The 115,343-nt window shown below is 54.3% G+C and carries 98 protein-coding genes, 3 tRNA genes and 2 pseudogenes (2 of these 103 running past the window's edge); 54 read left to right on the top strand and 49 right to left on the bottom strand.

What is annotated here, in order from left to right; translation table 11 throughout:
- The 6 genes from LJN55_RS02640 to dacB all read right to left on the bottom strand — a co-directional run.
- Positions 1-155, bottom strand: the 5' portion of a protein-coding gene (locus LJN55_RS02640; RefSeq protein WP_133844063.1) for an isochorismatase family protein. 700 nt of this gene lie to the left of the window's left edge; 155 of the gene's 855 nt are visible here — the first part of the coding sequence; its start codon is at positions 153-155; the stop codon falls past the left edge of the window.
- Positions 156-171: 16 nt separating this feature from the next.
- Positions 172-1,785 carry a (2,3-dihydroxybenzoyl)adenylate synthase gene (locus LJN55_RS02645; RefSeq protein ID WP_227535615.1) on the bottom strand — a complete coding sequence of 538 codons (1,614 nt, stop codon included), beginning with the start codon at positions 1,783-1,785 and terminating at the stop codon, positions 172-174.
- An 11-nt stretch (positions 1,786-1,796) separates the two neighbouring features.
- Positions 1,797-2,972 carry an isochorismate synthase gene (locus tag LJN55_RS02650; protein ID WP_227535616.1) on the bottom strand — a complete coding sequence of 392 codons (1,176 nt, stop codon included), beginning with the start codon at positions 2,970-2,972 and terminating at the stop codon, positions 1,797-1,799.
- 281 nt (positions 2,973-3,253) lie between these two features.
- A complete protein-coding gene (pmrB, locus tag LJN55_RS02655) occupies positions 3,254-4,309 on the bottom strand; it encodes a two-component system sensor histidine kinase PmrB (RefSeq protein ID WP_212815797.1) in 1,056 nt (351 codons plus the stop codon).
- On the bottom strand, positions 4,306-4,968 hold the full coding sequence (gene pmrA / locus LJN55_RS02660) for a two-component system response regulator PmrA (RefSeq protein ID WP_133844055.1): 663 nt from the start codon (positions 4,966-4,968) through the stop codon (positions 4,306-4,308). The genes pmrB and pmrA overlap by 4 nt, the downstream gene beginning before the upstream one ends.
- A gap of 4 nt (positions 4,969-4,972) precedes the next feature.
- Positions 4,973-6,406, bottom strand: a complete 1,434-nt coding sequence (gene dacB, locus LJN55_RS02665; RefSeq protein ID WP_227536338.1) for a serine-type D-Ala-D-Ala carboxypeptidase — start codon at positions 6,404-6,406, stop codon at positions 4,973-4,975.
- A 249-nt stretch (positions 6,407-6,655) separates the two neighbouring features.
- Between dacB and greA the strand changes: the two genes are divergently transcribed.
- A complete protein-coding gene (greA, locus tag LJN55_RS02670; protein WP_133844053.1) occupies positions 6,656-7,138 on the top strand; it encodes a transcription elongation factor GreA in 483 nt (160 codons plus the stop codon).
- Positions 7,139-7,280: 142 nt separating this feature from the next.
- Here the strand turns inward: greA and yhbY are convergent, their stop codons facing one another.
- Positions 7,281-7,574, bottom strand: coding sequence for a ribosome assembly RNA-binding protein YhbY (yhbY, locus tag LJN55_RS02675; protein ID WP_048914482.1), 294 nt, complete (start codon positions 7,572-7,574; stop codon positions 7,281-7,283).
- A 128-nt stretch (positions 7,575-7,702) separates the two neighbouring features.
- Here yhbY and rlmE point away from each other — a divergent pair, with 128 nt between their 5' ends.
- The 17 genes from rlmE (at position 7,703) to LJN55_RS02760 (ending at position 25,934) form a co-directional block, all read left to right on the top strand.
- Positions 7,703-8,332: a 23S rRNA (uridine(2552)-2'-O)-methyltransferase RlmE gene (gene rlmE / locus LJN55_RS02680; protein ID WP_133844051.1), complete on the top strand. Its 630-nt coding sequence runs from the start codon at positions 7,703-7,705 to the stop codon at positions 8,330-8,332.
- Between the two features lie 114 nt (positions 8,333-8,446).
- Positions 8,447-10,357, top strand: coding sequence for an ATP-dependent zinc metalloprotease FtsH (ftsH, locus tag LJN55_RS02685; protein ID WP_133844050.1), 1,911 nt, complete (start codon positions 8,447-8,449; stop codon positions 10,355-10,357).
- A 102-nt stretch (positions 10,358-10,459) separates the two neighbouring features.
- Entirely contained in the window at positions 10,460-11,299 is an 840-nt protein-coding gene (gene folP / locus LJN55_RS02690; protein WP_227535617.1) for a dihydropteroate synthase, read from the top strand.
- A 1-nt stretch (position 11,300) separates the two neighbouring features.
- The gene (glmM, locus tag LJN55_RS02695) at positions 11,301-12,635 is read left to right on the top strand and encodes a phosphoglucosamine mutase (RefSeq protein WP_227535618.1); all 1,335 of its coding nucleotides are present in this window, start codon (positions 11,301-11,303) and stop codon (positions 12,633-12,635) included.
- A gap of 278 nt (positions 12,636-12,913) precedes the next feature.
- Complete coding sequence (gene secG / locus LJN55_RS02700) at positions 12,914-13,246, top strand: preprotein translocase subunit SecG (RefSeq protein WP_133844044.1); 333 nt, start codon at positions 12,914-12,916, stop codon at positions 13,244-13,246.
- Positions 13,247-13,309: 63 nt separating this feature from the next.
- A tRNA-Leu gene (locus LJN55_RS02705) sits at positions 13,310-13,396 on the top strand.
- Positions 13,397-13,444: 48 nt separating this feature from the next.
- Positions 13,445-13,521: transfer RNA gene (locus LJN55_RS02710), tRNA-Met, on the top strand.
- Positions 13,522-13,731: 210 nt separating this feature from the next.
- Positions 13,732-14,184 (top strand): ribosome maturation factor RimP, encoded by a 453-nt coding sequence (gene rimP, locus LJN55_RS02715; protein WP_048914488.1) that lies wholly within the window; start codon positions 13,732-13,734, stop codon positions 14,182-14,184.
- 24 nt (positions 14,185-14,208) lie between these two features.
- Positions 14,209-15,714: a transcription termination factor NusA gene (gene nusA, locus LJN55_RS02720; protein WP_133844042.1), complete on the top strand. Its 1,506-nt coding sequence runs from the start codon at positions 14,209-14,211 to the stop codon at positions 15,712-15,714.
- A gap of 24 nt (positions 15,715-15,738) precedes the next feature.
- Positions 15,739-18,432, top strand: coding sequence for a translation initiation factor IF-2 (gene infB / locus LJN55_RS02725; RefSeq protein WP_133844040.1), 2,694 nt, complete (start codon positions 15,739-15,741; stop codon positions 18,430-18,432).
- 75 nt (positions 18,433-18,507) lie between these two features.
- Positions 18,508-18,921, top strand: coding sequence for a 30S ribosome-binding factor RbfA (gene rbfA / locus LJN55_RS02730; protein ID WP_133844038.1), 414 nt, complete (start codon positions 18,508-18,510; stop codon positions 18,919-18,921).
- Positions 18,921-19,865 (top strand): tRNA pseudouridine(55) synthase TruB, encoded by a 945-nt coding sequence (truB, locus tag LJN55_RS02735; protein WP_133844036.1) that lies wholly within the window; start codon positions 18,921-18,923, stop codon positions 19,863-19,865. The genes rbfA and truB overlap by 1 nt, the downstream gene beginning before the upstream one ends.
- A 231-nt stretch (positions 19,866-20,096) precedes the next feature.
- Entirely contained in the window at positions 20,097-20,366 is a 270-nt protein-coding gene (gene rpsO, locus LJN55_RS02740; protein ID WP_133844034.1) for a 30S ribosomal protein S15, read from the top strand.
- Positions 20,367-20,675: 309 nt separating this feature from the next.
- Complete coding sequence (gene pnp / locus LJN55_RS02745; protein WP_227535619.1) at positions 20,676-22,811, top strand: polyribonucleotide nucleotidyltransferase; 2,136 nt, start codon at positions 20,676-20,678, stop codon at positions 22,809-22,811.
- A gap of 129 nt (positions 22,812-22,940) precedes the next feature.
- Positions 22,941-23,825: a lipoprotein NlpI gene (gene nlpI / locus LJN55_RS02750; RefSeq protein WP_200642743.1), complete on the top strand. Its 885-nt coding sequence runs from the start codon at positions 22,941-22,943 to the stop codon at positions 23,823-23,825.
- 110 nt (positions 23,826-23,935) lie between these two features.
- Positions 23,936-23,986 (top strand): protein YrbN, encoded by a 51-nt coding sequence (gene yrbN / locus LJN55_RS24010; protein ID WP_223300471.1) that lies wholly within the window; start codon positions 23,936-23,938, stop codon positions 23,984-23,986.
- Positions 23,987-24,002: 16 nt separating this feature from the next.
- Complete coding sequence (locus LJN55_RS02760) at positions 24,003-25,934, top strand: DEAD/DEAH family ATP-dependent RNA helicase (protein WP_133844028.1); 1,932 nt, start codon at positions 24,003-24,005, stop codon at positions 25,932-25,934.
- A gap of 109 nt (positions 25,935-26,043) precedes the next feature.
- Here LJN55_RS02760 and LJN55_RS02765 read toward each other — a convergent pair whose 3' ends face one another.
- From LJN55_RS02765 to ubiU, 3 genes are all read right to left on the bottom strand, one after another.
- On the bottom strand, positions 26,044-27,051 hold the full coding sequence (locus LJN55_RS02765; protein WP_133844026.1) for a luciferase-like monooxygenase: 1,008 nt from the start codon (positions 27,049-27,051) through the stop codon (positions 26,044-26,046).
- A gap of 202 nt (positions 27,052-27,253) precedes the next feature.
- The gene (locus tag LJN55_RS02770) at positions 27,254-28,132 is read right to left on the bottom strand and encodes a U32 family peptidase (RefSeq protein WP_133844024.1); all 879 of its coding nucleotides are present in this window, start codon (positions 28,130-28,132) and stop codon (positions 27,254-27,256) included.
- Positions 28,133-28,140: 8 nt separating this feature from the next.
- On the bottom strand, positions 28,141-29,136 hold the full coding sequence (gene ubiU, locus LJN55_RS02775) for a ubiquinone anaerobic biosynthesis protein UbiU (RefSeq protein WP_133844022.1): 996 nt from the start codon (positions 29,134-29,136) through the stop codon (positions 28,141-28,143).
- A 208-nt stretch (positions 29,137-29,344) separates the two neighbouring features.
- Here ubiU and ubiT point away from each other — a divergent pair, with 208 nt between their 5' ends.
- Positions 29,345-29,869, top strand: coding sequence for a ubiquinone anaerobic biosynthesis accessory factor UbiT (ubiT, locus tag LJN55_RS02780; RefSeq protein ID WP_133844242.1), 525 nt, complete (start codon positions 29,345-29,347; stop codon positions 29,867-29,869).
- The gene (locus LJN55_RS02785; RefSeq protein ID WP_159337321.1) at positions 29,863-30,366 is read left to right on the top strand and encodes a GNAT family N-acetyltransferase; all 504 of its coding nucleotides are present in this window, start codon (positions 29,863-29,865) and stop codon (positions 30,364-30,366) included. The genes ubiT and LJN55_RS02785 overlap by 7 nt, the downstream gene beginning before the upstream one ends.
- Here the strand turns inward: LJN55_RS02785 and LJN55_RS02790 are convergent.
- Positions 30,353-30,658 (bottom strand): GIY-YIG nuclease family protein, encoded by a 306-nt coding sequence (locus tag LJN55_RS02790; RefSeq protein ID WP_133844018.1) that lies wholly within the window; start codon positions 30,656-30,658, stop codon positions 30,353-30,355. The two genes, LJN55_RS02785 and LJN55_RS02790, sit on opposite strands and share 14 nt — an antisense overlap.
- Before the next feature lie 102 nt (positions 30,659-30,760).
- Positions 30,761-31,282 carry a type 1 glutamine amidotransferase domain-containing protein gene (locus LJN55_RS02795; protein WP_159337322.1) on the bottom strand — a complete coding sequence of 174 codons (522 nt, stop codon included), beginning with the start codon at positions 31,280-31,282 and terminating at the stop codon, positions 30,761-30,763.
- A 212-nt stretch (positions 31,283-31,494) separates the two neighbouring features.
- On the opposite strand from LJN55_RS02795, the gene LJN55_RS02800 reads away from it, so the two are divergent.
- The gene (locus tag LJN55_RS02800) at positions 31,495-31,893 is read left to right on the top strand and encodes a DUF350 domain-containing protein (protein WP_133844014.1); all 399 of its coding nucleotides are present in this window, start codon (positions 31,495-31,497) and stop codon (positions 31,891-31,893) included.
- A gap of 2 nt (positions 31,894-31,895) precedes the next feature.
- Here the strand turns inward: LJN55_RS02800 and nrdG are convergent, their stop codons facing one another.
- The gene (gene nrdG / locus LJN55_RS02805; RefSeq protein WP_133844012.1) at positions 31,896-32,360 is read right to left on the bottom strand and encodes an anaerobic ribonucleoside-triphosphate reductase-activating protein; all 465 of its coding nucleotides are present in this window, start codon (positions 32,358-32,360) and stop codon (positions 31,896-31,898) included.
- Positions 32,357-34,495 carry an anaerobic ribonucleoside-triphosphate reductase gene (gene nrdD / locus LJN55_RS02810; protein WP_227535620.1) on the bottom strand — a complete coding sequence of 713 codons (2,139 nt, stop codon included), beginning with the start codon at positions 34,493-34,495 and terminating at the stop codon, positions 32,357-32,359. The genes nrdG and nrdD overlap by 4 nt, the downstream gene beginning before the upstream one ends.
- A 297-nt stretch (positions 34,496-34,792) precedes the next feature.
- Between nrdD and LJN55_RS02815 the strand changes: the two genes are divergently transcribed.
- A complete protein-coding gene (locus LJN55_RS02815; RefSeq protein ID WP_227535622.1) occupies positions 34,793-37,345 on the top strand; it encodes a DEAD/DEAH box helicase in 2,553 nt (850 codons plus the stop codon).
- 130 nt (positions 37,346-37,475) lie between these two features.
- The gene (locus LJN55_RS02820) at positions 37,476-39,848 is read left to right on the top strand and encodes a beta-N-acetylhexosaminidase (RefSeq protein ID WP_133844006.1); all 2,373 of its coding nucleotides are present in this window, start codon (positions 37,476-37,478) and stop codon (positions 39,846-39,848) included.
- A gap of 48 nt (positions 39,849-39,896) precedes the next feature.
- On the opposite strand, the gene ridA is transcribed toward LJN55_RS02820, so the two are convergent.
- From ridA to argF, 4 genes are all read right to left on the bottom strand, one after another.
- A complete protein-coding gene (gene ridA / locus LJN55_RS02825) occupies positions 39,897-40,283 on the bottom strand; it encodes a 2-iminobutanoate/2-iminopropanoate deaminase (protein ID WP_133844004.1) in 387 nt (128 codons plus the stop codon).
- A gap of 428 nt (positions 40,284-40,711) precedes the next feature.
- Positions 40,712-41,176 (bottom strand): aspartate carbamoyltransferase regulatory subunit, encoded by a 465-nt coding sequence (pyrI, locus tag LJN55_RS02830; RefSeq protein WP_133844002.1) that lies wholly within the window; start codon positions 41,174-41,176, stop codon positions 40,712-40,714.
- Between the two features lie 12 nt (positions 41,177-41,188).
- On the bottom strand, positions 41,189-42,124 hold the full coding sequence (gene pyrB, locus LJN55_RS02835; protein WP_227535623.1) for an aspartate carbamoyltransferase: 936 nt from the start codon (positions 42,122-42,124) through the stop codon (positions 41,189-41,191).
- A gap of 305 nt (positions 42,125-42,429) precedes the next feature.
- On the bottom strand, positions 42,430-43,440 hold the full coding sequence (gene argF / locus LJN55_RS02840; RefSeq protein WP_133843995.1) for an ornithine carbamoyltransferase: 1,011 nt from the start codon (positions 43,438-43,440) through the stop codon (positions 42,430-42,432).
- A gap of 157 nt (positions 43,441-43,597) precedes the next feature.
- Here argF and rraB point away from each other — a divergent pair, with 157 nt between their 5' ends.
- Entirely contained in the window at positions 43,598-44,026 is a 429-nt protein-coding gene (gene rraB, locus LJN55_RS02845; RefSeq protein ID WP_133843993.1) for a ribonuclease E inhibitor RraB, read from the top strand.
- A 55-nt stretch (positions 44,027-44,081) separates the two neighbouring features.
- A complete protein-coding gene (gene miaE, locus LJN55_RS02850; protein WP_133843991.1) occupies positions 44,082-44,846 on the top strand; it encodes a tRNA isopentenyl-2-thiomethyl-A-37 hydroxylase MiaE in 765 nt (254 codons plus the stop codon).
- A 66-nt stretch (positions 44,847-44,912) separates the two neighbouring features.
- Here the strand turns inward: miaE and LJN55_RS02855 are convergent, their stop codons facing one another.
- The gene (locus LJN55_RS02855; protein ID WP_133843989.1) at positions 44,913-45,416 is read right to left on the bottom strand and encodes a GNAT family N-acetyltransferase; all 504 of its coding nucleotides are present in this window, start codon (positions 45,414-45,416) and stop codon (positions 44,913-44,915) included.
- Between the two features lie 220 nt (positions 45,417-45,636).
- Between LJN55_RS02855 and LJN55_RS02860 the strand changes: the two genes are divergently transcribed.
- The gene (locus tag LJN55_RS02860) at positions 45,637-46,824 is read left to right on the top strand and encodes a YjgN family protein (protein ID WP_227535624.1); all 1,188 of its coding nucleotides are present in this window, start codon (positions 45,637-45,639) and stop codon (positions 46,822-46,824) included.
- A 2-nt stretch (positions 46,825-46,826) separates the two neighbouring features.
- Complete coding sequence (locus LJN55_RS02865; protein ID WP_227535625.1) at positions 46,827-47,843, top strand: M48 family metallopeptidase; 1,017 nt, start codon at positions 46,827-46,829, stop codon at positions 47,841-47,843.
- Between the two features lie 254 nt (positions 47,844-48,097).
- Here the strand turns inward: LJN55_RS02865 and LJN55_RS02870 are convergent, their stop codons facing one another.
- The 3 genes from LJN55_RS02870 to pepA all read right to left on the bottom strand — a co-directional run bounded on the left by LJN55_RS02870 (position 48,098) and on the right by pepA (position 53,057).
- Entirely contained in the window at positions 48,098-50,953 is a 2,856-nt protein-coding gene (locus LJN55_RS02870) for a valine--tRNA ligase (RefSeq protein WP_227535626.1), read from the bottom strand.
- Between the two features lie 5 nt (positions 50,954-50,958).
- Positions 50,959-51,414 (bottom strand): DNA polymerase III subunit chi, encoded by a 456-nt coding sequence (locus LJN55_RS02875; RefSeq protein ID WP_133843981.1) that lies wholly within the window; start codon positions 51,412-51,414, stop codon positions 50,959-50,961.
- Between the two features lie 134 nt (positions 51,415-51,548).
- Positions 51,549-53,057, bottom strand: a complete 1,509-nt coding sequence (gene pepA / locus LJN55_RS02880; protein ID WP_133843979.1) for a leucyl aminopeptidase — start codon at positions 53,055-53,057, stop codon at positions 51,549-51,551.
- A gap of 256 nt (positions 53,058-53,313) precedes the next feature.
- Here pepA and lptF point away from each other — a divergent pair, with 256 nt between their 5' ends.
- Complete coding sequence (gene lptF, locus LJN55_RS02885) at positions 53,314-54,414, top strand: LPS export ABC transporter permease LptF (RefSeq protein ID WP_159337326.1); 1,101 nt, start codon at positions 53,314-53,316, stop codon at positions 54,412-54,414.
- Positions 54,414-55,490: an LPS export ABC transporter permease LptG gene (gene lptG / locus LJN55_RS02890; protein ID WP_167863394.1), complete on the top strand. Its 1,077-nt coding sequence runs from the start codon at positions 54,414-54,416 to the stop codon at positions 55,488-55,490. Before lptF ends, lptG begins: the two co-directional genes overlap by 1 nt.
- Before the next feature lie 684 nt (positions 55,491-56,174).
- On the opposite strand, the gene LJN55_RS02895 is transcribed toward lptG, so the two are convergent.
- Both LJN55_RS02895 and LJN55_RS02900 read right to left on the bottom strand, forming a co-directional pair.
- Complete coding sequence (locus LJN55_RS02895) at positions 56,175-57,470, bottom strand: DUF445 domain-containing protein (protein WP_227535627.1); 1,296 nt, start codon at positions 57,468-57,470, stop codon at positions 56,175-56,177.
- A gap of 7 nt (positions 57,471-57,477) precedes the next feature.
- The gene (locus tag LJN55_RS02900) at positions 57,478-58,980 is read right to left on the bottom strand and encodes a helicase HerA-like C-terminal domain-containing protein (RefSeq protein WP_227535628.1); all 1,503 of its coding nucleotides are present in this window, start codon (positions 58,978-58,980) and stop codon (positions 57,478-57,480) included.
- Positions 58,981-59,110: 130 nt separating this feature from the next.
- Here LJN55_RS02900 and LJN55_RS02905 point away from each other — a divergent pair, with 130 nt between their 5' ends.
- Positions 59,111-59,731, top strand: a complete 621-nt coding sequence (locus tag LJN55_RS02905) for a LysE family translocator (protein WP_227535629.1) — start codon at positions 59,111-59,113, stop codon at positions 59,729-59,731.
- 72 nt (positions 59,732-59,803) lie between these two features.
- Here LJN55_RS02905 and LJN55_RS02910 read toward each other — a convergent pair whose 3' ends face one another.
- Positions 59,804-60,322, bottom strand: coding sequence for a DUF2501 domain-containing protein (locus tag LJN55_RS02910; protein WP_227535630.1), 519 nt, complete (start codon positions 60,320-60,322; stop codon positions 59,804-59,806).
- Between the two features lie 307 nt (positions 60,323-60,629).
- Here LJN55_RS02910 and LJN55_RS02915 point away from each other — a divergent pair.
- Positions 60,630-60,714: transfer RNA gene (locus tag LJN55_RS02915), tRNA-Leu, on the top strand.
- A gap of 93 nt (positions 60,715-60,807) precedes the next feature.
- Here LJN55_RS02915 and LJN55_RS02920 read toward each other — a convergent pair.
- The 5 genes and pseudogenes from LJN55_RS02920 to LJN55_RS02940 form a co-directional block, all read right to left on the bottom strand.
- Positions 60,808-61,613 (bottom strand): annotated as a pseudogene (locus tag LJN55_RS02920) (IS3 family transposase); the annotation flags it as partial.
- A gap of 276 nt (positions 61,614-61,889) precedes the next feature.
- The gene (locus LJN55_RS02925) at positions 61,890-63,803 is read right to left on the bottom strand and encodes an SMC family protein (RefSeq protein WP_227535632.1); all 1,914 of its coding nucleotides are present in this window, start codon (positions 63,801-63,803) and stop codon (positions 61,890-61,892) included.
- On the bottom strand, positions 63,790-64,278 hold the full coding sequence (locus LJN55_RS02930; RefSeq protein ID WP_227535633.1) for an ABC-three component system middle component 5: 489 nt from the start codon (positions 64,276-64,278) through the stop codon (positions 63,790-63,792). Before LJN55_RS02930 ends, LJN55_RS02925 begins: the two co-directional genes overlap by 14 nt.
- Positions 64,275-64,820, bottom strand: a complete 546-nt coding sequence (locus LJN55_RS02935) for an ABC-three component system protein (RefSeq protein WP_227535635.1) — start codon at positions 64,818-64,820, stop codon at positions 64,275-64,277. The genes LJN55_RS02930 and LJN55_RS02935 overlap by 4 nt, the downstream gene beginning before the upstream one ends.
- Before the next feature lie 10 nt (positions 64,821-64,830).
- Complete coding sequence (locus LJN55_RS02940) at positions 64,831-65,001, bottom strand: hypothetical protein (RefSeq protein ID WP_227535637.1); 171 nt, start codon at positions 64,999-65,001, stop codon at positions 64,831-64,833.
- Positions 65,002-65,355: 354 nt separating this feature from the next.
- Between LJN55_RS02940 and LJN55_RS02945 the strand changes: the two genes are divergently transcribed.
- Entirely contained in the window at positions 65,356-66,030 is a 675-nt protein-coding gene (locus LJN55_RS02945) for a toxin-antitoxin system HicB family antitoxin (protein WP_227535638.1), read from the top strand.
- Positions 66,031-66,422: 392 nt separating this feature from the next.
- On the opposite strand, the pseudogene LJN55_RS24015 reads toward LJN55_RS02945, so the two are convergent.
- From LJN55_RS24015 to LJN55_RS02965, 4 genes and pseudogenes are all read right to left on the bottom strand, one after another.
- Positions 66,423-66,711 (bottom strand): annotated as a pseudogene (locus LJN55_RS24015) (helix-turn-helix domain-containing protein); the annotation flags it as partial.
- Between the two features lie 158 nt (positions 66,712-66,869).
- Positions 66,870-67,211 carry an endoribonuclease SymE gene (gene symE, locus LJN55_RS02955; RefSeq protein WP_227535639.1) on the bottom strand — a complete coding sequence of 114 codons (342 nt, stop codon included), beginning with the start codon at positions 67,209-67,211 and terminating at the stop codon, positions 66,870-66,872.
- Between the two features lie 224 nt (positions 67,212-67,435).
- Complete coding sequence (locus LJN55_RS02960) at positions 67,436-68,017, bottom strand: class I SAM-dependent methyltransferase (RefSeq protein WP_227535640.1); 582 nt, start codon at positions 68,015-68,017, stop codon at positions 67,436-67,438.
- The gene (locus tag LJN55_RS02965; RefSeq protein ID WP_227535641.1) at positions 68,017-69,030 is read right to left on the bottom strand and encodes an HNH endonuclease family protein; all 1,014 of its coding nucleotides are present in this window, start codon (positions 69,028-69,030) and stop codon (positions 68,017-68,019) included. The genes LJN55_RS02960 and LJN55_RS02965 overlap by 1 nt, the downstream gene beginning before the upstream one ends.
- A gap of 382 nt (positions 69,031-69,412) precedes the next feature.
- Between LJN55_RS02965 and LJN55_RS02970 the strand changes: the two genes are divergently transcribed.
- The 3 genes from LJN55_RS02970 (at position 69,413) to LJN55_RS02980 (ending at position 71,009) form a co-directional block, all read left to right on the top strand.
- Complete coding sequence (locus LJN55_RS02970; RefSeq protein WP_227535642.1) at positions 69,413-69,937, top strand: hypothetical protein; 525 nt, start codon at positions 69,413-69,415, stop codon at positions 69,935-69,937.
- A 74-nt stretch (positions 69,938-70,011) separates the two neighbouring features.
- Positions 70,012-70,530 carry a hypothetical protein gene (locus LJN55_RS02975; RefSeq protein WP_227535643.1) on the top strand — a complete coding sequence of 173 codons (519 nt, stop codon included), beginning with the start codon at positions 70,012-70,014 and terminating at the stop codon, positions 70,528-70,530.
- A 35-nt stretch (positions 70,531-70,565) separates the two neighbouring features.
- On the top strand, positions 70,566-71,009 hold the full coding sequence (locus tag LJN55_RS02980; RefSeq protein WP_227535644.1) for a hypothetical protein: 444 nt from the start codon (positions 70,566-70,568) through the stop codon (positions 71,007-71,009).
- A 735-nt stretch (positions 71,010-71,744) separates the two neighbouring features.
- Here LJN55_RS02980 and malT read toward each other — a convergent pair.
- Positions 71,745-74,471 (bottom strand): HTH-type transcriptional regulator MalT, encoded by a 2,727-nt coding sequence (gene malT / locus LJN55_RS02985; RefSeq protein WP_133843937.1) that lies wholly within the window; start codon positions 74,469-74,471, stop codon positions 71,745-71,747.
- A 466-nt stretch (positions 74,472-74,937) separates the two neighbouring features.
- Between malT and malP the strand changes: the two genes are divergently transcribed.
- Complete coding sequence (malP, locus tag LJN55_RS02990; RefSeq protein WP_133843935.1) at positions 74,938-77,340, top strand: maltodextrin phosphorylase; 2,403 nt, start codon at positions 74,938-74,940, stop codon at positions 77,338-77,340.
- Between the two features lie 9 nt (positions 77,341-77,349).
- Positions 77,350-79,437 carry a 4-alpha-glucanotransferase gene (malQ, locus tag LJN55_RS02995; protein ID WP_227535646.1) on the top strand — a complete coding sequence of 696 codons (2,088 nt, stop codon included), beginning with the start codon at positions 77,350-77,352 and terminating at the stop codon, positions 79,435-79,437.
- 649 nt (positions 79,438-80,086) lie between these two features.
- On the opposite strand, the gene malG is transcribed toward malQ, so the two are convergent.
- The 3 genes from malG to malE form a co-directional block, all read right to left on the bottom strand.
- Complete coding sequence (malG, locus tag LJN55_RS03000; protein ID WP_159337340.1) at positions 80,087-80,977, bottom strand: maltose ABC transporter permease MalG; 891 nt, start codon at positions 80,975-80,977, stop codon at positions 80,087-80,089.
- Positions 80,978-80,989: 12 nt separating this feature from the next.
- On the bottom strand, positions 80,990-82,555 hold the full coding sequence (gene malF / locus LJN55_RS03005; RefSeq protein ID WP_159337341.1) for a maltose ABC transporter permease MalF: 1,566 nt from the start codon (positions 82,553-82,555) through the stop codon (positions 80,990-80,992).
- Positions 82,556-82,644: 89 nt separating this feature from the next.
- Positions 82,645-83,859 carry a maltose/maltodextrin ABC transporter substrate-binding protein MalE gene (gene malE, locus LJN55_RS03010; protein WP_159337342.1) on the bottom strand — a complete coding sequence of 405 codons (1,215 nt, stop codon included), beginning with the start codon at positions 83,857-83,859 and terminating at the stop codon, positions 82,645-82,647.
- A gap of 376 nt (positions 83,860-84,235) precedes the next feature.
- Here malE and malK point away from each other — a divergent pair, with 376 nt between their 5' ends.
- The 3 genes from malK to malM all read left to right on the top strand — a co-directional run bounded on the left by malK (position 84,236) and on the right by malM (position 87,776).
- Positions 84,236-85,345, top strand: a complete 1,110-nt coding sequence (malK, locus tag LJN55_RS03015) for a maltose/maltodextrin ABC transporter ATP-binding protein MalK (RefSeq protein ID WP_133843925.1) — start codon at positions 84,236-84,238, stop codon at positions 85,343-85,345.
- Positions 85,346-85,371: 26 nt separating this feature from the next.
- Positions 85,372-86,670 carry a maltoporin gene (locus tag LJN55_RS03020; RefSeq protein WP_166653729.1) on the top strand — a complete coding sequence of 433 codons (1,299 nt, stop codon included), beginning with the start codon at positions 85,372-85,374 and terminating at the stop codon, positions 86,668-86,670.
- Positions 86,671-86,885: 215 nt separating this feature from the next.
- Positions 86,886-87,776, top strand: a complete 891-nt coding sequence (gene malM, locus LJN55_RS03025) for a maltose operon protein MalM (RefSeq protein WP_167863412.1) — start codon at positions 86,886-86,888, stop codon at positions 87,774-87,776.
- Positions 87,777-87,820: 44 nt separating this feature from the next.
- Here the strand turns inward: malM and LJN55_RS03030 are convergent, their stop codons facing one another.
- Together LJN55_RS03030 and LJN55_RS03035 are read right to left on the bottom strand one after the other, a co-directional pair.
- On the bottom strand, positions 87,821-88,639 hold the full coding sequence (locus tag LJN55_RS03030) for a GNAT family N-acetyltransferase (protein ID WP_227535647.1): 819 nt from the start codon (positions 88,637-88,639) through the stop codon (positions 87,821-87,823).
- Positions 88,640-88,708: 69 nt separating this feature from the next.
- Positions 88,709-89,347, bottom strand: a complete 639-nt coding sequence (locus LJN55_RS03035; RefSeq protein ID WP_227535648.1) for a DUF4431 domain-containing protein — start codon at positions 89,345-89,347, stop codon at positions 88,709-88,711.
- A gap of 231 nt (positions 89,348-89,578) precedes the next feature.
- On the opposite strand from LJN55_RS03035, the gene LJN55_RS03040 reads away from it, so the two are divergent.
- On the top strand, positions 89,579-90,136 hold the full coding sequence (locus tag LJN55_RS03040) for a YecA/YgfB family protein (RefSeq protein WP_133843914.1): 558 nt from the start codon (positions 89,579-89,581) through the stop codon (positions 90,134-90,136).
- Positions 90,137-90,182: 46 nt separating this feature from the next.
- On the opposite strand, the gene nlpA is transcribed toward LJN55_RS03040, so the two are convergent.
- Together nlpA and LJN55_RS03050 are read right to left on the bottom strand one after the other, a co-directional pair.
- Positions 90,183-90,956 (bottom strand): lipoprotein NlpA, encoded by a 774-nt coding sequence (gene nlpA / locus LJN55_RS03045; RefSeq protein ID WP_205945457.1) that lies wholly within the window; start codon positions 90,954-90,956, stop codon positions 90,183-90,185.
- Positions 90,957-91,130: 174 nt separating this feature from the next.
- Positions 91,131-91,388, bottom strand: coding sequence for a helix-turn-helix domain-containing protein (locus LJN55_RS03050; RefSeq protein WP_133843910.1), 258 nt, complete (start codon positions 91,386-91,388; stop codon positions 91,131-91,133).
- Between the two features lie 121 nt (positions 91,389-91,509).
- Between LJN55_RS03050 and LJN55_RS03055 the strand changes: the two genes are divergently transcribed.
- Complete coding sequence (locus LJN55_RS03055; RefSeq protein ID WP_133843907.1) at positions 91,510-91,848, top strand: helix-turn-helix domain-containing protein; 339 nt, start codon at positions 91,510-91,512, stop codon at positions 91,846-91,848.
- Between the two features lie 67 nt (positions 91,849-91,915).
- Here the strand turns inward: LJN55_RS03055 and ampH are convergent, their stop codons facing one another.
- Positions 91,916-93,091 carry a D-alanyl-D-alanine-carboxypeptidase/endopeptidase AmpH gene (ampH, locus tag LJN55_RS03060; RefSeq protein ID WP_133843905.1) on the bottom strand — a complete coding sequence of 392 codons (1,176 nt, stop codon included), beginning with the start codon at positions 93,089-93,091 and terminating at the stop codon, positions 91,916-91,918.
- Between the two features lie 93 nt (positions 93,092-93,184).
- Positions 93,185-95,479: a phosphatidylglycerol--membrane-oligosaccharide glycerophosphotransferase gene (gene opgB / locus LJN55_RS03065; RefSeq protein ID WP_212815832.1), complete on the bottom strand. Its 2,295-nt coding sequence runs from the start codon at positions 95,477-95,479 to the stop codon at positions 93,185-93,187.
- A gap of 729 nt (positions 95,480-96,208) precedes the next feature.
- On the opposite strand from opgB, the gene LJN55_RS03070 reads away from it, so the two are divergent.
- The 4 genes from LJN55_RS03070 (at position 96,209) to araC (ending at position 101,729) form a co-directional block, all read left to right on the top strand.
- Positions 96,209-97,360, top strand: coding sequence for a porin (locus LJN55_RS03070; RefSeq protein WP_159337346.1), 1,152 nt, complete (start codon positions 96,209-96,211; stop codon positions 97,358-97,360).
- Positions 97,361-97,570: 210 nt separating this feature from the next.
- Positions 97,571-98,806 carry an oligosaccharide MFS transporter gene (locus tag LJN55_RS03075; RefSeq protein WP_227535649.1) on the top strand — a complete coding sequence of 412 codons (1,236 nt, stop codon included), beginning with the start codon at positions 97,571-97,573 and terminating at the stop codon, positions 98,804-98,806.
- Between the two features lie 10 nt (positions 98,807-98,816).
- Positions 98,817-100,823, top strand: a complete 2,007-nt coding sequence (locus LJN55_RS03080; RefSeq protein ID WP_159337347.1) for a beta-galactosidase — start codon at positions 98,817-98,819, stop codon at positions 100,821-100,823.
- A 33-nt stretch (positions 100,824-100,856) separates the two neighbouring features.
- Positions 100,857-101,729, top strand: coding sequence for an arabinose operon transcriptional regulator AraC (araC, locus tag LJN55_RS03085; RefSeq protein ID WP_167863416.1), 873 nt, complete (start codon positions 100,857-100,859; stop codon positions 101,727-101,729).
- 6 nt (positions 101,730-101,735) lie between these two features.
- Here araC and LJN55_RS03090 read toward each other — a convergent pair whose 3' ends face one another.
- Complete coding sequence (locus LJN55_RS03090; RefSeq protein ID WP_133843894.1) at positions 101,736-102,125, bottom strand: tautomerase family protein; 390 nt, start codon at positions 102,123-102,125, stop codon at positions 101,736-101,738.
- Between the two features lie 150 nt (positions 102,126-102,275).
- On the opposite strand from LJN55_RS03090, the gene LJN55_RS03095 reads away from it, so the two are divergent.
- From LJN55_RS03095 to mug, 5 genes are all read left to right on the top strand, one after another.
- Positions 102,276-103,196 (top strand): LysR family transcriptional regulator, encoded by a 921-nt coding sequence (locus tag LJN55_RS03095; protein ID WP_133843892.1) that lies wholly within the window; start codon positions 102,276-102,278, stop codon positions 103,194-103,196.
- Positions 103,197-103,322: 126 nt separating this feature from the next.
- Positions 103,323-104,867 (top strand): methyl-accepting chemotaxis protein, encoded by a 1,545-nt coding sequence (locus LJN55_RS03100; protein WP_133843890.1) that lies wholly within the window; start codon positions 103,323-103,325, stop codon positions 104,865-104,867.
- A 160-nt stretch (positions 104,868-105,027) separates the two neighbouring features.
- A complete protein-coding gene (locus LJN55_RS03105) occupies positions 105,028-105,489 on the top strand; it encodes a heme-degrading domain-containing protein (protein WP_227535650.1) in 462 nt (153 codons plus the stop codon).
- A 145-nt stretch (positions 105,490-105,634) separates the two neighbouring features.
- Positions 105,635-106,669, top strand: a complete 1,035-nt coding sequence (locus tag LJN55_RS03110) for a tartrate dehydrogenase (protein ID WP_227535651.1) — start codon at positions 105,635-105,637, stop codon at positions 106,667-106,669.
- Positions 106,670-106,725: 56 nt separating this feature from the next.
- Positions 106,726-107,244: a G/U mismatch-specific DNA glycosylase gene (gene mug, locus LJN55_RS03115; RefSeq protein WP_133843884.1), complete on the top strand. Its 519-nt coding sequence runs from the start codon at positions 106,726-106,728 to the stop codon at positions 107,242-107,244.
- Between the two features lie 67 nt (positions 107,245-107,311).
- On the opposite strand, the gene rpoD is transcribed toward mug, so the two are convergent.
- The 3 genes from rpoD to rpsU all read right to left on the bottom strand — a co-directional run bounded on the left by rpoD (position 107,312) and on the right by rpsU (position 111,971).
- Positions 107,312-109,153, bottom strand: a complete 1,842-nt coding sequence (gene rpoD / locus LJN55_RS03120; protein WP_133843882.1) for an RNA polymerase sigma factor RpoD — start codon at positions 109,151-109,153, stop codon at positions 107,312-107,314.
- 312 nt (positions 109,154-109,465) lie between these two features.
- On the bottom strand, positions 109,466-111,211 hold the full coding sequence (gene dnaG / locus LJN55_RS03125; protein WP_227535652.1) for a DNA primase: 1,746 nt from the start codon (positions 111,209-111,211) through the stop codon (positions 109,466-109,468).
- 544 nt (positions 111,212-111,755) lie between these two features.
- Positions 111,756-111,971 (bottom strand): 30S ribosomal protein S21, encoded by a 216-nt coding sequence (rpsU, locus tag LJN55_RS03130; RefSeq protein ID WP_001144069.1) that lies wholly within the window; start codon positions 111,969-111,971, stop codon positions 111,756-111,758.
- 303 nt (positions 111,972-112,274) lie between these two features.
- Between rpsU and tsaD the strand changes: the two genes are divergently transcribed.
- Positions 112,275-113,288, top strand: coding sequence for a tRNA (adenosine(37)-N6)-threonylcarbamoyltransferase complex transferase subunit TsaD (gene tsaD, locus LJN55_RS03135; protein WP_133843878.1), 1,014 nt, complete (start codon positions 112,275-112,277; stop codon positions 113,286-113,288).
- A gap of 83 nt (positions 113,289-113,371) precedes the next feature.
- Here the strand turns inward: tsaD and plsY are convergent, their stop codons facing one another.
- On the bottom strand, positions 113,372-113,974 hold the full coding sequence (gene plsY / locus LJN55_RS03140) for a glycerol-3-phosphate 1-O-acyltransferase PlsY (RefSeq protein WP_159337350.1): 603 nt from the start codon (positions 113,972-113,974) through the stop codon (positions 113,372-113,374).
- 107 nt (positions 113,975-114,081) lie between these two features.
- Between plsY and folB the strand changes: the two genes are divergently transcribed.
- Complete coding sequence (folB, locus tag LJN55_RS03145; RefSeq protein ID WP_133843874.1) at positions 114,082-114,441, top strand: bifunctional dihydroneopterin aldolase/7,8-dihydroneopterin epimerase; 360 nt, start codon at positions 114,082-114,084, stop codon at positions 114,439-114,441.
- Between the two features lie 143 nt (positions 114,442-114,584).
- Positions 114,585-115,343, top strand: the 5' portion of a protein-coding gene (bacA, locus tag LJN55_RS03150) for an undecaprenyl-diphosphate phosphatase (RefSeq protein WP_133843872.1). 63 nt of this gene lie beyond the right edge of the window; only the first 759 of its 822 coding nucleotides appear in the window; it begins with the start codon at positions 114,585-114,587; its stop codon lies off the right edge, out of view.

The raw sequence follows: 115,343 nt of genomic DNA on the forward strand, positions 1-115,343 counted from the left end.
AGCGGGCTGTCTTCACCCCAAAAATTGAGGAAATACTCCTGCATATCGTGGATCAGTAACGCGGCACGCGCCGGTTCAAAGGCCCAGGTCACTTTATTGGCTGGCAGTTCGGCTGCGGTTGGCAGCGCGTAAGAATTTAACGTTGGAATAGCCATTACTCTCTCCTGAAAATTATCCGTTCTGCTGAGTGGCCAACTGCTGGCGCAGGCGTTTTTTGTCCACTTTTCCCACCGGGGTGAGCGGTAGCTCATCGACACATTCAATGCGATCCGGCAGTTTGAATTCGGCCACGCCCAGTTCACGCAGATGACGACGTAAGACCACCGGTTTTAGCGCACGACGCGCGACAATAAACGCACAGCTTTTCTCACCCATCAGGTTGTCTTCCATGGACACCAGCGCAGCATGGATCACGTCTTCATGGCGCAGTAGCAGATTTTCGATCTCTTCCGCTGCGATCTTTTCGCCACCCCGGTTGATCTGATCCTTCTCGCGCCCCTGAACGGTGATGTAGCCGTCTGCAGCGATGGCGATCAGATCGCCGGAGCAGTAGAAACCCTGATCATCGAAGCTGGCAGCATTGTGCTCCGGGCTGTTGTAGTAACCACGGAAGGTATAAGGGCCGCGCGTCATCAGGCGGCCGGTTTCTCCCGCGGGCAGTGGCTGACCCTGCTCATCCGCGACCCAAACCTCGTCGTCGTCAGAGATCGGACGGCCCTGCGTAGTGAGAATATGCTGCTGGTCATCGTCCAGGCGGGTGTAGTTCACCAGACCTTCGGCCATGCCAAAGACCTGCTGGAGCTGGCAGCCAATTTCTTTCTGGATACGTGAAGCCAGTGATTCACTGAGCTTGGCACCACCAACTTGTAACAGTGCCAGTGATGTCAGTGCACGGTTGCTGCCCCATTCCTGAATTGCCTGTAACCACAGACTGACGGCGGGTGGCACCAGTGCCGCCACGTTAACCTGATGTTGTTCAATCAGCGGGAAGCAGAGGTTGGCACTGGGATCGTTCGCCATTACCACACAGCCACCCGCGTAAAACACGCCGAGGGAGCCTGGTGAGCTCATCGCATAGTTATGGGCGGCGGGCAGGGCATTCAGATAACGAGTCTGTGCGTTGAACTCACAGATCTCAACGCTGCCACGAATACTGTAGTAATAATCATTGTGGGTACGTGGGATCAGTTTCGGGGTTCCGGTACTGCCGCCGGAGAGCTGAAAGAAGGCCACTTCATCGGCAGCAGAGGGGCTGGCTATAAAATCGCCGGCATCTGCATCAATCAGGCCTGACAGTGAAAGCGCAACGTTGTTTTCATTGTGCAACGCCACGACCTTCAGCGCCGGGAAATCCTGCCGGAGCTGATTGAGATAATCATCGTTGCTAAACAGGCTGTGCTGGCGGTCGGCAATCAACAGCGCGGGCTGAATTTGCAGCGCGTAGGCGCTCAGTTCGTTGCGTTGATGACTGAATAGTGCGTTAACAGGGGCGACGCCAATTTTCAGCAAGGCAAAAAAGGTGACGTAGAATTCTGCAACGTTACCCAGTTGTACCAGTGCCGTGTCACCTGACTTCAGACCACGGCGTTGCAGCGAGGCTGCCAGGCGATCGGACTGCTGTGCCAGATCGTGGTAGCGATAACGGCGCGTGCCGTCAATCACGGCTACGGCGCTGCTGCCAGCGTGACGTTGCAGAATGTCCGTTAACGGCAGATCCAGCCAGTAACCTTTTGCGCGATACTGTGTGGCCAGATCGTCCGGCCAGCGAGAATAAGGGATGGTCATGACAGCACTCTTTAGTTCAGGCCAAAAGCCCGTAGCATGGTGTTGAGTTTGACGCCGGTTTCCCGCCATTCGGATTCCGGGCTGGAGGCCGGAACGATACCGGCACCGGCAAACAGACGAACGCGGTTACCGTTCACTTTGCCGCAGCGGATGGTGACGACCCATTCACCGTTGCCGTGCTCATCGCACCAGCCGACGATGCCGCCAAAGAGGCCCCGATTGAACGGTTCCAGTTCAGCAATCAGTTTCTGGGCAGTGGTATGCGGGAAGCCGCTCAGCGCCGGCGTTGGATGCAGCAGGCAGGCCAGTGACAGTGCCGTATCGGCTTTCTGGCTCACTTCACCTTCAATCGCGGTGCCCAGATGCCAGAGCGTTGAGGTGGTCAACAGCTCCGGGGTCGCTGGCAGGGCAAGGTAAGCGCTGCGGGGTTGCAGCACATCGCGCATGGCATCGGTCACCAGCTTATGCTCGTAGCGATCCTTGGTGGATGCCATCAGCTGTTGCCCGGCCTGACGATCTTTCTGTGCATCACTTTCACGACGCGCCGATCCGGCCAGTGGATGGGTGTAATAGCGGCTGTCATGCTTGCGCATCAGCAACTCCGGGCTGGCCCCCAGCAATGAACCCCCTTCCGGTAGTGCAACATGGAAGTTATAGCTTCCAGGATTCTGCGTTATCAGGCGCGTCATCAGGTTGGCAATATCGATCTTCTCGGTAGTGACGATTTCCATCAGGCGTGACAGCACCACTTTGTCCAACTGTTTTGTCGTGGTTGCTGCAACCGCCTGGCTGACCATCTGCATAAAGGCGTCCTGCTCCGGCAGAGCAGTACGGCGCATGACGTCAGGAAGCTCACTCTTTGGCGCGCCCATTTGTTGCAGATACGCCTTGCCATCGAAGTACTGGCTGGACTCAGGGATAAACAGGGAAGAAGGCTGGCTGGCATCGAAGGGGATCGCCCCGACGAGCACGGGGTGAGCAATTCCCTGGCGTTTCGCATCAAGGAATCGTTGCCGGATTTCGTGTTGAAATTCGCTCTGTAGCGCTTCGCCACCGAATGCAGGGGTGGTGACGGTGGTAAAGCAGCCCTGTGCTGCCAGACTGCGCCAGGGAGACATAAAGAAAAAACCACTGGCGGCTGCCTGTGAGGCAAACTGTAGCGTACTTTCTGACGTTAACGATTCCATTGGGCATCCTCATTTAAATGATAAACGTAGTAAGAACTATTATCATTTGCTTTCAGGTGCAGTAAACTACGTCGATTATTGTGGAGTGTCAATAAAGGTAAATTAATTTAATTATCGTAAAGACATCCTTACACGGTGGGTGCTGTACGCGAGCCGTGCTGCCATTACCTGTGAAAAGGGGGCCAGAGGAATCCACATAAAAGGTAAGCATTTCTGATTAAATGCCCGTGGGATAACGCCCGTGGGATAACAGAGGATGTTAGGCGGGTAGCAGGAAACGTTTAGTCAAGCTGATGGGGTAACCAGCAGCTGGCTTTGAGGCCACTGCGATCGCTACGGTTCGTCAGACTGAGGTGCCCACGATGGATTTGCACAATGCGCTGGACGATATTCAGGCCAAGTCCGCTACCACCATAGCGACGATCCATTCGACGGAAGGCTTTGATGGCATCGTTTACCATACTGGCATCAATGCCGGAGCCTTCATCGTGGACACTGACCTGGCTTCCGGTTTCCTCATCTTCCACCAGCAACGTAATCGTGCTGCCCTCTGGACTGTAACGTGAGGCATTCTCCAGCAGGTTACGCAGCATCAGCCTCAGCAAGATGGCATCGCCCTGTACCGTGCGTATTGTCGTGCTGTTAACAATAAGATGCTGCTGACGCAGGGCCAGTAGTTCATCCATTTCCTGGCGTAGCGGGTCAATGACATCATGCCAGCTCAGGGTCTGATAATGGCCGCTGGCCAGTGCCTGACCGGCGCGTGACAACATCAGGAGCTGCTCAATAACATGCATCAGTTGATCGATGCGCTCAACCAGCATCGGCCCCTGTTTTACCCCTTCCTGCTCCAGCAGCTCAAGGTGTAACCGCAGACCTGCCAGCGGCGTACGCAGCTCGTGTGCAGCATCGGCGGTGAACAGCCGCTCCTGCTGCAGCGTATTATCAAGACGGCCCAGCAGCTGGTTTAACGCCCCGGTGACCGCCACAATTTCATCCATTTCTGAATGCAGCGGCAGGGGAGAGAGATTGTCAGCAGAGCGGGTAACCAGGTTTTGTTGAAGCGATCTGAGCGGGCGAATAATCCAGCTGATTGCCCAGAATGAAAGCAGCAGGGTAAAGCAGACCATCACCAGCGAAGGCAGAAGCAGAGAGGCGATGGCCTCGCGGATTTCATTTTCTACCTGATCATTACGAGCGTGTGCAGAGAGGGTCTCATTGACCAGAAAACTGATCTGTTCGCGGCTTTCATGCCACAGCCAGAGCGCGCTCATCAACTGGCAGCTCAACAGAATGAGCGTCAGCATAATCAATAAACGCCGACGCATACTGTTCATGCGCGTTCTTCCAGGCGATAGCCAACGCCACGTACGGTTTTAATCCGGTCTTTCCCCAGCTTACGCCGCAGATTATGGATATGGACTTCAAGGGTATTTGAGCCGGTATCATCTTGCCAGCTGTAGAGATCCTGCAGGAGTGTTTCCCGGTGCACCGTTTGACCAATGCGCATCAGTAGACGCGTTAACAGAGAAAACTCTTTAGGTGTCACCTCGATGGGGTGATTATCGACGGCGACCTGTTGCGAAGAGAGGTTAAGTGCGAGGTCGCCATGCTGTAACAGGTTATCGCTTCTTCCCTGATAGCGACGGATCAGCGCACGGACGCGGGCTTTCAGCTCAACCAGTGCAAAGGGTTTGATCAGATAGTCATCTGCTCCGGCATCCAGCCCGTCAACACGGTCAGATAATGCATCGCGTGCTGTCAGGATCAATACTGGCAGATCAACCTGCTCTTTGCGCCACTGCCGCAGCAGATCGGCACCATCACGATCCGGCAACCCAAGATCCAGAACAATCAGGCTGTACTGACCGCTGTTCAAATACGCAATGGCCTGCGCGGCGCTGGCCGCACAGTCCACAGCATAACCTTCACCCGTCAGGGCGAGGGTTAACCCCTGTTGCAGGAGCGTATCATCTTCAACGATCAGTATTTTCATTGGCTCAATTATTTTGATAAACGTCTTTGTAAAAGCGGCTTTCGAAACGAACCAAAGGAATACGGCGCTGGCGCTGATCTTCCGGTGGCACAGCGTATCCTGACAGGAACTGCACAAAGGCAACACGTTGTCCGCTGGCAGTCGTCATAAAGCCAGCCAGGTTATACACACCCTGTAAAGACCCCGTTTTTGCTGATACCTTGCCATCAACACCCGCTTCGTGCAGACCGCCGCGATAGCGTAATGTGCCGTCATAACCCGCTAAGGGTAGCATTGAAATATAATTTAATTGCTCATCATTCTGCGCAATATATTGCAGTACCTGCATCATGGTTGCCGGAGAGATCAGATCGTGACGCGACAGCCCGGATCCATCGACCTGAATGCTGTTACCCAGATCGATATTCGCCTTCTGACGCAGGATCTGACGTACGGCATCCGATCCTGCGCGCCATGTACCTGGCACGCCAAAGCGTTCATGGCCAATGGTGCGGAAAACGGTGTCAGCGATCATATTGTCTGACTTCTTCAGCATGATTTTTAGCAGGTCATGCAGCGGTGCTGACTGGGTTTCGGCCAGAACAGTGCCAGGCGGTGTGACCTGAGTCTGCCTGACCAGGTGGCCGGTGTAGTCAATCCCGGCGTTTTGCAGCTCAGCTTTGAGGATCGCGCCTGCGTAACTGGCCCCGTCCTGGATGGCAAAAGCCAGCGGTAATGGCTCAGAACGCTGCGTCAGACAGCCCGTAAGGGTAAAGCGGTTAAGCTCACCGGGCACCACATCCAGCTCGCAATACTGTGCATCAGGAGAACCTTTAGCCAGCGTGCGGACTTCGCTGAACATATTGACCGGATAGTAAGATGCGACGCGAATAAACGCCTTATCACCCGGGTTTGGTGCACTATAAAGCGATACTGAGAAGCAGTTGCGATCAACGATGGCAGCGCCGGGCGGGGCACTGAAGCATTGCGTCATGTCATTCCACGGCCAGCCAGGTGCTTTATCGTGGCTGGCAAAAACGGACGTATCAATGACCAGGTTGCCATCAATGTGTTCCACACCTTGTTTTCTCAGTGCGGTAACCATATTACGCACATCCTGACGTGTCAGGGTGGGATCGCCACCGAAACGAGCCACCAGATCGCCGCGAAGTGTATCGCCGCTCACACTGCCTTTACTTTCCAGCTGTGTATGAAAGCGATAATCCGGTCCGAGTTGTAACAACGCGGCGAGAGCGGTGATCACTTTCATGGTGCTGGCGGGCAGTGCCATCTGTTGGCTGTGATAGTCGATAGCTGGCGTTGTGGCGCCAATTTTCTGCACAACCAGCGCCAGATTGGCACCGTCGGGTAAATATTGGGTATAGTCTTCGACGGGCGCAGCCTGCGCTTGCAGCATAAATGCGCAGGTAAAGCCGGTGACAATTCGTGAAAATCGCATAATCTCGCGGTAACTGACAGGTGATGCTGTCATACTACGGTGCATTGCGGTGGAAAGTAAACGATGACCCCCAGGGAACTCTGGGGTAAAATACGTATCAAATTGCAAAATCGAACCTGCCCTGGAGCTTGCTCCGGGTCAGGCTTCTTTCGTTTCAAATCAGTAGTAAGCGCCGCAGGACGCCCTTCCTGCATGCCACCCGTCAGGATGACGACACTTTAAACAGGATAGATTTTAAGAGGTATTGAGATGAACCAGATTCCGATGACGTTAAGGGGCGCGGAAAAACTGCGCGAAGAGCTGGAAGAGCTGAAAACCGTTAAACGCCCTAGAATTATTGCCTCAATTGCAGATGCTCGCGAACACGGCGATTTAAAAGAAAATGCGGAATATCATGCTGCTCGTGAAGAGCAAGGATTCTGCGAAGGCCGTATTCAGGAAATTGAAGCTAAGCTGTCGAATGCCCAGGTGATTGATGTCACCAAAATGGCGGGCAATGCTAACGGCCGCGTGATTTTCGGTGCCACAGTGACCGTGCTGAATGTGGACACTGATGAAGAGTCTACCTACCGTATCGTAGGGGATGATGAAGCAAACTTTAAGCAGAATCTGATTTCAGTGAACTCACCAATGGCACGTGGCCTGGTGGGCAAGGTTGCTGATGATATTGCCATTATCAAAACCCCAGGTGGCGATGTGGAATATGAAATCTTAAAAGTAGAATATCTTTAATTTTACAGTCCTCAAAATAACTGAGGTTTTGTAAAGATAAGAAAAAGGCCGCAACGCGGCCTTTTATCAGAATCAGGAGCATGGCACTTTCTCCAGTCCTGAGCTTAGTATGGACAAGTCGGCCCGAAAACCGACCTGCTCATCAACGCGGAATGGAAATCTTGCGCTCTTTCGTTGGACGGTACAGTACCAGCGTCTTGCCGATAACCTGCACATTGACTGCACGCGTTTCGCGCACGATGGCCTCAACTACCAGGGCTTTCGTCTCACGATCTTCTGTGGCGATTTTCACCTTGATAAGTTCATGGTGCTCCAGTGCTTGTTCGATCTCGGCCAGCACCCCTTCGGTCAAACCATTGTTGCCCAGCATAACAACTGGCTTCAGCGGATGGGCCAGACCTTTCAGGTGCTGTTTTTGTTTGGTACTCAGATTCATCGTATTTTTTACTTACATTGGGATTGAAAACGGGTCATTCTACCGCCATCTCGGGTGTATCACCAAATCGGCAGCGCTGATTTGAGCGGTTTATTTATCGCTTACGTTGAATCATAGTTGGAAATTGTATGACAGGTAAAAAGCGTTCGGCCAGTTCCAGCCGCTGGCTACAGGAACACTTTAGCGATAAATATGTGCTTGAGGCACAGAAAAAAGGGCTGCGCTCGCGCGCCTGGTTTAAACTGGATGAGATACAGCAAGGCGACAAACTGTTCAAACCTGGGATGACTGTGGTGGATCTCGGCGCGGCTCCCGGTGGTTGGTCGCAGTATGTGGTCACCCAGATTGGGGCAAAGGGTCACGTTATTGCTTGTGATCTTCTGCCGATGGATCCTATCGTCGGTGTCGATTTCCTTCAGGGCGACTTTCGTGATGAATTGGTGCTGAAGGCTCTGCTGGAACGCGTAGGTGAGACCAAGGTTCAGGTTGTGATGTCAGATATGGCACCCAACATGACGGGTACGCCTGCCGTCGATATTCCCCGGTCTATGTATTTATGTGAGCTTGCGTTGGAAATGTGCCGTGACGTTTTGGCACCTGGTGGAAGCTTTTTAGTGAAAGTGTTTCAGGGAGATGGCTTTGAAGAATACCTCCGGGAAATTCGCTCCCTGTTTACGAAAGTAAAAATTCGTAAGCCGGACGCTTCGCGCTCTCGTTCGCGTGAAGTGTACATTGTAGCGACAGGGCGCAAACTGTAACCAGAATAACTGGATTGGCTGTCAGCACCTCAGCGATTCCAAGTGTGAAGGATATAGAGTACCCTACGCTGTCTGTTAACACCGTTGTAATATGAGGTTAATCCCTTGAGTGACATGGCGAAAAACCTGATTCTCTGGTTAGTCATCGCAGTCGTGCTGATGTCTGTATTCCAGAGCTTTGGGCCCAGCGAGTCGAATGGCCGTCGGGTTGATTATTCAACCTTCCTGTCGGAAGTGAACCAGGATCAGGTCCGCGAGGCACGTATTAACGGGCGTGAGATTAACGTAACCAAAAAAGACAGTAATCGATATACGACCTACATTCCCGTCAACGATCCTAAGTTGCTCGACAACCTGTTGACTAAAAATGTGAAAGTAGTGGGTGAACCACCAGAAGAGCCGAGCCTGCTGGCGTCGATCTTCATCTCCTGGTTCCCAATGCTGCTACTTATCGGTGTCTGGATCTTCTTTATGCGTCAGATGCAGGGCGGTGGCGGAAAGGGCGCGATGTCCTTCGGCAAGAGCAAGGCCCGCATGCTGACAGAAGATCAAATCAAGACCACCTTTGCGGACGTTGCCGGTTGTGACGAAGCAAAAGAAGAAGTCAGCGAGCTGGTTGAATACCTGCGTGAGCCTAGCCGCTTCCAGAAACTCGGCGGTAAAATTCCGAAAGGCGTACTGATGGTCGGTCCTCCGGGTACCGGTAAAACCTTGCTGGCAAAAGCGATTGCCGGTGAAGCGAAAGTGCCTTTCTTTACCATCTCCGGTTCTGACTTCGTTGAAATGTTTGTTGGTGTGGGTGCATCCCGCGTTCGTGACATGTTTGAACAGGCTAAAAAAGCTGCGCCGTGCATTATCTTCATCGATGAAATCGATGCAGTGGGCCGTCAGCGTGGTGCCGGTTTGGGCGGTGGTCACGATGAACGTGAGCAAACCCTGAACCAGATGCTGGTTGAAATGGATGGCTTCGAAGGTAATGAAGGCATCATCGTGATCGCGGCAACTAACCGTCCTGACGTGCTGGACCCGGCATTACTGCGTCCGGGCCGTTTCGACCGTCAGGTTGTGGTTGGGCTGCCAGATGTTCGTGGTCGTGAGCAGATTCTGAAAGTCCATATGCGACGTGTACCGCTGTCGACTGATATGGAACCGTCTGTGATTGCACGTGGTACTCCAGGCTTCTCTGGTGCTGACCTGGCTAACCTGGTCAACGAAGCCGCTCTGTTTGCGGCACGTGGCAATAAGCGTGTGGTATCGATGGTTGAGTTTGAAAAAGCCAAAGATAAAATCATGATGGGGGCAGAACGCCGCTCCATGGTGATGACCGAAGCGCAGAAAGAGTCGACGGCCTACCACGAAGCCGGTCACGCGATTGTCGGTACACTGGTACCCGGTTATGACCCGGTACATAAAGTGACGATTATTCCGCGAGGACGTGCATTGGGCGTCGCATTCTTCTTGCCTGAGGGTGATGAGATCAGCGCCAACCGTCAGAAGCTGGAAAGCCGTATTTCCGTCGCCTACGGTGGCCGTCTGGCTGAAGAAATCATCTATGGTCCAGACTATGTCTCTACCGGTGCTTCTTCAGATATCAAAATGGCCACCAGCGTTGCGCGCAACATGGTGACTCAGTGGGGCTTCTCAGAGAAATTGGGTCCGCTGCTGTATGCTGAAGAAGAAGGTGAAGTGTTCCTTGGTCGTTCAGTGGCAAAAGCGAAACACATGTCTGATGAAACGGCGCGTATTATCGATCAGGAAGTGAAAAAACTGATTGATACTAACTACGCCCGTGCTCGCCGTATTCTGGATGAGAACATGGACATCCTTCATGCGATGAAAGACGCGCTGATGAAGTATGAAACCATTGATGCTCCACAGGTTAGCGATCTGATGGCACGCCGTGAAGTGCGTCCACCAGCGGGTTGGGAAGAGAGCACCAGCTCTGACAACTCCGATAAAAATGGTGGCAGCCCTCAGGCACCGCGCCCGGTTGATGATCCGCCGACGCCTACCAGCACTATGTAAAAACTGCGCAGCGCTTTCATCTGCTGTGCTGTAAAATTGATATCATCAAAACCCCGGCGCTGACCGGGGTTTTTTTATCCCTGTTACCGGAGAAAATTTGTTATGAAGCTGTACGCCAGAGATTCCGTGCTCGACCTTTCACATCCTCACGTAATGGGGATTTTAAATGTCACTCCTGACTCTTTTTCCGATGGCGGCAAGCATAATGAGTTAATCCAGGCGCTGACCCATGCCAATGAGATGATCAACGCAGGTGCAACTATCATTGATGTGGGGGGGGAATCCACGCGTCCCGGCGCGGCAGAGGTCAGTGTTCAACAGGAGCTGGACCGGGTTATGCCGGTCGTGGAAGCCATCGCACAACGTTTCGAGGTCTGGATCTCAGTCGATACCTCAAAACCTGATGTTATTCGTGAATCTGCACGTGCAGGCGCCCACATCATCAATGATATTCGTTCCCTCCAGGAACCTGGCGCGTTGGCCGCAGCAGCGGAAACCGGCCTTCCAGTCTGCCTGATGCATATGCAGGGTGAGCCGAAAACGATGCAGCAGGCGCCGCAGTATCAGAACATTTTACAGGATGTGGATGCCTTTTTTGTTGAGCATATTTCCCGCTGTGAAGCGGCCGGGATCAAAAAATCGCAACTGTTGCTCGACCCCGGTTTCGGTTTCGGTAAGAATCTCTCCCACAATTATCAACTGCTGGCGCATCTGGCGGATTACCACCACTTTGGTCTGCCGCTGCTGGTCGGCATGTCACGCAAGAGTATGGTTGGCCAGCTATTGAATGTCGGTCCATCCCAACGCCTGACCGGGAGCATTGCTTGTGCAGTGATTGCCGCCATGCAGGGAGCCCATATTCTGCGCGTACACGATGTGAAAGAAACCGTAGAGGCGATGCGCGTTGTCGAAGCCACACAGTCTGCAAGGGAAGAAAAATAGTATGAGCGAGCGTAAATATTTTGGTACAGATGGTATCCGCGGCAAAGTGGGTGAGTCTCCGATTACTCCGGACTTCGTGCTGAAGCTGGGCTTTGCTGCAGGTAAAGTGCTGGCACGCCACGGTTCCAAGAAGATCATTATTGGTAAAGACACGCGTATTTCTGGCTATATGCTGGAATCAGCACTCGAGGCAGGCCTGGCCGCAGCAGGTCTGTCTGCGGCATTCACCGGTCCGATGCCCACCCCGGCTATCGCATATCTGACCCGCACCTTCCGTGCAGAAGCCGGCATTGTGATTTCAGCGTCACACAATCCCTTTGACGATAACGGCATTAAATTCTTTTCTACCGAAGGCACTAAACTGCCGGATGAAGTGGAAGAAGCGATCGAAGCGGAAATGGAAAAACCGATTACTTGTGTCGAATCTGCCGAACTGGGGCGTGCCAGCCGTATCGTAGATGCTGCCGGGCGCTATATTGAGTTTTGCAAAGGGACATTCCCGAGCGAGCTGAGTCTGAATGGCTTGAAAATTGTGGTCGACTGCGCAAATGGTGCCACTTATCACATCGCGCCAAACGTATTACGTGAACTGGGGGCTACGGTCATCGCGATTGGTGTACAGCCGGACGGTATGAACATCAACAAAGATTGCGGTGCGACCGATCTCCGCCTGTTGCAGGAGCGTGTGCTGGCAGAAAAAGCCGATGTTGGTCTGGCTTACGATGGCGATGGCGACCGTATCATGATGGTTGACCACCTTGGCCACAAAGTGGATGGCGATCAGATCCTCTATCTTATTGCCCGGGAAGGGCTGCGCCAGGGGCAACTGCGCGGTGGCGTAGTTGGCACACTGATGAGCAACATGGGCCTGGAACTGGCGCTGAAACAACTGGGTATTCCGTTCGCACGTGCCAAAGTGGGTGACCGCTACGTACTGGAAAAACTGAAAGAGAAGGGCTGGCGCCTGGGGGCTGAGAACTCAGGTCACGTTATTCTGCTGGATAAAACCACCACGGGCGACGGGATTGTTGCAGGCTTGCAGGTGCTGACTGCGATGGTGCGTAACCATATGACCCTGCACGACCTGTGCAGCGGAATGAAATTGTTGCCACAAATTCTGGTGAATGTGCGTTTCAGTGGTGCCACTGATCCGCTGGAAGACAGCCAGGTCAAGTCGGTGACTGCAGAGGTTGAAGCCGAATTAAAAGGGCGTGGACGCGTATTGTTACGTAAGTCAGGCACCGAGCCTCTCATCCGAGTGATGGTGGAAGGTGAGGATGAAGCGCAGGTGACTGCGCTGGCGCACCGTATTGCTGATGCAGTAAAAGCGGTTTAACCCGATGCCTGGGACGATCTTTTTTAAATCTTACCGGGCAGGTAATTTACAGAGTGCATAGGATTTTTTTGGGCTAAAGCGCGTGTTTTTTCTCCAAAAAACGGCCTTTTGTCGTTTTTTTCCGCAATCAGTAATGGCGTATGAAATTGCCCTTGCACGTGCGGTCACCTTTGGTTAGTATTCACACCCGCTTCATAGGTAGGTCGTTAACTACTTATTAAGACTAACTGGCTTGAAGCTTTTGATGTGCGTTTAACGCACCAGGAACAAGGTTGATTATGTACGAAGCTCTTTTAGTAGTTTTCCTTATTGTGGCAATCGGCCTTGTCGGTCTGATCATGCTTCAGCAAGGTAAAGGCGCTGATATGGGAGCATCATTTGGTGCAGGCGCTTCTGGTACACTGTTCGGTTCTAACGGTTCTGGTAACTTCATGACCCGTATGACTGCAGTACTGGCGACCCTGTTCTTCATTATCAGTCTGGTTCTGGGTAACATCAACAGCAACAAAACCCAGAAAGGAAGCGAGTGGGAAAACCTGACTCAGCCGGCGCAGTCCCAACAGACTCAGCCAGCGAAACCGGTAACACCGGGCAGCGATATCCCGCAGTAAGCAGTAAAAGAAGTTGCAGTAACCGTTTCGACGCGACAGAAATAAAAAAGTCGCCTCTTTAGTGCCGTGGTGGTGGAATTGGTAGACACGCTACCTTGAGGTGGTAGTGCCCGCATGGGCTTACGGGTTCAAGTCCCGTCCTCGGTACCAAATCTCAGTTTTGCTTGCAATTTCTGCAAGTTTTGCGTAGTATTCGGACGCGGGGTGGAGCAGCCTGGTAGCTCGTCGGGCTCATAACCCGAAGGTCGTCGGTTCAAATCCGGCCCCCGCAACCACTTTCCCTTAGAGTTCTTTTTCAAATAAACTGTATACTCCACATTACGTATTTCAGTTGATTTTGAAAAAAATTCTTTTGGATTGTGCCGAGCCGCCAGTGGCGGTTTACAGGGTCCAGTCGCATTAAGCCCCGATATTTCGGGGTTTTTTGTTATCAGGAAGCAGCATCACTGGGCTATAGGCCCTTTTTTTACGTCTTGGGGGTGGGATTGTCCACGTTAGAGCAAAAATTAACAGAGCTGATCTCAGCACCGGTAGAAGCGCTAGGCTACGAACTGGTTGGTATTGAGTTTGTACGCGGTCGCACATCCACCTTGCGCATCTATATTGATAGTGAAGATGGCATCAATGTTGATGATTGCGCTGATGTGAGCCACCAGGTCAGTGCGGTATTTGACGTCGAAGACCCAATTACCGTTGCTTACAACCTCGAAGTCTCCTCGCCTGGTCTTGACCGACCAATGTTTACCGCAGAACATTATGTCCGTTTTACTGGCGAAGAAGTGAGCCTGGTTCTGCGTATGGCGGTCCAGAACCGTCGCAAATGGCAAGGTATCATTAAATCTGTCGAGGGTGAGATGATCACTGTTGCCGTTGAGGGTAACGACGAAGTGTTCGCGCTGAGTAATATCCAGAAGGCGAACCTGGTTCCCCACTTTTAAAAGTCCGGATTGAGGCATACCAGGATGAACAAAGAAATCTTAGCTGTTGTAGAAGCGGTCTCTAATGAGAAGTCCCTCCCACGCGAGAAGATTTTCGAAGCTCTGGAGAGCGCGCTGGCCACAGCCACCAAGAAAAAATACGAGCAGGAAATTGACGTTCGCGTCAGCATCGATCGCAAAAGTGGCGATTTCGATACTTTCCGCCGTTGGTTGATTGTGGACGAAGTGACGATGCCGACGCGTGAAATTACGCTGGAAGCCGCCGTCTACGAAGACGAATCACTGGGCCTGGGTGGCTTTGTTGAAGATCAGATCGAATCTGTTACCTTTGACCGTATCACTACCCAGACTGCCAAGCAGGTTATCGTACAGAAAGTTCGTGAAGCTGAACGCGCGATGGTTGTCGATCAGTTCCGCGAGCAGGAAGGCGAAATCATCACTGGCGTGGTGAAGAAAGTTAACCGTGACAATATCTCACTGGAAGTGCGTCCAAACGATGGTTCTAACACCAACGCTGAAGCCGTGATTATCCGTGAAGATATGTTGCCGCGTGAGAACTTCCGTCCGGGTGACCGTATCCGTGGCGTACTGTACGCTGTGCGCCCTGAAGCGCGTGGTGCTCAGCTGTTCGTCAGCCGTTCTAAACCGGAAATGCTGATCGAACTGTTCCGCATCGAAGTGCCAGAAATTGCTGAAGAAGTTCTTGAAATTAAAGCCGCTGCGCGCGATCCAGGCTCCCGAGCTAAAATCGCAGTGAAAACCAACGACAAACGTATCGACCCGGTCGGTGCTTGCGTAGGTATGCGTGGTGCGCGTGTTCAGGCGGTATCCAGTGAGCTGGGTGGCGAGCGTATTGATATCGTGCTGTGGGATGATAATCCTGCGCAGTTCGTGATCAACGCAATGGCCCCGGCGGATGTCGCCTCTATCGTGGTGGATGAAGATAATCACACCATGGATATCGCTGTGGAAGCCGGTAATCTGGCCCAGGCGATCGGCCGTAATGGCCAAAACGTGCGTCTGGCTTCACAGTTAAGTGGCTGGGAGCTGAACGTGATGACGGTCGACGACCTGCAGGCCAAGCATCAGGCTGAAGCTCATGCTGCCATCGACGTCTTTACCAAACATCTCGATATCGACGAAGACTTCGCGACCACTCTGGTCGAAGAAGGCTTCTCTTCTCTGGAAGAGCTGGCTTATGTGCCGATTAACGAGCTGCTGGAAATCGACGGTCTTGATGAAGAGACAGTAGAAGCGTTGCGCGACCGAGCTAAAAACGCGTTAACCACCCTGGCACTGGCCAAGGAAGAGAGCCTCGGCGACACCCAACCGGCAGAAGATTTACTGAGCCTGGAAGGACTGGAGCGCGAGATGGCCTTCAAGCTGGCAGCTAAAGGCGTATGCACGCTGGAAGATCTTGCCGAGCAGGGTGTTGACGATCTGTCAGATATTGAGGGCCTGAACGATGAAAGGGCTGGTGAGCTGATTATGGCTGCACGAAATATCTGTTGGTTCGGCGACGACGCGTAATAAACTGTAGCAGGAAGGAACAGCATGACGACAGATGTAACCGTAAAATCCCTGGCCGCAGAGATTCAGACACCGGTAGAACGCCTGGTACAGCAATTTGCTGATGCAGGGATCCAAAAGTCTGAGACTGACTCTGTTACCCAGCATGAAAAAGAGACTTTGCTGACCCATCTGAACCGCGAACATGGCGGTGGATCTGGTAAGCTTACTCTGCAGCGCAAAACGCGCAGCACCTTGAATGTTCCAGGCACCGGGGGCAAAAGTAAGTCGGTGCAAATCGAAGTCCGCAAAAAACGCACTTATGTAAAAGGCGATCCGGCTGATGCTGAACAAGCAGAAGCGGAAGCCCAGGCAGAGCGTGAAGCGGAAGAACTGGCTCGTCGCGAGGCTGAAGAACAAGCCCAGCGCGCAGCTCAAGACAAAGCGAAGCGTGAAGCCGAGGAGCAGGCCAAACGTGAGGCAGCTGATAAAGCCAAACGTGATGCAGCGGAAAAAGATAAAGTGAGCAATCAACATACCGACGAAACAACCCGGGCTTCTCAGTCCGATAAAGCCCGCCGTGAAGCGGAATCGGCAGAACTGAAGCGTAAAGCTGAAGAAGAAGCGCGTCGCAAGATCGAAGAAGAAGCGAAGCGCGTAGCCGAAGAAGCACGCAAAATGGCGGAAGAGAAAGGCGAAGAGTGGACGCAGGTTAAAGAAGTGGAAGACACTTCTGATTACCACGTTACTACTTCAACTCACGCTCGTGCAGCAGAAGACGAAAATGACGCACAGGTCGAAGGTGACCGTCGTACTCGTACTGCTACACGTCCAGCTAAAGCCCCTGTTCGCAAGAAAGGCAACAAGCATTCTGAAGCGAAAACTGACCGTGAAGAAGCGCGTGCTCAGGTTCGTGGCGGCAAAGGCGGCAAACGTAAACCAAGCACCCTGCAGCAGGGCTTTAACAAGCCAGCTCAGGCTGTTAACCGTGACGTTATCATCGGTGAAACTGTCACCGTAGCGGAACTGGCTAACAAGATGGCGGTGAAAGGCTCCCAGGTCATCAAAGCGATGATGAAAATGGGCGCTATGGCCACCATCAACCAGGTCATCGACCAGGAAACGGCTCAGATGGTAGCGGAAGAAATGGGTCACAAAGTGACTCTGCGCCGCGAAAATGAGCTGGAAGAAGCGGTAATGAGTGACCGTGATACCGATGCGGTGCATGAGTCTCGTGCTCCGGTCGTGACTATCATGGGTCACGTTGACCACGGTAAAACATCTCTGCTGGACTACATTCGCTCCACCAAAGTCGCCTCTGGCGAAGCGGGCGGCATTACTCAGCATATCGGTGCTTACCACGTTGAAACTGACAACGGTATGGTCACCTTCCTGGATACCCCAGGCCACGCAGCGTTTACTTCAATGCGTGCCCGCGGTGCTCAGGCAACGGATATCGTTATCCTGGTGGTTGCGGCTGACGATGGCGTGATGCCACAGACTATCGAAGCGATCCAGCATGCGAAAGCGGCCAAAGTGCCGGTTGTCGTTGCGGTGAACAAATGCGATAAGCCTGAAGCTGATCCAGACCGTGTTAAAACTGAACTGACTCAATACGGTATCATTCCGGAAGAGTGGGGCGGCGAAAACATGTTCGTTAGCGTTTCAGCTAAAGTCGGTACCGGTATCGATGACTTGCTGAATGCTATCCTGCTGCAGGCGGAAGTCCTCGAACTGAGTGCAGTACGTCAGGGCATGGCAAGCGGTGTGGTTATCGAGTCCTTCCTGGATAAAGGTCGTGGCCCGGTTGCAACTGTACTGGTTCGTGAAGGTACGCTGAACAAAGGCGATATCGTTCTGTGTGGCTTCGAATACGGCCGTGTCCGTGCGATGCGTGACGAATTGGGCCGCGAAGTACTGACTGCAGGCCCATCTATTCCGGTTGAGATCCTTGGCCTGTCCGGTGTGCCGGCAGCGGGTGATGAAGCGACCGTCGTACGTGACGAGAAGAAAGCACGCGAAGTAGCACTGTATCGTCAGGGCAAATTCCGTGAAGTTAAGCTGGCTCGTCAGCAGAAATCTAAGCTGGAAAACATGTTTGCGAACATGACCGAAGGCGAAGTGTCTGAACTGAACATCGTGCTGAAAGCTGACGTACAGGGTTCTGTTGAAGCTATCTCCGAATCCCTGATGAAGCTGTCTACTGATGAAGTGAAAGTGAAAATCATCGGTTCTGGTGTGGGTGGTATTACTGAAACCGACGCCACACTGGCAGCAGCGTCTAACGCAATCCTGGTGGGCTTCAACGTTCGTGCCGATGCATCTGCGCGCCGCGTGATTGATTCCGAAAGCCTGGATCTGCGTTACTACTCCGTCATCTATAATCTGATTGACGAAGTGAAAGCAGCGATGAGCGGCATGCTGGCACCTGAGTACAAACAGCAGATCATCGGTCTGGCTGCCGTACGTGACGTGTTCAAATCACCGAAATTTGGAGCTATCGCGGGCTGTATGGTGACGGAAGGTAACATCAAACGTCACAACCCAATCCGCGTACTGCGTGACAACGTGGTTATCTATGAAGGCGAGCTGGAATCCCTGCGCCGCTTCAAAGATGACGTTAACGAAGTCCGTAACGGCATGGAATGTGGTATCGGCGTGAAGAACTACAACGATGTACGTGTTGGCGATATGATCGAAGTATTCGAAATTATCGAAATCCAGCGTACCATCGACTAAGTCGACGACCGCAATCAGCAACACTAATATTTGGGAGGCTTCTGGCCTCCCAATTCTTTATAGAGAGATAATATTATGGCGAAAGAATTTGGTCGCCCTCAGCGCGTTTCTCAAGAGCTGCAAAAAGAGATTGCTATCATTTTGCAGCGTGAGATTAAAGACCCACGTCTTGGCATGATGGTCACCGTTTCAGGTGTTGATGTGTCGCGTGACCTGGCCTATGCCAAAGTGTTCGTGACCTTCCTGAACGACAAAGATGAAGCCGCAATCAAAGGTGGCCTGCGCGCCCTCGGTGACGCTTCTGGCTATATCCGTACGCTGCTCGGCAAAGCGATGCGCCTGCGTATCGTGCCTGAACTGACTTTCTTCTACGATAACTCGCTGGTTGAAGGGATGCGCATGTCTAACCTGGTGACTAACGTGGTCAGAAATGACGAAGAGCGTCGCGGTCCGGCAGAAGAAAATCAGGAAGAAGGTAAAGCAGAGTAATGAGTCGTCCTCGCCGTCGCGGTCGCGATATCCACGGTGTGCTGTTGCTGGATAAGCCTACGGGCTTGTCCTCCAACGATGCACTGCAGAAAGTGAAACGTTTGTATAACGCCAATCGTGCCGGTCATACCGGTGCGCTGGACCCACTGGCGACAGGCATGCTGCCGATTTGTCTGGGGGAAGCGACGAAATTCTCCCAGTATCTGCTGGAATCTGATAAGCGTTACCGTGTGATAGCCCGCCTGGGGCAGCGCACTGATACGTCGGATGCGGATGGTGTCATTGTCAGTGAGCGTCCGGTGGCGTTTACGGCAGAAGCACTTGAACAGGCGCTGGAAAGTTTCCGCGGAGTTACGCAGCAGATCCCGTCGATGTATTCGGCACTGAAATATCAGGGCCGTAAGCTGTACGAATATGCCCGTGAAGGCATTGAAGTGCCGCGTGAATCGCGCAGCATTCAGGTGTACGAGCTGTTGTTTATTCGCCATGAAGGCAATGAACTTGAGCTGGAAATCCACGTGTCGAAAGGGACGTATATTCGCACTATCATCGACGATCTCGGTGAAAAGCTTGGCTGTGGCGCACATGTCACTTATCTGCGCCGTTTGCAGGTTGCCACCTATCCGATCGAAAAAATGGTTACGCTGGAGCAGTTGAGTGCGCTGACGGAAGAAGCACACCGTAGCGAACAGCTTCCCGCTGACCTGCTGGACGCGCTGTTGATGCCAATGGACAGCCCTGCGGCCGAGTACCCGGTAGTGAACCTGCTGAGTTCGGTAGCGGCTTACTTCAAGCAAGGTATGCCTGTTCAGGCGGCGGGTGCCCCCGCCAGTGGGCTGGTACGCGTGACGGAAGGCGACGATCAGAAATTTATCGGCATGGCGGAAATCGCTGACGATGGGCGTGTGGCGCCACGCCGGCTGGTTGTAGAATATTTCGACTAGCATTACCCAAATAGTTCGGGTTGCAGGAAGGTGGCAAGTTGGTGAATCCCAGGGAGCATAGAGTACTATGTGACCGGGGTGAGCGAGCGTAGCCAACGCATCTGCTGCTCGAAATATGACGGGTAAATTTGCGCTTGTTTGGCGCTAAGAGTAGAATGGCGCGGCTTTACACTGGGTGGCTGAATTAGAGATCGGCGCCTGTACATTTATCTTAATTTTTGGAGTTGTCTCATGTCTCTAAGTGTTGAAACTAAAGCACAGATCGTTGCTGATTTCGGTCGTGGCGCAAATGACAGTGGTTCTACTGAAGTTCAGGTTGCATTGCTGAGCGCACAGATTAGTCACCTGCAGGGTCACTTCTCTGAGCACAAGAAAGACCACCACAGCCGTCGCGGTCTGCTGCGTATGGTTTCCCAGCGTCGTAAGCTGCTGGATTACCTGAAGCGTAAAGATGTTGCACGTTACACCAGCCTGATCGAACGTCTGGGTCTGCGTCGCTAATTCTTACAGGTTGTCCCGCCACGGTTTCAGAACATCTGAACACTAAAGTGGGTAATCGGACAACCTGGTGCGAGTTTCGCTGGAAAGGGGCCTTTATGGCCCCTTTTTTCAAGCAAGCGGCAGCAATTAAACGCAAACTATTGTATTGTTGGTGAGTGTGATCTTCAGTTGCAGAGGTTCGCGCGGCTAATGAGAGGCTTTATCCCATCTGGGATCAGGGTTGTCATTAGTCGCGAGGATGCAAGAATGAAGATTAGAAATCCACGGTCGGTATAAAAAACTACCGGCCCTGAAGTTAAGGAACTAATTTTGCTGAATCCGATCGTCAAAAAATTCCAGTATGGTCAGCACACCGTCACACTTGAGACCGGTATGATGGCCCGCCAGGCAACAGCAGCCGTAATGGTAAGCATGGACGACACCGCAGTGTTCGTCACCGTTGTAGGCCGCAAAACGCCTAAGCCAGGCCAGGACTTCTTCCCACTGACTGTTAACTACCAGGAGCGTACTTATGCTGCTGGTCGTATCCCGGGCAGTTTCTTCCGTCGCGAAGGTCGTCCAAGCGAAGGCGAAACACTGACCTCTCGTCTGATTGACCGTCCGCTTCGCCCACTGTTCCCGGAAGGCTTCGTAAACGAAGTGCAGGTTATCGCGACCGTTGTTTCTGTTAACCCACAGGTTAACCCGGACATCGTTGCGCTTATCGGTGCTTCTGCTGCTCTGGCGCTGTCTGGCCTGCCATTCAACGGTCCAATCGGTGCGGCTCGCGTCGGTTACCTGAATGATCAGTACGTACTGAACCCAACCACCGACGAACTCACAGAGAGCAAGCTGGACCTGGTGGTTGCCGGTACGAAAGGCGCAGTGCTGATGGTTGAGTCTGAAGCTGAGCTGTTAAGCGAAGATCAGATGCTGGGTGCGGTGGTGTTTGGCCACGACCAGCAGCAGATCGTTATCGACACCATCAACGAACTGGTCGCTGAAGCAGGCAAACCGCGTTGGGACTGGACGCCAGAAGCTGTCAACGAAGCGTTACACGCGCGTATTGCTGCACTGGCTGAAGCTCGTTTGAGCGATGCGTACCGCATCACTGAAAAACAGGAACGTTACAACCAGGTTGGCGTGATCAAATCTGAGACCACAGCAGCACTGCTGGCGGAAGAAGAGACCCTGGACGCTGGCGAAATCAGCGACATCCTGCACACGCTGGAGAAGAACGTTGTGCGTAGCCGCATTCTGCGCGGTGAGCCACGTATCGATGGCCGTGAAAAAGACATGATCCGTGGTCTGGATGTGCGTACCGGCGTTCTGCCACGTACTCATGGTTCAGCACTGTTCACCCGTGGTGAGACTCAGGCACTGGTTACCGCAACGCTGGGTACTGCCCGTGATGCGCAGAACCTTGACGAACTGATGGGCGAGCGTACTGACAACTTCCTGTTCCACTACAACTTCCCTCCGTACTCTGTCGGTGAAACCGGTATGGTCGGTTCGCCTAAGCGTCGTGAAATTGGTCACGGTCGTCTGGCGAAACGCGGTGTGCTGGCAGTGATGCCAAAAGGCGATGCGTTCCCGTACACCGTACGCGTTGTGTCTGAAATCACCGAATCTAACGGCTCGTCTTCAATGGCGTCCGTGTGTGGTGCTTCTCTGGCACTGATGGATGCTGGTGTACCCATCAAAGCGGCCGTAGCTGGTATCGCGATGGGTCTGGTAAAAGACAACGACAACTTTGTTGTTCTGTCTGACATTCTGGGCGACGAAGATCACCTGGGCGACATGGACTTCAAAGTAGCCGGTAGCCGTGAAGGTATCACCGCGCTGCAGATGGACATTAAAATTGAAGGTATCACCCGCGAAATCATGCAGGAAGCACTGAACCAGGCTAAGGGTGCGCGTCTGCATATCCTGAGCGTGATGGAACAGGCTATCAGCACTCCGCGTGGCGATATCTCTCAGTTTGCACCACGTATTCACACCATCAAGATCAGCGTTGATAAGATTAAAGACGTGATCGGTAAAGGTGGTTCTGTTATCCGTGCGCTGACCGAAGAAACTGGCACCACCATTGAAATCGAAGATGATGGTACCGTTAAAATCGCAGCGACCGACGGTGAGAAAGCGAAATTTGCTATCCGTCGTATCGAAGAAATCACCGCAGAAATCGAAGTGGGCCGTATCTACAACGGTAAAGTGACCCGTATCGTTGATTTCGGTGCCTTCGTCGCTATCGGTGGTGGTAAAGAAGGTCTGGTTCACATTTCTCAGATCGCTGATAAGCGTGTAGAGAAAGTGACTGACTACCTGCAGATGGGCCAGGAAGTGCCAGTGAAAGTACTGGAAGTTGACCGTCAGGGTCGCGTACGCCTGAGCATCAAAGAAGCCAGCGAACAGGCACAGCCTGAAGCTGAAGCTCCTGCAGCACCAGCACCTGAAGCAGAATAAAAGCATTACCATTGAGTCCTCTGCATCTTCGGATGCGGAGGATTGTTATAACGCGAGGGCGGGATGGCCTTGTGAACGGCAGGCGGATGACAGGATGCTCGTCCCTATGTTTGTTTTCGGGAGTGGTAAATGAAGCCATTTTTGCGCTGGTGTATTGTTGCGACAGCTTTGACGCTGGCAGGATGCAGCAACACCGATTGGCGTAAGAACGAAGTTTTGGCAGTTCCATTGCAGCCTACGCTGCAACAGGAAGTCATTCTCGCTCGTATGGAACAAATACTTGCCAGTCGGTCATTGACCGATGATGAACGCGCACAGCTGTTATATGAGCGCGGAGTGTTGTATGATAGTCTCGGTCTGAGAGCACTGGCGCGAAATGATTTTTCACAAGCGCTGTCTATCCGACCAGATATGCCCGAAGTATTCAATTACTTAGGCATATATTTAACGCAGGCAGGCAATTTTGATGCTGCCTATGAAGCGTTCGATTCTGTACTTGAGCTTGATCCAACTTACAATTATGCGCGTTTAAATCGAGGTATCGCTCTCTATTACGGCGGAAGATTTAAACTGGCGCAAGATGATCTGCTGGCGTTTTATCAAGACGATCCTAACGATCCCTTCCGCAGCCTGTGGCTGTATCTTACTGAACGTGAGATCAACGCAGACCAGGCCAAAGTTTCGCTCAAGCAGCGTTACGAAAAAGCGGTGAAGGAACAATGGGGATGGAATATTGTCGAGTTCTACCTGGGCGATATCAGCGAAAAAACGCTGATTGAACGGCTCCAGGCGGACGCAACGGATAACACCTCGCTCGCTGAACATCTCAGTGAAACCAACTTCTATTTAGGTAAGTACTACCTAAGTCTGGGGGAGAAGGACAACGCTCAAGCGTTGTTCAAGCTGACGGTCGCCAACAACGTTCACAACTTTGTTGAGCATCGATATGCATTGTTGGAGCTGGCGCTACTCGGCCAGACACAAGACGATTTATCAGAATCTGACCAGCAATAGCTGACGAACTTTTATTGCCCGAATTTTCGAAAAGTCATCATCTTAGCGGATGAGGGCCTTTTTGTTCGTCGAAACCACTAATTTGAGCCGGTTCACACTTTTTGATGAAAATGACTGAAAATTTTCACGACGAGTTATGTAGACTGGCCGCCGCAATCTAAGAGGCACGTGTACTACATGACTGATATCCAAACTACTTTTGCTGACCTTGGCCTGAACGCCGACCTCCTCGAATCACTGACCGGCATGGGCTACGTTAAGCCATCTCCAATCCAGCTTGAGTGTATTCCTCATCTGCTGGCTGGCCGTGATGTTCTGGGTATGGCACAGACCGGCAGTGGCAAAACTGCAGCATTCTCGCTGCCTTTATTACACAACATTGACCCTACCGTTAAAGCGCCACAGATTCTGGTGCTGGCACCGACCCGCGAACTGGCGGTTCAGGTTGCTGAAGCGATGACCGAATTCGCCAAACACATGCGCGGTCTGAACGTGGTGGCCCTTTACGGCGGCCAGCGTTACGACGTGCAGCTGCGTGCTCTGCGTCAGGGACCACAGGTTGTTGTGGGTACACCTGGCCGTTTGCTTGACCACCTGAAACGCGGCACGTTAGACCTGTCTAACCTGCGCGGTCTGGTGCTGGACGAAGCCGATGAAATGCTGCGTATGGGCTTCATCGAAGACGTTGAAACTATCATGGCTCAGATCCCAGACAATCATCAGACTGCTCTGTTCTCTGCTACCATGCCAGAAGCGATTCGCCGCATTACCAAACGCTTCATGAAAGATCCGCAGGAAGTGCGTATCCAGTCAAGCATGACGACACGTCCTGATATCAGCCAGAGCTACTGGACTGCCTATGGCCGTAAAACTGATGCACTGACTCGTTTCCTGGAATCTGAAGACTTTGATGCTGCAATCATCTTCGTGCGTACCAAAAGCGCTACGCTGGAAGTGGCTGAAGCGCTGGAGCGTAGCGGTTACAACAGTGCTGCACTGAATGGTGACATGAACCAGGCACTGCGTGAGCAGACGCTGGAGCGTCTGAAAGATGGTCGTCTGGACATCCTGATCGCGACTGACGTTGCTGCCCGTGGTCTGGACGTTGAGCGTATCAGCCTGGTTGTTAACTATGACATCCCGATGGACGCAGAATCTTACGTTCACCGTATCGGCCGTACCGGTCGTGCGGGTCGTGCGGGTCGTGCTCTGCTGTTCGTTGAGAACCGTGAGCGTCGCCTGCTGCGTAACATCGAACGCACCATGAAGCTGACTATTCCAGAAGTAGAACTGCCAAATGCAGAACTGCTGGGTGAACGTCGTCTGGCTAAGTTTGCTGCTAAAGTTCAGCAGCAGCTGGAAAGCAGCGATCTGGAGCAGTACCGTGCTCTGCTGGCTAAAATGCAGCCAGAAGAAGAGCTGGATATCGAAACACTGGCCGCCGCACTGCTGAAAATGGCTCAGGGCGAACGTCCACTGATCGTTCCAGCTGATGCACCACAGCGTCCACGCAGCCAGTTCCGTGACCGTGATGACAGCCGTGACAATCGCCGTGGTGACCGTCCGGACCGTGGTCCACGTGAACCACGCGAAGCTCGCAGTGGTGAAGCACGTGGTGATGCGCCGCGTCGTGAACGTCGTGATGTTGGCGATATGGAAGTGTACCGCATTGAAGTGGGCCGTGATGATGGTGTTGAAGTTCGTCACATCGTTGGCGCTATCGCTAACGAAGGCGATATCAGCAGCCGTTACATCGGTAACATCAAGCTGTTCGGTACTCACTCTACTATCGAACTGCCAAAAGGCATGCCGGGCGAAGTTCTGTCACACTTCACTCGTACGCGTATTCTGAACAAACCCATGAATATGCAGCTGATTGGTGATGCACAGCCACGCAGCAATGACCGTGGCGGCGAACGTCGTCCAGGCGGCCCTGCACGTGGTGGCTTCGGCTCTGGCGCAGGTCGTGAAGGCGGCGCTCCACGCGGTGGTGCTGAAGGCGGTCGTCGTTTCAGCAATGACCGTGGCGGCGAACGTCGTCCAGGTGGCACCAGCCGTGGTCCACGCACTGAAGGCGGCGCAGCACCTACCCGTCGTCGTGATGCGTAATCACTGATGCCCAATAAAAAACCAGCCTTCGGGCTGGTTTTTTTATATCTGCGATTTGTGCCATCCATCTCTGATCATGTAGTGGCGAGGCACGCCTCGCCCTCAGAATCTACAAGGCGTTACGTGCCTGCATCGCCAGCTCGAAGGAGTAGAGGCGAGCCTGGGGATCAAAGATCTGGCCGTTAACCATCACCTCATCCGCCTGCGTTTCGCGCATCAATGCGGCCAGCCCCTGACGCACCTTCTCTTTATCGCCGACCACCGACATATTCAGCGCCTGCTGCACGCCGTACTGCTCGGACGGTGACCACAAATTATCCATATTTTCCACCGGTGCTGGCAGTGGGCCTGGCTTGCCACGACGCAGGTTAATAAACTGCTGTTGCATGGAGGTAAACAGGAAGCGGGCATCACGTTCGCTGTCGGCGGCGACAACGTTAACGCACACCATCGCGTACGGCTTCTCCAGCCGCGCTGACGGCTTAAAGTTGTCACGATACAGATCCAGCGCCTGTAACAGCATTTCCGGGGCAAAATGGGAGGCGAAAGCAAACGGCAAGCCCATCTGTGCTGCCAGTTGAGCACTGTAAAGGCTGGATCCGAGCAGCCAGACGGGAATTTTCAGCCCGGTTCCCGGAACGGGCTGGACAATCGGCATCTCGTCACCGGAATGATCAAACCAGCGGATCAACTCCGCTACGTCGGCGGGGAAGTTATCGACGTGACCCGCCATATGGCGGCGCAGTGCCAGCATTGTACGCTGGTCAGAACCCGGCGCACGCCCCAGACCAAGATCGATACGGCCAGGATAAAGTGACTCCAGCGTACCAAACTGTTCTGCAATCACCAGCGGTGCATGATTTGGCAGCATGACACCACCAGAGCCTAAACGCAGCGTCTGCGTATTTGCCGCCAGATAACCTATCAGCACCGACGTCGCTGCACTGGCGATCCCGGTCATATTATGGTGTTCGGCCAGCCAGTAACGATGAAAGCCAAGTTTTTCTGACTGCTGTGCCAGAGAGAGTGATGAATGAAAAGCATCGCGTGCGGATGCCCCCTGTGGGATAGGGGCAAGATCCAGTACGGAAAGAGGAACATTTTTTTTATCAGGCATAGTTGCTCACTTTGTCTAACGGCCGACACTGCGCCATGTGCAAAAACGACAGGCTACGGGATCTGTTGTCCCTGTTATTGTCCGTTTGCAGCACTCAAGAAATAAAGTGCGCACAGAACAGACGAAACAATAGTGCCTGCGGATAGTTAGGCTGCTAGCCAATCAAAGTATTATCCATCATCTGCCAGAATGAAACAGCTATTTAGCTGACCAGCTCAAGCCCTGCAACGCGGCGCCAGTAGCCATTACACTCATTGCTGCGTGCCATCATCAGTGGCTGATGGCCTGTTTCGTTTGCGCGGAACCGATCCACCATCGATAACGTTTCTGCATCCTGCGGCGAAAGACGCACAATGTCGACCAGCCCCTGCATTGAGATCAGGTCATTGCCGAGGTTATAGCAATTGCCGCTCATGGTCTGGATCCCGTTCAGGACGAACACCTGCTGGTCTTCCTGAGTGCGAACACGTCGCCCCTGCGGGTAGTCAATGCAGCAGGTCTGGCATTCATCTTTGCTGCGATTTTCAGAGCGGGCAGTAAAGCAACGGGCAGAGTACGCCAGCGGCAGATAACCGTAACTCAACACCTCGACCTCAAACTGCTGGCGAATGCCCAGCTCATCACACTGCTTCAGTAATTGCACCAGCCAGTCGCGCGACAGTTCCACCGGCATACACCAGCGGGTCATACCCATTTTCAGCAGCAGTTGCAGCGTAACGGCGTTATACACATTTAGCGCAGGTCCGGCGACAAAAGGCACGCCCGCTTCATTTGCCAGCGTCACCGCACCCACATCATTAGCTTCAATGAGAAACTCGCCGTTATCGACATAGCGCTTCAGTTCCGTCAGTTCAGAAGGGGATTGCACCAGTGCCAGAGTGCTCAGAACGACCTGTTTACCGGCGGAGGCCAGCGACTTCGCCATACTCAACCAGTCAGCGGTTTTCGTTGCACGGCGTTTGCTGCAAACAGATTCGCCGAGGTAGATGACGTCAGCCTGACTGCTGGCGGCAGCCTGATAAAAGGCATTCAGCGTTTCTTTTGGCCAGTACCACAGTACCGGACCCAGTGAGTATTTCATGATATCTCCTACTGCCACTGGCGGTGATAAGCACCGAGCGTTGTCTGAGTGCCTTCACTCAGCGCACTCAGCGCCGCCATCCATTGCGGCTGTGCGGTGAAATTTTGCGGGTCAGCTTTACAGCGATCGATGGCCTGGCGCCAGATACGCGCCACCTGTTCAACATAGGCCGGGCTACGCTGACGTCCCTCAATTTTGACGGAGACAATATTGGCTGCCATCAGCTCAGGTAAGAGTGCCAGCGTGTTCAGGCTGGTGGGTTCTTCCAGCGCATGATAGCGCGCCTCATCTACCTTATAGCGACCCTTGCACAGCGTGGGGTAACCGGCATTTTCTCCGTTGTCATAACGATCAATCAGCACTTCGTTCAGACGGGATTCCAGGCCTGCCTGGGTTTGCTGCCAGCGAACGAAGCGCGCGGGGGAACAGGCACCGACGGTATTGGGCGACTCGCCGGTCAGGTAAGACGAAAGATAACAACGTCCTTCCGCCATAATGCACAAGCTACCAAACGCGAACACCTCGAGTGGAACGGTAGTGTCACGCGCCAGTTGGCGCACCTGGTGCATCGATAGCACTCGTGGCAATACCACGCGTGCAACATCAAAGTTACGCTGATAAAAGCGTACGGCAGCGGCATTTGTGGCAGACGCCTGTACCGAAACATGGCGTTCAATATGAGGATATTTATCTGCGGCATACGCCAGCATGGCAATATCTGCCAGGATTAAGGCATCAGCACCCGCATCTGCGGCCATATCCACCGCACGCTGCCAGCGTTGGTAGCCATCGGGATGGGCAAAGGTGTTAATGGCCACATGGAGTTTACGTTTACGCTGATGCACGTAGTTTGCGGCTTCCTGCAGGCGTTTATCGGTGAAATTCAATCCCGCAAAATGGCGGGCATTGGTCTCATCTTTCAGGCCGATATACACCGCGTCGGCACCATTTTCGATGGCGGCCTTCAGTGCCGGAAGATTTCCGGCCGGGCAGAGAAGTTCCATAAGAAGCGATCCAACTAATCAGAAGAGTTGAAGAGTTTAGTGAGGAAGGCCGAGACAAATTTTGATTTAAGGCAGCTAATGGCGTATTGATGGTGTTCGTGTACCCTGATAAAACTCATAGAGTTCGCACACTTTGTTGATCCAGCCGTCAGACGCTTTTTGCTGCTGTGGCAAAATAGCTGAAATTTATTCGTAAGGAGTGATAATGGTGTTGAACCCGCTACGCAGCCACTGTGTCCGTCACGGGCCGCAATTACTGCGTTTCCCACTGCGGTTTACCCCGTTTGCAGTGAAGAAGCCGCTATTACAGGCACTGTTACGCTGGCAGTTTCAGCAGGCGCTGGCGGAAGGCGAGCTGGACTTCCTTGAAGGGCGCTGGCTGGGGATTGAGGTCAAGGACCTTGAACTCCGTTGGTCAGTCACGCTGGAACAGGGGCAGCTTCGGGTCGCTGAACGTGAGGAGGCTGATGTCTGGTTTCGCGGCAATGCCAATGACCTGGCGCTGATCGCTGCCCGCAGGCAGGATCCGGACACTCTGTTTTTCCAGCGCCGTTTACTGATTGAAGGTGATACGGAACTGGGCCTGGAAGTCAAAAATATGATGGATGCGATAGATCTGGACGCCATGCCAGCGCCGCTACGCATCGGGCTTATGCAACTGGCTGATTTTATTGAGGCCGGAATGAAAGAGGACGCGATTCCCCCGGCGGATCGCGCAGGTGCCACATGTTAATTCGTTCAGAAATTGGCATCGATGCGGCGAGCATCGACAGCCTGCTGCGCCGTAGCTTCCCAACCTCTGCGGAAGCGGAACTGGTGCAGCAACTGCGGGAAGATGGGCTATTAACCCTCGGTGTCGTTGCAACAGATGACGATGGCCAGGTGCTGGGCTATGCGGCCTTCAGCCCGGTCACGCTCAACGATGAAGATCGGCAGTGGGTAGGATTAGCGCCGCTGGCGGTTGATGAAAGCGTTCGCAGGCAGGGCGTGGGTAAACAGTTGATTTACGAAGGGCTGGATACGTTGAATGAGTTTGGCTATGCCGCCGTTGTGGTGTTGGGCGATCCCGCTTTCTACGGTCCTTATGGCTTTGAACCGGCTGCACGCCACCAGCTGCACTGCCGCTGGGAAGGCACTGAAGCGGCGTTTCAGGTGTACAAGCTGGCGGATGACGCCTTTGATGGCGTTGAAGGCCGCATCGAGTTCTCCGCGCCCTTTAATCGCTTCTGAGCGCAGCAAGCCATTGAACAAGTGATACAGGCTGGTGTTCTACCAGCCTGATCTTCTGTGGTTTTTTCAGTTGCTTAACCTGATATTCCAGCTTCGACGCCAGCGAACGATCCCCTGCCTCACAGTGAAATACCAACACCAGCGGTCCTTTACCGCGCAATGCTTTTGCGCCTTTACCACTCTGGTGCTGGGCAAAACGCCTGGCCACGTCATTGGTGATGCCGGTGTACAGCATTCCTTTAGCGGTTCGCAGAATATACAGTCGCCAGTCCCCGGGTGCAGCCGCGCTCATAGGGTTTCTCAGATAAAAAACAGTACGGCTACTTTAGCGTATATGTTGGCAGAGAGGGAGAGGCAGGGGGCAGCAAGGGCCAGCCGGAGCTGGCCCGAAGCATCATGCGGCGTTAAGAATACGCAGCGATTCGCGGTTAAAAGCGGGGAGATCGTCCGGCGTGCGGCTGGTGACCAGCCTGTCGTTATCGACCACGACCTCTTCATCGTAGAAATCAGCACCGGCATTTTTCAAATCAATCACCACCGGTTTCACCGTGGTCATTTTGCGACCGCGTACGGCATTGGCACTGATCAGCAGCTGTTGCCCGTGACAGATAGCGAAGACAGGTTTGCCCAGTGCAACAAAGGCTTTGGTGAAGGCGACAAAACGGTCATCGCCGCGCAGCGTGTCCGGGGAGTGGCCGCCGGGCAGCAGTAGCGCATCAAACTCGGCCGGATGGACATCATCGATATTTTTATCGACCTTCAGGCTGGCTTTACCCTGCTTACCAGTAATAGTTTTACCCGCTTCACTGTCAATGGTAATGACCTGGTGGCCGGCTTTTTTATACGCCTCTGCGGGAGAAGTAAATTCTGAGTCTTCAAATTCATCGGTAATCAGCACCGCAATTTTCTTGCTCATATTTCCTCCTGTGAGTTTCATTTAAATGCGCAGTAAGTGTGGTTCACTGGTGCTGAAAAGCAAATTCAGTGGCACAGCAAGGGGCACAGGTGGATGATTTTAGAAGGGAACATAGGGCACACAAAGGTAAAGAAGACGCAGGTCGCTGGTGTTTATGTATACCGCACCCTATGATAATTCCCCATTAAGCTCCCACTTTTCAGGACGATGTCATGGCCACGCTGCATTCCTTACTCGCTTTTGCTTCTTATTTTTTAACCAGCGGCGCGCTGGTACTGATCTTTCTGTTTATCTATACCCGCATTACACCGCACAACGAATGGCGTCTGATTAAAGAGAATAATCTGGCGGCGACTTCAGGGTTCATCGGGGCACTGCTGGGTTACATTATTCCGCTGGCCAGCGTGGCCATTAACTCCGTTAACCTGCTGGATTATCTGGTCTGGGGTGCAGTGGCGCTGGTTGTGCAGCTGCTGGTATTTACCGCAGTGCGCCTGTTTATGTCGGATATCAGCCGCCGCATTGAGGATAATCACCTGTCTGCGGGGCTGTTCCTCGGTGGGGTGTCTACCGGCGTGGGGATATTGAACGCCGCCTGCATGACCTACTGATCTCAACGTAAATTATGGATCACCTGGTTGCTGCTGCCGCGCCACAGCAGCGCCGGGTCTTTGAGTGCCTGAATAAACTTCCCGTCGATCAGCACATTCACGCTGGTGACCACCTGCTGCTGCTCTGTGCTCAGTTCCTCCAGGCGGTAACCTGTCCACATCCAGATATCTTTGCCAGCACACTCACGCTGCACTCGCCGCAACAGCCGTCCGACATCCGCCAGATTGGCCGGATGCAGCGGATCGCCGCCTGACAGCGACAACCCCTGGCGCGGAATACGTGTATCGTTGAGGTCGGCAATCAGCTGCTCTTCCATTTGAAGGGTGAACGGCAACCCGGAGTTCAGCCGCCAGGTGCTTTTGTTATAACAACCGGGGCATTCATGCACGCAGCCGGAGACAAACAGCGTGCAGCGCGTGCCGGGACCGTTAACGATATCCACCGGGTAGTACTGATGGATGTTCACCCCAGCTGACCGTTACCCAGGTGCTTCACCCGACGTTTAACCTCCTCCTGCTTCCCGGCGTTAAACGGACGGGCATCAGGACTGCCGAGATAGCCGCACACCCGCCGCGTCACCGAGACGCGGGTGCTGTCATGGTTACCGCATTTCGGGCAGGTAAAGCCTTTACTGGTGCACTCAAACTCGCCGGTAAAACCGCACTCATAGCACTCGTCGATAGGCGTATTGGTGCCGTAGTAAGGCACCCGGCTGTAGCTGTAATCCCAGACGTCTTCCAGCGCCTTAAGGTTGTGCTGAATGTTAGGGTATTCGCCGTAACAGATAAAACCGCCGTTCGCTAACGGTGGATAACCGGCTTCGAAGTCGATTTTATCGTACGGATTGACCTTCTTCTCCACGTCGAGGTGGAAGCTGTTGGTGTAGTAGCCCTTATCGGTGACGCCCGGCACCACGCCGAACTCGGCAGCATCGAGGCGACAGAAACGGTCACACAGGTTCTCACTGGGCGTACTGTACAGACTAAAGCCGTAGTCCGTTTCCTCTTTCCATGCCTCGACGGCGGCGCGCAGTCGGGCAACAATCTCCAGCCCTTTGGCGCGCAGTTGCGCATCATCATAAGGATGTACACTGCCGCCGCTCAGGGCATTCAGCGTTTCATGAATGCCAATATAGCCCAGAGAAATGGAGGCTCTGCCGTGACGGAAGATAGGTGCCACCGGATCATTGGCTTTCAGGCGCACTCCGCACGCACCCTCCATATAGAGGATGGGGGCCACGCGGGCCTTCACATTTTCCAGCCGGGCGATGCGTGTCATCAGGGCTTTCTTCGCCAGCAACAGACGCTGGTCGAGCAGCGTCCAGAAGCGGCTCTCATCACCCTGTGCCTCCAGCGCAATACGCGGCAGGTTAAGGCTGATCACGCCGATATTGTTACGGCCATCGTGGATCGGCTCGCCGTTCTCTTCATACACGCCCAGGAAGCTGCGGCAGCCCATAGGGGTTTTAAACGATCCTGTGACCTTGACCACCTGATCGTAGTTGAGAATATCCGGATACATGCGTTTGCTGGCGCACTCCAGCGCCAGCTGTTTGATATCGTAGTTGGGCTCGCCAGCGGCCTGATTTAGCCCGGCTTTGATAGCAAAAACCAGTTTCGGGAACACCGCCGTTTTATGATTTTTCCCCAGTCCGGCAATGCGGTTCCGCAGAATCGACTGCTGGACCAGGCGCGCCGCCCAGCTGGTGCCAAGGCCAAACCCAAAGGTGACAAACGGCGTCTGGCCGTTAGCGGTATGCAGTGTATTCACTTCATATTCCAGTGACTGGAACGCGTCGTAGCACTCTTTCTCGGTGCGCATTTGGGCATACGCTTCGACATCCGCCACCTGCCATTGCTGCGCAGTGGCACGATGTTTCACCAGGCTGGCTTCCACAAACGGGGCCAGCACCTCATCAATGCGGTTAATGGTGGTGCCGCCGTAAATATGGCTGGCTACCTGGGCGATAATCTGTGCGGTAACGGCGGTCGCGGTGGAGATCGACTTTGGCGGTTCGATCTCGGCATTCCCCATTTTGAAGCCATGGGTCAGCATGCCGCGCAGGTCAATCAGCATACAGTTAAACATCGGGAAGAACGGCGAATAGTCGAGGTCGTGATAGTGGATCTCACCGCGTTCATGCGCACTGACCACATCGCGCGGCAGCATATGCTGACGGGCATAGTGTTTAGCGACGATGCCGGCCAGCAGATCGCGCTGGGTCGGGATCACTTTGCTATCTTTGTTGGCATTTTCATTCAGCAGTGCCGGGTTGCTCTGTTCAATCAGACCGCGAATTTCATGGTTCAACCGACCGCGCAGCTCGCGTGCTACGTCGCGATCGTGGCGGTATTCAATATAGCTGCGTGCCAGCTGCGGGTAACGGCCTGCCATCAGTTGGTTCTCAACCGCGCGCTGAACCTCTGCGATATCCACGCTCGGGCGGGCGGTGAGCTGAGCGCTAATCTGGCTGGCGGCGGTAGCGCAGTAGTCGTCATCGTCAATTTTCGCAGCCTGTGCCGCGGCACGGATTGCCGCCTCAATACGCGCTGGATCGAAGGCGACCTGACAGCCGTCCCGCTTGATTACCTGAGTTGCCACCGCTGCTCTCCTGAATGAAGAAAATCTATATGTGGGTTTTGATGGCTATAGTAAACGCTATATATAGTGTTGCGATCAGATTTAAACGCCGTTTTATTGACCTGAGGCAAAGATCTGACAGCAGCGCAGCAAAGATAAGCGATGGTCAACGTCGGTTAAGGTTTTGTGTGGTTATACGCTATTTTTTGCCATCAAGGTGTGCTGTGGCGGTTGCATTCAACCCAAAGGAATCACTACTATTGCCGGTTGCCATAGAGCGAAATCCATTTTGCTCTGGTCTCTCAGGGATACTGTCTGATGTCGTCTGTCGCTTATAACGAAAAACAGGTCATTCGCTGGCTCGGTGCACGTACCGTGGCCCGGGCGCGCGATCTGGTCGCCAGCGTACAGAATATCCAGTGGCAAAATAATTTGCTGACCGGCGAGGTGCCGGGACGTAAAGCGGAACCTTTCAGCGTGATCGTGCATTTCAGTCGTCCCCAGGGCAGGTTGCTGGCCAGCGGGGAGTGCAGCTGTGCTGTAAAAAATAACTGTAAGCATGTCGCGGCGCTGATGCTGGCGAACCTGCAACCCCGCCAGCCAACAGCGGCAGTGGTCCTCAAAACCATTGAGGCAGTGCCTGTCCCGGTGCTGCAACTGCAATCACGTGCCAAATTTATCAGCGGCTATGGTCATTATGGTCATCGCCAGAAGCGCCTCGATTTTGCCTCCGTCAGCTTTGACTACGCAGGCGTGAACGTTGATGCAGGAAGCCGGGCGGAGAACTTTACCGACAGGAATGGTCTGCGCTACCACGTTCAGCGCCATACGGAAGAGGAGCAGTCCTGGCTGGCGCAGATCGACACGGTCGGGCTGAATGCCATCCCCGCCGGGCATATTTATACGCCAGCTCCGTTGCCCCCGGCGATCTTCGCCCCGGCATCGCCGCCGCAGTGGCGTGATTTCATTAAAAAAGGCCTGCCGGCGCTGCGCAAACGCGGCTGGCGCATCAGCATGGATGATGATTTCACCTGGAACGTCTCGGACGTTGATGCGATTGAAGGGCGCGCAGTACAGGGCGAGGACGGCTGGTTCGATCTTGAGCTGGCGATGAAAATTGGCCGCCGACGCGTGCGCCTGGAGCCGCTGCTGGCGAAGCTGTTTGAGCGTGACCGCCGCTGGATGTCCGGCAATCTGCGTCTGATTGATGATGACGAACAGATTGAGATGCGTGACGATAAGAATCAGCGATTGCTGTTTCGCGCGGGTCAGCTAAAGCCGCTGGTGGGCAATCTGATTGATCTGTTTGGCGCGCATCAACCGCTGCGACTGGCCGCCTGGGATATCGGGCGTCTCAGCGAGTCCGGCGATCGTAATCGCTGGATATTTGACGGTGACAACGCGGTCCATCAGCTGGCAGAGCGATTGAACGGGCACAGCGGTGTACAGGCCATTGCCCCGCCTGTTGGCTTGCAGGCCACCCTGCGCGATTATCAGCAGCAGGGCGTGAACTGGATGCAGTTCCTGCGTCAGCATCAGCTGGCGGGCATACTGGCCGATGATATGGGGCTAGGGAAAACGATTCAGACGCTGGCCCACCTGCTGCTGGAAAAAGAAGCCGGGCGCCTCGATCGTCCTGCACTGATCGTGGTGCCGACCACGCTGGTCCATAACTGGTGCTGTGAAGCACGGCGCTTTGCCCCCGATCTGCGAGTACTGGCGCTGACCGGGCCGCAGCGCAAAGACTTTTACGATCAGATGGAACAGTACGACGTGGTCATCACCACCTATTCACTGCTGTGGCGCGATCAGCCGCAGCTGGTGGCGCACTATTATCATTTGCTGATCCTCGATGAAGCGCAGTATGTGAAGAACAGCGCCTCACGCGCCGCCTCGGTAATCCGCACCCTGAAGACGCGGCATCGTCTCTGCCTGACCGGAACCCCGCTGGAAAATCACCTCGGGGAGCTGTGGTCGCAGTTTGATTTCCTGCTGCCGGGCTTCCTTGGGAGCGAACGCGACTTCACCCAGAACTGGCGTATTCCGGTAGAACGCAATGGCGATAAAGTCAGGCGTGAGCTGCTGGCGAAGCGCGTACGGCCGTTTATGCTGCGCCGCCGTAAACAGGAGGTCGCCAAAGAGCTGCCGCCGAAAAATACCATTGTGCGCAGCGTGCCGCTGGACGGTGCGCAACGAGAACTGTATGACCAGGTGCGTGCCGCCATGCAGGACCGCGTACAGTTAGCGATGCAGCAGCAGGGGCCGGGACGCAGCCATCTGCTGGTGCTGGATGCCCTGCTAAAACTGCGCCAAATCTGCTGCGATCCGCGTCTGATGTCCGATCCGCGCGCCGAGCGGGTGAAACACTCTGCCAAGCTGGCGCTGCTGCGCGAGATGCTGCATGACCTGCTGGCAGAAGATCGGCGCATCCTGATCTTCTCGCAGTTCACCACCATGCTGGGCATCATCGCTGAAGAGTTACAGAAAGCGCGCATTCCTTATGTCATCCTGACGGGCAGCACCCGCGATCGCACTGAGCCGGTACGGCGTTTTCAGCAGGGCGAAGTCCCGGTGTTTCTGATCAGCCTGAAAGCGGGCGGAGTTGGGCTGAACCTGACGGCGGCCGACACGGTGATCCACTACGATCCCTGGTGGAACCCGGCTGCTGAAAATCAGGCCACCGATCGCGCTTATCGCCTCGGGCAGGATAAACCGGTCTTTGTGTATAAGCTGATCGCGGCCGATACCATCGAAGAGAAGATCGTCGCGATGCAGCAGCAAAAAGCCGAGCTGGCCGGAGAGATCCTCGACGACGAACTGAGTGAACCCTCCAGTTTCAGTCAGGACGATCTGGCGGCACTGTTCTCCTGACATCACCGCCCGGATAGCATCAAAACGTTAACGGCGCCTGCGCCTTATGGAATTCGTTTCGTGAGATGTAACTTGATGTAACACGCGAATTATGTTTTATGAGGTCATCACAAAAAAAGGATGCCCTGATATGCCATGGTCACTGCGCCCGCTGTTGCTTGCCTGTTCCCTGTTTCTGCCATTCACTGTGGCTGCCGACCCGGCAGGGAAACTCCCGCTGATGCCCTGGCCGCAGCAGGTAGAGCAGCCAGAGGGTAGGGGAAATCTGGCCCTGACCATGCCGCTGGCGATCCAGGTTAAGGGCGATAACCTGCACGAGGCAATCCCGCGCTGGCAGCAACGCCTGGCGCGTCAGACCGGTAACCCTGATCTGCCGATTTCCGCCAGTGCCACGTCATTACAGATCCGTATCGCCCGACAGGTTGCCGCTATTCCTCAACCGGACAGCGATGAGAGCTACCGGCTGGTGGTCAGCGCCGACGGCATCACACTGGATGCAGCCACCCGTTTTGGCGCGATGCGCGGCATGGAAACGCTGCTGCAGCTGGTGCATAACAGCACGGTGCCCCTGGTGACGATTAATGACCACCCGCGCTTTCCGTGGCGCGGGATCCTGATTGATTCTGCCCGCCACTTTATGCCCATTGAGACGCTGAAACGCCAGATTGATGGCATCGCCGCTGCGCGTATGAACGTCTTCCACTGGCACCTGACCGACGACCAGGGCTGGCGTTTTGGTTCCAGTCATTTCCCACAGTTGCAGGAAAAAGCCAGCGACGGACTGTGGTACAGCCCGCAGCAGATGCGCGATATCGTCAGCTATGCCGCCCATCGTGGCGTGCGTGTGGTGCCGGAAATTGACTTTCCGGGGCACGCTTCGGCACTGGCGGTGGCGATGCCTGAACTGATCGCGGCACCGGGGCCTTATCAAATGGAACGTGGCTGGGGCGTCTTTAAACCGCTGCTCGATCCGTCCCGCGAACAGGTTTATCAGTTTATTGATACGCTGGTGGGCGAGGTGGCCGCCATCTTCCCCGATCCTTATCTGCATATTGGTGGCGATGAAGTGGATCCCAGCCAGTGGGATAACTCTGAGGCTATCGCTCAGTTTATGCAGCAGAAAGGGTTGAAAGACAGCCACGCACTGCAGGCATATTTCAATCAACGGGTGGAGAAGATCCTGGAAAAACACCAGCGACAGATGATCGGCTGGGATGAAATCTATCATCCCGATCTGCCGCGCAGCATTCTGATCCAATCCTGGCGCGGACCGGATGCGCTGGGTGAAGTGGCAAAAAACAACTATCGCGGCATCCTTTCTACCGGCTTCTATCTCGATCAGGCCCAGCCTGCGGCGTTCCATTATCGCAATGAAGTCTGGCCGCAGGGACTGAACGATGCCGATCGGATCAAAGAGGGCGAAACAGCACAGAGCTGGCAATTTACGCTGCCACGTCTTAAGGGTAAGCCGCTTACAGGCAGCTTTACGCTGATTGATGCCGTTGGTGGATGGCGCGGATTTATTGATTTCGAAGGGCGCTCGCGGCGTATGGTGCGGGAGATCCGCTGGCTGTCGCCCACCCAGTTTACCTTCCGTGTCGACAGCTGGATGGGCGAGCTTCGTCCGGTGCTCACCCTGGCGGGCGACAACATGAGCGGCTACTGGCGCATCGGTAACGTGCGCTATCCCACGGTGGGCAGCAGGCTGCCGCAGCCTCCGCAGGGTATAAAACCGGTACTGCCGGATGATGCCCAGTTGCGAAATAACCTGCTGGGCGGGGAAGCGGCGCTGTGGAGCGAAATCGTCGATGAGAACGTGATTGACGTCCGTTTGTGGCCCCGGGCATTTGTGGTGGCAGAGCGGCTGTGGTCGGCCTCTGATGTGACGGATGAGAAGAATATGTATCAGCGCCTGGCAGCGGTTGATAGCTGGTCCGCCGTGTCGGTGGGTCTGCAACAGCACGCGGAGACGCAGTTGCAGATGATGCGTCTGGCCAACAGTAGTGACACGGTGCCGCTGCAAATCTTCGCTGAAGCGCTGGAGCCTGCGCAGTTCTATACCCGACAGCATCTGAAATACCAGGCCGGGCATTACACGCAGGCTGAACCGTTGAACCGGCTGGCCGATGTACTGCCATCTGAAAGCAACAAAGTGCGTGAGCTGGATCAGCAGGTGGACGCGCTGATCGCCAATCGGGGTGACCGACAGGCGGCGCAGGCGATCCGCCGTCAGCTTCTGCAGTGGCAGCACAATATTCCGCTGGTAGAGCCGGTGCTGGCGCAGAACCCGCAGCTACGGCCGCTGCTGCCGGTGGCAGGGCAGGTGGCAGAGATCAGTCAGATGGGGCTGTCACTGCTGGATGCCATGGAAAAGGAACAAACTTTTGGCGCTCGTGAAGTGGCGAAGATGCATCAGCGGCTGGATCAGGCAGCGCTCAGCCAGGATGAAGTGGTGATTGCGCTGGTGTATCCGGTGGAGAAATTATTGCGCAACGGGAAATAACGGCGGGTCGATCGTTGATCGACCCGTACAACGATTCACGACGCTCGCTTAACGACGTACAGCGATCGCTTCGATTTCGATGTTCACATCTTTTGGCAGACGCGCCACTTCCACACACGAACGTGCCGGGAAGCTGGCCTGGTGCTCAGTGAAGAAGGCTTCGTAGGTGGCGTTCACCGTGGCGAAGTCATTCAGATCTTTCACGAACACGGTGGTTTTAACGATATCACCCACTTTCAAACCCGCGGCCTCAACAATCGCTTTCACATTTTCCAGCGACTGGCGTGCCTGAGCGGCAATATCGTCCGCCACAGCACCGGTTTTCGGATCGACCGGGATTTGGCCTGACGTGAAGATCATGCTGCCGAGATCCACACCCTGAACATAAGGGCCGATAGCGGCGGGGGCGTTTTCCGTACTGATTTCGCGTGACATAGTTTCTCCTGAATGTGTGCGATGGTGAGGATAGGGGTACAGCGTATCATTTTTGCCCGGGCCGGGCATGCCCGGCCCCTACAGGTACAGTGATATTCCGTAAGAGCGAGGCCCGACAGCAACGGTGATACCCCGTAAGAGCGAGGCCCGACAGCAACGGTGATACCCCCGTAGGGGCGAGGCCCGACAGCAACGGTGATACCCCGTAGTGGCGAGGCCCGACAGCAACGGAGATACCCCGTAGGGGCGAGGCCCGACAGCAACGGTGATACCCCGTAGTGGCGAGGCCCGACAGCAACGGAGATACCCCGTAGGGGCGAGGCCCGACAGTAACGGTGATACCCCGTAGGGGCGAGGCATGCCTCGCCTCTCTGTTTGACCCGGCGCGTGTCACATCCTGCCCACGCAACGGACCAAATGCAACGGCATTAACCGTTTGCCATCACCACATGGTGCGCGAACTCTTTCTCGCAGTATTTACATTTCAGGTGCAGCTCATCCTGGCGCTGTTTCACCGCGAAGCTGGAATGCACCGGTTCAGAACGGCTGATGCAGTTGCTGTTCGGGCAGGTCAGCACGCGTTCAATCCGGTCTGGCAACGTCGGGGAGCTCTTCGCCACCACGTTGTAATCATCAATGCGGTTCACCGTTGCGTGCGGTGCATACACCGCCAGCTGGTTGATCTGATCGTCGGTCAGGAAGGTGTTCTCAATCTTGATCAGGTCTTTGCGGCCCAGCTCACCCGAGGGCAGATTCAGGCCAATGGTAATGCGCTGGTCGGTTTCCGTCAGGCGGAACAGGGAGAGCAGCTTAAAGCCAATCTGAGCCGGGATATGGTCGATCACCGTGCCGCGTTTAATCGCTTCAACCTGTAATTTATTATCGTGTGTCATGTGCTTATCCCCTTAAAGAACCGGTTCGCTGTTCAGTACCAGCGCCAGAAGTGCCTGGCGTGCGTAGATACCGTTACCTGCCTGCTGGAAATACCAGGCGTGCGGCGTGTGATCGAGATCCGTGTCGATTTCGTCAATACGCGGCAGCGGGTGCAGAACTTTCATATTCTCGCGTGCGCCCACCAGATCGCTGGCGCGCAGAATAAACTGGGCTTTGACGTTAGCGTATTCCGACGGATCAAGACGCTCTTTCTGTACGCGGGTCATATACAGAATGTCCACCTGCGGCACCACTTCTTCAATGCTGTCATGACGTGTCCAGACAATGCCTTTTTCGTCGAGCATATCGGTGATGTAAGCCGGCATCGCCAGTGCATCAGGCGCAATAAAGTAAAAACGATTGCCTTCAAACTTCGCCAGCGCCTGGGTCAGTGAATGTACGGTGCGGCCATATTTCAAATCACCGACCATCGCCACGCTGAGGTTATTCAGACGGCCCTGCGTTTCCTGCAAGGTAAACAGATCGAGCAGCGTCTGAGTCGGATGCTGATTGGCGCCATCGCCCGCGTTCAGGATCGGCACGCCGCCGGAAAACTCGGTTGCCAGACGCGCGGCGCCTTCCTGCGGATGACGCATGACAATCGCATCCACATAGGTGCCAATCACGGAGATGGTATCGGCGAGGGTTTCCCCTTTCTTGCCCAGCGAGGTGTTGCTGCCATCGGCAAACCCGACCACGGACGCGCCAAGACGATGCATCGCCGTTTCAAACGAGAGGCGGGTGCGGGTGGACGCTTCAAAGAAGCAGCTGGCAATCACGTTGTGCTTCAGCAGCTCAGGCTGTGGGTTCGCCTTCAGGCTGGCCGCGGTACGCAATACCAGCTCCAGCTCTTCACGGTTGAGATCGTTAATTGAAATAATGTGTTTGTGATATAGGGGGTTAGCCATTTCCACTCCTTTTGCCGTTATCATTCATGATGCAGCGGTGTCGGCTGCCTCATGAGTGCTATAGCGCAACGTTTTTGCATTAAAATGCGGGCAAAAAAAAGCCCCTCAATGAGGGGCTTTTCTTGATGATCGGTCATGCAACGGGAGGAAAAACGGTGCTGCCCGCCTGTAGAAAGGCGATTCAGTACGGCTTGATTAACGCAATTTAGTTTCATGCATCCTCCCGGCAAACGGGGTGCATTATACGCATTCATCCGTTTGCAGCAAGCGAAAAACGCGTAACGTAATCGTTTGCCTGGGGTGAGTTACCCCAGCTGTGCCAGCGTGGCCACCATCACCGCTTTGATGGTGTGCAGACGGTTTTCCGCCTGGTCAAACACCACGCTGTGCGATGATTCAAACACCTCATCGGTGACTTCCATGCCGCCGTGCAGATCGTACTGCTGCGCCATCTGCTGGCCCAGCGTGGTCTGGTCATCGTGGAACGCAGGCAGGCAGTGCAGGAACTTCACCTGCGGGTTCCCGGTCGCCTCAAGCATCGCCATGTTCACCTGATAAGGGCGCAGCAGGGCAATACGTTCGTGCCATACCTCTTTCGGCTCACCCATGGATACCCAGACGTCGGTGTAAATGAAGTCCGCGCCCAGCACGCCTTGCGCAATATCTTCTGTCAGGGTGATTTTTCCGCCGGTTTTTTCTGCCACGCTGCGGCATTCAGCAACCAGCCCCGCATCCGGCCAGCAGCTTTTCGGTGCCACCAGGCGCAGATCCAGGCCTGTCAGCGCCGCCGCCTCCAGCAGAGTATTGCCCATATTATTATGGGTATCGCCGACGTAGGTCAGCGTCATCTGACTGAAGGCTTTCTCCGGCAGGTGTTCCTGCATGGTGAGCAGGTCCGCCAGCAGTTGGGTGGGATGAAACTCGTTGGTCAGCCCGTTCCACACCGGCACGCCAGCGTGTTCGGCCAGGGATTCCACCAGCACCTGGCCGTGGCCGCGATATTGAATACCGTGGTACATCCGGCCCAGCACGCGGGCGGTGTCTTTCATCGACTCTTTATGGCCGATCTGGCTGCCGCTCGGGCCAATCCAGGTGACGTTCGCGCCCTGATCGTATGCGGCAACTTCGAAAGAGCATCGGGTGCGGGTCGAGTCTTTTTCGAAGATGAGCGCGATATTTTTACCTTTCAGATGCTGAATTTCTTCGCCATTTTTTTTATCGGTTTTCAACGTGGACGCCAGCGCCAGTAAGCCGTTGATTTCAGCGGGGGTGAAATCGAGCAGCCTGAGGAAGTGACGTTGATATAACTGACTCATAAAGCACTCCGGGATGATCTTTAATGAATTAAAATTCAATTTAACCGTATTAATATTCACTTTCAACCCCGAAGAGCAGAAACTTGCTTTTAAAGGTAGTGGCGCAGAGGGCACTGTGGGAAAATACGCGAAATAACGCCTTAATGAGGAAGCGATCATGGCTAATGAAGCATTGTTGGAAGAGCAGCGTGAAGAAACGCGGCTGATTATTGAAGAACTGCTGGATGATGGCAGTGACCCGGACGCGCTGTACACCATTGAGCATCATTTCTCTTGCGACAGCTTCGATGCGCTGGAGAAAGCGGCCGTGGAAGCTTTTAAGCTGGGTTACGAAGTCACTGAGCCGGAAGAGCTGGATCTGGAAGATGGCACCAAAGTGATGTGCTGCGATATTCTCAGCGAAGGCGCGCTGAACGCTGAACTGATCGACGCGCAGGTTGAGCAGCTGATCGATGTGGCGGGCAAGTTCAACGTTGACTACGACGGCTGGGGCACCTACTTCGAAGATCCGGACGCGCAGGATGACGACGAAGGCGATGAAGATGACGAAGCCATCGACGGCGAAGATAACGGCATCCGCCACTGATTCTCCCCTGTAAATTCTGGCCGGGCATGCCCGGCCATTTCATGACGTTGAGCAAATGAATACCGAACACCTGCTGGCCCCTGTCCTCGATTTCCTGCACTGCCGTACGCCTCAAGCCTGGATTGACGAAGCCCGTCAGCCGCAACATCTTCCTCTGTTACTGACCGACCATCTGGTATGTGAGCTGAAAGCAGCCCAGACCGCCATGTGGCTGATCCGTAAATATGTTGCGGACAAAGCCAGCGGCGATGCCCTGCTGGCGTGGCTGAAACCCTGGGAACAGTTTGTTCACAACGATCAGGCCGATCTTGCCTTCCTCGAACAGCATAAAGGTCTGTCAAAAACCATTATCAGCCGTGAAGAGGTGCCTTATGGCGATGAACTGGTGGATAAGATGGTGCTGCTGATCAAAGAAGAGCTGCACCATTTCTATCAGGTGCTGGAGATTATGCAGGCGCGTGGTATTCCCTATATGCGCATCACCGCCAGCCGCTATGCCAAAGGGTTAATCCGCGAGATCATCACGCATGAACCACAAACGCTGGTGGATAAACTGATCTGCGGAGCCTATATCGAAGCGCGATCCTGCGAGCGTTTTGCCAGTCTGGCACCGTATCTTGATGATGAACTGGCGGGGTTTTATATTTCGCTGCTGCGCTCAGAGGCGCGACACTATCAGGATTACCTGGCGCTGGCTGCACTGATCTCACCGACGGATATCAGCGTGCGGGTGCGTAAAATCGGGGAAACGGAAGCGCGTCTGATCATGGAACCGGACAACCAGCTGCGTTTTCACAGTGGCGTTCCGAACTTCGCCTGAGAGGCGAGCGGATAAAAGGGCCGATTGGAACACACGATCGGCCCCTGCCGGGGCCGTCCGCCGCGGTTAAAGGGTTTTCAGCATCGTCACTTCGCAATCCACATGACCGGTGGAGCCCATCGGGCCATCGATATGCTCAAAACCGAGATGTTCATACAGGCGAATGGCGCGCGTCAGTGACGCGGTAGTTTCCAGATAGCAACGTTTAAAGCCCTGCTGGCGGGCATAGTCCATCGCCTGAATGGCCAGACGGCGTGCCAGCCCGAGGCCACGCACCGACGGCATAAAATACATTTTCTGCAGTTCACAGACATCCGCATCGCTGCTCGCCAGTGGCGCGATGCCACCGCCACCCACCACCTTTCCTTCCACTTCGACCACCCAGAAAGCACAGTTCTCTTCACTATAGACTTCATAGAGATGGTCAAGATTAGGGTCCGAAACGGTATAGCCTTTATCTGCCGTCAGGCCAAATTCTGCCGATACGGTGCGGATCACCGCAGCAATATGCGGGTTGTCAGCGGGAACGATCGGGCGCACGCGCAGGGTTGTCTGAATTGCGGTTGTCATACATTTCGCTCATGGTCTGTCGGTTGCAGGTAGTGTAATAACACTGCCAGCGTGCGGATGCAATGTCTGTGCATCAGGGGTTAACGTGTCTGAGTATGTTATCTAAATGATAATTATTTATTGTCGGGTTTCCAATGCCATGCTTAAATAGCGCGGCTATTTATTACGCTTTTATTTTCTGCTTCCCAGCAGTCTATTTCTATTTCAGGAAGAAAAACAAATGGAAAACAATACCTCGAATCAGCAGCGTCATGCGGTGCTGTTTCACGGTCGTTCTGGTGAATATTTCTCTATCTGGCTGGTCAATGCACTGCTGACCATGATCACATTGGGTATTTATTCTGCCTGGGCCACCGTCCGTCGCCGTCGCTATTTCTATGGCAATACCGAAATTGCGGGCGATCGCTTTGATTACCACGCTCGTCCCATTGATATCCTGAAAGGCCGTATTATTGTCTTCGTGGGCCTGGTGCTGTTCTTTATCCTCTCTTCAGCCATGCCGGGAATCTCACTGGTATTCGCGCTGGCGTTCTTCGCGTTAATACCGTGGATTGTCATCCGCAGTTGGCGTTACAACGCGCTGATGAGCAGCTTCCGTGGTGTGCGTTTTAACTACCTTTGCCGCGTGGGCCGTGCTTACTGGACCATGTTCCTGTGCCCGGTATTGCTGGTGCTGGCGCTCTATCTGGTCGTTGGTGTGATCGGTATGTTAGCCGCGAACAGTGGCAGCATCAGCGCTGCTCTGACCGTTGGCATCCTGGCATTTGTGCTGTTCCTGGCTGGTCTGGCGGCAGTGCAGGGCACCGTTGCTGCACTGAACCACGATCTGTATATCAACAACATGTCCTACGGTTCGCTGCCATTTAAAGCCGAACTGAGCAAAAAAGCGTTCATCAAAATGGTGTTAATCAGTTTCCTGATTATGCTGCCATTCCTGATCATCGCGGGAATGTTGATTGGTTCTCTGTTTGTCTCGATTTTCTATGCCATGGCAATGGGCATCACCGATCCTGAAATTCTGGGCAGCCAGATGAATGGTCAGCTGTTTAATATCTTCCTGACCTTCGCAATATTACTTTTTGGTGGTTTAGTTTCTTCTGCTTATTTAGTGGTGGCGCAGCGTAATTACGTGTTTGGCCAGGCTCAATTAGGTGAAAAACTCCGCCTTAAGTCAACTATGTCTACAGGATCATTCTTAGGCCTGACGCTGACCAATACCCTGATTGTGATTTTCACCCTGGGTCTGGGGACGCCAATTGCTGAAGTTCGTCTGGCACGCTATATGGCGAACAGCACGGCGCTGGAAGGCGATATCTCTCTGCTGGACGTGCAGGCGCACCATGACACTGCCGGCACCGCCGTAGCAGAAGAAATTGTTTCCGCATTCGATCTGAACGCTGGCATCTGACCTTGCAGCTGAACGGTTTTTATCAGTACCCTGGACGGGCAGCTCGCGAGGCTGCCCGTCTCACATTAGCGGAACAGCATGTGACGCTGGATCAGGGCACGCACCGGCAGCTCCTGATGTTGAACGATGTGACGGTCTCTGACGCGCTCGGGACCATCCCGCTGACGATCTCCTTCCCGGACGGCGGGCGCTTTGTCCCGGATGATGATGCGGCGTTCCGCGAGTGGTGGCAGCGTCGTCGTCGTCCAGGCCTCGTTCACCGGCTGGAACAGCATCGCCGGGGTGTCGTTGTTACTTTGCTGGCCACACTGGCCGCCATTGCGTTCTACATCTGGGTGATCCTGCCCGTGACCAGCCGTGTGCTGGCGCAGCATATTCCCGCGTACGTTGAGCGCCAGGTCGGCCAGCAAACCTTCACTCTGCTACAGCATACCGGCTTCAGCGTTGGACGCCTGACGGAAGAGCAACAGCAGCGTATCAACCGGCTGTTCCGTGACAGTATTCCGGCAGAGATGAAAGATGACCCGACGCCGCTGCGGCTGAAGATCATGCATTTCGCCGGGGGGCCGAACGCCTTTATGCTGGCAGACGGTACGCTGATCGTCAGCGATGACCTGGTGCGCATGGCGAAAAGTGACGATGCGATTGTCGCGGTGATGCTGCATGAGATGGGGCACCATCAGCATCGTCATGTGATGCGTATGCTGGTGCGTTCGTCGCTGGTGTCGCTGAGCTATCTCTGGCTGACCGGCGATGTCAGCGGGATTGGTGACACGCTGTTACAGTCGGCGGCGTTTATTGATCAGCTTCAGTTCTCACGCAGCATGGAGCGTGAGGCCGATGAGTACGCGATTGTGCAGATGAAGGCGCAGGGGCGTTCTCTGGCAGCGATGTCTGAGATCTACCGGCAGCTTGAACAGTCCGCAGAGAAGGAGAGCAGTGGGATTAATCTGCCGGAATGGATGAGTACCCATCCGGATATGCCTGCGCGCATCAAAGCCATTCAGGCGGCGGAGTAAATCTGTCAGAAAGGGCGAGGCACGCAATAAAAAAGGGCCAGGCATGCCTGGCCCCTACGGGTAACGGTATTGTAGGGGAGGGGCATGCCGCCCCCACAGTGATTGATGTTGTAGGGCAGGGCACGGCGCCCCACAGGGATTGATAGTGTAGGGGAGGGGCACGCCGCCCCCACAGGGATTGATATTGTAGGGCAGGGCATGCCGCCCCACAGGGATTGATATTGTAGGGGAGGGGCATGCCCCTCCCTTCACCATTACAGCGCGGCAATCACCGCTTGCTGCTCAATCAGTTTGATCTTCGCCTGCTCAAAGTCCGCCAGACGTTCACGCTCTTTCGCCACGACGGCTTCCGGTGCGCGCGCCACAAACCCTTCATTGCCCAGCTTAGCGGTGATTTTTTCCATCTCCACCTCCAGCTTAGCCACTTCCTTCACCAGACGCTCCAGCTCCGCCGCTTTATCCACCAGGTCAGCCATCGGGATCAGCAGCTCAGCACCGTCAACCAGTTTGGTGACGGAAACCGGGCCTTTCTCGCCCGCTGGCAGCAGCTCAAGCGTTTCAAGACGCGCCAGGGTTTTGAGGAAGTTATGGTTGTCGTTAACACGACGCACCACATCGGCACTGGCGCCACGCAGCAGCACATCCAGCGGTTTGGATGGGGAGATATTCATCTCGTTGCGAATGTTACGCACCGCGACGATCGCCTGCTTCATCCACTCGGTGTCGGTCATCGCTGCCACATCAACACGGCTTTCGCTGAATGCCGGCATCGGTTGCAGCATGATGGTGTCGTCACTGATGTTTTTCAGCACTTTCACCTGCTGCCAGATGGTTTCAGTGATAAACGGAATAATCGGATGCGCCAGACGCAGCAGGGCTTCCAGTACCGTGACCAGCGTGTTGCGCGTACCGCGCAGCTGAGCCTCAGAACCGCCGTTCATCACGGGCTTAGCCAGCTCCAGATACCAGTCGCAGAACTGGTTCCAGGTGAACTCATACAGAATGTTAGCGGCGATATCGAAGCGATAGCTGTCCAGCGCTGCACGATAGGCTTTCACCGTTTCGTTGAATTCCGCGAGGATCCAGCGGTCCGCCAGCGACAGTTCCAGCTCGCCGCCGTTGAAGCCGCAGTCATGCTCTTCGGTATTCATCAGCACAAAGCGGCTGGCGTTCCACAGCTTGTTACAGAAGTTGCGGTAACCTTCCAGGCGCTTCATATCCCAGTTGATGTCGCGGCCGGTTGAGGCCAGCGCCGCCAGGGTGAAGCGCAGGGCATCGGTGCCGTGCGGCTCAATACCGTTCGGGAACTGCTTCTCGGTGCGCTTACGGATTTTCTCCGCCAGCTGCGGCTGCATCATGTTGCCGGTGCGTTTCTCCAGCAGATCTTCCAGCGAGATACCGTCAACCATATCCAGAGGGTCGATCACGTTGCCTTTGGACTTGGACATTTTCTGCCCTTCGTCGTCACGGATCAGACCTGTCATGTACACGGTTTTGAACGGCACCTGCGGTTTGCCGTCTTCATCTTTGATGAAGTGCATGGTCAGCATGATCATGCGGGCAATCCAGAAGAAAATGATGTCGAAGCCGCTGACCAGCACGCTGGTCGGGTGGAAGGTGCGCAGTGCTTCGGTGTTCTCCGGCCAGCCCAGGGTGGAGAAGGTCCACAGCCCGGAAGAGAACCAGGTATCCAGCACGTCTTCGTCCTGGGTCAGCACCACATCGGCACCCAGATTGTTCTCGGCGCGCACTTCTTCTTCGCTGCGCGCCACGTAGACATTCCCTTCGGCATCATACCAGGCCGGGATACGGTGACCCCACCACAGCTGACGCGAGATGCACCAGTCCTGGATATCACGCATCCACGAGAAGTACATGTTTTCATACTGCTTCGGTACGAACTGGATCTCTCCCTGTTCCACCGCTTCTACCGCCACTTTCGCCAGCGGGGCCGTGCGCACGTACCACTGATCGGTCAGCATGGGCTCGATCACCACACCGCCGCGATCGCCATAAGGCACGGTCAGGTCGTGGGGTTTGATCTCATCCAGCAGGCCGAGAGCATCAATCGCTGCCACGATCGCTTTACGCGCCGCAAAGCGCTCAAGCTTCTGGAATTCAGCCGGAATGGTCGGATCGCAGGCATCAGACTCTTCGCCGTTGGTGTCATACACCTGGGCTGTTTCACGGATGTCGCCATCGAAGGTCAGGATGTTGATCATCGGCAGCTTGTGGCGACGTCCCACTTCGTAGTCGTTGAAGTCGTGCGCCGGGGTGATCTTCACGCAGCCGGTGCCTTTCTCCATGTCAGCGTGTTCATCACCGACGATCGGAATACGGCGACCGACCAGCGGCAGCACGAGGAACTTACCGATCAGATCTTTATAACGTGGATCTTCAGGATTGACCGCCACGCCGGTATCACCGAGTACGGTTTCCGGGCGCGTGGTGGCGACCACCAGATAATCTTTACCGTCAGCGGTTTTCACCCCATCGGCCAGCGGATAGCGGATGTGCCACATGGAGCCTTTTGACTCGCGGTTTTCCACTTCCAGGTCAGAGATGGCGGTGCGCAGTTTAGGGTCCCAGTTCACCAGGCGCTTGCCACGGTAGATCAGGTTCTCTTTGTGCAGGCGAACGAACACCTCTTTCACGGCATTCGACAGGCCTTCATCCATGGTGAAGCGCTCACGCTCCCAGTCCACGGAGTTGCCCAGACGACGCATCTGGCGGGTAATGGTGCCGCCGGATTCGGCTTTCCACTGCCAGATTTTTTCGATGAACGCATCGCGGCCGTAATCTTTACGAGTTTTGCCTTCTTCCGCGGCGATCTTACGCTCTACCACCATCTGCGTGGCGATGCCCGCGTGGTCGGTCCCTGCCTGCCACAGGGTGTTTTTACCCTGCATGCGCTGGTAGCGGATCATGGTGTCCATGATGGTCTGCTGGAAGGCGTGACCCATATGCAAGCTACCGGTTACATTCGGCGGCGGGATCATGATGCAGAAGCTTTCCTGGCTGGTGTCGCCATGCGGTTTAAAGTAGCCCTGTTGTTCCCAGTGCTCGTAAAGCGGCTGCTCGATATCTTGCGGGTTATATGTCTTTTCCATGTCTGCTATGTCTTAGGCAAAGGGGGCGTTGCCGTATTCAAGTGGAATCCAACGCTGCGATAAGCTTTATAGCGGTCGCGCGCCAGCTGTTTCAAAGATGGTTCATAGGGAACGAAGTCTACCACTTCATAGAAAGCGGTGGCAAAATCTGCAAACTGCGGCAGCAGGCTGATCAGCAGGTCGCGCGGTGAATTACCGCGACGTTGTGGCCAGGCCAGCTCGACCGGGGCACCATACTTTGGGCCTTCTCCGGCCAGATTATGCGGCACGAAGGCATTTGCCGGGCGTTGCCACAGGGCTTCATCCAGCCGGATGGCCTGCGCTTCGTCTTCACAGGCAATCAGCACGCGTTTCCCGTCACGCCAGCGGGCCTCAGCCAGATCGCAGACCAGCGCTTCATGAGCGCTCAGCCCGTCAACCGGGGTATCGGTTTCCAGCAGATAGAAAGTTGCGTTTTTCATAATGATGCCAGTTGGGTTGGTCAGATCCGCAGGGGCCAGGCATGCCTGGCCCCTGCAAATACGATGGCGGTGTCGCAGGGGGCAGGCATGCCTGACCCGAACGAGGCACCCTGCAGGCACCTGTTACCGTCGGTTTAATCGTCGCCGTTCAGACCTGCACGGTTCAACAGGAACTGAGACAGCAGGGCAACCGGACGACCGGTCGCGCCTTTGGCCTTTCCTGAACGCCAGGCGGTTCCGGCCACATCAAGATGTGCCCAGTTGTACTTACGCGTGAAGCGCGCCAGGAAGCAGGCTGCGGTGATGGCACCACCCGGGCGGCCGCCAATGTTTGCCATATCGGCAAAATTGGAATCCAGCTGCTCCTGATATTCATCCGCCATCGGCAGACGCCATGCGCGATCGCCCGCCTGCTCTGAAGCACCAATCAGCTCATGCGCCAGCGGGTTGTGGTTCGACAGCAGGCCGCTGATATGGTGGCCCAGCGCAATCACGCAGGCTCCGGTCAGCGTGGCCACGTCGATAACCACATCCGGGTCAAAGCGCTCAACGTAGGTCAGGGCATCGCACAGAACCAGTCGACCTTCCGCATCCGTGTTCAGCACTTCTACGGTCTGGCCTGACATGGTGGTCAGCACGTCACCTGGACGGTAAGCGCGGCCACCCGGCATGTTTTCACAGCCCGCCAGCACGCCCACCACGTTCAGCGGCAGACCCAGCTCAGCAACCATGCGCATGACGCCGTACACTGAGGCCGCCCCGCACATATCGTACTTCATTTCGTCCATCGCTTCGCCCGGCTTGAGCGAGATACCGCCGGTATCAAAGGTCACGCCTTTTCCGACCAGCACGATGGGACGCGCTTCTTTATCCGGGTTGCCTTTGTACTCAATCACCGACATCAGGGATTCATTCTGCGAACCGGCCCCGACGGCAAGATAGGCGTTCATCCCCAGCTCTTTCATCTGCTGTTCGCCGATGACGCGGGTGGTGATGTTGGCCCAGGTATCCGCCAGCTGGCGCGCCTGTGACGCCAGGTAAGCGGCGTTACAGATGTTCGGTGGCATATTGCCGAGATCTTTCGCGGCCTTAACGCCCGCAGCCACCGCCAGACCGTGCTGAATCGCACGTTCACCGCTGGTCAGTTCGCGGCGCGTCGGCACGTTGAACACCAGCTTGCGCAGCGGACGACGCGGCTCAACCTTGTTGCTTTTCAACTGGTCGAAGCTGTACAGCGTCTCTTTTGACGTTTCTACCGCCTGGCGTACTTTCCAGTAGGTGTTGCGCCCTTTGACGTGCAGCTCGGTCAGGAAGCAGACGGCTTCCATCGATCCGGTGTCGTTCAGCGTGTTAATGGTCTTTTGAATGACCTGCTTGTACTGACGCTCATCCAGCTCACGCTCCTTGCCACAACCAATCAGCAAGATACGTTCAGAAAGAATGTTCGGCACATGATGCAGCAGCAGAGTCTGGCCGACTTTTCCTTCCAGTTCACCACGGCGCAGCAGGGCGCTAATGTATCCATCGCTGATTTTATCCAGCTGTTCAGCAATCGGTGACAACCGGCGCGGTTCAAACACGCCCACCACAATACAGGCACTGCGCTGTTTTTCCGGGCTACCGCTTTTTACACTGAACTCCATGCACTCTCCTGAATCTTAAAGACAACGGCGCTTGCTGCGGCTAGAATAGACCGCTTTCGTAACGTATAGCGCTGTCGCATAACGCTGTTGTCAGATTGGGTTTTGGTGAGGATTATTTTTTTTTGCATCACCAGAACGCGGTTGTTGTCATACTATTTTAGTAGTGACATGGGCCATTGATGAGAATAAATGGCGTATAAGCGATGAAACTAGCGATTTTCCTGCAAAAAGACAAGTTTTCACAGGCGTACTCAGCGTGATCATTATTAGATATCTGGTTCGGGAAATGCTCAAAAGCCAGCTGGCTATCCTGTTCATCCTGCTGCTGATCTTCTTTTGTCAGAAGTTAGTCAGGATACTGGGAGCCGCGGTGGATGGCGAGATTCCTACAAATTTAGTGCTGACCTTATTGGGCCTTGGCGTGCCCGAGATGGCACAGCTGATCCTGCCGTTAAGCCTCTTTTTAGCCATTTTGATGACGCTTGGCCGATTATACACCGAGAGTGAGATCACCGTGATGCACGCCTGTGGTTTAGGCAAGAGCGTGCTGGTGAAGGCGGCGATGATCCTGATGTTGTTCACGGCATTGGTTGCCGCGGTCAACGTCGGCTGGATGGGGCCGTGGTCTTCTCGTTATCAAAGTGAAGTGATGCAGAACGCGAAAGCGAACCCGGGTGCCGCGGCGCTGGCCGCCGGTCAGTTCCAGCAGTCTGGCGATGGTCAATCTGTGCTGTTTATCGAAAACGTCAAAGGCAACAATTTTGGCAATGTTTTCCTCGCGCAGTTGCGGCCGAAAGGCAATGCCCGGCCGTCCGTGGTCGTCGCTGACCATGGTCATATGGAACAGCGTAAAGACGGTTCGCAGGTGGTGACGCTCGACAGCGGCACCCGTTTCGAAGGCACTGCGCTGCTGCGTGACTTCCGCATTACTGACTTCAAAAATTATCAGGCGATTGTCGGCCATCAGACCGCTACCCTTGACCCGAATGACTCTGAGCAGATGAGCTTCGGCGAGCTGTGGCACTCTGATAAACCTGATTTCCGCAGTGAGCTGCACTGGCGACTGACGCTGGTGTTCTCGGTGCTGATCATGGCGCTGATGGTGGTGCCGCTCAGCGTGGTCAACCCGCGTCAGGGACGCGTGCTGTCGATGCTGCCAGCGATGCTGCTCTATCTGGTGTTCTTCCTGCTGCAAAGTTCGCTGCGCTCCAGCGGCAATAAGGGGCGCCTCGATCCGGCTCTGTGGATGTGGGGGGTTAACCTCGGGTATCTGGCGCTGGCCGTACTGCTGAATGCGTGGGATACGGTGCCAATGCGCCGACTGCGCGCGCGTTTCACTCGCGGAGGATCGGTCTGATGTTTGGCGTTCTTGACAAATATATCGGTAAAACGATTTTCAATACGATTATGGCGACGCTGTTTATGCTGGTGTCGCTCTCCGGCATCATCAAATTTGTCGATCAGCTGCGTAAAACCGGGCAGGGCGAATACACCGCGCTCGGTGCCGGGCTGTATACCCTGCTGAGTGTGCCGAAAGATATTGAGATCTTCTTCCCGATGGCCGCGCTGCTCGGGGCGCTGCTGGGCTTAGGTACGCTGGCCCAGCGCAGCGAGCTGGTGGTGATGCAGGCTTCCGGTTTTACCCGTATGCAGATTGCCGCCTCGGTGATGAAAACCGCGATCCCGCTGGTGCTGCTGACCATGGCCATCGGTGAGTTTGTGGCCCCGCAGGGTGAGCAGATGGCGCGTAACTACCGTGCGCAGCAGCTGGTGGGCGGTTCGCTGCTCTCCACGCAGAGCGGGCTGTGGGCGAAAGACGGCGATAACTTTATCTTTATCGAACGTATTCGCGGCGACAACCAGCTGGCGGGCATCAGTATTTACAGCTTTAACAAAGAGCGCCGTTTGCAAACCGTGCGCTATGCCGCCTCTGCCCAGTACAACGCGGAGAAAAAACTGTGGGAGCTGGCGCAGGTGGATCAGTCCGACCTGACGGACCCGCAGCAGGTGAAAGGCACCCAGACGCTGAGTGGCGAATGGAAAACCACCCTGACCCCGGACAAGCTGGGTGTGGTGGCGCTGGACCCAACGGCGCTGTCGATCACCGGGCTGTATAACTATACGAAGTATCTGAAGCAGAGTGGGCAGGTGTCTGGCCGCTATGAGCTGAACATGTGGAGCAAGATCTTCCAGCCGCTGTCGGTGGCGGTGATGATGCTGATGGCCCTGTCGTTTATCTTTGGTCCGCTGCGCAGCGTGTCGATGGGGATGCGTGTGGTCACCGGGATCAGTTTTGGCTTCCTGTTCTACGTGCTGGACCAGATCTTTGGGCCGTTGAGCCTGGTGTATAACATTCCGCCATTGCTGGGCGCGCTGCTGCCGAGTGCCGCGTTCTTTGCGATCAGTGTGTTTATGCTGCTGAAGCGGCGGTAATCAGGGGGCTCCGGCCTATCCCACAGGCGGACCTTTTGTTTCGGTCAGCCTGTGGGGTTAAAGCCAGGTCAACGTCAAGGGCGTTTCGCTTTCCCGCTGTCGCGGGATGAGCGACCCAGGGCGGCCAATCGCCGCCGCCCTGGGGACCCGGGCTTGCGGCAGGCGCCGCGCCCGCTTTCAGCGGGTTCCCTCAGAAAATCGACTTTCCTGCCGGACCGGGTGTGACGGGACGTCCCTGTCCCGGCACACCCTCTCGCCAACGTCCTGTTGGCGCGTCCTGGAAATCCGATTTCCCTCGGCGCAGCTGAGATGCCGCCTCAACGTCAAAACCCAAACCCAAACCCAAACCAGAACCAGAACCACTTATTTTGTTTTGGTTGTTTTGGTTGTTTTGGTTGTTTTGGTTGTTTTGGTTTTGACCTGGGATGTTGACTTTCAGGCGGCAATGAAGAATCGCTGAGGAAGCGAAGAGAACCAGGATGAGCCGACAGGACGTCGGCGAAAGTTCGGGCCGGTACAGGACGTACCGTCACGAACGGTCCGTCGGTGAAGCGAGCAGACGAAGGCACCCGCGAAGCGGGCGGTTCGCCTGCCGCAAGCCCGGGGTCAAGGGGCGGCGGCGACTGGCCGCCCCTTGTCGCTCAGCCCACGCAGTGGGAAAGCGAAATGCCGTTGACCTTGCCTCTACAGCACCTGCGTCCTTTCCAGCAGCAGCGGCACCAGCGACAGCAGATACAAAATCAACCCAATCACCCCACCGACTAACGTGCCGTTAATGCGGATACGCTGCAAATCCTTGCCGATATTCAGCTCCACCTGATGCGACATATCCGCCGCGTCCCAGCTCTTCACCGTATCGCTGATATGACGGCTGAGAAACGCCGAGAACTCCGGTGCCACGTTGCTGGCGGCCTCTTCCATATGCTGATTGAGCGAGTTGCGCAGCGGCTCATCCTGCATCAGGGTTTCGCCGAACCACTGCCCGGCAGCACTCACTTTGGCGTGCAGCGTGGAGTCGGGGCGCTCCAGGTCGTCTTTCAGCCAGCCACGCAAATCATTCCACAGCTGGCCGATATAGCGGTTCAGCGTCTCATCCTGCTTCAGATACGCTTTAATTTCTTCCGCTTTCTCCGCCATCTCCGGGTCGTTACGCAGGCGGGTAATCAGCCGCTGCACGGCGCGGTTAAAGCCCTGGCGCAGCTGGTGGGCATCATCGTGTTCAATCTCGGTGAGGATCGACTGCACCGCATTGGCCGCCAGCTCGGCGCTTTTCTCTCCCAGCCACTCGCTCGGCAGCATCTTCTCCTTCAGCGGATGCTCGCGCTTCAGCCAGCTCACCACCTGATGGGCGATAAACTCATGTGTGCCGGGCTTGTTCACCAGTTGCAGGATCTGCGCCAGCGCATCGTCCAGCAGCTGCTGATGGCGGTTATTTTTCGTCAGACTTTCGAGGATCATGGCCGCCGACTGGCTGAGATCCATTTTATCAATCGCTTTGTGGATCGCCCGGCGCATAAACCCCTGAATACGCTGATCGTTGGCCAGATCGAGAAAGCCGCGCACGGTTTTCAGCACCATCCCGCTCAGGCGGGCGGCGTTGTCCGGGTGGCTCAGCCAGTTAGCAATAATCTGCGCCGGATTATGGCGGCGGATCAGCGCCAGTAGCGAATCGGTATTGAGGAATTTGTCCTGCACGAACAGGGCGAGATTGTCGGCGATACGATCCTTATTACGCGGGATAATCGCCGTATGACGGCCCGCCAGAGGGATCGGCACCCGGCGGAACAGCGCGCTGACCGCGAACCAGTCCGCCAGTGCCCCGACCATCGACGCCTCTGCCACCGCTTTCAGCCCGGCGACCCAGGGATTGGGCGGCCAGTACAGCGGCCAGAGAATGGTGGCGATAAACAACAGCGCCGCACCGACCAGCAACAGCAGCGGCAGGCGCTTCGCCCGGATTAACTCACGTTCCTTATCCATAAAGCCCTTATCGTTTCCTTCCGCCCATAATGCTGCCTAACACACCACGGATGATTTGATTGGTGATTTGCCGCGCTGCGCTTTTGGCCACGCTCTGCACCACGCCATCGTGCTTGCCGCCGCGCGGCCCGGTGGTGCCGAACAGAATGTCCTTCAGTCCGCCGAGAATACCGTTATCCACCGCTACATTCTCGCCTTTGGCGGCGGGAGCGCTGGCGCTGTTCGTGGCATTCTGTATCCCTTTTTGCAGCATCTCGTAAGCGGATTCGCGATCGACAGCTTCTTCATATTTGCCGGAGAGGGACGAGTGGTTAATCAGCCCGTTACGCTCGTCGTCGGTCACCGGGCCCATGCGGGAACCGGGGGCAATGACCATCGCACGCTGCACCACAGAGGGGCTGCCTTTCTCATCGAGGAAGGAGATCAGCGCTTCACCGGTGCCGAGCTCCTGAATGGCCGTCACGGTATCAAACGCCGGGTTGGCGCGCATGGTCTGCGCCGCCACCTTGACCGCCTTCTGGTCTTTCGGGGTAAAGGCACGCAGGGCATGCTGCACGCGGTTACCCAGCTGGCCGAGCACCGCATCCGGCACGTCCGACGGGTTCTGTGAGACAAACCACACGCCCACGCCTTTCGAGCGGATCAGACGGATTACCTGCTCGATCTTATCCAGCAGCACTGCGGGCGCATCGTCAAACAGCAAATGCGCCTCATCAAAGAAGAACACCAGTTTCGGCTTCTCCAGATCGCCCGCCTCCGGCAGTTGCTCATACAGCTCCGACAGCAGCCACAGCAGGCTGGTGGCGTACAGTTTTGGCATCTGGTACAGCTTCTCCGACGCGAGGATGTTGATTATCCCTTTGCCGTTCTCATCGGTGCGCATCCAGTCTTTGATATCCAGCATCGGCTCACCAAAGAAGTATTCCGCTCCCTGCTGCTCCAGCGACAGCAGCCCGCGCTGGATGGCGCCCACCGAGGCGCTGTTGATATTGCCGTACTGGGTCTGGAACGCTTTGGCGTTCTCGCCGATATACTGCGTGGCGGCGCGCAGATCCTTAAAATCGAGCAGCAGCAGGCCCTGGTCGTCGGCCACACGGAAGATAATCTGCAATACGCCGCTCTGTACGTCGTTCAGATTCAGCAGGCGTGCCAGCAGCAGTGGCCCGAGGTCCGATACCGTGGCGCGCACCGGGTGGCCGCGTTCGCCAAAGATATCCCACAGCGCCACCGGATTCCCCTGCGGTGACCAGTCCGTGACGCCAATCTTCGCCAGACGGGCGAGCAGTTTCTCTGACTCGGTCCCGGCTTTGGCAACCCCGGTCAAATCACCTTTTACATCGACCATAAACACCGGCACGCCGATATTTGAGAAGCTCTCCGCCAGCTTTTGCAGCGTGACGGTTTTACCGGTGCCGGTAGCACCCGTGATCAGCCCGTGGCGGTTCGCCATCGCGGGCAGCAAATGCAGTTGTTGTTCCGTGGTCTGGGCAATCAGCAGCGGCTCGGTCATCGTCAACGATCCCTTTGGTGGTAAGACGGAGAATATTTTGTAAGCATAGCAGGCGTCTCCGTCAATTACGGCTTGCCAGTTAATGTCCACTCTCAGTAAGTTAGACGATATTACATGATGGAGGTGGAAGATGGATGCAGCAGTACTTTCAGTGATTTCAATCGGCGGTGCGCTGGCGCTGGGTGCCATCAGTCCGGGACCGAGCTTTATTCTGGTGGCGCGTACCGCCGTTGCCTCCTCACGCCGTGCCGGCATCGGTGCCGCGCTGGGCATGGGCGCGGGTAGCCTGATCTTCGCCATTATCGCCCTGATGGGGCTGCATACGCTGTTAAATGCCGTGCCTGTGCTGTGGCTGACGCTGAAGACGGCGGGGGGCCTGTACCTGCTGTGGATGGCGTACAAGATGTTTCGCGGTGCCCGCGAACCGCTGATGCTGGACCTGCCAGGCAGCAACGGTAAAACGCTGAAGCGCGCCTTTCTCACCGCCTTTACCACCCAGATCAGTAATCCTAAAACCGCGATGGTGTTCGCCGGGGTGTTTGCCGCGCTGCTGCCTGCCCATGTGAGCAGCGGCATGCTGATTGCCATCCCGCTGGTGGCGATGATGGTGGATGGCCTGTGGTATCTGTTTGTGGCTTATGCGCTGTCGTCACGCGGGCCGCGCAACACCTATCTGCGCTTTAAAGCTCCGCTCGACCGTCTAGGGGGCGGCGTGATGGCGCTGCTGAGTATTCGGCTGATTGTAAAATAAAAAAAGGCCACACAACGGTGGCCGGGGGGAAGAAGGCGGCAAGGGGACAGCCCTGCCGCCTTAAGAGAGAGATTACGAGATAAACTGCTTGCCCTGCTTCAGCACCAGATCACAGGCTTTGGTTTTCACCTTCTTGCCGATGGCGGTATCACCCAGCGATTTCAGGTTCACCTGCTGATTGTTGCCGGTGTTCAGCAGACCCATCAGGCCCTGCTTATAGTCGGTGGTTTCCTGCTGCTTCTGCGTATCCGCCAGCCCCAGCTTACCGAGCAGTTTGTCTTTCACCGATGACACATTGTTATCGACAATATTGTTTTTCACACAGTACTCCAGCACACCCGCCGCATTGGTCATGGTGCCAGCGCTGAGCGACTGGCTGCCGCCGTTCAGTAACCCGGTCAACGCGCCCAGCGAGTTACCCGCAGGCGCTGCGTTAGCACCGGAGGTATTGGTGGTGGTACTGCTGTTGTTCTGGCCCAGCGCGCTGGCGGCTGAGTTAAGCTGATCCTGCCAGCTGGCGGCACCCGCCGTGGCGCTGAACAGTGCGGTGGTCACTGAACCTGCCAGAACCCATTTCATTGCTGCTTTCATTGTTAGCCCTATTTGATGTGATGTTACGCACGCCGCCCTCCTGGCCACGCGCTGATATCTGATTGTTCCGACTGCCGGAGAGCGGGTGAGTTCCACTGCACAGCGCCGTACAGCCATTATGGTCCAGGGTTTAAGAATTATCTGCACTGAAACATCACAGGGACGGGGCATGCCACGCCCGAACGGGATATCAATACGCTGGCCCGGCGCACGTTTTTTCAGCACTCAGACGCAGACCCTGCGGAATAGGGTTGCGTATGCAGGAGGTAACGGTATAATCCACAACGTTTTCCGCATACCCTTCAGTGCCGAAGTGGCGAAATCGGTAGACGCAGTTGATTCAAAATCAACCATCGAGAGATGTGCCGGTTCGATTCCGGCCTTCGGCACCATAAAGCGTATGAACATTAAAGCCACCGAGAGGTGGTTTTTTTGTGCCTGCATTTCAGCCTCCGCAATGCTTTCCTTGTTTTTCACTCAACCTGATCCATCCGCATCTTCAGCGGATATCCACGGTTTGCTACTATTCTGTACAGCACCCGGACGACACGCTGCGCGGTGATATTCAGGTCAATTTCTATCGCCAGAGCTTCACGGTTAAAATCATCGACAACAATGAAAGTCCGAAAACGTCGGCCACATGTCAGCGCGGCGTGCATAAAATCAATCGACCCACTTTGGTTGAGTGCTTCCGGCGTTGCCAGCGGAGCCGGATTGCGCACCGGCAGGCGTTGTTTACCCTTACGACGAAAATTCAGTTTGAGAAGACAGTAAATCCGGTGGACACGTTTGTGGTTCCAGACGTGCCCCTGCCTGCGAAGTACCTGAAAAAGCTTCTTAGAACCGTAGCGGGGATAGCGCTCAGCGACCTCGGTCAGCCTCTGGATCACCGCTTCATCACGTCGCGTATCCGGTTGATAACGAAACACCGTCCTGCTTAGCGATAACGTCCTGCATGCCTGGCGTATGCTCATCGTAAATTGCGTGGTCAGATAGTTGACGAGCTCACGCTTTATCGCTGGTTTTAAAGCTTTTTTTCTATGACGTCTTTCAGCGCCCGGCATTCCAGACTCAGATCGGCAAACATCTGCTTCAGACGACGATTCTCGTCTTCAAGATCTTTGATCTTTTTGATATCAGCGGCTTCCATCCCGCCATATTTCGCCTTCCAGTTGTAGTAGCTGGCTTCGGAAATAGCGGCCTCGCGACACACATCTTTGACGGTGCGCCCGGCTTCGACAGACTTCAGAACGGCGATGATCTGGTGCTCGGTGAATCGGATCTTACGCATAGCTATCTCCACAGGTGGCATAATCAGTATGTCGGAAGATCTCTAAAAGTGAATGGGCCGTTTTGGTGGGATACTTACATATGCAGTTGCATTAAATGCGACCGATAAAGCGGGCAGGCGTGGCGGGGGTAGCATTGCGCGCTGAGGTATTAAACCTCTGTTAAGTAGCGGCATAGCATGCTTAAGTTTAAGATATTCATCACTGATAATTTTATTAAGCATTTCTATCTCTAAGGCGAGCAAAAATCTACTCGCCATACAGTGACAGTTTTGAAATCACATTTTTAAACTTCTATTTGAGCTGGTGAATTTTTCACCAACTCTGTATTTACTATTATCTACTTCGGCGTTGATACCTTTTGTCGTAACTATAATTTGGTGTCTAATTCCTTCGAACTCATCTGAAATATCTTTAATGGTTCTTTGTATTCCTTTAGAGCGGATATCTTCCATTCCACCGTTTTCAATTCCATCCAGTATTAATAAGCGAGGCAATCTAACAGTTTTATCAGTTAGGCTTAATTTTAGTAAGGAGATGTGTAGGGCGTTATTAAGGTAATACATTGAACTTTCGGAAAATGAAACCTTGTTATTGATGATGATTCTGTTTGATGCTAAATCAAATCCTATGCTTGTAATATTACTGAATTCTGCTTTGTCATGTGAATCTTCAATGTTTTCAATATCTTTACTTAAAATATCAATCATGTAATTGGTTATTTTTTCTTGGATTTTTGGCAGTTTAAGCAAAAGTGCACTTTCTTTTTTATCAATTTCTGATTCAAGATAATTAACTCTATCCTGCAAGGAGTCTCGAAGCTCCCGTAATTTATTTATTTGCAGGTAAATTTTACTAAACTGAGAGAGGCTATTTATTTTTTCCTCTAATTCACCTACTTCTTTGTAAGCATCATACAAAACACTATCGTTTTCTGAACTAAACGAGTTACTTACAACGGAAATTTTATTGATTTTTGTGCGTAAGGATTTTTTTGTTTCTTTTATTGCAGTAATGGTTTTTTCTTTCTCTTTTTCATGCTTGGCTAAGATGTCTTTTGATTCTTTAAGCTGAATAGATATCTCATTTTTCATACGAGCATAATTCATATCCTTTGAATTAGATGCATTGTGAGTGCCGCATAAAGAGCAATTATTTTCATCAGAAGCAGGTTTTAATAGTGAAAAGCATGAAGGACAAGTATCAAAGTCTTTAGCTTTATAATATTTTCCAAATTTAATTGAATCTTCTATTGCTGATATTTTTTGATTTAATTTTTCAATGAAACTTGTTGAGTCACTTATATTATACTCAAGTTGCTTTAAGCTAACCTCAAGGAAGAGTAAATCTTTTTTTAGTTTAACAATCTCATTTGGGCTTGTGGCTTTAGTCTCATTTTTAAAATTAATGGATAGATTGATGCTTTTCTTTTCTTCTATGGAGTTAATTAGATGGTCAATTTTTAATTGTAGTTGTTCAATATGTTCCTCCGTACTTGAGAAACTAAAATCAGTATCCCTGCCATCTACAAGATGATATAGACCTTTCAATTCGGAAATTGTTTTTGTAAGTTCTTTGTCTTTTTTAATAAACTCTAATTTATTACTATACAAGTTATCATCATAAAGCCCTAGCAAATAGTTGCTCACAAACTCACGTTTAATAGCTGAGTCAAATGGTTCATCATTAAATATGCTTGTGGCCGGGCTGGACTGATTATTATATATAAGCCTCAATATTTGATGCATTGTTAAATTGTTTATGCCGTCTGACTTAGCTTCCGGAATATTCAATATTTCGAATATTTTTTGGGAAAAACTTTCTCTTGAGGGGGAAATACTGTAAGGGTAGTTAAACCAACCTGCTTTACCATTTTTAAGGCTTTCAGCGAAATCGCCAAAAAAAATGTTCATACTTGCTGAGCTTTCTTTTACTTCTCTACCTATTGTGATGATAGATTCGTTAACATAAATTTCAGCTATAACGTAATCACAACTTCCCGCCTCTTCCTTCCAGTTATAAACAGTTGCTCCTAAAGCATAAACGAGGAGCTGAATTACTGAGGTTTTACCGCTTCCATTCGAACCATGGATTACATTTAAACCATTATGGAACTCCATATAAAGAACTTCTTTTTCATTTTTAAAAGCATGGAGGGTTTTTATGTTCAAGGTTGGATTATGAGATATCATATTTAAAGCTCATTAGTTTGCTTGCGGCTTTAAGCCCATTTTTCCCAAAATAAGACATAGGCTCAAGATGGTTTTTGATAAAACTTATTACCTCTGCATTAATGCTGGTAAAATTCTCTAACTTTGCATCTTTAAATAATTCAGTATTTATTTCGTATGACTCATGGTCTTTGCTGATTAATGCCTTTGTTGAAACCAGGCTGCATATTGATGATTTTTGAATGCCTTCCATCTGATTAAATAACGAGCGTGCATCAAAGTTGTTATAGGGGTTTATAAATTTCTTGAACTTTGTTTTTTCACTTAATAAATCCCGACTTAACGTAATGTAGGATATATAAAATGGGAATGCAATGATGAAATCATATAATCTTAACTTTTCTAATGAAATATAGCTTTCATCAGTGTTGGCCAACCAGTAATACATTCTTAAGGTTGTGTGGTTAATATCAAAAGCCTTGTTGTAGAGAATCATTTCCCCCACTCCAAATGGCAGTTTCCTGTTAAGAAGAAAACCATACCTCGAAGCTGTCTATTATATATTCCTAAAGAATTAACTCCAAGCTTTGTACTTAATTTTGTTTCTATTTCAATATGTATTGTTCTAAGTAATTCATCTTGAGCGATTTTGGATAAAACTTGAGGTTTAATTGTGAACTGAAATATGGAGTGAACATCTGATAGTAAGTAAACAATAATTTTTTGGGCGGATCTGTAGTGTTGATGCTTTATTATCATTTTTGCTACTAACTCTTTTAATTCTTGCCCTTCTTCAATTAAGATTGCGTAGCCTGAAGATGTAAGTTTTTGCTTAAGATCTCTGATTTCGCTTTTACTAGTATTATAGTGATTTAACTCATCTATCAAATCTGAACAAGTTTGATTATTTTTAAGCTCCTCCTGATACTCTTCTTGAAGGAGGATTAATTGCGTAGGGGACGGAAGGTTAGTTATTTTGTCGCCACCGACATAATCCCCGCCAATTAAAACATGCTTTAAGCGGTTAAAGACACCCATTTTAGGCTACCTATTTTTTATTGTCACGGCCAGTATAGTCACCTCCGATATCAATATTTTTAAGTTTATTACTAACGCCTCCTTTGAAGATGATTTTTGAACAAATTTTCCATACTGGCGCTGCAAGAATTGCTGCTAACAGACATACGCCAATGATTATTGTTGAAGTATTAAATTCCATCTTAGTTGCCTTTAGTTATTATTAGCATGATTTCTATATGTGGTTTAGGGCCATTGCAATGAAACCCAAAACAATAAGATACATCTTGGAAATTTGTGACGCGAGAGTTTTATGGTGGATTTTGTGGTTTTGAGAAGTAGAAGAAAAAACGATAGGGGTCATTTTGGTGGTCTTTATGAATTTAATTAAGATAATTTATTAATCAAAACAATAAGTTATTGTTTTTTTGCTAGTCCAGCCTTCGCACCATAAAGCGTATGAACATTGAAGCCACCGAAAGGTGGTTTTTTGTGCCTGCAATTCACCTAACGGCTTCCTGTTCCCCGGTTGCGTCTGCGCTCCGTTTTTAAGGCTATGGTTTTTTTTGAATTTGATGTGATATCACTTTTTGATATCATTCTGCATGCTTTGGCGAGCAAGTCACAGACTGTATTTCAAAGGGAAATGAATAAACTCAGCGCCAAACATCTTAAGACATTAGCATCGATTTTTTCCGCGCCGACACCCACCACGCTGGAGTGGCGAAAAATCGAATCGATGTTTGTGGCTTTAGGTGCAATGACTACCGAAGGAAGCGGTTCACGCGTCAGGTTTGAAATTAATCAGGTGGTGGCGTTATTCCATCGACCCCATCCTGAAAAAAAGGCTAAAGCGGTACCAGGTTCGCGATGCGAAGGCATTTTTATTATCGGTAGGAGTAATACCATGACATATAAAGGTTATTCGGCAAAGATTGAATATTGTGAAGAAGATCATTGCCTTGTAGGACATGTAGCGGGTATCAGGGATATCATTGGCTTCCACGCTGACAATGTAGTTGAACTGCGAAAAGCATTCGAACAAAGTGTGGATGACTATATTTCCTATTGTGCAGCACAAGGACGTGAACCGCTCCGCCCGGCAAGCGGTAAAATTAGTCTGCGCATTGCTCCTGAGATCCACTCTGCTATCAATGTTGCCGCTGAAGTCGCTGGTAAAAGCGTTAATCAATGGATTAACGACGTGCTTATCAAAGCTGCGCACGGTTGATCGCTGGATGTGCTCCTTAAGATTAATACAGCAGATCGACTGCAAAGTAGTCTGTAATCTCGATTCCTACCCAGACAGCTATCTTCTTCTGAGGCCGCTTCGATATTAATTCACCGCAAGCCTAAATGCGTCAGCCATATATTCTTGTTCCCGGCCTTGCCATTGTTAGCCATCTTTTGTCGGTTTATTCCGTGGTTTGAGCAGGGAAGCCAGTTCAGCGGAAGTAGTCCCCCTTTCTTTCTGGGCTGTAGCGTTTGGGAGGTGGCTTGTTTTCACGCTGGCTTCGGCCTGATTATCGGCTTTTTCATGTCTGGCAGCCGCCCCGGTACGTGAGTTTTTAACCACAGACGTTTGGCGTGAGGGAATGACTTTTGAGGGGGAAAAGTTATCGTTTTTTACCAGGCGAAAATCCTGTAGCTGACGCCCCAGCTCATCTTCAGCCGCTAATTTGTTCAAATCATCTTCCAGCCCTAAAACTTGCATCACGGACAGGTACGCCCCTATCGTGACACCTGAGCCCCCCGCTTCCAGGGAACGTAGCGTCACTGGCGTCATTCCTGCACGTTCCGCAACCTGTTTGGCTGTGAGTTTACGTCGCAGGCGGGCGAGTTTCAGTCTCTCACCAAAATCAGTAAGCAGTCGGGTTGTGTCAGGGAGTAAAGGTGCTGTTTTTTTCGCCATAATGTCAATATTTTATCTTTATGTAGTGCTTATGGCCATAATATTATCACTTTGGAGGTGCAGCTTGGCTGGCTATCGGATCTGTGCAGCCAGGGGCTTTCTGGCATTGCTCAGCGACTGACAATCCCGCCTTCACTGGCGGGATAACGTCTCAAGCCTTACCCTCGCACCCGTTTCCCCGCAATCACCCCGATAAACTCCTCCACCTGGCGCTGCTTACGTACCGACAGTGTGCAGACCTTCCTCAGTGAAGTCATCAACGCGGATTCCTGCGGTTCGGGATCGCGGGCGGTGATCACCAGGCAACCCTTAATCACGCGGATATCAACTTTGGTGCCGGTGGCAAAACCTGCGGCTTCCAGCCATTTCCCTTTGATGCTCAGCGCCGGGATCTGCTGGTAATCTGGATAGGTGCTCGCATAAGTCACGGTTAAATGGCGCAGCGTGGGTGCGGTGACTTCTGATTTAACAACGTCTGTATTACAATCCTGCTCAGCCATGATAACTACTCCGTATAGTTGTTGCGGTTAGCGGTATGACGGTGTTCCTAGCACCTTCATGCCGCGATTAATGACCCTGTTATTATAACCAGCAGTAAAAACTAATCACTCTGGAAAAACAAACAAAGTTAAAAAATGCAACGCGGCGCAGAAAATTATGAAAAGGATGTAATTTAACGTCGATTGGGTATATTTATCATTATTTTCTGTTCGACGTTTTATTATCACCGTTTCAGCAATAAAGCATTTAGCCATTTTTCATCCTGACGATCGGGACGTTTATCTCCCGTCATCCAGCTATTCAGCAGAGTGATATTTCTCAGGGAAGTGGTCAGCTTGTTTAAGCTATTCTCATCCATATCCGTAAACACACGTCCATCTTTCTCCCTTTCCCCGCTGCCATATTTAAACGACAGATACCAAACCCCGTCCGGTTTCAACGCTCTGGCTAACCGCGACATCACTTCAGGCAACTCTGCCAGCGGCACATGCAGCAGTGATGCACAGCACCAGATGCCTTCATAGCGTTCCACTTCAGTGACGTCCTCAAAGTGCTTCTGCTCCACGGGCAGGCCGCTGTGCTGGCGGGCAAGTTCCACCAGTTCGGCAGAGGCATCGAATGCTTCCACGTCATAGCCCATCGCGCTAAACGCGTTTGCATCACGTCCGGAGCCGCAACCGGCATCTAAAATGCGTGCACCAGGCTTCAGGTGTGCGACAAACGGCTGATACAGCGCCGACATATCCACGGTCACCGTCTCACTGAAAAATCGCTCGGCATGCTGCTGGTAGTAGTCGTTGTTCATCAGAAAATAGCGTCTCCCTGCGCGGTGGGATGCCAGGTGCGCAGTCCGGCATTACGCGCGTTCTGCCACTGGGTTTGCAGAAAATCATGGCGTTGGTGAAATGTTTTACCTGTCTGCTCCGTCAGGGCTTCATGCAGCGGCAGGTGGCTGTTAATCACGTATTCGTTACGATCCTCCAGCCGTTCCAGCAGTTCCAAAGATGGAATAAGTGCAGACTTGCCTCCCTGGCCGCGATTGCAGTTCCTGCACGCCAGCACCAGATTCCACACGCCGTTCAGATTGGCGTGGGTGGCGTTGAGCATCCAGGGGATGAAGTGGTCCACGTCGGCCAGGTTCTCGTGGCCGGATTGCAGGCTGATATCGCGATAGCAGTAGAAACAGCGGCCCTTCTGGTAGCCGTTCAGGCTGTCGCGGCAACGGGTGATATTGACGCGACGCTTGTTCTGGCGGCTGAACAGCAGCTGGTCTTCCGGGTCATACTCCACCGCGATCAGGTGGCTGGAAACACCGAGCGCCCAGGCCTGTTCGACCAGCCGCCAGCGGGCGTCGGTTTCCTTTACCAGGTTGTGAAACTGCGTGGTCTGCGTCAACTGGTAGAAGTTATCGGTCAGGCGGATGCCTTTGCTGGATTTACGTTCGTCGATAAAAAAGCGTTTATCGATCTCTGCGCGGTTAACGTTATGGAAAGCATCAATCACGTTGGCAAAGCCATGGCGCACGGTCTGTTCAATCAGCTGCGCTTCATCGATCTCATCGTTATTGAACTGTACGCAGCTCGCCAGAAACTGGCTGCCGCGAGAGGTGATTTGTTTCGGCGCATGGTGCAGGTGCGTGCAGAGATGGCGAGCAAAGGGTGCAGCCAGGGTTTCCAGCGTGATCAGGTCGTCCTGATGCTGCTGCAAATCGTACAGCGCATGGGCGAGGGCGAATTTGTACGAGGCAACATTCCTGCCAAAAAGGATCACCCCGCGCCAGTAGTTCTCCAGCGTCGGATCGGCCTGATAGAAGCGCATAGAAGATGTGTTCCGCTACGGTGTGCGCCCGGAGTGTAAGCCGGACAAGTAACGTGATCACATAACAAACGGGGGCGGTTGTAAACCAAAAATGCGGGATGCCTCGCAAAACCAGGGTGTTAATGACGGGAGCAGGGGAGAGAATATCATGGAAAAATATAGCGGTTATTATAATAACTTCATGTTAAACGTATTGCTGGAACGCTTAATAATATCGTGGTTTTGAATTTAGTAATATCTTTAAATTTTATTTTCTGTCGTATTGATGGGGCGAATATTGATGATGAGATGATATTATCTGCCTTGTTATTTATGTGAGTCCAGATAACGGACATGTCAGGGATGCTTTCCTGTATCCGGGTAATGTTACATGGGTGGGCAGATGAGAAATACAGTGTTGTTGGCTGGAATGCTATTGTCATGCAGTGCCTTCGCAGCAATAAATGGAGTGACGCCAAACATTGTGATGAAACATATCCAACATAATGGTGCAAAAAAATACCTCCATGATTTAGCGAAAGAAAATGCCAGGGCAACATCAACCAGCCAATGGGAAGCAATCGTAAAAGGTCTTTCCACTGGGGAGCCTGAATGGCTACAGATTGTTCCGCTGATTGCCCGCTACACCGATGCAGGATTCGCTGAAGATCTTGCCACCGCACTGGCGATTGCTCTTCCTAAAAATGTCGCAGACGTGATGAATGTTCTTGATGAGAAAATACTTCCTGTCAGCATCCGCAATGTCTGTTCGATGCTGCTCTATAACGAAACGATTCCAGAACAAAATGAATACGTCGTAAAGGCTATTCAGGCACTTTACAAGAATGACACACCGCAGGCTAAACGCTGCCTGACCCAGCTTATCAACACGGTCGGCAACGCTGGCCCATTCCGGATGGTGGATTAGATGGCTATTCGAATTTAAAGATTCATGCAGAAACGGAATGACACCATGATAAATAACGTACCGGAGCTTCATCATTGAAATGCTGGCTATTTATCCTCATCCTCTCCGCATTCTCCTGCGGCGCAATAACCCCCGCAGAGATACAGCACGGTATTCAAAAAGATGACAAGCATGCGTTCGCCCGGAAAACCTCCGACGGTGACTGGCGTGAAACACTAAACAATATCTCTGCGGGTAAAGGTGAATGGATCGCGCTGGCACCCGAACTCGCTCCGGTAATGGACAGGCAACACGCGATTCAGCTGGGGAAAGCGCTTTACAACGCACTGTTACCGAATGCGAAAGAAACGCTGGCTGTACTGGCTATTCTGGATCAACACCAGCACGCCTATCCTTTTCAGCAGGGCACGGGGACTAGCTGCCTTCCACCGCTGAATAAGGCCGGTGATGCCGTCGAGAATCAATCTGTCTATGAGCAGACCCGGCTGGCGCTGCTGGATGTCGGGCCGCAGGGTGCGGACTGTTTGTGGACGATGGAGGCGCTGGTTGAGGAAGTAAAATCTGTCAGCAAAATACGTGATGCCGCACGGTAATGGGACGCGAGAAAAACGCAGGGAAGGGGTTAAGCATGGAATCGACTATGCCAGGCAGCACGGTTATTAAATGGATACACCGACTGCTAACGGCAGTTTTACTGGTGCTGGTTGTCGGTAACGTGGCTTACCGTTATTACGTAGGGCCACCTTATGATGATGCGCTGTATCAATCCCGGCAGCTTAATGACGATACCTGGCTATACGTGACGAAATATCAGGGCGGCGGGGCAACGGTATCTGAGGTTTACCGCTACTATCTGGCGGGTGAAATACAAAAGGAGGTATTAAAGGTATTAGGAAATACGGCACCTTTTCTCACTTCGGACAGTGATGGGGCCAGCGTCACAAAAGTGGGCAATCGGGTGACGGTCAGGATTACAGGAAGAATTTATGATTTCACTAATTCCGTATTTTATACCTCTGATGGGGTGGATGTGATACCGACCATCGAGTTATATGCCTTTAACTCAAGGTGATATCGGGTCCAGCCATGCCAGGCTTCACCCCTGGTGATGGTTTGCACGATGGCCCAGGTCCAGGTCAAGGCCAGGGTTAACGTCAAGGGCGTTTCGCTTTCCCGCTGCGCGGGCTGAGCGACCCAGGGTGGGCAGTCGCCCCCACCCTGGGGACCCGGGCTTTGCGGCAGGCGCATCGCCCGCTTTCAGCGGGTGCCTTCGCAAGCGTCGTTCACCGACGGAGCGGTCGTGACGGCACATCCCTGTGCCGGCTCTCCCTCTCACCGCCGTCCTGGCGGTTCGTCCTGGTTCACTGTGCTTCCTCAGCGCTGCTGAATGCCGCCTCAACGTCAAAACCCAGGTCAAAACCCAAACCGAAAACAACTCAGGATGCGAAGGGGGAGACCCTTTTTTCCGGTCTGCCCGTGATGTTGAGTAGGACGCCAATCCGGAGTTACGGGGCGATCGGAAAAGATGATCGCCCCCTACGAAAGATCGCAATGCAGTCGGGGTTTTAAAATTTACAGCGAGCGCTCTCTTGCGGGGAGGGGGCCAGTTTGAGGTAAGCCGGACGTCACGCGACAGGACGTCGCGTGCCGAGGCCCGCAGGGATGCGTCTTTTGCCGATCCGGCGTGCTCAAACTGGCCCCAGACCGGTCGCTGAACAGGCAGCCAGTACCAGACCGGTTGCTGAACAGGTAGCCAGTACCAGACCGGTCGCTGAACAGGCAGCCAGTAAAAGCATTTCCGGGGCCCTTACGCCCCGTACCCCATCACCTGCAACAGATGCTGTGCCTGCTGCACGGCTTCCTGACGGTGCGCCACGCCCAGCTTCTGATACAGATTACGGATATGGGTTTTGATGGTGGTGGAGGCCACGTCCAGCTCCCCGGCAATCTGGTCGTTGCTGTAGCCGGAGTAAATCAACCCCAGCACCTGCCATTCACGCTGGGTGAGCGGGCTGGTGCGGATCAGCTCTGGCACCTGCGGATGCGTCAGCAGTTTATTGACAAAACCTTCGTCGAAATGCGCAAACTTATGGCGATGATGCTGGTTAATCTCGCGTAAAATCAGCTGCGCACGGCGCTGCTCCAGGTCGGGCAGCAGGTTAAGCTGGATCAGCTGACGCAGCTGCTGCGCCATCATCTCCCCTTCAATCACAAAGTGGCTGATAAACCCGGTGCGGTTTGCCAGCCCCAGCGCTTCAATCAGGGCATGCTGCGCTTCCCCTTTACGGCCGGTGTGCCAGTAAAGCAGGTTGCTCAGCAGCAGATTGCGGTTCAGGTCGCTGGTCAGGCGCAGCTGGCGCGCATTCTGATTCAGCTCATCCAGCACCACTTCGGCTTCATCAAACTTCTCCAGCAGGATCTGCACGCGGGCAATATTGCGCCACTGGCCCTGCTGGAAGTGGTTGTCAGCCATATCGGGTTTACGCGCCTGTTGCAGCCACTGGCGTGCGGCGGCCTTATCGCCCACCATCTGCCAGTAAGTGACACGCGGCTTATCGGTGTTGGTCAGCCAGTCGATATGATACTGGCCGGTTTTTAGCAGCGCCTCGCAGCGTTGCAAATGATGATGGGCATTATCCAGCTGACCGCGCGCCAGCGAGCATTTCGCCAGCATGGCCAGGCACTGCAACTGCTGCTGGGGATGGAAGTTGGTCAGTATCTCCAGCCCCTGACGTGCGGCGTCTTCGGCATCGTCCAGGCGGGACCACGACCATAACAGTTGCGATCGCAGACGCAGTAAAAACTCGTGCATCGGCAGCTGTTCAAGATGCTGTTCGCGCACCAGTTCGAACGCGCGATCCTGCATCTCAAACGCGGCCTGCAAAAAGCCCTGAGCGATAAGGATCTCGCTCTGCTGTATCAGCGCCCACAGCGCGTAGTGATAGGCTTCGTGACGGCGGGCAATCTGTTCCGTCTGCTGCATCAGCGGCAGGGCGCGGGCCAGGTCGCCTTTGCAGTGCTGGATCTCCCCGGTGACGGAGGTGGCAACAATCCGGCTGTAGAAGCTTTCATACGGCAGAAAACGCAGCGCCTCGGCGGCCAGCTGTTCCGCCTCATCCTGGCGTCCGTCATTGATGGCGACCTGCGCACGCAGCGCATTGAACTCCGCGTTCAGGTCCTGATCCATCACGATATCGCGCTTCTGCATCTCGCTTTCCGCCTGCGCCAGCAGCGTGTCCACCTCGGCGTAGCGGTGCTGGCTCTGCGCCAGCCAGGCCTGCAACAGCACCAGCCTGGGGCTCTGGATCAGACGGTCATAAGGCAGGGCGGCCAGGCACTCTTCCAGCAGCGCCAGCTCGCTCTGATTAAACAGCGACCAGGCGTGTTGCAGCATAATATCGCGCAGCATATCGATGTCATCGGCACCCAGCGCGTGGTGGATTGCCTCCGCCGGGAACCCCTGCGCCAGCCAGCCTTCGGCGGCCGCACGGTGAATGGCGGGCAGCTCACTCGCCAGTTCCCACTGGCAGCGCTGACGCAGGAAGGTGGCGAACAGGGGATGGAAGCTGAACCACTCGCCGCTGTCATCCATGCGGTGAATAAACAGGCCCTGACGCTCTAACTCTTCCAGACGCTGCTGGCCATTATCCCCCCCGGTCAGGCGCACAATCAGGGCATCGTTCATCGAGCGCAGCAACGAGCAGCGCAGCAGGAAATCACGGGTCGGGGCATCGACGCGGTCCAGCACCTCATCCACCAGATAATCGGAAAGGTGGCTGGCGTTCAGCCCAGCCAGCTTACGCGCAGACTGCTGAGTCGATTGCCGCGAAGGCGTGCTGGACTGGCGCGCCGAGAGGGCAATCAGCTGTAAGGCGGTGGCCCAGCCTGCGACGTCATCACACAGACGGCTGCTGTCGGCCTGGTCGATGGGATCGTTAAGGCGGTTATCGAAAAATTGCTGCGTTTCAGGATGCGTAAAGGCCAGATGGGTGGCATTCAGTTCAAGCAGCTGTTCACGCACGCGCAGGTTGGCGATCCCCAGCGGCGGCAGGGTGCGCGAAAGCACCACCAGCGAGAGGTTCTCCGGCTGATGACGTAAAAAGAAACGCATCCCTTCATGGATCGCATCGTTGGTGATCAGATGATAATCATCGATCACCAGCAACAGCGGGCGATGCCAGTCGGAGAGCTCGACGAACAGCTGGGCGAACAGCGCCGGCAGACTGGCGTACTGATGCTTCAGGCTCAGCGCCTCACTTTTGCCGCAATGGCCGCCGCAGGCCTGCTGGATGGCGGCAATCAGATAGCTGGCAAAACGCTCCGGCAGGTTGTCGCTTTCATCAAGAGAATACCAGCCCAGATCGCTCTTACCCGCCGCCCAGTGCGCGACCAGCGTGGTTTTGCCATACCCCGCCGGGCTGCCGACCAGGGTCAGACGATAATGCGGCGCTGCCGACAGCCGGTTCAGCAGTCGGTCGCGCACCACGGTATTTTGCTGCCGCACCGGGCGGCTCAATTTTGATGGGATCAGCATTTTTTTTCGATTCTTTTGACGGTAGTCAGAGGGCGTAATAATTATTTCGCAGCGTGTAATTAATCACTTTTTCTAAAGTCCTCCTTTGAAACATCGAATGCAACAATGTTACGTATTTACATGCTGTTAACTTGCTCTGCATCACACTTCTAAAGACAAATTTTGCACCACTCCCCCTGACCCTGCATCCCCTCCGGCTACGCCCCGGTGCTCCTCCCCGTCTAATCGCTGGCGGGAGGATGTTGCACGTCGTAGAAGGCTTCAGCATAGGGATATAAGAGCTTATCCCATTAGGCTATTTTACTTGCCATTTAGGCCCTGGGCAGTGCTCAAAATCCTCACGTACTGCGTGTACGCTCCGGTTTTTCCGCGCTGTCCGTGTCCAAACTGGCCGCGACAATGACGCCTACTGGGATAGGCTCTAACACTCTACTTTCCTACAGATTCCCGAATAAAGAGGCATGTGATGCAGGTGACGTTAGATAAAACACAGTTTATCGCTGCGCTAAAACGCCAGTGGCAGGGGTTCGGTTTGCAGCAGGCGCAGGATATGACGCCCCACCAGTGGTGGCAGGCGACCAGCGCGGCGTTATCAGAACAACTGAACGCACAGCCTGCACCCGCAGCGACCCGGCAGCCGCAGCGCCATGTGAACTACATTTCGATGGAATTTCTGATTGGCCGTCTGACCGCCAACAACCTGATCAACCTGGGCTGGTATGACACGGTCAGCCAGGCGCTGAAAGAGCAGGGCGTTGAGCTGGCCGATGTGCTGGAGCAGGAAACCGATCCGGCGCTAGGCAACGGCGGGCTGGGGCGTCTGGCGGCCTGTTTCCTTGATTCAATGGCCACCGTCGGGCAGCCCGCTACGGGCTATGGCCTGAATTATCAGTACGGCCTGTTCCGCCAGTCCTTTAAAGAGGGCCAGCAGCAGGAAGCACCGGACAACTGGCATCGCGAAAGCTATCCATGGTTCAGCCACAACAGCGCGCTGTCAGTCGATGTCGCCTTCGGCGGCAAACTGGTGAAGAACGCGCAGGGCGCAGAGCAGTGGCAGCCCGCGTTTACGCTGCGCGGTGAAGCCTGGGATCTGCCGGTGGTGGGGTATCAAAATGGCGTCACCCAGCCGCTGCGTCTGTGGCAGGCCACCGACGTGCATCCGTTCGATCTGACGCTGTTTAACGACGGCGCGTTCCTGAAGGCAGAGCAGAAAGGTATCGATGCCGCGAAGCTGACGAAAGTGCTGTATCCGAATGACAACCACGATGCCGGAAAACGCCTGCGCCTGATGCAGCAGTATTTCCAGTGTGCCTGTTCGGTCGCCGACATTCTGCGCCGTCATCACTTCCTCGGGCGCGCCATTCAGGATCTGCCCGACTATGAGGTGATCCAGCTGAACGACACCCACCCGACTATCGCCATCCCGGAGCTGCTGCGTATCCTGCTCGACGAGCACCAGCTGGAGTGGGACGCGGCCTGGGCGATCGTCCAGAAGACCTTCGCCTACACCAACCATACCCTGATGCCGGAAGCGCTGGAGTGCTGGGATGAGAAGCTGGTACGCAGCCTGCTGCCGCGCCACTTCTCGCTGATCAAAGCCATTAATGCCCGCTTTAAGAAAGTGGTGGAAAAACAGTGGCCGGGCGACAAAGCAGTGTGGGAAAAACTCTCGGTGCACCAGAACCGTCAGGTGCGCATGGCCAATCTGTGCGTGGTCAGCGGCTTTGCGGTGAACGGCGTGGCGGCGCTGCACTCTGAGCTGGTGGTGAAAGATCTGTTCCCGGAGTACCACCAGCTGTGGCCAAACAAATTCCACAACGTCACCAACGGCATCACCCCGCGCCGCTGGTTAAAGCAGTGCAACCCGGCGCTCTCTGCGCTGATCGATGACACGCTGAAAACCGAATGGGTGAATAACCTCGATGCGCTGCAAGGGCTGGAGCCTTTCGCCGATGATGCGGCGTTCTGCCAGCGCTATCAGCAGATTAAGCGTGATAACAAAATCACACTGGCCGCTTACGTGAAGCAGGTCACCGGAATTGTGCTTAACCCGGAAGCGATTTTCGACGTGCAGATCAAACGTCTGCACGAGTACAAACGTCAGCACCTCAATCTGCTGCACATTTTGTCACTCTACCGCCAGCTGCGCGATAACCCGCAAAGGGATATGGCACCGCGCGTGTTCCTGTTTGGTGCCAAAGCCGCGCCGGGCTATTACCTGGCGAAAAACATTATTTACGCCATCAACCAGGTGGCAGAGAAGATCAATCACGATCCGCTGGTGGGCGATCGTCTGAAAGTGGTGTTTATCCCGGATTACCGTGTCTCGGTGGCGGAGCTGATGATCCCGGCGGCGGACGTCTCCGAGCAGATCTCAACTGCAGGTAAAGAGGCCTCCGGCACCGGCAACATGAAGCTGGCACTGAATGGTGCGCTGACCGTCGGCACGCTCGACGGGGCCAACGTCGAGATCGCCGAACAGGTGGGCGAAGACAATATCTTTATCTTCGGCAACACCGTCGATCAGGTGAAAGCGTTGCAGGCCAGTGGCTACGATCCGCTGAGCATCCGCAAGAAAGACAAGCACCTGGACAGCATCCTGAAAGAGCTGGAAAACGGCTTCTTCAGCAATGGCGATAAGCAGGCGTTCAGCCTGATGCTCGACAGCCTGCTGGGAGGCGGGGATCCGTATCTGGTGCTGGCTGATTTCGCGGATTACTGCGCCGCGCAGCAGAAGGTGGATGCCCTGTATCGCAACAGCGATGAGTGGACGCGTAAAACCATCCTCAATACCGCCCGCGTCGGGATGTTCAGTTCAGACCGCTCGATCCGCGATTATCAGCAGCGTATCTGGCAGGCGAAACGCTAAGGAGCCCCCATGGAGCACAACACACTGGAGCAGGCGGCCAGGGAGGCGGGGATCTCCTCCGGCTTTATTAATGCGCACGGGCAGCAGCAGGCGATTGCCGCGGAAACCAAACGCGAGCTGTTAACCGCGATGGGCTGGACGGGGGAGCGCCGCCAGGCCTCCACGCCCGTGCCGGGAGTAAAAGTTTTCGTCGCGGGCCAGCGTCTGGCGCTGCCCGTCGAGGGCGACGGTGAATACCTCTGGACGTTGCAACTGGAGAGTGGGGCCACCCAGCGCGGCCGGATTAGCGGCAAAATGACGCTGGCGCTGGCGGGGAAAATCCCGCCGGGTTACCACCAGCTGACCCTGACGCAGGACGCGCAGACGTGGGATTGCCGGGTGATTGTTGCCCCGAAGCGCTGCTATGAACCGGATGCCTTGCTGGCCGGAAAAAAGCTGTGGGGCGCCTGCGTGCAGCTTTATACGCTGCGTTCGGACAGTAACTGGGGCATCGGTGATTTTGGCGACCTCAATCTGCTGCTGAAAAAGATTGCCGAACGCGGCGGGGCTTTTGTCGGGCTGAACCCGATCCATGCGCTCTATCCGGCCAATCCGGCGGCGGCCAGCCCTTACAGCCCGTCGTCGCGCCGCTGGCTGAACGTTGTCTATATCGACGTCAGCGCGGTGGACGATTTCAGGCAGAGCGAGGCGGCACAGCGCTGGTGGCGGTTGCCCGACACGCAGCAACGCTTAACGGCGGCACGTGCCAGCGACGAGGTGGACTACGCTGGCGTGATGCCGCTGAAGCTGGAAGGCCTGCGCCTGGCGTACGCACATTTCCTCGGGCGTAAGCCGCAGGATACGCAGGTTAAAGCGCTGGCAAACTTTACCCGCCAGGGCGGCGAAAGCCTGTGGTTACAGGCTGCTTTTGATGCGCTGTACGCACATCTGGTGCAGGAAAACGGCATCGCCACGGGCTGGAACCACTGGCCGGAACAGTATCATGACGCCCGCGGCCCGGCGGTGCGGGCGTTCTGCGAGCAGCACGCGCAGGAGGTGGAGTTTTATCTGTGGCTCCAGTGGCTGGCGGAAACCCAGTTCGCGCAGTGCTATCACACCAGCCAGCAGCAGCAGATGTCGATGGGGCTGTATCGCGATCTGGCGGTGGGCGTGGTGGGCGGAGGCGCTGAAACCTGGAGCGACGGCGAACTGTACTGCCTGAAAGCGTCGGTGGGTGCGCCGCCGGATATCCTTGGGCCGCTGGGCCAGAACTGGGATCTGCGCCCGATGGACCCGCATGTGATGGTTAACCGGGGCTATCAGCCGTTTATCGATCTGCTGCGGGCCAATATGACCCACTGCGGCGCGCTGCGCATTGATCATGTGATGGCGCTGCTGCGTCTGTGGTGGATCCCGGCGGGCGAGACGGCGGATAAAGGCGCGTATGTGCACTATCCGGTGGACGATCTGCTGGCGATCCTCGCGCTGGAGAGTCAGCGGCATCGCTGTATGGTGATCGGCGAAGATCTGGGCACGGTGCCGGTGGAGATCGTCAGCAAGCTGCGCGAGGGCGGGGTTTACTCCTACAAGGTGCTCTATTTTGAGCGCGATGAAGAGAACAACTTCCGTGCGCCGCAGTCGTATCCGGTGCAGGCGATGGCCACCATCACCACGCACGATCTGCCAACGCTGCGCGGCTACTGGCAGGCAGACGATCTGACGCTGGGGAAAACGCTCGGGTTGTATCGCGACGAGAGCGTGTTGCAGGAGCTGTACCTTGACCGGGCACGTGCGCGTCAGGGGCTGCTCGACGGGCTGCATCATTACGACTGCATTCCGAAGAAAACCGGCAGCCATGCGGAGCTGATGGCGATGACCCCGGTGATTAACCGTGGCCTGCAACGCTATGTGGCCGACAGCGCCAGTGCGCTGCTGGGCTTGCAGCCAGAGGACTGGCTGGATATGTCCACCCCGGTGAACGTGCCGGGCACCAGCGATGAGTATCCTAACTGGCGGCGTAAGCTCTCCCATACGCTGGAGGAGATGTTCGCGGATGACCAGGTGAATAAGCTGATTAAAGACCTGGATAAACGGCGGCGTAAGGTGTCGGTAAGCTGAGGTTAATGCAGTAAAAAGAGGGTTCCTGCTGGTGGGGGAACCCTTTTTTGTTGGGTAAAAACCATCATAATCAGGGGGCGGCCACTGAGGTATTCCTATAAAACTACACGGGCATTATCCGTGGCCGGTCTTCTGTTCCGATCGACCAGTGACGCAGGTCTGCACGATGGTCCAGGTCAACGTCAAGGGCGTTTCGCTTTCCCGCTGCGCTTCCTCAGCGCTGCTGAATGCCGCCTCAACGTCAAAACCCAGGTCAACATCCAAACCAATTCGCAGAGAGCGTCATGTTATTGCTGTTTTAAAACTTACAGCGAACAATCGTTCTGCGGGGATGGGGCCAGTCTGAGGTAAGCCGGACGTCACGCACCAGGGATGGTGCGTGCCGAGGCCCGCAGGGAGGCGGTTGTTGCCGATCCGGCGTGCTCAGACTGGCCTCAGACCTGAAGCCAGTCAGTCAGCCATTAATATTGGTGGGGAGCCCCCAGTGGGCGGCCTTTGCGAGAGACCCTTGTAGCGTGGCTGTTCAGAACTCACAGCAGCAACCCCTCGCTGACCTGACATAAAAAAGGGCGGCTTATTCAGCCGCCCAGGACACAGGAAAAAGTACTACACCCGTTACCGGGATAACGCGCAAAAACATCGCTATAAACTAACCCTTCACCCCACCCGCCGTCAGGCCACCCACCAGCCAGCGCTGGGCAATCAGGAACACCGCCGTAATCGGGATGGCTGAGAGAATAGCGGCAGCGGCGAAGTCGCCCCACAGATAGTTCTGCGGGTTAAGGTACTGCTGCATGCCCACCGCCAGCGTGTAGCTGTTCACATCGCGCAACAGCAGCGAGGCCACCGGCACTTCGGTAATGGCGGCAATAAACGACAGAATAAACACCACCGCCAGAATCGGCACCGACAGCGGCAGCAGCACCAGGCGAAACGCCTGCCACGGCGAGGCACCGTCCAGCGCGGCGGCTTCCTCCAGCGAACTGTCGATGGTTTCGAAATAGCCTTTGATCGTCCACACGTGCAGGGCGATGCCGCCCATATAGGCGAAGATCACCCCGCCATGCGTGTTCAGCCCGAGGAACGGGATGTAAATGCCCAGGCGGTCAAACAGGGCGTAGAGCGCCACCAGTGACAGCACCGCCGGGAACATCTGGAAGATCAGCATGCCTTTCAGCAGCGAACTTTTGCCACGAAACTTCATGCGGGCAAAAGCATAGGCGCAGGTGGTGGAAAGCGCCACTATTCCTACGGCGGTGATCCCGGCGATCTTGATCGAGTTCCATAACCACAGCAGCACCGGGAACGGCGGCGGCGTCAGGCTGCCGTCACTGTTCGTCACGGTGATCCCCAGCGCCAGCTTCCAGTGATCCCAGGAGACCTGATCCGGGATCAGGCTGCCCGTGGCGAAGTTGCCCGGGCGCAGCGAGATGGTAAATACCATCAGCAGCGGGAACAGGATCAGCGCCAGAAAGCTCAGCAGTAACAGATGTGTGACCAGCAGCCTGACTTTTTGCGACCTCGGTTTTACCATTGGCATTGTTATCACTCCTTAGTCGAATTTCATGCGTGATGCTTTCAGGTTGACGACAGCCAGCGCGCCCACCAGCAGGAAGATCAGCGTGGCAATCGCCGCCGCGAGCCCGAAGTCCTGCCCGCCGCCGCCCTCAAAGGCGATGCGATAGGTGTAGCTCACCAGCAGGTCGGTGTGCCCGGCCGGGGTGGTGGTGCCGAGCATATCCGGCCCGCCGTTGGTCAGCAGCTGGATCAGCACGAAGTTATTAAAGTTAAACGCAAAGCTGGCGATCATCAGCGGCGTCAGGGGTTTGATCAGCAGCGGCAGCGTGATGCGGAAGAAGTTCTGCATCGGCGTTGCGCCGTCCATCGCCGAGGCCTCGTAGAGATCGTCCGGGATCGCCTTCAGCAGGCCCATACACAGGATCATCATGTAGGGATACCCCAGCCAGGTGTTGACGATGATGATCATGCTTTTCGCCGTCCAGGGATCGCTGAACCACGCCGGTTTAATGCCAAACAGCGCGTTCAGCATCAGGTTGATTTCCCCGAAGCTCTGATTGAACAGCCCTTTGAAAATCAGAATGGAGATAAACGCCGGAACGGCATAGGGCAGGATCAGCAGGATGCGGTACACCGCTTTGCCTTTCAGCTCCTCCCACTGCACCACACAGGCCAGCACCATACCGACGGCAACGGTCAGCACCACGGTGAGCAGCGCAAAAATAACCGTCCAGACGAAGATAGAGAGGAACGGCTTCTGGATGCCGTCATCGTGCAGCACGCGCAGGAAGTTGCCCCAGCCGATGCCAACGGTAAAACCGGGGCTGAGTTTCTCTGCCTGCCATTCTCCCTGGGCGTTCACCGCCTGATAAAACCCTGTCTCGCGGTTCGGCTGATAAACCACGCCGGACTGGGCATCGGTCAGCTGCTGGTTCTCTTTGTTCAACTGATACAGCGGCTGCGTGCCGGAGAACTGGCGCAGTGAACTCATGCGCAGCGTGGCACCCTCGGGCAATCTGGCGCTTAACTGGCCGAGCGCCTGACGGTTCTGGGTGACCACGCGCAGCCCGGCTTTCTCCCCGGTGGGGGCAGCCTGCGGCGTCATGGTCAGCGTTTGGGGGGCCGACGCGTTAAAGGTGAAAGGCGGGGAAACCAGGACCTCAGCGTTGTCAGGGGAAGTGAGGGCCAGCTGCCACTGTTCGCCTGCCGGATAAAGCGCAAAGTTCAGTGCTTTACCGCCCTGGAATTCACGGCCCATCAGCACCGACTGCGCACGTTCAAAGGTCAGCTGGTTAGTGCTGCTGTAGTTAGTAAACGCAATCGCAATAGTACAGACCAGTGGGAACAGCACAAATAACGCCATCCCGGCCAGGCCAGGATAGACATAGCGCCACGAATACGCGCGGCGGTTACCGTAAATGTACAGGCCGGCACTGGAGAGGATCAGCGCCAGAACGGCAAAGAGATATTCACCCTGCGCATACATCAGCACGATCAGATAACCGGTTAAGCAGGTGAGCAGGCCAATGGCCAGCCATTTTATCACCTGACGCAACGGCCATTTTTTGTCAGCGGTCAGACCGGTTTGGGCTACTGGCATAGGGGCTATCCTTGTAGTAACGGCAGTGAGCGGGTTGGCTCTCTGCCGTTTATTTCATGACCTCAACGGCATCAGTCAGTTAACGTTAATTACTTGGTAATGCGTGTTTCAACGTCCTTCAGCGCCTGCTCCACGGTCTGACGGCCATTCACCGCATTAATGATGGCGCTGCGCTCGGCATACCAGAACGCGCTCATCTGCGGGATATTTGGCATGATTTCGCCATTTTTCGAGTTCGCCATGGTGGCGGCGATGCGCGGATCTTTCTCTAACTGTTCCTGATAGGATTTCAGCGCGACCGCGCCCAGCGGTTTGTCTTTATTGACGGCGCTCAGACCTTCGTTGGTGATCAGGTAGTTTTCCAGGAACTCTTTCGCCAGTTCTTTATTCGGGCTGGCTGCATTGATACCGGCAGTCAGCACGCCGACGAACGGCTTAGACGGTTTGCCATGGAAGGTGGGCAGGAGGGCCACGCCATAGTTGATTTTACTCTTGTCGAGATTCGACCACGCCCACGGACCGTCGATGGTCATGGCGGTCTGGCCTTTATTAAAGGCGGCTTCGGCGATGGAGTAGTCGGTGTCGGCGTTGATGTGTTTGTTTTTCACTAAGTCGATAATGAACTGTAAACCGGCTTTGGCGCCGTCATTGTTCACGCCCGTGTCTTTGATGTTGTATTTGCCGTTCTCATATTTATAGGCATACCCGCCGTCAGCCGCGATGACAGGCCAGGTGAAGTAGGGTTCCTGCAGGTTCCACATGATGGCGCTTTTGCCTTTCGCCCGCAGCGAGGTGTCCAGTGCCGGGATCTCTTCCCAGGTTTTCGGTGCCTCTTTGATCAGGTCTTTGTTATAAATCAGCGACAACGCCTCCACCGCGACCGGGTAGCCGATCAGCTTGCCGTTGAAGGTGACGGCATCCCAGGTGAAGGGGAAAATCTTATCTTTAAAGGCCGCGTCCGGGCTGATCTCAGCCAGCAGGCCGGACTGCGCGTAACCGCCGAAGCGATCGTGCGCCCAGAAAATGATGTCGGGGCCGCCACCGGTCGCGGCCACCTGTGGGTATTTTTCTTCCAGCTTATCCGGGTGCTCGACGGTGACTTTAATGCCGGTGTCTTTTTCAAATTTCTTACCGACTTCCGCCAGGCCGTTATAGCCCTTGTCACCGTTGATCCAGATGACCAGCCTGCCTTCTTCGATTTTGGCAAACGCAGAGGAAGAGAGCACCAGCGTCGCGAGCGCGGTGAGGGCCAGGGTCTGTTTAACGACTTTTTTAACGAAAGGAACCTTGATGCTGAGAGTCATAATCCAATCCTTGTTTATCCTGTTAGGAGTCGGTATTGCTCGTGTCACAGAAGGAATGACAGGGTACGGCGCCAGTGTGGATTCAACCTGCTCTGCCTTCATCATCCCCCCCTCTACGCCCCCGGCCCTCAGAGTGTGATCCCACCGACACTCTCAGACGTTATGTGGTGGAAGGCTCAGTTTGTGGCTTCATTTTTTGCTACCCCGATCACGAATTTGAGCGGGGCAGTGAACTTTCAGCCGTTGCCATGAAGGGACCGTCCTCCCTGCGCCTCCGCCATGAAAAACTTTGTTACGGGTGATTACGTTTACCCACCACTCCTTCACTCTTCGTTGCATCGAGTTTTCTCGCAGGCGTCAAGTACAGGAGTTCAGGATGGCGAGCGTTTCCCTTAACAGCGTGTACAAAGCGTTTGGCAAGACGGTGATTTCCAGTGATATCAACCTGGAGATAAAAGAAGGCGAGTTTGTGGTGTTTGTCGGGCCTTCCGGCTGCGGCAAGTCAACGCTTCTGCGCATGATTGCCGGCCTTGAGGACATCACCTCCGGTGAGCTGAAGATCGGCGATAAACGCATGAACGACGTGCCGCCCTCAGAGCGTGGCATCGGCATGGTCTTTCAGTCTTATGCGCTCTACCCGCATCTGTCGGTGGCCGAGAACATGTCTTTCGGCCTGAAGCTGGCCGGGGCAAAAAAAGCCGAAATCAATCAACGGGTCAACCAGGTTTCTGAGGTGCTCCAGCTGGCCCATTTGCTGGATCGCCGGCCAAAAGCCCTGTCGGGTGGGCAGCGGCAGCGCGTGGCGATCGGTCGTACGCTGGTGGCGGAACCGACGGTGTTCCTGCTGGATGAACCGCTGTCTAATCTGGATGCCGCGCTGCGCGTTCAGATGCGTATCGAGATTTCCCGTCTGCATAAGCGCCTCAGGCGCACCATGATTTACGTGACGCACGATCAGGTGGAAGCGATGACGCTGGCCGACAAGATCGTGGTGCTCGACGCCGGACATATCGCCCAGGTCGGTAAGCCCCTTGAGCTGTATCACTACCCTGCTAACCGCTTTGTCGCCGGATTTATCGGCTCCCCCAAAATGAATTTCCTGCCGGTCAAAGTCACCGGAGCGGAACCCACGCGTGTGCAGGTTGAGCTGCCTAATCGTCAGCAGGTCTGGCTGCCTGTAGAGGGCACGGAGGTGATCGTCGGCAGCAATCTGTCGCTGGGCATTCGTCCTGAACATCTGCTGCCCAGTGACGTGGCTGAGGTCACGTTGTCCGGTGAGGTACAGGTGGTTGAGCAGTTGGGTAACGAAACACAGATTCATATCCAAATTCCGGCCATTCGTCAGAACCTGGTGTACCGCCAGAATGACGTGGTGCTGGTAGAAGAAGGTGCAACATTCGCCATTGGTTTGCCGCCACACCGCTGTCATCTGTTCCGCGAAGACGGAACGGCATGTCGCCGGTTACACCCGGAACCCGGCGTTTGAAAGCACGCGATCCCCTACAGGAGAAAATGATGAGAACAATGCGTATTGCTTCCCTGTCGCTGGCAGTGGCTGCCGGTATCCTTTCTACACAAGCGATGGCGGTTGATTTTACCGGTTATGCGCGTTCGGGCATTGGCTGGTCCGGCAGCGGCGGCGAGCAGCAGTGCTTCAAAGCGACCGGGGCAGACAGCAAATACCGTCTGGGTAACGAGTGCGAAACCTATGCAGAATTAAAACTGGGCCAGGAAGTGTGGAAAGAAGGGGACAAGAGCTTCTACTTCGATACCAACGTGGCCTATTCCGTTTCACAGCAGAATGACTGGGAGTCAACCGATCCGGCTTTCCGCGAAGCGAATGTGAAAGGGAAAAACCTGATCGAATGGCTGCCAGGTTCTACCATGTGGGCCGGTAAGCGCTTCTATCAGCGTCATGACGTCCACATGATCGACTTCTACTACTGGGATATTTCCGGCCCGGGTGCCGGTCTGGAAGATATCGATCTGGGCTTTGGTAAGTTGTCTCTGGCGGCAACGCGTAACACCGAAAGCGGCGGGTCGTTCGGCTATATCGCCGACCAGCGTAATGAAGTGGCCACCTCGAATGACGTGTTCGACGTGCGTCTTGCCGGGCTGAATACTAACCCCGGCGGCGTGCTGGAGTTGGGCGTGGATTACGGACGTGCTAATGCGCGTGATGGCTACTCCCTGGCGAACGATGCCACCAAAGACGGCTGGTTGCTGACGGCAGAACACACGCAGAGTATTTATAACGGCTTCAACAAGTTTGTGTTGCAGTATGCGGCAGACTCGATGACCGATCCGGGCCAGGGCGCGGCTAACGGCCACTCTAACGGCTCGGCGATCAACAATAACGGCAGCATGGTGCGCGTACTCGACCACGGTGCGATTGATTTCAACGATACCTGGAGCCTGATGTATGTGGGCATGTATCAGGACGTTGACCGTGATAACAACAACGGCACCACCTGGTACACCGTGGGCATGCGTCCAATGTACAAATGGACGCCGATCATGAGCACCCTGCTGGAAGTCGGTTACGACAACGTGAAGTCCCAGCGCACCGGCGATCGTAACGGCCAGTACAAAGTGACCCTGGCCCAGCAATGGCAGGCGGGTAACAGCATCTGGTCACGCCCGGCCATCCGCGTGTTCGCCACCTATGCGAACTGGGATGAGAAGTGGGGTTATGACACGGATACCGGCACCAGCAATGGGTTAGCGATGAATGACACCAGTGCGCGTACTTTCAGCCGTGGCAATGATGATGAGGTGACCTTCGGCGCGCAAATGGAAATCTGGTGGTAACTTTTTCCTTCCTTTTTCGCGCTGCTGATGCGTTGGCTGCGCGGCCTCGCCCCGGTCACGTAGTGATCTACGCTCCCGGGGACTTGGCCGCTTGCCGCCTTCCAGCAACACGAAACAGTTTGGAAAAAGCCGCGTTCAACATGAGCTAAGAAGTGCTGGCTGGCGGTATATCAGTGGATAGCCGCCAGCCTTCAGGTGATCAAAAGGAAACAACGATGAGAAAAAATCTGCTGTCACTGTGTTTGTCGCTGAGCCTGCTGGCGGCGTTGCCTGCCGGGGTTTACGCCGCGCAGCAGGATGCCAGTACCGCACCGGCGATCGCGAGCCAGACCTTACACACGCTTTCATGGACGCCGCTGGTGCCGCCAGTGACGCAGGATGTGACGCTCGGCACGGCCAGCGCCACGATTAATCAGGGGGATATTCAGGGGGCCGTTGCGGCCTTTGCCCTGCCTGCCGACCGGGGGTCGCTTGAAATCACCCTGAGCAGTATTGCGACGGGGAAAACGGTGTATGCACCGAATGTATTAGTGCTGGATGAACAGATGCGTCCGGCGGCTTTCTACCCCTCCAGCTACTTCCCGTATCAGCAGCCTGGCATTGTTTCCAGCGATCGTCTGGAAGGCACACTGAAACTGACGCCTGCGCTGGGTCAAAAACAAATTTACCTGCTGGTGTATACCACGCGTCAAGATCTGGCAGAGACAACGCAGATGGTGAACCCGGCGAAAGCCTATGCGGCGGGCGTGGGTAACGCTGTGCCGGATATCCCGGACCCGATTGCCCGCCATACGACAACGGGGTTGCTGAGCCTCAAAGTGTCTGCCGAGCAGAAGAGTGGCAACGTGATGATTGGTCAGGTCTTCCCGTCATCGGCCCCGGCGGCGGCACCTGTCATGGTCGGCAGGACAGCTCCGGCAGCGGCGCCAGCCGTGACGAAGCCGGACGCACCGATGCTCGACGATTCTGAACGCTACTTTAATGACGCGATTTCGAAAGCAGTCAAAGCGGGTGATGTTGATAAGGCATTGAAACTGCTGGATGAAGCGGAGCGTCTGGGCTCGAAAACGGCACGCAAAACCTTTATCGACAGTGTTAAGCGCTGATTTCTCAATCCTGACTGATGCCGAGCCTCCCCGCTCAGGGGAGGTTATTTATCCAGACTGCTCACCATCTCATACTGCTGTAATGCCACCTGCTGATACCCCGCCTGAATAAACAACGGGGCAAACCTTTCCGGCACAGACACCGGCGTGCGGATCCCCGGATAGTGCGCATTTATCTTACCCAGTATCGTACGGGCCCGCCCCTGATGGCGGAAATCGGGCTCGACAAACAAATAGCGCAACTGCGGGGCACCCGTCAGCCAGTCAATCACGGCCCATGCCTGCTCGCCATCGCGAACCACCTGGCAGGGCAACGCGGGAAAGGAGAGAGGGTCCAGCAGCCACGGGATCTCATTCTGCGGGGCGTGCCAGATAGCACGTAACAACGCGTCGGTAGTGGCGATGGGCAGCGGGCTTGTCGGGCCGTTGGGTGACTCCTGACCCGTAAAGCCCAGCAGTGTCTGCCGGGTTTCAAAGCCCAGCGCCTGGTAAAGCGCCACCGCCGCACGGTTTTCAGCAATCACTTCCAGCGCAACCTGAACATAGTTTTTTTCAGCCAGCCGGGATAACAGCGCCAGCATCATTGGCTTCGCCAGCCCGTTGCCGCGAGCGTCCGGGTGCAGCGCAAAGGCGGCGATGCGTGCCCGTAGGCCTCGGGTCGTGACCAGCGCAATGGCGATCGGCTGCTCTCCCTGCATCCACACCAATGACTCAGTGAAATTCAGCCCTTCGGAACAGAAGCGCGCGGAGAAATAGTCCGGGGTGACCGACAGCGGTACGACATACTGCTGAAAGCAGGTGGTCATAATGTCACTGAGTTGCACAATACTGAAATGACTCGCAGGGACGAATAGCGGTGACATAGTCAAACTCCGTTTTGGGGAGGGTTGCTCAACCATAGGCGATAACCGCGTTTTATGCGCGCCGGGAGACTATTCCGCCTCCAGTTTTCCTACCCCAATCATCATCGGCGTATGGTGATGGCCCGTCTCGGCAAACAGCAGTGAACCGTTAACACGCACGCGCTGGCCGATCAGGTGGCGATGGGTTTTATACATGCCTGCCTGCACCAGCAGTTGCATCTGTGCCTGGTCTCCCCAGTTAGCAGCATCATCTGCACACACTGGCTTATCCGCCTGCAATACCCAGTAAACCTCGGCTTCATCGCCTTGCTCAACGCTCTCGTAGTTCGGCGGGCCGGGGAAGGTGATGCGCAGCAGCTTACCGATCAGCGTCACTTCAGTACCTTCTTCCGGGCAGGCGGTGGGGGGCGGAGTGGTCAGCGCCACATATTTTTGCTGTGAACGGCTGTACCACTCGCTCAGGCAGGCGGCGGTCTTGCACTGCTCGCGCAGCGCCCAGTTCTCTTTGGTCATCTGCCGGAATTCACTGCTGTTGCCGCTGGCGGTTTTGGCCTCGCGGTAAACCTTTGCCAGCTGGTCGTCAGCCTGGGACAGGGCAGGCGTGGTGCAGATCAGTTTCTCGCTGACGCTGCTGGCTTTGGTGCAGTCAAAACTCGCCGCCTGGGCGCCCAGGGAAAGAGTGAAGCACAGTAACGCTATGCGTCTCATGGTGTATCCATTGGAATATTTTTACCGGATGTTAATAGCCTGAACCGCCGCGCAGATCCAGTAAAAACGCACGGCCTCAGCCTGGATGCCATCGGGCAGGGTGAGCACGCCACCGCGTTAACCGCAAATATAACGTGATGGCGGTGGCTTTTTCCCTGCCTGGCAACCAAAATACCCCCCATAAACCGGTAAACGCCGGGTGAAAACCGATATGCGTAGCGAGGTAACAGCATGCAACAAGGACCATTGACGGAAGAAGAGCTGGAATGGCTGGACGATGTCTTAATCAAATATGGCAGCGAAGAGTCGGTGGTGGATGCCTCTGAACTGGATGGCCTGTTCACCGCTATTCTCTCCGGTCCGGTGCTGGTTGAGCCGCAGGTCTGGCTGCCGCTGATTTGGGGTGGCGAAGAGAATGACCCGGAATGGGAGTCGGATGAAGAGTTCGAGCAGTTTATGGATCTCATCGCCCAGCATATGAACGATATCGCGGACCGCCTGAATGAATATCCTGACCAGTTTGAGCCGTTGTTTGGCCTGAACACGGTGGACGATCAGGAGTTTGTCGTGGTGGAAGACTGGTGTTGCGGTTATCTGAAAGGCGTGGCGCTGGGCGACTGGTCGTCACTGCCGGCCACCTTGCAGCCTGCGCTGGCGGCGATTGCCCTGCACGGCGAGGAAGAAAACCTCTCCCAGCTGGAAACGCTGACGCCGGAAGCGTACGAGCAGAGCATTGAGGCGATCCGCCCGGCGGCGATCGCTCTCCATGCGAAGTGGTTATTGCACTGAGTAATACGTCAACCATGCGGCTTACCGCGTGGTTGACGCTTTCCGCTTACCAGCCCGCTACCGCACCACCGTTGAAGATCTTATCCGCCGCGGCCGCCACTTCAGGTGACTGGTAGGATTTGATAAAGTCACGCACGTTTGGCGCGTCTTTATTGTCTTCACGGGTCACGATGATATTGACGTACGGCGACTGTTTATCCTCGATAAATACGCTGTCGCGTACCGGGTTCAGGCCAGTTTGTTGCAGGTAGGTGGTGCTGATAATCGCCACGGTCACCTGAGCGTCATCCAGCACGCGCGGCAGCTGCGCGCCTTCCATTTCCATAATCTTCAGATGCAGCGGGTTGGCCGTAATATCCACCGCCGTTGGTAACAGTCCGGTATCCGCTTTCAGCGTGACCAGCTTCTCTTTCTGCAGCAGCAGCAGCGCACGCCCGAGGTTGGTCGGGTCGTTCGGAATGGCGATGGTGTCACCGTCTTTCAGCTCGCTAATCTGTTTGATTTTTTTCGAATAGCCCGCCATCGGGAAAACAAACGTATTCCCTACCGCGACCAGGGTGGTGCCTTTGGCCTTGTTGTCCTGTTCGAGGAACGGACGATGCTGGAACACGTTGGCATCGAGATCGCCGTGCGCCGTGGGGTCATTCGGCAGCAGTGAACCGCTGAATCCCACCAGTTCCACCTCCAGCCCGTACTTCTCTTTCGCCACGGCTTTGGCTACTTCGGCCACATCCTGTTCAGCGCCGTTGATCACACCGACTTTAATCGTGTGCGCATCGTTATTTTTCTGGTCACAGCCTGCGAGCAGAATAGCCAGCATCAGCGCGGCAGTTTTGACAGTACGGCTCAGGGTAAGATCCACGTTATTTTCCTTAATTTCAATAAGCTGAAGGCGTAACAAACAACCGCAAACTAGGCACGGAGTCAATGTCGGGGCTTATGATAAAAAGGGTGGCGTTATAACCAGAGATTGTAAGGCAGGGCGGGCACGGGATTAAGGTTTTTTGGTCTCAGGATGCCACAAACGCACCAGCTCGGCCAGTTCATCTTCAACCGTGTAAAAATAGCAGGAAGGAACACTCAGAACTTCAGCCAGGCGGCACATCAGTTCAAAGTCAGGGACGTGTATACCGCGCTCATATTGGTTCATCCGTGCGCTGGCGGTAGCTTCGTCAATCCCTGCTAAAACACCAAGCTTCTGTTGTGATATCCCTTTCCTTACCCGGGCTTCTTTCAAACGATGTGGCAGCATGTCGATCCTGACTTCTGAATAATTAACAGGATTCTCTTAGCTGCTCGTGTAAAATGTACTAAGTATTGCTTAGTGTTGAATTTGGAAGATAACAGGAGTTGGCTTACAAGCAGAGGAAGGCATGAAGAAAAAAACTGATATGCACCCCGCCGATATCATCGCGGCGATCAAGAAACGGCAGACATCGCTGGCGGAGTTATCCCGCAAGGTAGGATTATGTTCGGGAACACTGGCTAATGCCCTGAAAAGGCCCTGGCCAAAAGGGGAGTTCATTATTGCCGCTGCACTGGGAATCCATCCGTCGGAGATCTGGCCCAGTCGGTATTACGATAAACGTGGGCAACTGCTGGCGCGTGAACAGTTGTTGAGAACCCCCAGACGGCATCATGTGACGCCGTTGCAGGTCGAGGAACACAGTCAGCCTCAGTCAGTACCTGGGGATGAGCTCAGACAGGATTAAACGTCTCGCAAATTGCAGATGTCCCGCGACAGGCGCTGGCGTAACAGCGTCTGTCGCAGGGAAGGGATCAGTTAGCCATAATGCTGGCGGCCAGCTGGGCACTGCCAGAGGTGTTGCCAATCAGTTCGGTCAGCAGGTTGTTTACGCCGTCACTCATCGGTGTAAAACGGGTCTCCGGTGAGCGGGCGACCACGATAAATACCCCGACACTGTACTGCGGCACCATCGCCATATAGGTGATGAAACCGCCGCCGCCGCCGGTTTTTTCAATAATGCCAGGGCGGCCGTCACGCGGTGCCATATACACCCAACCCATTCCCAGTGCATCGGCGCGGCCCGGTACATCCATCCCATCGACTTTGGTTAACTGGCTGCGCTGATAAATCATAGTTTGCAGACGGTCTGCCTGTGGGCTGCGGCTGTGAACATCAGAGGCGAGGAACTGCTGCATCCAACGGCCCATATCATCCGGTGTGGAGTAAACGCCGCCGCTGCCGATGGCTGCCAGCGAGTTATTGCACGGGCTTGGGCTTTTGGCCGGGATCATCAGACGGCCACATTGCTCAGGAGAAGGCGTAAAGGTGGTGTCTTTCATCCCCAGGGGACGGGTGACTTTTTCCTGCAATAGCGCAGGATAGGGTTTGCCCCCGGCGCGGGCCAGCGCATCACCCAGCAGGTCAAAGCCGAGGTTAGAGTAACCTGCCCGTTCACCCGGCGCCCATTTAAGCTGTGCGGTGCGCAGCCAGTTCCAGCGCTGACTGTTGGTCGGCCAGGTAAACACAGCGCGATTCGCTTTGCCGCCGGGTTGCTCACGCGGTAAGGCGCTGGTGTGGGTCGCCAGGTTGATCAGGCGAATCGGCTGGCCGTTAAAGCTGGGCACCTTGCTGCCAGGCGGGGCGAATTTACTCAGAGGATCGTTAAGCTGAAGCCGGCCTTCTTCGGCCAGTTTGACCATCACTTCGCTGGTCATCAGCTTGCTGAGCGAGGCAATGCGCACCAGTGAATCTTTTTGCGGTCGTTGCGCACTGCCGGGGCGTGTGACTCCGCGGCTGACAAAAATTCGCTGGTTGGCATCAATCGCCACCATTGCCATACCGCTGGCTTTGGTGTTGTAGAAAATATTGTCGGCGTAGCGTTCGACCGTCTGCGACGCCAGCAGCGGATCGGGCTTGGGTTGTGCCTGGCTTTGCAGTGGCAGCGCCAGCGCAGGGAGCAGCAGAAAAGCATAAAGCGATGATTTCAAAGGGCGTGCATCCCTGTCAGTAAATGGATAACGCTTTATAGTAGATTTTCTGATTTTATCTGCAAGTTTTTCCTGTGGAGAAAACGTGCCCTGTCAGGGCTGCGGGGTAACCCGCAGACTGACAAGGCCAACGCCCAGTTTTCGGGCCGCAAAGCCATCAATAACACCCACGCTGGACTCCACCGGCGCGGGAGGTGTGATCACAATGTCGCGTACCTTCCCGGGATTGCTGACCTGAAGCGTCAGCGTGCTATCCTGCTCGCCAAAAGTGACCTGTTGTTGCCACTCACCTACCTTGACGGTGATCGGCCGCAGGGCATTCTCGCCAAAGGCACGCGCGGTCAGCGTCAGCGTAAAGTCGGCAGGTAACGGCTCCAGATACTGCACGGTAATCTGTGGCAGCAGATTGGCATCGGACCAGCGGCCCCAGGGCTCAACGTAGGAGAGACCCGACACTTTCTGTACCTGCTGTGGCAGGCCAGGCAGGTTAAACAGGATGCTGTCAGAACGATACTTGAGGTCGACATCAGCAATCTGTAATTGCGTGACGCTGCGCTGATATTGTTCATCACTCGATACGGTTTTCGCCGGGAAGGTAATCTTGCCGAGCGTACCGCCCGCCTGAACCTCTGAGATCGTCGGGGACGTATTCAGCGTACCGTTCGCCACACACAGGCCGCTGTGCATCGCCAGCTTCTCATCCCACACGCTGCCGATCTTGTAGCAGCGATCAATCCAGACAAACTTTTCATCAGGCGCGAATTTTGCCAGTTGCTGCTTCAGTGGCGTGGCAAGCCAGGTATCGAACTTCGGTTCAATTTTGCCGGGCATCACGGAGAGCAACAGCGGTAGCTTGAAATGTGAGCCGGAGAAACTAAAGGTATTTTTCTCCGTATCGACTTTGTAATCAGAGATCGTTTTCGGGAAGTTCCACAGCTGGATCACGTCCGGCTTCCACTGATTAATTTTCTCTTTGATATTGAGATAAGTGGTGGAAAGTGAGGTTGACGACAGGCTGCTGCGGCCCAGGCCGATAAAGTTATCGCCGCCCATGGCATCCAGCACCGTGGCACCGTTATCCAGCGTGCTGCGCTTAACGTTGATGATCCGGCTGCTGACATCATCACCGCGCAGCATAAAGAACAGATCGCGGCGGTCGTGCTGATTCAGGTATTTAAACGCCGTGTTGTTCATTGCCAGATGATCGGAGCTGACGACAATAATGGTGTTTTTAAAGTACGGTGTGGCACGGATTTTCGCGATAAGTTTTGCGATATGCTCCTGACCGCAGGCCACGGCGGCGAAGGATTTGTTCTCTTTACCTTCAAACGGATACGACTTGCGCTGGCAGCTGCGTGAGATAAATCCATCGGGATGATGAGTATCCACGGTCAGGGCAAACAGCGAGAACGGCTGGTTTTTTTGCGCCAGTTCGAGGTATTTCTCAAACACGATGTCGAGCACGGTATCGTCGTACCAGCCCCAGTCATTACGGTATTTCGGGTCTTTGACCACGCCTGAAAGCTCTTTAAAGCCATACATATGGTCGAAGCCGTGGGACGACAGGAACAGATCTTTTCCGGCAAAACTCAGGCTGGCACCCTGGTAAAAATAGTTCTGATAGCCAGAGGACTTCAGAATGTCACCCAGGCAGATGTTTTGCGGGTAGAAGCTGGACAGTGAACTGGAGGCGTTGCCGTCAAACGGCGCAAACAGCGGGATGCCGCACTGCGAAGCCACCATACCGGCAATGGTGTATTCGGTGCCGGGAAGCTGTTCGGTGTTGCTGAAGTCCACCGCGCTGTTTTTGATATCAGACAGCTCCGGGGCGAGTTTCGGGAACGCGTTTTCATCAAAGTAGGTGCGCTCCAGGCTCTCCGCGTAGATATAGACCAGGTTCGGACGCTCGCCGCGCAGGGTTTTTCCCGGCACTTTGTAGTGGGCGTCAAAATCCGACTCCCCTTTGCTGACCTGTGACTTTATTAATGCAGTCACTTGTTGATACGCCGGTGTGGTTTTTATCGATGCCAGCGCCAGCAACAGTGCCAGCGCACTATAAAGTTGACTGTAATTGTGGCTTTTTCGCAGTCGTAATACCCAGGATAATAATAAAAACACCAGGAATAAACTTATTAATAGCCCGACTGCCGGCAGAATATACTTCTGTAATCCGGCACCGCTCAGGCTGCTGGTAATCGTATAAATCACCGCGTCATTAATGCCTTCACCGGTAAAATAGTTACTGGCAAACAGGGACGCATTAAGAATGATATAGATGCCGAGCAGAGCCAGCACCGCAGAAAACCACAGCTTATGACGTCCCGCCTTCCATGCGTAGAGAGAAGCTGATGCAGTAAAAAAGAGTAGCGATAACCATTCTGAAACCATGAGATCGATTTTTACCCTGTCTGTGACGCAATCCTTGTCAGGTGCCTGCGAAGTGATGAATCAAAAATGTAACGAATTAATTTAACGCAACAAATTATCCCTGGCAACATTCAAGGTGGACAGGAAAATGTGAGGTTACAGGGGGTTGGATCACTGTGGTTTAGCCTTTGTTTAAGTTAATGTGGCGAAATCCGAATAATTGATAAGCAGGGCGTGCAGACGGATCGACTGATGTGTGAGGGCGACATACGCGGCGAGACAAGGTGGCTGCGGGTCAGGCGGGCTCAGGGTTGCCTGTTACGGTGAAACGAGGGGGCGTGAAAATTAATAGTGTTAACCTTTTCCCCGTCGGGGAAATAATTAGAAAAATCAGATTTGGCTCACACATTCCGGCCACTGCCTGGAAGCTTCTTCGATTGTCTGGCCGGATTCCCGCTCAGAAAACGGGTGCCGCCGCAGCGTAAAACGGCCTGTGCAGAGAAAGAATGACGAGAAAAGATGTTTTCTGTATTCCCTGCATCAATCAGATATATCTACCTATTTTATAAAAATAACAAAAATAAAGCACAATATGATTAATTATATGACTAAAGTTACCCTTTGAAATGTTTGCTTAATTTATTTTCGGCGTAAACAGCACAAAACAGTACAGCAGATGAGTCTTTTTCAATTCGGTTCAGGCTACTATTTTTGTGCTATTTATTTGACTATATTACGCAGGAATAAAAAATGTTAACAAAGATGCGCATTTTAACTCAGGCCATTGGTCTGGGGCTGATTGTCGGCAGTGCTTCATTTGCTGCCCAGGCTGAGATTACCGTACTGAAGCAGGACCCTCAGGCCGGTGACCCCTTAAGCCGTCTGAATTTTACCGTGGGCGGCAGCATTCGTCCTCAGTTCAATAATATGACCGGCGATGGTGATAAAGGTTCCTATAAAAGAAATGGTTTTGATGGCGGTACCCGTTTCCGCTTCGCCGCTGATTATTATCTGTTTGATGACATTAGCTGGATCAGTTATTACGAACTGGGTGTCAATATTCCGGCGCTGGTTGGTTGGGATAATCATCATGCCGAGGGGGCAAATAATACCTCGCGCCGTATGTTATATACCGGCCTGAAAAGTAATACCTGGGGCCAGTTGACCTTCGGCCAGCAGAATAGCGTTTATTACGATGTGGTGGGGGCCAAAACTGATATCTGGGATTACGACATGGTAGGCCAGGCACCGGGTAACGGCATTAACGGCGATTACGACGGTTCTTACCGCTCACGCAAAATGCTGAAATATAAAAACACCTTTGGCGATGCCGATGTCTATGCCTCTTACCTGTTCTCTGACAGCGACTATCTGCCAGGCAACGGCCTGCGTTACAAGCGTGAAGGCGGTGGCTCACTGGGTGTGGATTACCACATCACCAAAGACCTGACGTGGGGCACCGCGTGGAACTACACCCGTGCCGAAATGCGCAATCCGGGCAACAGTGATGAGAAGACGTACGATCAGAACATCGTAGGTACTGCGCTGAGCTGGCAGCCGGATAACTGGACCTTCACCGTCGGTGGCGGCTGGTACGATAACTTCCTCACCACCAAAAAAGCCGATGTGAATAACTACTTCTCGGGTAACGCGTGGGGGGTGGAATACCTCGCCGGTTATACCGTGCCGGTCGGCGCTTATGGCCTGAAGTCTGTGATGCCGTACGTGATGGGCGACCGTCTGCAGTATGTCACCGGGCGTGATTACCAGCGCATTGATAACGGCGTGGGGGTGACCTTTAAACTGGATTACGGTTTCCGTGTTGATTATGAACACGTGTTTACCTCCAGCACCGACGATCTGGGTGATATGAACCTGGTCCGTCTGCGTTACGACTTCTAAGTCTTTACTGGCGCTCTGGCATTAGCCGGGGCGTCAGTGTGCTTTCCCACGCGTTTTTCCTCTCCCCGGCGTGAGTTACCTCACAAACCTTTCGGTAGCAGCAGATTTTTCTATGTTGCCAGCGTGTCACTCCTGCTTTGTCGAATTAATTGGCGTTAAGTTAGCGCATCTCATAACGGTAATCAGGCCGTCATATGGAAGAGGTGCATCATGTTTAAGATTGAAAAAAATTATTTGATGTGTTGCCTGTTTTTTTTGTTTTTCTTTATTGGCTGGGGCAGTTGTTATCCGTATCTTTCATTGTGGCTGACCGATACCATCGGTATTGATTATGCAGATGTGGGGCTGGTTTATTCCTTTACCGCTATTGTTTCTGTCTGCGTACAACCCCTGTTTGGTTTTGTTGCCGATCGTCTGGTATTTCGTAAGCATCTGATGTGGATGCTGGCGATCATTATTACGACTTTTGCTCCTTACTGGATTTGGGTCTTTGCTCCACTGTTAAAATATAATGTCATCCTCGGTGCATTTGCCGGGGGTGTGTATATCGGCCTGGCATTTGGTGCGGGCTGTGGGGTATGCGAAGCCTATATTGATAAAGTCAGCCGTATGACCGGCTTTGAGTTTGGCCGCGCCCGGATGTTTGGCGGAATTGGTGCTGCGATTGGGACGTTCCTGGCGGGCGAACTGTACGGGATTAACCAGGATTATATTTTCTGGATGGCCAGCGCAGGGGGGATTGCCCTGATGCTGATTGTCTGGAAAACCGATCCGAAGGTGGCTGCCGTTGCCAGCGCTGCTGTCGCCCCCCGCACACCGGTGACGTTGCAGGATGTTCGTAACCTGCTAAAACTGCGTAAGTTCTGGTTTTTCTGCCTCTATATGGTGGGCGTGGGCGCCGTGTATGAGACCTACGACCAGCAGTTTGCCATCTACTACAGCCATTTTTTCTCGTCTAAAGCGCGCGGCGCTGAAGTATTTGGCTATCTGTACACCGCGCAGATATTTCTCGATGCCGTGGTGATGTTCTTTGCGCCCTGGTTCGTCAATAAAATAGGCCCTAAAAATGCACTGATTTACTGTGGTCTGATTATGAGTCTGCGTATTATTGGTTCCGCTTATGCTGTCGGACCGGTATCCATTAGCGCAGTGAAAATGCTGCATGGTTTCGAAAGTTCGGTATTTTTGGTCGCGGGATTAAAATATATCATCGCCAACTTTAATCCCTGGTTATCTGCCACGGTTTATCTGATTGGGTTCCAGTTCTCTAAACGCTTCAGTGAAATTTTCCTCTCCAGCGGTATTGGTCATATGTACAAAAATATGGGCTTTGCTGATAGCTATATCATTCTTGGCAGCGTTGCACTGGTGTTTACCGCTATTTCATTCTTCACGCTGGAAGGCACGCGTTTGTTTGCCCGCCGCAATCATATTATTACTGAATAAGGGGGAGAAAATGTCTCAACTCTATTACGGAGTGGCTTACTACGACGAATATATGCCGGAGGAGCGGCTGGAAAAAGATATCGCCATGATGCTTGATGCCGGAATCAATGTGGTGCGTATCGCGGAATCGACATGGAGTACGCTGGAGCCGCAGGAAGGGGAGTACAACTTCAGGCATATTGATCGCGTGCTGGATGCCATGCAGCACGCAGGCATCCATGTGATTATCGGCACCCCGACTTACGCCATTCCTGCCTGGCTGGCGAAAAAACACCCGGAGGTGATGGTTACCACGGTTTCCGGGCAGCAGAAGTATGGTCGTCGCCAGATTATGGATATTGTCAGCCCGGTTTTTCTGAGTTACGCCGAAAACATCATCCGTGTGCTGCTGGACCATGTGCAGCACCATCCGGCGATTATTGGCTACCAGCTGGATAACGAAACCAAACACTACGATAACGTCGGGCCGGAGATGCGGCAGCAGTTTATTCACAGCCTGCAACGGCGTTACCCCGATATCCGTCAGATGAATGTCGACTTTGGGCTGGACTACTGGAGTAATCGCATTGATAACTGGCAGGATTTCCCGCCACCAGAGAGTACGATCAATGCCAGCCTGGGCAGTGCCTTTGCTGCGTTCCAGCGTCAGAAAGTGACCGATTATCTCGCCTGGCAAAGCCGGATTGTCGCCGAATATAAGCAGCCAGAGCAGTTTATCACTCATAACTTTGATTTTGAGTGGCGCGGTTACTCGTACGGTATCCAGCCACGTGTGGATCATTTTGCTGCGGCCGAAGCACTCACGATTGCCGGGGTGGATATCTACCATCCCTCCCAGCAACAGCTGACCGGGCGGGAGATTGCCTTTGGTGGGGATGTGACGCGCGGGCTAAAGCAGGGGGCAAATTATCTGGTGCTGGAAACCCAGGCGCAGGGCTTCGCCCAGTGGACGCCGTATCCCGGCCAGCTGCGTTTGCAGGCCTTCAGCCATATTGCCTCCGGGGCCAAAATGGTGTCGTACTGGCACTGGCATTCGATCCATAATTCGTTTGAGACATACTGGAAAGGGCTGTTAAGTCATGATTTTTCAGCAAATCCCACCTATCTTGAAGCTAAAACGATTGGCGCTGATTTTGCCCGTCTGTCCGCCACGCTGGATTCCCTGCGCTGTGAAAACGATGTGGCGATTTTAGTCAGCAATACCGCGATGGAAGCCTTTAACTGGTTTAAGCCGGGAGATGCGCAGACCAATGTCTATAACGATATTTTCCGCCGTTTCTATGATGCACTCTACGACGCGAATATTGGCGTGGACATTATCAACGATGTTGATGTGGAGAGCGCACGCTACCGGGTGATTGTGGTGCCTGCGTTGTATGCTGCCGATGATGCGCTGTTGATGCGAATTAACCGCTATATTGAGGCGGGCGGTCAGGCCTTAATTGGTTTCAAAAGTGGCTTCAGCGATCAGCATGTTAAAGTGCGGACAGAGCGTCAGCCCGGGATTCTTAACCAGAGCTGCCGCGTCAGCTACAGCCAGTTCGCCCTGCCACAGCAGGTGACACTGAACAGCTGTTCCGATCTGCAACTGGATCAGGATGAGCCGGTAGAGCTGTGGATGGAGCTGTTGACACCGGATAACGATCCGCGTGTGCAGGTACTGGCGCGCTATCAGCATCCGGCGTGGGGTGACTATGCGGCGATCACCGAAGCCGACTATGGTGCGGGCAGGGCGATCTATCTGGGCTTCCTTGCGGGGCAATCCCTGATTGCCCGCCTGGTCCAGCGGTTGAGTGGTGAAACAGTCGGGTATACGTTCCCACTGATTACCCGTAAAACGATCAATAAAGCGGGTAACCCGCTGATGTTCTGTTTTAATTATTCAGCGACGGCGATACGCTTTAGTCTGCCTCAGGCGGCAGAGGACGTGCTTCACGGAGGTCGTGTGAACGCGGGAACCGAGGTTTGCCTCGATCCCTGGGGCGTGCATATTTATCAATTTACGCCGGGAGACTGAGGCAGTGGGGTAACCGGTGAACAGAGCAGAATTATGGAACTCAATCAGCAGGATATGGTGAATGACTCACCCTTGATGAAAAGTTTTACCTTCAGCGCCTGGCTGGTGGCCGGTTTTACCCCCATTTCACGTGGCAGCAAACTGGATTACTACATTAATCGTCCGGAGGGCATGAAGGGCTATATCCTGCATCTGACCCTGCGCGGTGAGGGACGCATTCGGGCCGGATGCCGCGATATTGCCAGCCGGGAGAACGATCTTTTCCTGTTTCCTCCCGGCGTGGCGCATCATTATGGCCGCGCCGAACATCATGAACATTGGGATCATCTGTGGATCTACTTTCTGCCACGGCCATACTGGCTTGACTGGTTGCGCTGGGATCAGGTGATCAATGGCATCGGCATCACCTCCCTGCCACTCGGTCAGCCGAGTGAACAGGCGCAGCGACTGTTCCTTGAAGTGATTCAGCAGAATGGCCGTAGTGGTTTGCTGGCGGAAGCACTGGCGATGAATGCCCTGGAACGCTTGATTATTGACTGTTTTCAGCGGCAACCGCTGTGCAGCCATCAGACCATTGAGCCGCGTATTAGTACGCTGTGCCAGTATCTTAACGACCACCTGGCTGAGGATCTGACCATTGAGCAACTGGCCCGTCAGGTCTTTCTTTCACCGTCGCGCGTCGCCCATCTGTTTAAACGTGAAATGAAGATGACGATCTTTGCCTGGCGTGAACAACAAAGGGTCATCCGCGCCAGTAATCTTTTGCAGTCGACCCATCTCAGTATTGCCCAGGTGGCCCTGACGGTGGGATATGACGATGCGCTCTATTTTTCCCGCATCTTTCGTCAGCATGTTGGTGTCAGCCCGCGAGAGTATAAAAAACGCTACGAGCTGCTGCCAGTCTGACGTGCCTTACAGCGCACCCGTCAAATATTGTGCCTCGCCGTTTCCGAAGCTCCAGTCACCTTTGTCATTGGTCATAAAGGTGATCATCACGTCCGAAGGCAGAATGCCGCAGCTCTCTTTCAACTCCCGGCACAGCTCAGCCATAAAGAACTGTTTTTGCTCGCTGCTGCGTGGGCTGGTAAAAACCCGCACCATTACCAGATTATCGGTACGCTGAAGCCCGAGGCCGGTATCCTCAAATACCATCTGATAACCTTTGTTTTCGTGAACAATCTGGTAGCGATCGCGCTCGGGGACGTTAAAGGCCGCCAGGACTGCACGGTGCGCAGCATCCAGCAGTGTTTTCAGCTCTGATTCTGAACGACCCTGAATGACATCAAATTGCAGTAACGGCATGGAAACCTCGACATTGTTAGTGAATTCATTGCTGAAAATGGGCTGACGGCGGTGACTCCGCGTCGGTCTCTGGAAACCAATTTACCCGCAATCTCCGTTGGGAAAAACCGCTATACTTGAATTGATTATTTACTATAGTGAACAATAACCATGAAAGAGCTGAAGACCGATGCGTTATGGAATCACCTGCACTGGCTGACGGTGCTGGCCGAGCAGGGCAGTTTTACCGCGGCGGCTGAACGGCTGGAAGTGAGCAAGGCGGCGATGTCGCAGAAGATCAAAGAGCTGGAGCAGCTGGCCGGGGTGCCGCTGGTGACGCGCACCACGCGCAGCGTAAGACTGACCAGTGCCGGAGAGAAACTGGTGGACGATCTGCGTGCGCCGTTTGCCCAGATTGAACAGAGCTTTTTCAGCGTGCGCGATTCTGCCGGCCCCCTGCGCGGGCTGGTGCGGGTGACGGCGCCCGTGGCGTTTGCGCGCCAGCAGCTGGTGCCGCATATCACCGCGTTTCTGCGCGAGCATCCCCAGGTGCGTGTGCAGCTGGAGGTGTCCGACCGCCTGGTGTCGCTGGCAAGTGAGGGGTTTGATCTCGCCATCCGCCACAGTAACAGCCTGCCGGAAACCCATGTGGCGCTGCCGCTGTGCCACACTCACGCCGTCGTGGTGGCATCACCGGCGTACCTTGCCCGTTACGGTCATCCTGCCAGTCCGCAGGCGCTGAGTGACCATCTGTGCCTCTACTATCCACGCGGGGTGGAACCGCCGCGCTGGAGTTTCCAGCCGCTGACGGGCGGTGAGCGTATCGCGGTGAATGTCAGCGGGCCGTTTGCCACCAATAACAGTGAATCGATCCGCGATGCTGCCCTTGAAGGCCTGGGGATTGCGCTGCTGCCGGACTTCAGTGCTCAAGCGGCGCTAAAGGATGGCTCTTTGGTGCAATTACTGCCCCAGTGGCAGGCCGTGGGTGCCTTTGCCGATATGCTGTATGTGGTACGCCCATGGTCAGCACAGGTCCCGCGCGCGGTTAGCGGATTTATCCACTGGTTGCGTGAAGCGTTTGCCCGTCCGTGAAATGATGCGACAGTTGTGTGCTGTCGCACAAATCAGATGAAAATTGTTAAAGCTTTAGTTACATCCTGCCGACAACCCCTCCTTAAATACCTGCAAAATTCATACAACCATAACAAGGTCGTTATAATGCACACCCACCAGCCCGTGACTCAGCAGGAATACCTGCTCGACGACGATACCACCCTGATGACCACCACCGATGCCGCTAGCTATATCACCTACGCCAACAGCGCGTTTATTGAGGTGAGTGGCTATGACCGCAGTGAAATCGACGGCCAGCCCCATAACCTCGTTCGTCACCCTGATATGCCACAAGCCGCATTTGCCGATATGTGGGCCACCCTGAAACAGGGACTGCCCTGGACCGGACTGGTGAAGAACCGACGTAAAAACGGTGACCATTACTGGGTGCGTGCCAATGTGGTGCCGGTGATCCGCAACGGTGAAATTCAGGGGCATATGTCTGTGCGCATTAAGCCTTCAGCGGAAGAGGTGCGCGCGGCTGAGGCGCTGTATCAGAAAATGAATCAGGGGCGGATGAAGGGCTGGCGTTTGCATCGTGGGCTGTTGGTGCGTACGGGCTGGCTGAGCGGGCTGACGCTACTGAAAACGATGTCACTGCGCTGGCGCATCCGCGGTGCGGTGCTGGCATTGTGGCTGCCGCTGGTGGCTGCAGCGTTTGTGTCGGGATTAAGCGGGGCCGCGCTGGGCGGATTTACCCTGTTCTCAGCGTTAATGGCGCTGCTGGTGGATACCTGGCTGCAACGTCAGATTGCCCGGCCACTGGCCGCCGTATGTCGTCAGGCGCTGAATGTGGCGACCGGGGCCAACCCGCATGTTAACCACCTCGATCGGGTGGATGAGATTGGCACCACGCTACGCGCGGTCGGCCAGTTGGGGCTGATGTTCCGCTGGTTATTAAACGACGTCAGCGATCAGGTGCTGGATGTTCACCGGGCCAGCGATGAACTGGCACGCGGTAATGACAAAATCAGCAGCCACACCGAGCAGACGGCGGCCAGCGTCCAGCAGACGGCCAGCACCATGAATCAGATGACCAGCACGGTGCAGCGCAACGGCGAGAGCACCGAGCAGGCGAATCAGTTCTCACGTACCGCCAGCAGTGCCGCCGTCAAAGGCGGTGAAGTGATGCAAAATGTGGTGGTGACGATGGACGAAATCGCCGAGAGTTCACGGCAGATTGCCACCATTACCGGCCTGATCGACAGCATTGCTTTCCAGACCAACATTCTGGCGTTGAATGCGGCAGTGGAAGCAGCGCGCGCCGGTGAGCAGGGCAAAGGCTTTGCCGTGGTGGCAGGCGAAGTGCGAAATCTTGCTCAGCGTAGCGCCGGTGCTGCCAGCGAGATACGCCACCTGATTGCCGCCAGTAACCTGAAAGTACAATCCGGTGCCGGACAGGTGCATGAAGCCGGGAAAGCCATTGGGGATATCGTCGAAAAAGTGCAGAACGTCACTGAACTGTTGCAGCAGATTAGCGTTGCCACCGCCGAGCAAGGGACCGGGCTGGGTGAAGTGGGCCAGGCGGTAGAAGCACTCGATCGCCTGACGCATGATAACAGCGCGCTGGTCAGTGAAGGTGCGCTTGCCGCACAACGCATGAAGCATCAGGCCGAGCGTCTGGTTGAAGCCGTCAGCGTCTTTCGCTGATACCGACAACGGGTCGCCTGCGGCCCGTTGTTACTCTCAGTTGCATCCCAATTTTTGATCTCCCTCCCAAATAAAATTTTTATTTCCTTTTTTGATTTAATGAAAAGTTAATGTCATTTACCCTGCAAGGCAGATTGATTACCCTTTGCCGGAGAGACCCATGTCAGCGATTCCCAGCCTTGAAATCCTGCTAGAGCAGGAAGCGACCGTACGCGTCAATCAGTTTGATTTCGATAGCGCATGGAAAATTGGCAGCCTGCTGCGTGAACGTGCCGTAGCGGAAAAGATGCCGGTTGCGATTGAAGTGTATGCCTTTGGTCAGGTGCTGTTCAGTACCGCACTCAGTGGTTCAAGCTCGGAGAACCTGGAATGGATCGCCCGTAAGCGCCACACCGTACTGCGCAATGCACACTCTTCACTCTACGCTCAGGAGCTGAATAAAGCCCAGGGGACGCCGATGTCTGAGATGAAATTCCTCGATCAACAGCGTTATACCGACAGCGGTGGCAGCTTCCCACTGTTGCTGGGGAACGGGGGAGTGATTGGCGCGGTGACCGTCAGCGGGCTGCCTTCTCATGAAGATCATGCGCTGGCCATCTGGGCGATTCAGCAGGTGATGTAATTTCTCTGCCCTGTAAAATGCCGCACAGGCTCAGCCTGCGTATTCGGCAGCATCTGCCGCCGGGCGACCCGAAAAAAGCAGCACAATTTAGCCACCTGGGCGAAGATGTCATTCTGATGGTTATCTTATTAATCCAAGGAGAGTCATGAAAAGCTATCAAGTGGCCGTGATCCCCGGTGACGGTATTGGCGTGGATGTAACGAAAGCTGCCTGGCAGGTGCTGGAACATAGCGCAGGCCGATTTGATTTTGCCCTGAGCGGCGAGTGGTTTCCGTGGTCCTGTGAGTACTACCTTGAGCACGGTGAAATGATGCCGAAGAATGGCATTGAAACGCTGAGCCAGTTTGATGCTGTCTTGCTGGGCGCGGTAGGCTGGCCAGAGAAAGTGGCAGACAATGTGTCACTGCATGGCCTGCTGCTGCCCATCCGCAAACAGTTTGATCTCTATGCTAACGTCCGCCCGCACCGCCTGCTGGCGGGGGTGGAAGGCCCACTGCGTAAGAGTGAGTTTGATATTCTCTGCATCCGTGAAAACACGGAAGGTGAGTACAGCGGGGCTGGCGGGCGCATTCATCAGGGGACACCTGCCGAAGTGGCGGTGGAAACTTCTATCTTTACCCGACGGGGTGTGGAGCGAATTCTGCGCTTTGGTTTTGAGATGGCGCAAAAACGCAGCAAGCGCCTCGCATCCGTGACCAAATCGAACGCACAGAAATACACCATGGTGATGTGGGATGAAGTCACCGAAGAGATTGCCCGTGATTACCCGGATGTGACGGTGAATCGTTATCATATTGATGCGATTGCGGCGCGTATGGTGATGAACCCGGAAACGCTTGATGTGATTGTGGCTTCTAATCTGTTTGGCGATATTTTGACTGACCTGGGTGCAGCCATTCAGGGCGGGCTGGGGTATGCGGCTTCTGCGAACCTGAATCCCGATCCCACGGTGCCATCGATGTTTGAACCGGTGCACGGTTCTGCGCCCGATATTGCCGGGCAGGGGATTGCGAATCCGATCGCGGCGATCTGGTCGGTGGCGATGATGCTGGAACATCTGGGGGAGACGGCTGCTGCCGATGCTATTCTCCGTGCCGTTGAGCAGGTTACCGCGCAGCAGCACGTAAATGGTGTGATGAAAACCGAAGCGATCACTGCGGCTGTGATCGCGGCGATTTAAGGTCTGTGTGGGCTTCCGCGTTTGCGGAGGCCTGTTTTATAAGGAGGAATCTCACCATGGAAGCACACGGCATTAGCGATATTATTCAGCCCGGCCTGCGGGTGCTGTTTTGTGGCATCAATCCGGGCAAGTCATCCGCGCATACTGGCTATCATTTTGCTCATCCGGGTAACCGCTTCTGGAAAACCCTTTTTCAGGCCCGATTCACCTGGACGCAGCTTCGTCCTGAGCAGGAACAGCAACTGCTGGAAACGCGCTGTGGCATCACCATGCTGGTTGAACGGCCCACCGTGCTGGCCAGTGAGCTGGCAGGCAGTGAGTTACGGAGTGGCGGGCAGGCGCTGGTGGACAAGGTTGAACGCTTTCAACCCGCGGCGCTGGCGGTACTGGGCAAGCAGGCTTATCAGCAGGCGTTTCGTCACAGTAAGGTGGAGTGGGGCCGCCAACCGCTGATGCTGGGTGAGACGGAGGTCTGGGTGTTACCCAACCCCAGTGGGCTGAATCGCGCTTCACAGGAAGAGATGACCGCGGCTTATGCGGAGCTGGACAGGGCATTGAAATTACGCGGCTTGTAGAGCGGTCTGGATAACAGGTAAAAAAAATGGCCCCTCAGAGAGGAGCCATCTTTGAGCACCGCGTCGATTAATCGTCGAGGAAGCTGCGCAGTACTTCAGAACGGCTTGGATGACGCAGCTTACGCAGCGCTTTCGCTTCAATCTGACGGATACGTTCACGTGTCACGTCAAACTGTTTGCCCACTTCTTCCAGCGTGTGGTCGGTATTCATATCGATACCAAAACGCATACGCAGTACTTTCGCTTCACGCGCGGTCAGACCGGCCAGCACGTCATGGGTGGCAGAACGCAGGCTCTCTGAGGTGGCAGAGTCCAGCGGCAGCTCCAGCGTGGTATCTTCGATAAAATCACCCAGATGGGAATCTTCATCATCACCAATCGGCGTCTCCATGGAGATCGGCTCTTTAGCAATTTTCAGCACCTTACGGATTTTATCTTCTGGCATCAGCATACGTTCGGCCAGTTCTTCCGGCGTAGGTTCACGGCCCATCTCTTGCAGCATCTGGCGCGAAATACGGTTGAGTTTGTTAATGGTCTCAATCATATGCACCGGAATACGGATGGTACGTGCCTGGTCCGCGATAGAACGGGTGATCGCCTGACGGATCCACCAGGTGGCATAAGTCGAGAACTTATAACCACGACGGTATTCAAACTTATCTACCGCTTTCATCAGACCTATGTTGCCTTCCTGAATCAGATCCAGGAACTGCAGACCACGGTTGGTGTACTTCTTGGCGATAGAGATAACCAGACGCAAGTTCGCTTCAACCATCTCTTTCTTCGCACGGCGCGCTTTCGCTTCACCGATGGACATACGACGGTTGATGTCTTTAACCTGTTCAATCGTCAGGCCCGTTTCTGCTTCAATCTGTTGCAGTTTCGTCAGGCTGCGATGCACATCATCGGATACATCATTCAGTTTCTCTGACCACGGTTTGTTCATCGCCAGTGCGGCTTTGAACCAGGTTTCGCTGGTTTCATTGCCGGTGAACAGGGTGATGAAGTTCTTCTTCGGCATTTTACAGATTTCAACACACAGCTTCAGGATGAGGCGTTCCTGGGTACGAACGCGGTCCATCATGGTACGCATGCTGTTCACCAGGAAGTCGAATTGCTTCGGCACCAGGCGGAACTGTTTAAATACGTCAGACAGATTCTGAATTTCAGCGATAGCATCAGCGTGGCTGCGGCTTTTGGCCTTAATTACGGTACGGGTGGTTTCGTACTGTACGCGCAGATCGTTGAATTTCTCACGCGCCAGTTCCGGGTCGATGCTGTTGTCATCGTCGGCGCTGTCATCGTCAGACTCTTCATCTTCTTCTTCTTCCTCACGCTCTTCAGCGGAGAGTTCAGAACCCACGTGGGTAGCGGTTGGCGCGATTTCTGCTTCGGCATTCGGGTCGACAAAGCCGGTGATCAGATCGGACAAGCGTGCTTCGCCCGCTTCAACGCGGTCATACTGTTCAAGCAAATAAGTGATGGCTTCAGGGTATTCAGCAACGGAACACTGAACCTGGTTGATACCGTCTTCGATGCGTTTTGCTATGTCGATCTCGCCTTCACGCGTCAGCAGTTCAACCGTACCCATTTCACGCATGTACATGCGCACCGGGTCAGTGGTTCGTCCGATTTCAGATTCAACGCTGGAGAGCACTTGAGCAGCGGCTTCAGCAGCATCTTCGTCCGTATCGTTGTTGTTCTCATTCAGCATCAGATCATCGGCATCAGGCGCTTCTTCCACAACCTGGATGCCCATGTCGTTGATCATCTGGATGATGTCTTCGATCTGATCGGAGTCGACGATATCTTCCGGCAGATGGTCATTGACCTCGGCATAGGTCAGATAGCCTTGCTCCTTACCACGGGTGACAAGTAGCTTTAGCTGTGACTGCGGGTTTTGCTCCATAAGACGGTATCCACACTTCTGTTAAATTAGATTGGTGTCGGGTCGGCTAACGTGCCAACAATAACAGTGAGGGCGTTGAGATTATTGCCGCTGCCCGTCATGGCGGCTGTCAGGATCTACCTGACGGATATTCGGCACTTAAGCCGCTTTGATCTTTGTCGAGGCTATCTCACTTGCCATTTTGAACCCCGGCTGTGCTCGCAGTCCTCACGTACTTCAGTACGCTCCGGGTGCTGCGTGCAGACGGTGTCCAAACTGACTGCGCCGATAACGCCTCTAAATTCTGTGTAATAAGGTCAAAACCTTATTCATTTACTGTTTCTTCAGTGCCTGGCTCAGTGTCCAGAACTCGCGGCGCTCTTCTGCGTTGAGTACGTGCGTGCGGTCGCGGGCGATAAGTTCTTCCAGCCTGCGTTCCAGCGCGTCGTCGTACATACTCGCGAGTGCGTCCTTAAACATGGTGTCCACTTCATCATCTACGATCATGTGGTTCCAGGTTGCCAAGGTTTCAAGGCTCTGGCTAAATTTTGTTCCGCGATATAACTCTAGTAGCTGTCCGGTCGTCAGGCCAGGTTGCGCTACGCAAGTGCTCACTAACTCCACGAATAGCGGGAAACCTGGTATTTCTGACTGCTCAAGACCATCCAGTGAAGGCACCATGATTGCCAGCTGTGGATTCTGTATCAACAGCCCAATAAGTATACGCATGGTTGTGCGTTTTAGCTGGGGCTGGGGGACAGGCTTCGCATTATCCGCCTGCTTCGGCAGCAGTTTCTCCAACTGGCTGTCGTCAAGGATACCCAGTTTATTACCCAATTCCTGACGCAGGTAGATACGCAATGTTTCACCGGGCACCTGGCTAATCAGCGGCAGCGCCAGCGTACTCAACTGGGCGCGCCCATCAGGGGAACGTAAATCCACCTGCGGCATCAACGTATCAAACAGAAACGATGAGAGTGGCATAGCCTGCTCCATCCGTGTTTCAAATGCCTCTTTGCCCTCTTTACGCACCAGCGTATCCGGGTCTTCGCCGTCAGGCAGGAACATAAAGCGTAGCTGACGACCGTCATTCATGTAAGGTAAAGCCGTTTCCAGCGCACGCCATGCTGCTTCACGGCCTGCTCTGTCGCCGTCATAGCAGCAAATTACCGTGTCGGTTGACCGGAATAGTAGCTGAATATGCTCTGCGGTGGTCGATGTGCCGAGTGAGGCCACGGCATAATCAACGCCAAACTGTGCCAGCGCCACCACATCCATATAGCCTTCAACGACCAGTAATTTGGACGGCTCCGGATGGTTTTTTAGCGCTTCAAACAGGCCGTAAAGTTGGCGACCTTTGTGGAAAATATCGGTTTCCGGTGAGTTGAGGTATTTCGGCATGCCGTCGCCTAATACGCGACCGCCGAAACCAATGACTCGCCCACGTTTATCGTGGATTGGAAACATCACCCGCTCACGGAAGCGATCGTAGCTGCGGCCCTGGTCATTGGTGACCAGCATGCCAGCATCGATCAACGACTGTTTATCGTCAGGATTACGGCCAAAACGTTTTAACGCGTTATCCCAGCCTGCCGGGGCGAAACCGATGGAAAAGTGCTTAATGACATCATCGCTCAGGCCGCGCTGTGCCAGATAGTCACGTGCGCCTGCCGATGCATTTTGTGTCAGTGACTGTCGATAGAAGTCGCTCAGACCGGTCATTAACTGATAAAGACTTTGACGCTGATGACGCTCAAGCTGGGTGGGACCACTGCCGCTTTCATACGGTACTTCCAGTCCATATAAGGTCGCCAGTTCTTCAATGCTTTCAACGAATTCCAGACGATCATAGTTCATCAGGAAGTCGACAGCGTTGCCATGCGCACCACAGCCGAAACAGTGATAAAACTGCTTTTCGCCGTTAACGGTGAAAGAGGGCGTTTTCTCATTATGAAAAGGACAGCATGCGTGGTAATTCTTGCCCTGCTTTTTCAGCTTCACCCGGGCATCGATGAGATCCACGATATCCGTGCGAGCGAGCAAGTCATTGATAAATACACGCGGTATGCGTCCAGCCATAAATCCCCTTCATCTTTCCGTTTCTGGCGGTGTTGGCTGCCATCGTTCACCCCGGTCACTTACTGATGTAAGCTCCCGGAGATTCACTCCGTTGCCGCCTTGCCAGGAAACAGAAAGCTATTGGGGATTACCCTTCATCTTTCCGCTTCTGGCGGTGTTGGCTGCCATCGTTCACCCCGGTCACTTACTGATGTAAGCTCCCGAAGATTCACTCCGTTGCCGCCTTGCCAGGAAACAGAAAGCTATTGGGGATTACCCTTCATCTTTCCGCTTCTGGCGGTGTTGGCCAAACGACTCAATCCATCCCTGAATCTTGCCCATTTGGCCGTTTGCCAGAAACAGTCAATAGCAGAAATAAATACTTCCGCGTCTTTAGGTGTCTGGCTGTATTGGCGTTTAGGAATCAAAACAGAGCGTTACCGGGGTAACTCTGGCGCTTTCTATTTATGGTTCATAAACGACAACAAGCCGCGCATTCCTTCCGGAAGCACGGCCTGATAACTACTAACTAGTCTGTGAAGCATGAGGGCGAACCCTCAGGATATTAGTACAGACGAGTGCGGCGTGCGTTTTCGCGAGCCAGTTTCTTCGCGTGGCGTTTTACTGCAGACGCTTTAGCGCGCTTACGTTCGGTAGTAGGTTTTTCATAAAACTCACGACGACGAACTTCAGCCAGAACGCCTGCTTTCTCACAAGAACGCTTGAAGCGACGCAGTGCAACGTCGAATGGCTCGTTTTCACGTACTTTAATTACCGGCATGTAACTCTCACCTCGATAAATTCGGTTTTGCTGCTGACATCGGTGCCAGCTCATTTCAAAATGGTGCGGAATTTTACTCCAACACAGGCTTAGTTGTAAAGCACCATAGCATTAAGTAACCAACAGATAGGCCTGTGCGGCTGCCGGTTTTTTTCAGGGGACTGATTATACACGAAACCCACCTCCCTGGTGGGAAAAAAAACACCTTATCGTACAAGGTGTAACCGACTAACCGGGAAATTTGCCGCCCGCAAAAGCGCCTTCATGCTACACTGCGCGCCGCAAGAATGAGGTGAAAAATCCATGCGTGTTCTCGGAATTGAAACATCCTGCGATGAAACCGGCATTGCCATTTATGACGATGCGGCCGGTTTGCTCGCCAATCAACTTTACAGCCAGGTCAAACTCCACGCCGACTACGGTGGCGTGGTACCGGAACTGGCTTCGCGCGATCACGTGCGTAAAACCGTGCCGCTGATACAGGCCGCGCTGAAGGAAGCCGGGCTTCAGGCGCAGGATATCGATGCGGTGGCGTACACCGCAGGTCCTGGGCTGGTAGGGGCACTGCTGGTCGGCGCGACCATTGGCCGCTCGCTGGCGTTTGCATGGGATGTCCCGGCGATTGCCGTGCACCACATGGAAGGGCATCTGCTGGCACCGATGCTGGAAGATAATCCACCGGACTTCCCGTTTGTGGCGCTGCTGGTCTCTGGCGGCCATACGCAGTTGATTAGCGTCACCGGCATTGGTGAATATACCCTGCTGGGTGAATCAGTGGATGATGCTGCCGGTGAAGCCTTCGATAAAACCGCTAAACTGCTGGGGCTGGACTATCCTGGCGGGCCGATGCTGTCAAAAATGGCGCAACAGGGTGTGGAAAAGCGTTTTGTCTTCCCGCGTCCAATGACCGATCGCCCAGGGCTGGATTTTAGTTTTTCCGGCCTGAAGACCTTCGCGGCGAATACCATTCGCGACAATGACGACAGTGAGCAGACCCGCGCTGACATAGCACGTGCTTTTGAGGATGCCGTGGTCGATACGCTGGCGATAAAATGCCGCCGGGCGCTCGATCAAAGTGGATTCAAGCGGCTGGTGATTGCCGGGGGCGTCAGCGCGAACCGCACGCTGCGCAGTAAGCTGGCGGAGATGATGGAGAAGCGGGGCGGTGAGGTGTTCTACGCTCGTCCGGAATTCTGTACCGACAACGGCGCGATGATCGCTTATGCCGGGATGGTGCGGATGAAAGGTGACAAACACGCCGATCTCAGTGTCACCGTGCGTCCGCGCTGGCCGCTGGCGGAACTGCCTGCATTATGATTGGGGTCAGGCGCGCCTGACCCCAGGATAAATGTTCTCATCAGGTTCAGGCATGCCTGAACCCGACATCAATGCACGATGCCCTACGGTTTCTTCTTTTTCTTTTTCCAAATCTTATTTTCCTGCCCGCGCCACAGGCGCTGAATATTGTCGTGATGACGTAACAGGATCAGGCAGGAAAGCATGGCGACGGGAAAAGTAAACTGCGGTTTAAACCACCAGACGTAGAACGGGGCAATCAGTGCGCTGATAATCGCACCCAGCGAAGAGTATCCGCTTAACAGCACGGTCAGCAGCCAGGTTCCCGTCATTAAACCCGTGAGATCCCAGCCGATTGGGGCGATAGCACCAAATGCGGTGGCCACGCCTTTGCCGCCTTTGAAATGAAAGAAGACCGGGTAAATATGGCCGAGGCAGGCCGCAATCGCGGTCAGACCAAGATAAAGCGGCGTCACGCCCAGGTGATAAGCCAGCCATACCGGCAGCATCCCTTTGCATACATCAAACACCAGCACCGTAGCGGCGGCACCTTTACCACCGAGGCGCAGCACGTTAGTGGCACCTGGGTTGCCCGAGCCATTGTGGCGCGGGTCCGGCAATCTGAACAGTCGACAGACCAAAATCGCGCTGGAGATGGAGCCACACAGATACGCGAAAATGATCATGCCAAGCGCGAATACACTCATAACACCGTTCCGTCTTGTGGGGGTCGTTTTAAAGTCAGCATCCGTGGATAATACGCATAAACCGCCGGGGATGGTATCCGGCAACCACAAAAACAGAGAGCCGTATCATGGATATCGTATTTATTGATCAACTGTCCGTTATCACCACCATTGGCGTTTACGACTGGGAACAAACGATTCAGCAGAAGCTGGTGTTCGATGTCGAAATGGCATGGGACAACCGTAAAGCGGCTGCCAGTGATGATGTTAACGATTGTCTGAGCTATGCCGATGTATCTGAAGCGATTATTAACCACGTCAGCCAGGGTAAATTTGCGTTGGTAGAGCGTGTAGCAGAAGAGATTGCATCACTGCTGCTGGCTCGATTCGCCTCGCCGTGGGTCAAAATCAAAGTCAGTAAACCGGGTGCTGTCGCTCAGGCGCGCCAGGTGGGCGTGGTCATCGAACGCGGGACTAATCCTAAATAAATCCGTTTTCATTGCCATCACGATGAAACCAAACCACATTATGCTCTGTCTTAAGGTTGCCCTAATGCAGTTGGGGCACATTGGGCGGAAGCGTAAAGCGACCGCCATTTTTCATGGTTTAACCAGGGTTAGGGGTAGATTTGATGGCAGATATTCATCAGCTATGGGTGGCAGCAATACTTGGGATTGTAGAGGGGCTGACGGAGTTTCTCCCCGTATCTTCTACCGGGCATATGATCATTGTCGGTCATTTACTGGGGTTTGAAGGCGAAAAAGCGGAGACCTTTGAAGTTGTGATCCAGCTCGGCTCGATTCTGGCCGTCGTAGTGATGTTCTGGCGTCGTTTGTTCGGCCTGATTGGCATTCACTTTGGTGAAGTCAAACATGAGGGCACAGGCCAGGGTAAGCTGACTCTGATTCATATCCTGCTGGGTATGGTGCCCGCCGTGGTGATTGGGCTATTACTGCATGATAAAATCAAAACGCTGTTTAACCCGGTCAACGTGATGTATGCGTTGGTGGTGGGTGGCGTGCTGTTGATTGCGGCTGAATTGCTGAAGCCAAAACAGCCGAAAGCGGTGGGTGTGGATGACATTACTTATCGTCAGGCGTTTATTATTGGCTGCTTCCAGTGTCTGGCGCTGTGGCCGGGCTTTTCACGTTCCGGAGCCACCATTTCGGGCGGGATGCTGATGGGCGTAAGCCGTTATGCTGCGTCTGAGTTCTCGTTTCTCCTCGCCGTGCCGATGATGATTGGCGCGACCGGTCTGGATCTCTACAAGAGCATGGGCTTCCTGACGATGGCTGACTTCCCGATGTTTGCCGTCGGTTTTGTCACCGCGTTTATCGTGGCGTTGATCGCGATTAAGAGCTTCCTGCACATCATCAAACGTATTTCGTTT

The organism is Erwinia rhapontici, assembly GCF_020683125.1.
GTDB lineage: Bacteria > Pseudomonadota > Gammaproteobacteria > Enterobacterales > Enterobacteriaceae > Erwinia > Erwinia rhapontici.

Excerpts from the sequence above, each read along its gene's own strand:
- LJN55_RS02760 (WP_133844028.1), top strand. The coding sequence starts at position 24,003 with ATGACTGATATCCAAACTACTTTTGCTGACCTTGGCCTGAACGCCGAC.
- LJN55_RS03055 (WP_133843907.1), top strand. The coding sequence starts at position 91,510 with ATGAAGAAAAAAACTGATATGCACCCCGCCGATATCATCGCGGCGATC.
- rlmE (WP_133844051.1), top strand. The coding sequence starts at position 7,703 with ATGACAGGTAAAAAGCGTTCGGCCAGTTCCAGCCGCTGGCTACAGGAA.
- mug (WP_133843884.1), top strand. The coding sequence starts at position 106,726 with ATGGAAGCACACGGCATTAGCGATATTATTCAGCCCGGCCTGCGGGTG.
- ftsH (WP_133844050.1), top strand. The coding sequence starts at position 8,447 with ATGGCGAAAAACCTGATTCTCTGGTTAGTCATCGCAGTCGTGCTGATG.
- rbfA (WP_133844038.1), top strand. The coding sequence starts at position 18,508 with ATGGCGAAAGAATTTGGTCGCCCTCAGCGCGTTTCTCAAGAGCTGCAA.
- rpsU (WP_001144069.1), bottom strand. The coding sequence starts at position 111,971 with ATGCCGGTAATTAAAGTACGTGAAAACGAGCCATTCGACGTTGCACTG.
- LJN55_RS02650 (WP_227535616.1), bottom strand. The coding sequence starts at position 2,972 with ATGGAATCGTTAACGTCAGAAAGTACGCTACAGTTTGCCTCACAGGCA.
- LJN55_RS02800 (WP_133844014.1), top strand. The coding sequence starts at position 31,495 with ATGGCCACGCTGCATTCCTTACTCGCTTTTGCTTCTTATTTTTTAACC.
- folP (WP_227535617.1), top strand. The coding sequence starts at position 10,460 with ATGAAGCTGTACGCCAGAGATTCCGTGCTCGACCTTTCACATCCTCAC.
- glmM (WP_227535618.1), top strand. The coding sequence starts at position 11,301 with ATGAGCGAGCGTAAATATTTTGGTACAGATGGTATCCGCGGCAAAGTG.
- LJN55_RS02925 (WP_227535632.1), bottom strand. The coding sequence starts at position 63,803 with ATGATATCTCATAATCCAACCTTGAACATAAAAACCCTCCATGCTTTT.
- LJN55_RS02855 (WP_133843989.1), bottom strand. The coding sequence starts at position 45,416 with ATGACAACCGCAATTCAGACAACCCTGCGCGTGCGCCCGATCGTTCCC.
- LJN55_RS02905 (WP_227535629.1), top strand. The coding sequence starts at position 59,111 with ATGGATGCAGCAGTACTTTCAGTGATTTCAATCGGCGGTGCGCTGGCG.
- LJN55_RS03105 (WP_227535650.1), top strand. The coding sequence starts at position 105,028 with ATGTCAGCGATTCCCAGCCTTGAAATCCTGCTAGAGCAGGAAGCGACC.
- LJN55_RS02795 (WP_159337322.1), bottom strand. The coding sequence starts at position 31,282 with ATGAGCAAGAAAATTGCGGTGCTGATTACCGATGAATTTGAAGACTCA.
- opgB (WP_212815832.1), bottom strand. The coding sequence starts at position 95,479 with ATGGTTTCAGAATGGTTATCGCTACTCTTTTTTACTGCATCAGCTTCT.
- LJN55_RS03020 (WP_166653729.1), top strand. The coding sequence starts at position 85,372 with ATGATGAGAACAATGCGTATTGCTTCCCTGTCGCTGGCAGTGGCTGCC.
- miaE (WP_133843991.1), top strand. The coding sequence starts at position 44,082 with ATGAATACCGAACACCTGCTGGCCCCTGTCCTCGATTTCCTGCACTGC.
- LJN55_RS03050 (WP_133843910.1), bottom strand. The coding sequence starts at position 91,388 with ATGCTGCCACATCGTTTGAAAGAAGCCCGGGTAAGGAAAGGGATATCA.
- LJN55_RS03040 (WP_133843914.1), top strand. The coding sequence starts at position 89,579 with ATGCAACAAGGACCATTGACGGAAGAAGAGCTGGAATGGCTGGACGAT.
- dnaG (WP_227535652.1), bottom strand. The coding sequence starts at position 111,211 with ATGGCTGGACGCATACCGCGTGTATTTATCAATGACTTGCTCGCTCGC.
- LJN55_RS02870 (WP_227535626.1), bottom strand. The coding sequence starts at position 50,953 with ATGGAAAAGACATATAACCCGCAAGATATCGAGCAGCCGCTTTACGAG.
- truB (WP_133844036.1), top strand. The coding sequence starts at position 18,921 with ATGAGTCGTCCTCGCCGTCGCGGTCGCGATATCCACGGTGTGCTGTTG.
- LJN55_RS02960 (WP_227535640.1), bottom strand. The coding sequence starts at position 68,017 with ATGAACAACGACTACTACCAGCAGCATGCCGAGCGATTTTTCAGTGAG.
- malE (WP_159337342.1), bottom strand. The coding sequence starts at position 83,859 with ATGACTCTCAGCATCAAGGTTCCTTTCGTTAAAAAAGTCGTTAAACAG.
- plsY (WP_159337350.1), bottom strand. The coding sequence starts at position 113,974 with ATGAGTGTATTCGCGCTTGGCATGATCATTTTCGCGTATCTGTGTGGC.
- LJN55_RS02875 (WP_133843981.1), bottom strand. The coding sequence starts at position 51,414 with ATGAAAAACGCAACTTTCTATCTGCTGGAAACCGATACCCCGGTTGAC.
- argF (WP_133843995.1), bottom strand. The coding sequence starts at position 43,440 with ATGAGTCAGTTATATCAACGTCACTTCCTCAGGCTGCTCGATTTCACC.
- LJN55_RS02980 (WP_227535644.1), top strand. The coding sequence starts at position 70,566 with ATGGAATCGACTATGCCAGGCAGCACGGTTATTAAATGGATACACCGA.
- LJN55_RS02900 (WP_227535628.1), bottom strand. The coding sequence starts at position 58,980 with ATGACCGAGCCGCTGCTGATTGCCCAGACCACGGAACAACAACTGCAT.
- LJN55_RS02965 (WP_227535641.1), bottom strand. The coding sequence starts at position 69,030 with ATGCGCTTCTATCAGGCCGATCCGACGCTGGAGAACTACTGGCGCGGG.
- LJN55_RS02820 (WP_133844006.1), top strand. The coding sequence starts at position 37,476 with ATGCCATGGTCACTGCGCCCGCTGTTGCTTGCCTGTTCCCTGTTTCTG.
- LJN55_RS02785 (WP_159337321.1), top strand. The coding sequence starts at position 29,863 with ATGTTAATTCGTTCAGAAATTGGCATCGATGCGGCGAGCATCGACAGC.
- malK (WP_133843925.1), top strand. The coding sequence starts at position 84,236 with ATGGCGAGCGTTTCCCTTAACAGCGTGTACAAAGCGTTTGGCAAGACG.
- ridA (WP_133844004.1), bottom strand. The coding sequence starts at position 40,283 with ATGTCACGCGAAATCAGTACGGAAAACGCCCCCGCCGCTATCGGCCCT.
- LJN55_RS03070 (WP_159337346.1), top strand. The coding sequence starts at position 96,209 with ATGTTAACAAAGATGCGCATTTTAACTCAGGCCATTGGTCTGGGGCTG.
- araC (WP_167863416.1), top strand. The coding sequence starts at position 100,857 with ATGGAACTCAATCAGCAGGATATGGTGAATGACTCACCCTTGATGAAA.
- nlpI (WP_200642743.1), top strand. The coding sequence starts at position 22,941 with ATGAAGCCATTTTTGCGCTGGTGTATTGTTGCGACAGCTTTGACGCTG.
- LJN55_RS03035 (WP_227535648.1), bottom strand. The coding sequence starts at position 89,347 with ATGAGACGCATAGCGTTACTGTGCTTCACTCTTTCCCTGGGCGCCCAG.
- folB (WP_133843874.1), top strand. The coding sequence starts at position 114,082 with ATGGATATCGTATTTATTGATCAACTGTCCGTTATCACCACCATTGGC.
- rraB (WP_133843993.1), top strand. The coding sequence starts at position 43,598 with ATGGCTAATGAAGCATTGTTGGAAGAGCAGCGTGAAGAAACGCGGCTG.
- malG (WP_159337340.1), bottom strand. The coding sequence starts at position 80,977 with ATGCCAATGGTAAAACCGAGGTCGCAAAAAGTCAGGCTGCTGGTCACA.
- yhbY (WP_048914482.1), bottom strand. The coding sequence starts at position 7,574 with ATGAATCTGAGTACCAAACAAAAACAGCACCTGAAAGGTCTGGCCCAT.
- nlpA (WP_205945457.1), bottom strand. The coding sequence starts at position 90,956 with ATGCTGGCTATTCTGCTCGCAGGCTGTGACCAGAAAAATAACGATGCG.
- malP (WP_133843935.1), top strand. The coding sequence starts at position 74,938 with ATGCAGGTGACGTTAGATAAAACACAGTTTATCGCTGCGCTAAAACGC.
- LJN55_RS03090 (WP_133843894.1), bottom strand. The coding sequence starts at position 102,125 with ATGCCGTTACTGCAATTTGATGTCATTCAGGGTCGTTCAGAATCAGAG.
- LJN55_RS02910 (WP_227535630.1), bottom strand. The coding sequence starts at position 60,322 with ATGAAAGCAGCAATGAAATGGGTTCTGGCAGGTTCAGTGACCACCGCA.
- LJN55_RS03030 (WP_227535647.1), bottom strand. The coding sequence starts at position 88,639 with ATGTCACCGCTATTCGTCCCTGCGAGTCATTTCAGTATTGTGCAACTC.
- LJN55_RS02860 (WP_227535624.1), top strand. The coding sequence starts at position 45,637 with ATGGAAAACAATACCTCGAATCAGCAGCGTCATGCGGTGCTGTTTCAC.
- lptG (WP_167863394.1), top strand. The coding sequence starts at position 54,414 with ATGTTTGGCGTTCTTGACAAATATATCGGTAAAACGATTTTCAATACG.
- LJN55_RS02940 (WP_227535637.1), bottom strand. The coding sequence starts at position 65,001 with ATGGAATTTAATACTTCAACAATAATCATTGGCGTATGTCTGTTAGCA.
- symE (WP_227535639.1), bottom strand. The coding sequence starts at position 67,211 with ATGGCTGAGCAGGATTGTAATACAGACGTTGTTAAATCAGAAGTCACC.
- LJN55_RS02815 (WP_227535622.1), top strand. The coding sequence starts at position 34,793 with ATGTCGTCTGTCGCTTATAACGAAAAACAGGTCATTCGCTGGCTCGGT.
- malT (WP_133843937.1), bottom strand. The coding sequence starts at position 74,471 with ATGCTGATCCCATCAAAATTGAGCCGCCCGGTGCGGCAGCAAAATACC.
- pyrB (WP_227535623.1), bottom strand. The coding sequence starts at position 42,124 with ATGGCTAACCCCCTATATCACAAACACATTATTTCAATTAACGATCTC.
- LJN55_RS02765 (WP_133844026.1), bottom strand. The coding sequence starts at position 27,051 with ATGCCTGATAAAAAAAATGTTCCTCTTTCCGTACTGGATCTTGCCCCT.
- LJN55_RS03095 (WP_133843892.1), top strand. The coding sequence starts at position 102,276 with ATGAAAGAGCTGAAGACCGATGCGTTATGGAATCACCTGCACTGGCTG.
- LJN55_RS02930 (WP_227535633.1), bottom strand. The coding sequence starts at position 64,278 with ATGATTCTCTACAACAAGGCTTTTGATATTAACCACACAACCTTAAGA.
- LJN55_RS02895 (WP_227535627.1), bottom strand. The coding sequence starts at position 57,470 with ATGGATAAGGAACGTGAGTTAATCCGGGCGAAGCGCCTGCCGCTGCTG.
- LJN55_RS02770 (WP_133844024.1), bottom strand. The coding sequence starts at position 28,132 with ATGAAATACTCACTGGGTCCGGTACTGTGGTACTGGCCAAAAGAAACG.
- malQ (WP_227535646.1), top strand. The coding sequence starts at position 77,350 with ATGGAGCACAACACACTGGAGCAGGCGGCCAGGGAGGCGGGGATCTCC.
- rpsO (WP_133844034.1), top strand. The coding sequence starts at position 20,097 with ATGTCTCTAAGTGTTGAAACTAAAGCACAGATCGTTGCTGATTTCGGT.
- LJN55_RS03080 (WP_159337347.1), top strand. The coding sequence starts at position 98,817 with ATGTCTCAACTCTATTACGGAGTGGCTTACTACGACGAATATATGCCG.
- LJN55_RS02935 (WP_227535635.1), bottom strand. The coding sequence starts at position 64,820 with ATGGGTGTCTTTAACCGCTTAAAGCATGTTTTAATTGGCGGGGATTAT.
- LJN55_RS03110 (WP_227535651.1), top strand. The coding sequence starts at position 105,635 with ATGAAAAGCTATCAAGTGGCCGTGATCCCCGGTGACGGTATTGGCGTG.
- infB (WP_133844040.1), top strand. The coding sequence starts at position 15,739 with ATGACGACAGATGTAACCGTAAAATCCCTGGCCGCAGAGATTCAGACA.
- LJN55_RS03100 (WP_133843890.1), top strand. The coding sequence starts at position 103,323 with ATGCACACCCACCAGCCCGTGACTCAGCAGGAATACCTGCTCGACGAC.
- dacB (WP_227536338.1), bottom strand. The coding sequence starts at position 6,406 with ATGCGATTTTCACGAATTGTCACCGGCTTTACCTGCGCATTTATGCTG.
- LJN55_RS02970 (WP_227535642.1), top strand. The coding sequence starts at position 69,413 with ATGAGAAATACAGTGTTGTTGGCTGGAATGCTATTGTCATGCAGTGCC.
- nusA (WP_133844042.1), top strand. The coding sequence starts at position 14,209 with ATGAACAAAGAAATCTTAGCTGTTGTAGAAGCGGTCTCTAATGAGAAG.
- LJN55_RS03075 (WP_227535649.1), top strand. The coding sequence starts at position 97,571 with ATGTTTAAGATTGAAAAAAATTATTTGATGTGTTGCCTGTTTTTTTTG.
- pyrI (WP_133844002.1), bottom strand. The coding sequence starts at position 41,176 with ATGACACACGATAATAAATTACAGGTTGAAGCGATTAAACGCGGCACG.
- ubiU (WP_133844022.1), bottom strand. The coding sequence starts at position 29,136 with ATGGAACTTCTCTGCCCGGCCGGAAATCTTCCGGCACTGAAGGCCGCC.
- pmrA (WP_133844055.1), bottom strand. The coding sequence starts at position 4,968 with ATGAAAATACTGATCGTTGAAGATGATACGCTCCTGCAACAGGGGTTA.
- greA (WP_133844053.1), top strand. The coding sequence starts at position 6,656 with ATGAACCAGATTCCGATGACGTTAAGGGGCGCGGAAAAACTGCGCGAA.
- malM (WP_167863412.1), top strand. The coding sequence starts at position 86,886 with ATGAGAAAAAATCTGCTGTCACTGTGTTTGTCGCTGAGCCTGCTGGCG.
- secG (WP_133844044.1), top strand. The coding sequence starts at position 12,914 with ATGTACGAAGCTCTTTTAGTAGTTTTCCTTATTGTGGCAATCGGCCTT.
- tsaD (WP_133843878.1), top strand. The coding sequence starts at position 112,275 with ATGCGTGTTCTCGGAATTGAAACATCCTGCGATGAAACCGGCATTGCC.
- LJN55_RS02645 (WP_227535615.1), bottom strand. The coding sequence starts at position 1,785 with ATGACCATCCCTTATTCTCGCTGGCCGGACGATCTGGCCACACAGTAT.
- pmrB (WP_212815797.1), bottom strand. The coding sequence starts at position 4,309 with ATGAACAGTATGCGTCGGCGTTTATTGATTATGCTGACGCTCATTCTG.
- malF (WP_159337341.1), bottom strand. The coding sequence starts at position 82,555 with ATGCCAGTAGCCCAAACCGGTCTGACCGCTGACAAAAAATGGCCGTTG.
- rpoD (WP_133843882.1), bottom strand. The coding sequence starts at position 109,153 with ATGGAGCAAAACCCGCAGTCACAGCTAAAGCTACTTGTCACCCGTGGT.
- LJN55_RS02790 (WP_133844018.1), bottom strand. The coding sequence starts at position 30,658 with ATGAGCGCGGCTGCACCCGGGGACTGGCGACTGTATATTCTGCGAACC.
- LJN55_RS02945 (WP_227535638.1), top strand. The coding sequence starts at position 65,356 with ATGGTTTTTTTTGAATTTGATGTGATATCACTTTTTGATATCATTCTG.
- pepA (WP_133843979.1), bottom strand. The coding sequence starts at position 53,057 with ATGGAGTTCAGTGTAAAAAGCGGTAGCCCGGAAAAACAGCGCAGTGCC.